General features: G+C 61.2%; 123 protein-coding genes (2 of these 123 cut by a window edge). 78 read left to right on the plus strand and 45 right to left on the minus strand.

Features of this window, described 5'->3' with window-relative positions:
• The 8 genes from rimP to F6A13_RS02295 form a co-directional block, all read left to right on the plus strand.
• On the plus strand, positions 1-400 hold the 3' portion of the coding sequence (gene rimP, locus F6A13_RS02260; RefSeq protein WP_113526950.1) for a ribosome maturation factor RimP. Its footprint begins 62 nt before the window's first position; only the last 400 of its 462 coding nucleotides appear in the window; its start codon lies beyond the left edge, outside the window; its stop codon occupies positions 398-400.
• A 31-nt stretch (positions 401-431) separates the two neighbouring features.
• The gene (nusA, locus tag F6A13_RS02265; protein WP_113526949.1) at positions 432-1,913 is read left to right on the plus strand and encodes a transcription termination factor NusA; all 1,482 of its coding nucleotides are present in this window, start codon (positions 432-434) and stop codon (positions 1,911-1,913) included.
• A 58-nt stretch (positions 1,914-1,971) separates the two neighbouring features.
• Complete coding sequence (gene infB / locus F6A13_RS02270; RefSeq protein ID WP_126604837.1) at positions 1,972-4,602, plus strand: translation initiation factor IF-2; 2,631 nt, start codon at positions 1,972-1,974, stop codon at positions 4,600-4,602.
• 6 nt (positions 4,603-4,608) lie between these two features.
• Complete coding sequence (locus tag F6A13_RS02275) at positions 4,609-4,995, plus strand: ribosome-binding factor A (RefSeq protein ID WP_113526947.1); 387 nt, start codon at positions 4,609-4,611, stop codon at positions 4,993-4,995.
• Positions 4,992-5,873, plus strand: a complete 882-nt coding sequence (gene truB / locus F6A13_RS02280; RefSeq protein ID WP_126604839.1) for a tRNA pseudouridine(55) synthase TruB — start codon at positions 4,992-4,994, stop codon at positions 5,871-5,873. The genes F6A13_RS02275 and truB overlap by 4 nt, the downstream gene beginning before the upstream one ends.
• A gap of 38 nt (positions 5,874-5,911) precedes the next feature.
• Positions 5,912-6,181 (plus strand): 30S ribosomal protein S15, encoded by a 270-nt coding sequence (gene rpsO / locus F6A13_RS02285; RefSeq protein ID WP_113526945.1) that lies wholly within the window; start codon positions 5,912-5,914, stop codon positions 6,179-6,181.
• Positions 6,182-6,197: 16 nt separating this feature from the next.
• Positions 6,198-8,270 carry a polyribonucleotide nucleotidyltransferase gene (pnp, locus tag F6A13_RS02290; RefSeq protein ID WP_126604841.1) on the plus strand — a complete coding sequence of 691 codons (2,073 nt, stop codon included), beginning with the start codon at positions 6,198-6,200 and terminating at the stop codon, positions 8,268-8,270.
• Between the two features lie 135 nt (positions 8,271-8,405).
• Entirely contained in the window at positions 8,406-9,596 is a 1,191-nt protein-coding gene (locus F6A13_RS02295) for a M16 family metallopeptidase (RefSeq protein ID WP_225981913.1), read from the plus strand.
• A gap of 2 nt (positions 9,597-9,598) precedes the next feature.
• On the opposite strand, the gene gloB is transcribed toward F6A13_RS02295, so the two are convergent.
• On the minus strand, positions 9,599-10,351 hold the full coding sequence (gloB, locus tag F6A13_RS02300; RefSeq protein ID WP_126604845.1) for a hydroxyacylglutathione hydrolase: 753 nt from the start codon (positions 10,349-10,351) through the stop codon (positions 9,599-9,601).
• Between the two features lie 108 nt (positions 10,352-10,459).
• Between gloB and F6A13_RS02305 the strand changes: the two genes are divergently transcribed.
• The 3 genes from F6A13_RS02305 to dnaQ are packed head-to-tail and all read left to right on the plus strand — an operon-like array spanning position 10,460 to position 12,452.
• Entirely contained in the window at positions 10,460-11,257 is a 798-nt protein-coding gene (locus tag F6A13_RS02305; RefSeq protein ID WP_126604847.1) for a class I SAM-dependent methyltransferase, read from the plus strand.
• Positions 11,239-11,715: a ribonuclease HI gene (gene rnhA / locus F6A13_RS02310; RefSeq protein WP_126604849.1), complete on the plus strand. Its 477-nt coding sequence runs from the start codon at positions 11,239-11,241 to the stop codon at positions 11,713-11,715. The genes F6A13_RS02305 and rnhA overlap by 19 nt, the downstream gene beginning before the upstream one ends.
• Positions 11,706-12,452 (plus strand): DNA polymerase III subunit epsilon, encoded by a 747-nt coding sequence (dnaQ, locus tag F6A13_RS02315; protein WP_126604851.1) that lies wholly within the window; start codon positions 11,706-11,708, stop codon positions 12,450-12,452. The genes rnhA and dnaQ overlap by 10 nt, the downstream gene beginning before the upstream one ends.
• Before the next feature lie 4 nt (positions 12,453-12,456).
• On the opposite strand, the gene F6A13_RS02320 is transcribed toward dnaQ, so the two are convergent.
• From F6A13_RS02320 to F6A13_RS02360, 9 genes are all read right to left on the minus strand, one after another.
• Positions 12,457-12,879 (minus strand): roadblock/LC7 domain-containing protein, encoded by a 423-nt coding sequence (locus tag F6A13_RS02320; RefSeq protein ID WP_225981914.1) that lies wholly within the window; start codon positions 12,877-12,879, stop codon positions 12,457-12,459.
• A 76-nt stretch (positions 12,880-12,955) separates the two neighbouring features.
• Positions 12,956-13,363, minus strand: coding sequence for a lactoylglutathione lyase (gloA, locus tag F6A13_RS02325; RefSeq protein ID WP_113526938.1), 408 nt, complete (start codon positions 13,361-13,363; stop codon positions 12,956-12,958).
• Positions 13,364-13,376: 13 nt separating this feature from the next.
• Positions 13,377-13,694 carry a pyrimidine/purine nucleoside phosphorylase gene (locus F6A13_RS02330; RefSeq protein ID WP_113526937.1) on the minus strand — a complete coding sequence of 106 codons (318 nt, stop codon included), beginning with the start codon at positions 13,692-13,694 and terminating at the stop codon, positions 13,377-13,379.
• 5 nt (positions 13,695-13,699) lie between these two features.
• Positions 13,700-14,899, minus strand: a complete 1,200-nt coding sequence (locus tag F6A13_RS02335) for an argininosuccinate synthase (protein ID WP_113526936.1) — start codon at positions 14,897-14,899, stop codon at positions 13,700-13,702.
• Between the two features lie 3 nt (positions 14,900-14,902).
• On the minus strand, positions 14,903-15,838 hold the full coding sequence (gene argF, locus F6A13_RS02340) for an ornithine carbamoyltransferase (protein ID WP_126604853.1): 936 nt from the start codon (positions 15,836-15,838) through the stop codon (positions 14,903-14,905).
• Positions 15,835-17,001 carry an aspartate aminotransferase family protein gene (locus tag F6A13_RS02345; RefSeq protein WP_126604854.1) on the minus strand — a complete coding sequence of 389 codons (1,167 nt, stop codon included), beginning with the start codon at positions 16,999-17,001 and terminating at the stop codon, positions 15,835-15,837. Before F6A13_RS02345 ends, argF begins: the two co-directional genes overlap by 4 nt.
• The gene (locus F6A13_RS02350) at positions 17,001-18,227 is read right to left on the minus strand and encodes an aspartate kinase (protein ID WP_126604856.1); all 1,227 of its coding nucleotides are present in this window, start codon (positions 18,225-18,227) and stop codon (positions 17,001-17,003) included. Before F6A13_RS02350 ends, F6A13_RS02345 begins: the two co-directional genes overlap by 1 nt.
• 202 nt (positions 18,228-18,429) lie before the next feature.
• Positions 18,430-18,648 carry a DUF2892 domain-containing protein gene (locus F6A13_RS02355; protein WP_126604858.1) on the minus strand — a complete coding sequence of 73 codons (219 nt, stop codon included), beginning with the start codon at positions 18,646-18,648 and terminating at the stop codon, positions 18,430-18,432.
• Between the two features lie 143 nt (positions 18,649-18,791).
• A complete protein-coding gene (locus F6A13_RS02360) occupies positions 18,792-19,019 on the minus strand; it encodes a hypothetical protein (protein ID WP_225981915.1) in 228 nt (75 codons plus the stop codon).
• A gap of 51 nt (positions 19,020-19,070) precedes the next feature.
• Here F6A13_RS02360 and F6A13_RS02365 point away from each other — a divergent pair, with 51 nt between their 5' ends.
• Entirely contained in the window at positions 19,071-19,490 is a 420-nt protein-coding gene (locus F6A13_RS02365; RefSeq protein WP_126604860.1) for a hypothetical protein, read from the plus strand.
• On the opposite strand, the gene F6A13_RS02370 is transcribed toward F6A13_RS02365, so the two are convergent.
• Positions 19,477-19,854 carry a type II toxin-antitoxin system VapC family toxin gene (locus F6A13_RS02370; protein WP_126604862.1) on the minus strand — a complete coding sequence of 126 codons (378 nt, stop codon included), beginning with the start codon at positions 19,852-19,854 and terminating at the stop codon, positions 19,477-19,479. The two genes, F6A13_RS02365 and F6A13_RS02370, sit on opposite strands and share 14 nt — an antisense overlap.
• Positions 19,855-19,859: 5 nt before the next feature.
• Entirely contained in the window at positions 19,860-20,105 is a 246-nt protein-coding gene (locus tag F6A13_RS02375; RefSeq protein WP_113526930.1) for a type II toxin-antitoxin system Phd/YefM family antitoxin, read from the minus strand.
• Positions 20,106-20,608: 503 nt separating this feature from the next.
• Between F6A13_RS02375 and tal the strand changes: the two genes are divergently transcribed.
• Complete coding sequence (tal, locus tag F6A13_RS02380; RefSeq protein WP_113526929.1) at positions 20,609-21,700, plus strand: transaldolase; 1,092 nt, start codon at positions 20,609-20,611, stop codon at positions 21,698-21,700.
• Positions 21,701-21,725: 25 nt separating this feature from the next.
• Here tal and F6A13_RS02385 read toward each other — a convergent pair whose 3' ends face one another.
• Together F6A13_RS02385 and F6A13_RS02390 are read right to left on the minus strand one after the other, a co-directional pair.
• The gene (locus F6A13_RS02385; RefSeq protein WP_113526928.1) at positions 21,726-22,499 is read right to left on the minus strand and encodes an enoyl-ACP reductase; all 774 of its coding nucleotides are present in this window, start codon (positions 22,497-22,499) and stop codon (positions 21,726-21,728) included.
• 25 nt (positions 22,500-22,524) lie between these two features.
• On the minus strand, positions 22,525-24,363 hold the full coding sequence (locus F6A13_RS02390; protein ID WP_113526927.1) for a LysM peptidoglycan-binding domain-containing protein: 1,839 nt from the start codon (positions 24,361-24,363) through the stop codon (positions 22,525-22,527).
• A 226-nt stretch (positions 24,364-24,589) separates the two neighbouring features.
• On the opposite strand from F6A13_RS02390, the gene gltX reads away from it, so the two are divergent.
• The 12 genes from gltX to F6A13_RS02450 all read left to right on the plus strand — a co-directional run bounded on the left by gltX (position 24,590) and on the right by F6A13_RS02450 (position 35,235).
• Entirely contained in the window at positions 24,590-25,990 is a 1,401-nt protein-coding gene (gltX, locus tag F6A13_RS02395) for a glutamate--tRNA ligase (protein ID WP_126604863.1), read from the plus strand.
• Positions 25,991-26,032: 42 nt separating this feature from the next.
• Positions 26,033-26,236 carry a hypothetical protein gene (locus F6A13_RS02400; RefSeq protein ID WP_181710120.1) on the plus strand — a complete coding sequence of 68 codons (204 nt, stop codon included), beginning with the start codon at positions 26,033-26,035 and terminating at the stop codon, positions 26,234-26,236.
• A 145-nt stretch (positions 26,237-26,381) separates the two neighbouring features.
• Positions 26,382-26,591, plus strand: coding sequence for a DUF2281 domain-containing protein (locus tag F6A13_RS02405; protein ID WP_126604865.1), 210 nt, complete (start codon positions 26,382-26,384; stop codon positions 26,589-26,591).
• 97 nt (positions 26,592-26,688) lie between these two features.
• Entirely contained in the window at positions 26,689-26,991 is a 303-nt protein-coding gene (locus F6A13_RS02410) for a type II toxin-antitoxin system VapC family toxin (protein ID WP_225981916.1), read from the plus strand.
• Positions 26,992-27,392: 401 nt separating this feature from the next.
• Positions 27,393-27,584 (plus strand): hypothetical protein, encoded by a 192-nt coding sequence (locus F6A13_RS02415; protein ID WP_126604867.1) that lies wholly within the window; start codon positions 27,393-27,395, stop codon positions 27,582-27,584.
• 52 nt (positions 27,585-27,636) lie between these two features.
• Complete coding sequence (locus F6A13_RS02420) at positions 27,637-29,574, plus strand: aconitate hydratase (protein WP_113526961.1); 1,938 nt, start codon at positions 27,637-27,639, stop codon at positions 29,572-29,574.
• Positions 29,575-29,576: 2 nt separating this feature from the next.
• Entirely contained in the window at positions 29,577-30,863 is a 1,287-nt protein-coding gene (gene icd / locus F6A13_RS02425) for an NADP-dependent isocitrate dehydrogenase (protein WP_172959411.1), read from the plus strand.
• A gap of 9 nt (positions 30,864-30,872) precedes the next feature.
• Positions 30,873-32,036, plus strand: coding sequence for an ADP-forming succinate--CoA ligase subunit beta (sucC, locus tag F6A13_RS02430; protein ID WP_113526921.1), 1,164 nt, complete (start codon positions 30,873-30,875; stop codon positions 32,034-32,036).
• Between the two features lies 1 nt (position 32,037).
• Positions 32,038-32,382 (plus strand): hypothetical protein, encoded by a 345-nt coding sequence (locus F6A13_RS02435; RefSeq protein ID WP_126604869.1) that lies wholly within the window; start codon positions 32,038-32,040, stop codon positions 32,380-32,382.
• Positions 32,379-33,251, plus strand: a complete 873-nt coding sequence (gene sucD, locus F6A13_RS02440) for a succinate--CoA ligase subunit alpha (RefSeq protein ID WP_126604871.1) — start codon at positions 32,379-32,381, stop codon at positions 33,249-33,251. Before F6A13_RS02435 ends, sucD begins: the two co-directional genes overlap by 4 nt.
• A complete protein-coding gene (locus tag F6A13_RS02445; protein ID WP_126604873.1) occupies positions 33,251-34,900 on the plus strand; it encodes an NAD+ synthase in 1,650 nt (549 codons plus the stop codon). Before sucD ends, F6A13_RS02445 begins: the two co-directional genes overlap by 1 nt.
• Positions 34,897-35,235: a P-II family nitrogen regulator gene (locus F6A13_RS02450; protein WP_113526917.1), complete on the plus strand. Its 339-nt coding sequence runs from the start codon at positions 34,897-34,899 to the stop codon at positions 35,233-35,235. The genes F6A13_RS02445 and F6A13_RS02450 overlap by 4 nt, the downstream gene beginning before the upstream one ends.
• 33 nt (positions 35,236-35,268) lie before the next feature.
• On the opposite strand, the gene F6A13_RS02455 is transcribed toward F6A13_RS02450, so the two are convergent.
• Positions 35,269-36,024 (minus strand): outer membrane protein assembly factor BamD, encoded by a 756-nt coding sequence (locus F6A13_RS02455; protein ID WP_126604875.1) that lies wholly within the window; start codon positions 36,022-36,024, stop codon positions 35,269-35,271.
• Between the two features lie 28 nt (positions 36,025-36,052).
• Here F6A13_RS02455 and rluD point away from each other — a divergent pair, with 28 nt between their 5' ends.
• From rluD to def, 8 genes are read left to right on the plus strand one after another with little or no spacing between them, the layout of a single operon-like run.
• Positions 36,053-37,012 (plus strand): 23S rRNA pseudouridine(1911/1915/1917) synthase RluD, encoded by a 960-nt coding sequence (gene rluD / locus F6A13_RS02460; protein WP_126604877.1) that lies wholly within the window; start codon positions 36,053-36,055, stop codon positions 37,010-37,012.
• Positions 37,002-37,754: a peptidoglycan editing factor PgeF gene (pgeF, locus tag F6A13_RS02465; protein ID WP_151528017.1), complete on the plus strand. Its 753-nt coding sequence runs from the start codon at positions 37,002-37,004 to the stop codon at positions 37,752-37,754. Before rluD ends, pgeF begins: the two co-directional genes overlap by 11 nt.
• 1 nt (position 37,755) lies before the next feature.
• Positions 37,756-38,304 (plus strand): cupin domain-containing protein, encoded by a 549-nt coding sequence (locus tag F6A13_RS02470; RefSeq protein WP_113526914.1) that lies wholly within the window; start codon positions 37,756-37,758, stop codon positions 38,302-38,304.
• A complete protein-coding gene (locus F6A13_RS02475) occupies positions 38,301-39,473 on the plus strand; it encodes a RuBisCO large subunit C-terminal-like domain-containing protein (protein WP_151528018.1) in 1,173 nt (390 codons plus the stop codon). Before F6A13_RS02470 ends, F6A13_RS02475 begins: the two co-directional genes overlap by 4 nt.
• Positions 39,473-40,126 (plus strand): HAD-IB family phosphatase, encoded by a 654-nt coding sequence (locus F6A13_RS02480; protein WP_225981917.1) that lies wholly within the window; start codon positions 39,473-39,475, stop codon positions 40,124-40,126. The genes F6A13_RS02475 and F6A13_RS02480 overlap by 1 nt, the downstream gene beginning before the upstream one ends.
• The gene (mtnB, locus tag F6A13_RS02485) at positions 40,116-40,736 is read left to right on the plus strand and encodes a methylthioribulose 1-phosphate dehydratase (RefSeq protein ID WP_113526911.1); all 621 of its coding nucleotides are present in this window, start codon (positions 40,116-40,118) and stop codon (positions 40,734-40,736) included. Before F6A13_RS02480 ends, mtnB begins: the two co-directional genes overlap by 11 nt.
• A 1-nt stretch (position 40,737) precedes the next feature.
• Positions 40,738-41,259: a glycine cleavage system protein R gene (locus F6A13_RS02490; protein WP_113526910.1), complete on the plus strand. Its 522-nt coding sequence runs from the start codon at positions 40,738-40,740 to the stop codon at positions 41,257-41,259.
• Complete coding sequence (gene def / locus F6A13_RS02495) at positions 41,259-41,762, plus strand: peptide deformylase (protein ID WP_126604881.1); 504 nt, start codon at positions 41,259-41,261, stop codon at positions 41,760-41,762. Before F6A13_RS02490 ends, def begins: the two co-directional genes overlap by 1 nt.
• Positions 41,763-41,830: 68 nt before the next feature.
• On the opposite strand, the gene F6A13_RS02500 is transcribed toward def, so the two are convergent.
• The 19 genes from F6A13_RS02500 to leuS all read right to left on the minus strand — a co-directional run bounded on the left by F6A13_RS02500 (position 41,831) and on the right by leuS (position 62,756).
• Positions 41,831-43,417: an APC family permease gene (locus F6A13_RS02500; RefSeq protein ID WP_151528019.1), complete on the minus strand. Its 1,587-nt coding sequence runs from the start codon at positions 43,415-43,417 to the stop codon at positions 41,831-41,833.
• A gap of 168 nt (positions 43,418-43,585) precedes the next feature.
• Positions 43,586-44,719, minus strand: coding sequence for a dTDP-glucose 4,6-dehydratase (gene rfbB, locus F6A13_RS02505; protein ID WP_113526907.1), 1,134 nt, complete (start codon positions 44,717-44,719; stop codon positions 43,586-43,588).
• A gap of 19 nt (positions 44,720-44,738) precedes the next feature.
• Positions 44,739-45,608 carry a dTDP-4-dehydrorhamnose reductase gene (gene rfbD / locus F6A13_RS02510; protein WP_126604883.1) on the minus strand — a complete coding sequence of 290 codons (870 nt, stop codon included), beginning with the start codon at positions 45,606-45,608 and terminating at the stop codon, positions 44,739-44,741.
• A 29-nt stretch (positions 45,609-45,637) separates the two neighbouring features.
• The gene (locus F6A13_RS02515) at positions 45,638-46,144 is read right to left on the minus strand and encodes a hypothetical protein (protein WP_113526905.1); all 507 of its coding nucleotides are present in this window, start codon (positions 46,142-46,144) and stop codon (positions 45,638-45,640) included.
• A complete protein-coding gene (locus tag F6A13_RS02520; RefSeq protein ID WP_113526904.1) occupies positions 46,144-46,476 on the minus strand; it encodes a DUF3579 domain-containing protein in 333 nt (110 codons plus the stop codon). The genes F6A13_RS02515 and F6A13_RS02520 overlap by 1 nt, the downstream gene beginning before the upstream one ends.
• Positions 46,477-46,540: 64 nt before the next feature.
• Positions 46,541-47,437 (minus strand): UTP--glucose-1-phosphate uridylyltransferase GalU, encoded by an 897-nt coding sequence (galU, locus tag F6A13_RS02525; protein ID WP_113526903.1) that lies wholly within the window; start codon positions 47,435-47,437, stop codon positions 46,541-46,543.
• Positions 47,438-47,514: 77 nt separating this feature from the next.
• Positions 47,515-48,210, minus strand: coding sequence for a DUF502 domain-containing protein (locus F6A13_RS02530; protein ID WP_113526902.1), 696 nt, complete (start codon positions 48,208-48,210; stop codon positions 47,515-47,517).
• A 72-nt stretch (positions 48,211-48,282) separates the two neighbouring features.
• On the minus strand, positions 48,283-49,668 hold the full coding sequence (locus F6A13_RS02535) for a sigma-54-dependent transcriptional regulator (RefSeq protein ID WP_113526901.1): 1,386 nt from the start codon (positions 49,666-49,668) through the stop codon (positions 48,283-48,285).
• A gap of 1 nt (position 49,669) precedes the next feature.
• Positions 49,670-50,176 carry a hypothetical protein gene (locus F6A13_RS02540; protein ID WP_113526900.1) on the minus strand — a complete coding sequence of 169 codons (507 nt, stop codon included), beginning with the start codon at positions 50,174-50,176 and terminating at the stop codon, positions 49,670-49,672.
• Positions 50,176-51,660: a sensor histidine kinase gene (locus tag F6A13_RS02545; protein WP_113526899.1), complete on the minus strand. Its 1,485-nt coding sequence runs from the start codon at positions 51,658-51,660 to the stop codon at positions 50,176-50,178. Before F6A13_RS02545 ends, F6A13_RS02540 begins: the two co-directional genes overlap by 1 nt.
• A 165-nt stretch (positions 51,661-51,825) precedes the next feature.
• On the minus strand, positions 51,826-53,502 hold the full coding sequence (gene recN, locus F6A13_RS02550) for a DNA repair protein RecN (protein ID WP_126604884.1): 1,677 nt from the start codon (positions 53,500-53,502) through the stop codon (positions 51,826-51,828).
• Positions 53,502-54,389: an NAD(+)/NADH kinase gene (locus F6A13_RS02555; protein ID WP_113526897.1), complete on the minus strand. Its 888-nt coding sequence runs from the start codon at positions 54,387-54,389 to the stop codon at positions 53,502-53,504. The genes recN and F6A13_RS02555 overlap by 1 nt, the downstream gene beginning before the upstream one ends.
• A gap of 79 nt (positions 54,390-54,468) precedes the next feature.
• Complete coding sequence (locus F6A13_RS02560) at positions 54,469-55,194, minus strand: type III pantothenate kinase (protein WP_113526896.1); 726 nt, start codon at positions 55,192-55,194, stop codon at positions 54,469-54,471.
• The gene (locus F6A13_RS02565; protein WP_113526895.1) at positions 55,191-56,132 is read right to left on the minus strand and encodes a biotin--[acetyl-CoA-carboxylase] ligase; all 942 of its coding nucleotides are present in this window, start codon (positions 56,130-56,132) and stop codon (positions 55,191-55,193) included. Before F6A13_RS02565 ends, F6A13_RS02560 begins: the two co-directional genes overlap by 4 nt.
• Positions 56,113-57,369, minus strand: coding sequence for a glutamate-5-semialdehyde dehydrogenase (locus F6A13_RS02570; protein ID WP_126604886.1), 1,257 nt, complete (start codon positions 57,367-57,369; stop codon positions 56,113-56,115). The genes F6A13_RS02565 and F6A13_RS02570 overlap by 20 nt, the downstream gene beginning before the upstream one ends.
• Positions 57,370-57,535: 166 nt before the next feature.
• Positions 57,536-58,720, minus strand: a complete 1,185-nt coding sequence (locus F6A13_RS02575) for an MFS transporter (protein ID WP_126604888.1) — start codon at positions 58,718-58,720, stop codon at positions 57,536-57,538.
• Positions 58,721-58,781: 61 nt separating this feature from the next.
• Positions 58,782-59,774, minus strand: a complete 993-nt coding sequence (gene holA / locus F6A13_RS02580; RefSeq protein WP_126604890.1) for a DNA polymerase III subunit delta — start codon at positions 59,772-59,774, stop codon at positions 58,782-58,784.
• Position 59,775: 1 nt separating this feature from the next.
• Complete coding sequence (gene lptE, locus F6A13_RS02585) at positions 59,776-60,294, minus strand: LPS assembly lipoprotein LptE (protein ID WP_126604892.1); 519 nt, start codon at positions 60,292-60,294, stop codon at positions 59,776-59,778.
• On the minus strand, positions 60,291-62,756 hold the full coding sequence (gene leuS, locus F6A13_RS02590) for a leucine--tRNA ligase (protein WP_126604894.1): 2,466 nt from the start codon (positions 62,754-62,756) through the stop codon (positions 60,291-60,293). The genes lptE and leuS overlap by 4 nt, the downstream gene beginning before the upstream one ends.
• A gap of 269 nt (positions 62,757-63,025) precedes the next feature.
• Between leuS and wrbA the strand changes: the two genes are divergently transcribed.
• The 4 genes from wrbA (at position 63,026) to F6A13_RS02610 (ending at position 66,004) form a co-directional block, all read left to right on the plus strand.
• Positions 63,026-63,628, plus strand: coding sequence for an NAD(P)H:quinone oxidoreductase (gene wrbA / locus F6A13_RS02595; protein ID WP_126604896.1), 603 nt, complete (start codon positions 63,026-63,028; stop codon positions 63,626-63,628).
• Entirely contained in the window at positions 63,594-64,286 is a 693-nt protein-coding gene (locus F6A13_RS02600; protein ID WP_225981919.1) for a YceI family protein, read from the plus strand. Before wrbA ends, F6A13_RS02600 begins: the two co-directional genes overlap by 35 nt.
• A 70-nt stretch (positions 64,287-64,356) precedes the next feature.
• Positions 64,357-65,148, plus strand: a complete 792-nt coding sequence (locus F6A13_RS02605) for a M15 family metallopeptidase (protein WP_126604898.1) — start codon at positions 64,357-64,359, stop codon at positions 65,146-65,148.
• Between the two features lie 49 nt (positions 65,149-65,197).
• The gene (locus F6A13_RS02610) at positions 65,198-66,004 is read left to right on the plus strand and encodes a DNA-formamidopyrimidine glycosylase family protein (RefSeq protein WP_113526886.1); all 807 of its coding nucleotides are present in this window, start codon (positions 65,198-65,200) and stop codon (positions 66,002-66,004) included.
• A 26-nt stretch (positions 66,005-66,030) separates the two neighbouring features.
• Here F6A13_RS02610 and F6A13_RS02615 read toward each other — a convergent pair whose 3' ends face one another.
• Positions 66,031-66,480, minus strand: coding sequence for a rhodanese-like domain-containing protein (locus F6A13_RS02615; protein ID WP_113526885.1), 450 nt, complete (start codon positions 66,478-66,480; stop codon positions 66,031-66,033).
• A 161-nt stretch (positions 66,481-66,641) separates the two neighbouring features.
• On the opposite strand from F6A13_RS02615, the gene F6A13_RS02620 reads away from it, so the two are divergent.
• From F6A13_RS02620 to rpoS, 6 genes are all read left to right on the plus strand, one after another.
• Entirely contained in the window at positions 66,642-67,817 is a 1,176-nt protein-coding gene (locus tag F6A13_RS02620; RefSeq protein ID WP_126604900.1) for a cation diffusion facilitator family transporter, read from the plus strand.
• Between the two features lie 154 nt (positions 67,818-67,971).
• The gene (gene glnA / locus F6A13_RS02625) at positions 67,972-69,387 is read left to right on the plus strand and encodes a glutamate--ammonia ligase (protein WP_113526883.1); all 1,416 of its coding nucleotides are present in this window, start codon (positions 67,972-67,974) and stop codon (positions 69,385-69,387) included.
• A gap of 143 nt (positions 69,388-69,530) precedes the next feature.
• Positions 69,531-70,100, plus strand: a complete 570-nt coding sequence (locus tag F6A13_RS02630; RefSeq protein ID WP_113526882.1) for a DUF4124 domain-containing protein — start codon at positions 69,531-69,533, stop codon at positions 70,098-70,100.
• 100 nt (positions 70,101-70,200) lie between these two features.
• Positions 70,201-70,953: a 5'/3'-nucleotidase SurE gene (gene surE / locus F6A13_RS02635; RefSeq protein WP_012536155.1), complete on the plus strand. Its 753-nt coding sequence runs from the start codon at positions 70,201-70,203 to the stop codon at positions 70,951-70,953.
• The gene (locus F6A13_RS02640; RefSeq protein ID WP_151528020.1) at positions 70,935-71,663 is read left to right on the plus strand and encodes a protein-L-isoaspartate(D-aspartate) O-methyltransferase; all 729 of its coding nucleotides are present in this window, start codon (positions 70,935-70,937) and stop codon (positions 71,661-71,663) included. Before surE ends, F6A13_RS02640 begins: the two co-directional genes overlap by 19 nt.
• On the plus strand, positions 71,635-72,588 hold the full coding sequence (gene rpoS / locus F6A13_RS02645) for an RNA polymerase sigma factor RpoS (RefSeq protein ID WP_113526880.1): 954 nt from the start codon (positions 71,635-71,637) through the stop codon (positions 72,586-72,588). The genes F6A13_RS02640 and rpoS overlap by 29 nt, the downstream gene beginning before the upstream one ends.
• Positions 72,589-72,610: 22 nt before the next feature.
• Here the strand turns inward: rpoS and F6A13_RS02650 are convergent, their stop codons facing one another.
• Positions 72,611-72,985 (minus strand): Mth938-like domain-containing protein, encoded by a 375-nt coding sequence (locus F6A13_RS02650; RefSeq protein WP_113526879.1) that lies wholly within the window; start codon positions 72,983-72,985, stop codon positions 72,611-72,613.
• Between the two features lie 94 nt (positions 72,986-73,079).
• Here F6A13_RS02650 and alaC point away from each other — a divergent pair, with 94 nt between their 5' ends.
• The 9 genes from alaC (at position 73,080) to F6A13_RS02695 (ending at position 84,213) form a co-directional block, all read left to right on the plus strand.
• Positions 73,080-74,261, plus strand: a complete 1,182-nt coding sequence (gene alaC, locus F6A13_RS02655) for an alanine transaminase (protein WP_113526878.1) — start codon at positions 73,080-73,082, stop codon at positions 74,259-74,261.
• Positions 74,261-75,583: a homoserine dehydrogenase gene (locus F6A13_RS02660; protein WP_126604902.1), complete on the plus strand. Its 1,323-nt coding sequence runs from the start codon at positions 74,261-74,263 to the stop codon at positions 75,581-75,583. The genes alaC and F6A13_RS02660 overlap by 1 nt, the downstream gene beginning before the upstream one ends.
• Positions 75,584-75,634: 51 nt before the next feature.
• Complete coding sequence (gene thrC / locus F6A13_RS02665) at positions 75,635-76,765, plus strand: threonine synthase (protein ID WP_126604904.1); 1,131 nt, start codon at positions 75,635-75,637, stop codon at positions 76,763-76,765.
• Positions 76,765-77,730, plus strand: coding sequence for a hypothetical protein (locus F6A13_RS02670; protein ID WP_126604906.1), 966 nt, complete (start codon positions 76,765-76,767; stop codon positions 77,728-77,730). The genes thrC and F6A13_RS02670 overlap by 1 nt, the downstream gene beginning before the upstream one ends.
• Positions 77,731-79,512, plus strand: coding sequence for a single-stranded-DNA-specific exonuclease RecJ (locus F6A13_RS02675; protein WP_126604908.1), 1,782 nt, complete (start codon positions 77,731-77,733; stop codon positions 79,510-79,512).
• Positions 79,513-79,657: 145 nt separating this feature from the next.
• A protein-coding gene (prfB, locus tag F6A13_RS02680; RefSeq protein WP_126604910.1) for a peptide chain release factor 2 occupies positions 79,658-80,756 on the plus strand; the annotation gives its coding sequence in 2 pieces (ribosomal slippage) (positions 79,658-79,732 and positions 79,734-80,756; 1,098 coding nt in all).
• 37 nt (positions 80,757-80,793) lie between these two features.
• Positions 80,794-82,284, plus strand: coding sequence for a lysine--tRNA ligase (lysS, locus tag F6A13_RS02685; RefSeq protein WP_113526871.1), 1,491 nt, complete (start codon positions 80,794-80,796; stop codon positions 82,282-82,284).
• A complete protein-coding gene (locus F6A13_RS02690; protein WP_113526870.1) occupies positions 82,281-83,525 on the plus strand; it encodes a lipoprotein-releasing ABC transporter permease subunit in 1,245 nt (414 codons plus the stop codon). The genes lysS and F6A13_RS02690 overlap by 4 nt, the downstream gene beginning before the upstream one ends.
• Positions 83,518-84,213, plus strand: a complete 696-nt coding sequence (locus F6A13_RS02695; protein ID WP_126604912.1) for an ABC transporter ATP-binding protein — start codon at positions 83,518-83,520, stop codon at positions 84,211-84,213. The genes F6A13_RS02690 and F6A13_RS02695 overlap by 8 nt, the downstream gene beginning before the upstream one ends.
• Here the strand turns inward: F6A13_RS02695 and F6A13_RS02700 are convergent.
• Positions 84,210-84,770, minus strand: coding sequence for a DUF2062 domain-containing protein (locus F6A13_RS02700; protein ID WP_113526868.1), 561 nt, complete (start codon positions 84,768-84,770; stop codon positions 84,210-84,212). The two genes, F6A13_RS02695 and F6A13_RS02700, sit on opposite strands and share 4 nt — an antisense overlap.
• On the opposite strand from F6A13_RS02700, the gene F6A13_RS02705 reads away from it, so the two are divergent.
• The 10 genes from F6A13_RS02705 to F6A13_RS02750 all read left to right on the plus strand — a co-directional run bounded on the left by F6A13_RS02705 (position 84,770) and on the right by F6A13_RS02750 (position 92,837).
• Positions 84,770-86,965 carry a ComEC/Rec2 family competence protein gene (locus tag F6A13_RS02705; RefSeq protein ID WP_225981920.1) on the plus strand — a complete coding sequence of 732 codons (2,196 nt, stop codon included), beginning with the start codon at positions 84,770-84,772 and terminating at the stop codon, positions 86,963-86,965. The two genes, F6A13_RS02700 and F6A13_RS02705, sit on opposite strands and share 1 nt — an antisense overlap.
• Positions 86,966-87,057: 92 nt before the next feature.
• On the plus strand, positions 87,058-87,678 hold the full coding sequence (locus F6A13_RS02710) for a MotA/TolQ/ExbB proton channel family protein (protein ID WP_126604914.1): 621 nt from the start codon (positions 87,058-87,060) through the stop codon (positions 87,676-87,678).
• Positions 87,675-88,079 carry an ExbD/TolR family protein gene (locus F6A13_RS02715; protein WP_126604916.1) on the plus strand — a complete coding sequence of 135 codons (405 nt, stop codon included), beginning with the start codon at positions 87,675-87,677 and terminating at the stop codon, positions 88,077-88,079. Before F6A13_RS02710 ends, F6A13_RS02715 begins: the two co-directional genes overlap by 4 nt.
• 3 nt (positions 88,080-88,082) lie before the next feature.
• A complete protein-coding gene (locus F6A13_RS02720) occupies positions 88,083-88,769 on the plus strand; it encodes a lysophospholipid acyltransferase family protein (RefSeq protein WP_113526865.1) in 687 nt (228 codons plus the stop codon).
• Positions 88,766-89,911, plus strand: coding sequence for a glycosyltransferase N-terminal domain-containing protein (locus F6A13_RS02725; protein WP_126604918.1), 1,146 nt, complete (start codon positions 88,766-88,768; stop codon positions 89,909-89,911). Before F6A13_RS02720 ends, F6A13_RS02725 begins: the two co-directional genes overlap by 4 nt.
• Positions 89,908-90,909 carry a tetraacyldisaccharide 4'-kinase gene (lpxK, locus tag F6A13_RS02730; protein WP_126604920.1) on the plus strand — a complete coding sequence of 334 codons (1,002 nt, stop codon included), beginning with the start codon at positions 89,908-89,910 and terminating at the stop codon, positions 90,907-90,909. Before F6A13_RS02725 ends, lpxK begins: the two co-directional genes overlap by 4 nt.
• Complete coding sequence (locus tag F6A13_RS02735; RefSeq protein WP_009566883.1) at positions 90,909-91,091, plus strand: Trm112 family protein; 183 nt, start codon at positions 90,909-90,911, stop codon at positions 91,089-91,091. The genes lpxK and F6A13_RS02735 overlap by 1 nt, the downstream gene beginning before the upstream one ends.
• The gene (gene kdsB, locus F6A13_RS02740) at positions 91,088-91,849 is read left to right on the plus strand and encodes a 3-deoxy-manno-octulosonate cytidylyltransferase (RefSeq protein WP_126604922.1); all 762 of its coding nucleotides are present in this window, start codon (positions 91,088-91,090) and stop codon (positions 91,847-91,849) included. Before F6A13_RS02735 ends, kdsB begins: the two co-directional genes overlap by 4 nt.
• 21 nt (positions 91,850-91,870) lie before the next feature.
• Complete coding sequence (ppa, locus tag F6A13_RS02745) at positions 91,871-92,392, plus strand: inorganic diphosphatase (protein ID WP_113526861.1); 522 nt, start codon at positions 91,871-91,873, stop codon at positions 92,390-92,392.
• A gap of 64 nt (positions 92,393-92,456) precedes the next feature.
• Positions 92,457-92,837, plus strand: a complete 381-nt coding sequence (locus tag F6A13_RS02750) for a hypothetical protein (protein ID WP_126604923.1) — start codon at positions 92,457-92,459, stop codon at positions 92,835-92,837.
• A gap of 21 nt (positions 92,838-92,858) precedes the next feature.
• Here the strand turns inward: F6A13_RS02750 and F6A13_RS02755 are convergent, their stop codons facing one another.
• Positions 92,859-93,842, minus strand: a complete 984-nt coding sequence (locus tag F6A13_RS02755; RefSeq protein ID WP_126604925.1) for an integron integrase — start codon at positions 93,840-93,842, stop codon at positions 92,859-92,861.
• A gap of 274 nt (positions 93,843-94,116) precedes the next feature.
• On the opposite strand from F6A13_RS02755, the gene F6A13_RS15530 reads away from it, so the two are divergent.
• From F6A13_RS15530 to F6A13_RS02785, 6 genes are all read left to right on the plus strand, one after another.
• On the plus strand, positions 94,117-94,563 hold the full coding sequence (locus F6A13_RS15530) for an SEC-C metal-binding domain-containing protein (RefSeq protein ID WP_215890783.1): 447 nt from the start codon (positions 94,117-94,119) through the stop codon (positions 94,561-94,563).
• 161 nt (positions 94,564-94,724) lie between these two features.
• Positions 94,725-95,186 (plus strand): SRPBCC family protein, encoded by a 462-nt coding sequence (locus F6A13_RS02765; protein WP_126604927.1) that lies wholly within the window; start codon positions 94,725-94,727, stop codon positions 95,184-95,186.
• An 89-nt stretch (positions 95,187-95,275) separates the two neighbouring features.
• Positions 95,276-95,833, plus strand: coding sequence for a plasmid fertility inhibition factor family protein (locus F6A13_RS02770; RefSeq protein WP_126604929.1), 558 nt, complete (start codon positions 95,276-95,278; stop codon positions 95,831-95,833).
• Positions 95,834-95,918: 85 nt separating this feature from the next.
• Positions 95,919-96,350: a VOC family protein gene (locus F6A13_RS02775; RefSeq protein WP_126604930.1), complete on the plus strand. Its 432-nt coding sequence runs from the start codon at positions 95,919-95,921 to the stop codon at positions 96,348-96,350.
• An 88-nt stretch (positions 96,351-96,438) separates the two neighbouring features.
• On the plus strand, positions 96,439-96,828 hold the full coding sequence (locus F6A13_RS02780) for a tautomerase family protein (RefSeq protein WP_126604931.1): 390 nt from the start codon (positions 96,439-96,441) through the stop codon (positions 96,826-96,828).
• 70 nt (positions 96,829-96,898) lie between these two features.
• Positions 96,899-97,678, plus strand: a complete 780-nt coding sequence (locus F6A13_RS02785; protein WP_126604933.1) for a restriction endonuclease — start codon at positions 96,899-96,901, stop codon at positions 97,676-97,678.
• A gap of 98 nt (positions 97,679-97,776) precedes the next feature.
• Here F6A13_RS02785 and tnpC read toward each other — a convergent pair whose 3' ends face one another.
• Genes tnpC through tnpA form a run of 3 tightly spaced genes read right to left on the minus strand, consistent with a single transcriptional unit; the run spans position 97,777 to position 100,134 of the window.
• On the minus strand, positions 97,777-99,414 hold the full coding sequence (tnpC, locus tag F6A13_RS02790; protein WP_126604935.1) for an IS66 family transposase: 1,638 nt from the start codon (positions 99,412-99,414) through the stop codon (positions 97,777-97,779).
• A gap of 49 nt (positions 99,415-99,463) precedes the next feature.
• Positions 99,464-99,811, minus strand: coding sequence for an IS66 family insertion sequence element accessory protein TnpB (gene tnpB / locus F6A13_RS02795; RefSeq protein WP_012536650.1), 348 nt, complete (start codon positions 99,809-99,811; stop codon positions 99,464-99,466).
• Positions 99,802-100,134: an IS66 family insertion sequence element accessory protein TnpA gene (gene tnpA / locus F6A13_RS02800; protein WP_126604936.1), complete on the minus strand. Its 333-nt coding sequence runs from the start codon at positions 100,132-100,134 to the stop codon at positions 99,802-99,804. The genes tnpB and tnpA overlap by 10 nt, the downstream gene beginning before the upstream one ends.
• A gap of 19 nt (positions 100,135-100,153) precedes the next feature.
• Here tnpA and F6A13_RS15945 point away from each other — a divergent pair, with 19 nt between their 5' ends.
• The 7 genes from F6A13_RS15945 to F6A13_RS02830 all read left to right on the plus strand — a co-directional run bounded on the left by F6A13_RS15945 (position 100,154) and on the right by F6A13_RS02830 (position 103,498).
• Positions 100,154-100,735 carry a GIY-YIG nuclease family protein gene (locus F6A13_RS15945; RefSeq protein ID WP_126604938.1) on the plus strand — a complete coding sequence of 194 codons (582 nt, stop codon included), beginning with the start codon at positions 100,154-100,156 and terminating at the stop codon, positions 100,733-100,735.
• Positions 100,736-100,742: 7 nt separating this feature from the next.
• On the plus strand, positions 100,743-101,186 hold the full coding sequence (locus F6A13_RS02810; protein ID WP_126604940.1) for a DUF6884 domain-containing protein: 444 nt from the start codon (positions 100,743-100,745) through the stop codon (positions 101,184-101,186).
• 90 nt (positions 101,187-101,276) lie between these two features.
• Positions 101,277-101,729, plus strand: a complete 453-nt coding sequence (locus F6A13_RS02815; RefSeq protein ID WP_197722433.1) for a GNAT family N-acetyltransferase — start codon at positions 101,277-101,279, stop codon at positions 101,727-101,729.
• A 143-nt stretch (positions 101,730-101,872) separates the two neighbouring features.
• On the plus strand, positions 101,873-102,358 hold the full coding sequence (locus F6A13_RS02820) for a VOC family protein (RefSeq protein ID WP_113526855.1): 486 nt from the start codon (positions 101,873-101,875) through the stop codon (positions 102,356-102,358).
• Positions 102,351-102,476 (plus strand): hypothetical protein, encoded by a 126-nt coding sequence (locus F6A13_RS15730; protein ID WP_264158131.1) that lies wholly within the window; start codon positions 102,351-102,353, stop codon positions 102,474-102,476. The genes F6A13_RS02820 and F6A13_RS15730 overlap by 8 nt, the downstream gene beginning before the upstream one ends.
• A gap of 89 nt (positions 102,477-102,565) precedes the next feature.
• Complete coding sequence (locus F6A13_RS02825; RefSeq protein ID WP_126604942.1) at positions 102,566-102,979, plus strand: GFA family protein; 414 nt, start codon at positions 102,566-102,568, stop codon at positions 102,977-102,979.
• 39 nt (positions 102,980-103,018) lie between these two features.
• Positions 103,019-103,498: a GNAT family N-acetyltransferase gene (locus tag F6A13_RS02830; protein WP_126604944.1), complete on the plus strand. Its 480-nt coding sequence runs from the start codon at positions 103,019-103,021 to the stop codon at positions 103,496-103,498.
• Here F6A13_RS02830 and F6A13_RS02835 read toward each other — a convergent pair.
• Together F6A13_RS02835 and F6A13_RS02840 are read right to left on the minus strand one after the other, a co-directional pair.
• On the minus strand, positions 103,441-104,031 hold the full coding sequence (locus tag F6A13_RS02835) for a GNAT family N-acetyltransferase (RefSeq protein WP_225981921.1): 591 nt from the start codon (positions 104,029-104,031) through the stop codon (positions 103,441-103,443). The two genes, F6A13_RS02830 and F6A13_RS02835, sit on opposite strands and share 58 nt — an antisense overlap.
• Complete coding sequence (locus F6A13_RS02840) at positions 104,028-104,282, minus strand: DUF1778 domain-containing protein (RefSeq protein WP_225981922.1); 255 nt, start codon at positions 104,280-104,282, stop codon at positions 104,028-104,030. The genes F6A13_RS02835 and F6A13_RS02840 overlap by 4 nt, the downstream gene beginning before the upstream one ends.
• A 201-nt stretch (positions 104,283-104,483) precedes the next feature.
• On the opposite strand from F6A13_RS02840, the gene F6A13_RS02845 reads away from it, so the two are divergent.
• The 3 genes from F6A13_RS02845 to F6A13_RS02855 all read left to right on the plus strand — a co-directional run bounded on the left by F6A13_RS02845 (position 104,484) and on the right by F6A13_RS02855 (position 107,581).
• Positions 104,484-104,903 (plus strand): transposase, encoded by a 420-nt coding sequence (locus tag F6A13_RS02845; RefSeq protein ID WP_264158145.1) that lies wholly within the window; start codon positions 104,484-104,486, stop codon positions 104,901-104,903.
• A gap of 408 nt (positions 104,904-105,311) precedes the next feature.
• Positions 105,312-106,496 carry a cytochrome-c peroxidase gene (locus F6A13_RS02850; protein WP_225981923.1) on the plus strand — a complete coding sequence of 395 codons (1,185 nt, stop codon included), beginning with the start codon at positions 105,312-105,314 and terminating at the stop codon, positions 106,494-106,496.
• 587 nt (positions 106,497-107,083) lie between these two features.
• Positions 107,084-107,581, plus strand: a complete 498-nt coding sequence (locus F6A13_RS02855; RefSeq protein WP_225981924.1) for a uracil-DNA glycosylase family protein — start codon at positions 107,084-107,086, stop codon at positions 107,579-107,581.
• A gap of 33 nt (positions 107,582-107,614) precedes the next feature.
• On the opposite strand, the gene F6A13_RS02860 is transcribed toward F6A13_RS02855, so the two are convergent.
• Positions 107,615-109,090, minus strand: coding sequence for a protein adenylyltransferase SelO (locus F6A13_RS02860; protein WP_126604948.1), 1,476 nt, complete (start codon positions 109,088-109,090; stop codon positions 107,615-107,617).
• A gap of 3 nt (positions 109,091-109,093) precedes the next feature.
• Positions 109,094-110,461, minus strand: the 3' portion of a protein-coding gene (gene clpA / locus F6A13_RS02865; RefSeq protein ID WP_126604949.1) for an ATP-dependent Clp protease ATP-binding subunit ClpA. Its footprint extends 891 nt past the window's final position; the window shows 1,368 of its 2,259 coding nt (coding positions 892-2,259); its start codon lies off the right edge, out of view; its stop codon occupies positions 109,094-109,096.

Below are 110,461 nucleotides of genomic sequence, written 5' to 3' on the forward strand. Positions count from 1 at the left end.
CACCCTGGTAGACGCACGCATGGTGCGCACGGGGCGCGCAGTGGCGTTACAGGTCTTCATAGAAAAGAATGAAACCACTGCGGTTACCATTGAGGATTGTGCGGCGGTGAGTCGCCAGCTCAGCCTGTGGCTCGATGTGGAAAATCCGATCCATGGCGCCTACCGCCTCGAAGTTTCCAGCCCCGGCCTGGATAGGCCGCTAAAAAATTTACACGACTTTGAACGATTTAAGGGGTCTCAGGCCGAGATTCATCTGCACGGGTTGACGCAAGGGCGGCGCCGCTTGCAGGGTGAGCTGCTGGGCGTTGAAGATCAGAAAATTGTATTAAAAAATACCGAAGGGCGCTGGACCTTCGCCCTGGATGATATCCACAAGGCAAGGCTGGTTCCGCAATGGTGAGTCGACGGAACATGCAGAGAGGAGCAGGTCAATGAGTCGTGAACTTCTTTATCTGGCGGATGCCGTCGCCCATGAGAAGGATGTGGACCGGGAAGTCATTTTCCTGGCGCTGGAGGCATCTCTGGTTTCCGCATCCAAAAAGAAATACGGACAGGACTGGCATATCGCGGTGGATGTGGATCGTAAGACCGGAGATTATGTAACCCGCCGGCTATGGGAAGTAGTTGCGGATGATGTCGCGGATTATGACGCGGATCAGCAGATCCGTCTGAGCGATGCCCGGAAAACCCGTCCCGATGTGGAGCTAGGCGGCTACCTCGAAGAAGTGTTGCCACCCGTCGAATTTGGGCGGATCGCGGCACAAACGGCCAAACAGGTGATTGTGCAGAAAGTGCGGGATGCCGAGCGCGACCGGATCGTATCGGACTTTGCGATACGCAAGGGAGATATCGTCAGCGGTCTGGTCAAACGCATGGAAAAAGGCAACGCCATCGTCGACATGGGGCGCGCCGAGGCCATTCTGCCAAAAGAGGAGATGATGCCGCGTGAGGCCATTCGCCCCGGTGATCGGGTGAAGGCACATCTTCAGGATGTACGCCGTGTGCAGCGGGGGCCGCAGCTATTTTTGTCGCGGACCAGTCCTGAGTTGCTGATCAAGCTGTTCGCCCAGGAAGTGCCGGAAATCGGGAACGGGATGATCGAAATCATGGGTGCGGCGCGTGATCCGGGACTACGGGCGAAACTGGCCGTGCGTTCCAATGACCCGCGTGTGGACCCCGTGGGGGCTTGTGTGGGTCTGCGCGGCAACCGGGTACAGACGGTTATCAATGAGTTGAAAGGCGAGCGGATTGACATTGTGATCTGGGCAGCCGATCCGGCCAGCTATGTGATCAACGCCCTTTCACCCGCGGAAGTGTCCAGCATCGTGGTCGACGAGAACACGCACAGTATGGATGTGGTGGTCGGACCGGAGCACTTGTCCCAGGCCATCGGGCGGGCCGGGCAGAATGTACGGCTGGCGACGCAGTTGACGGGCTGGACCATCAACATTCTGACCGAGGAAGAGGCTCAGGCCAAGCGGGAAGAGGAAGAGTCGACCTTTCTCAACCACTTCATCCGGGATCTGGGCGTGGATGAGGACTTGGCCGCCCTGTTGGTCAGCGAGGGTTTTACCTCCATTGAGGAGGTGGCCTATGTTCCGGTTGCCGAAATGATGGAAATCGAGGGTCTGGACGAAAACCTCGTCGGCGAATTGCGGCGCCGTGCGCGTGACGTCCTGCTCAATAAGGCCATTGCCCAGGAAGAGCAGGTGGCGCTCAGTGAACCCGCGGAAGACTTGTTGTCCCTGAAGGGTATGGATAAGGGTTTAGCGCACTTACTGGCCAGTAAAGGTGTTGTCACTTCCGAGGACCTGGCGGAACTGGCTGCGAGCGAGCTATGCGAGATGGTCGGTGTGGATGAAGAGCGGGCCAAAGCTCTCATTCTGGAGGCGCGTGCGCCCTGGTTTGCTTGATACAGACCCTGGCCCGGCGATGTATGTCGCGGGGTAGCGGTTTCGGAGAATGAGGATTATGACGGTAACTGTCGCCAATTTTGCTGCTGAATTGGGTGTAACGAATGCTCGGTTGTTGGAGCAGTTGAACGCTGCGGGCATTTCCAAGAATGCGGCCGAGGATGTGGTCACTGAGGACGACAAACATCGTCTTCTGGCTTCGTTGCGCAGTGCGCACGGAGAGGGTGGCGGTGAACCGCGCCGTATTACGCTCAACCGCACCAGTACCACCGAAATCAAACAGTCCGTAGGCGCAGGCAAGTCGCGCACGGTACAAGTGGAAGTGCGCCGCAAACGGACTTACGTCAAACGGGAAGCGATAGCCGAAGAGGCCACCGAGTCTGCTATACCGGAACAGTTGCCGGTCGATGCTCAGGTGGCCGCTGCTTTGCAGGAATTCGCGCCGGCCGTGGAAGCGGTCGCTGCAGGCGGCCCCGCGACGGTTTCTGGGGAGTCGGAGCCTGCGGAGGAGGTTGTCGATCAGCCGCAGCAGGTGCCGTACGATGCGACGGCCGCGAGCGAAGAGGTGGCGGCGGTACAAGAGGCGCCACGTTCCGAAGTGAAGCTTGCGGCAACTCCCTCACGCATTCCCGAGCGACCTGCCCTGGATCGTGGCAGGACATCGGCGGTCGGCACGGATCGTGCGCGTCCCACAGCACCGCCGGCTAGCAGAGCGCCCGCGGCAGCGCCGCCGCCAAAAGGCAAAAAAGCGGGGCCGACGGGGCGCGGCGACGACGACGCCCGCCGTGGCGGTGCTGCCCGGCGGGGCGGGCGGCGTAGTGAAGACGGTGGCAATGCCGATGCCCTGGCTCTGGCACGGCGCCGTAAGTCCGCAGACAAACGAAACCGCGGCAGGGGTGGTCCTGCGGTCAGCGAGTGGGCGGTGGCACCGGTCATCCGCGAAGTGGCGCTCCCGGAAACGATCACCGTGGGTGAACTGGCCAGCCGGATGGCGATCAAGGCTACCGATGTGATCAAAACGATGATGAAGATGGGCGTGATGGCCACCATCAATCAGGTGATCGATCAGGAAACCGCCGCAATCGTCGTGGAAGAGTTGGGACACAAGGTGAAGCTGGTGGGAATCACCAGCCCCGAGGCTTTTTTGACGGAAGAAGGGGCGGCAGAGACGCCGGTCATGGGCCGTCGGCCCCCCGTGGTGACCGTCATGGGACATGTGGATCATGGTAAAACGTCGCTGTTGGACCGAATTCGCTCTACCCAGGTAGCGAGTGGTGAGGCCGGGGGTATTACCCAGCACATCGGTGCCTACCACGTGGAGACGCCCAAGGGCATGGTGACCTTCCTCGATACGCCTGGCCATGAGGCGTTTACGGCGATGCGGGCCCGCGGCGCGCAGGCGACGGATATCGTCGTGCTGGTGGTGGCGGCCGATGACGGGGTGATGCCCCAGACGATCGAGGCGATTCACCACGCCAAGGCGGCCAAGGTGCCCATTGTGGTGGCCGTCAACAAGATCGATAAACCCTCCGTGGATCCGGAACGCATACGCCAGGAACTCGCCGGCCATGAAGTGGTGCCCGAGGAGTGGGGCGGTGACGCGCAATTTGTGAATGTTTCGGCAAAGACCGGGTTGCATATCGATGATCTGCTGGACGCCATTTTGTTGCAGGCGGAGATGCTGGATCTGGATGTGCAGATCAACGGTCCGGCGAAGGGCGTGGTCATCGAGTCCCGGCTGGATCGTGGACGTGGTGTCGTGGCATCGGTGCTGGTCCGTCAGGGCACCCTGCATACGGGTGATATGCTTCTGGCCGGCGCGCAATTTGGACGTGTCCGGGCGCTGGTGGATGATGCCGGGCGACCTACACAATTGGTGGCTCCGGGCATGCCGGCAGAGGTGCTCGGGCTGGGAGATGTTCCCCAGGCCGGTGATGAGGTGGTCGTGGTGGCGGATGAACGCAAGGCTCGCGAAGTGGCGCTCTTTCGCCAGGGCAAGTTCCGTGATGTACGTCTGGCGAAGAGTCAGAAAGCGACGCTGGAGAGCCTGTTCGAGGCGGCAGCGGATGGACAGTTGCAGCAGTTGAATCTGCTGATCAAGGCGGACGTACAGGGTTCCGCCGAGGCTTTGACCACTACCTTGGAACGCCTTTCCACCGCAGAGGTCAAGGTCAATGTCATCCACTCCGGGGTCGGTGGAATCACGGAGTCCGATGTGAATCTTGCCGCGGCGTCACAGGCGGTTATCATCGGCTTCAACGTGCGTGCGGAAGCTCCGGCGCGGCGCCTGATCGAACATAGCGGGGTGGATGTTCGTTACCACAGTATCATTTACGACGCGGTGGACGAGGTGAAGGCCGCCATGAGTGGTATGCTCGCGCCGGAAATCCGTGAGCGTATCCTGGGTCATGCGCAGGTGCGTGAGACATTCCGGGTGCCCAAGGTGGGCATGGTCGCGGGTTGTATGGTTACCGACGGCCTCCTGCGGCGCAGCGCGAAGGTTCGGGTGATCCGTCAGGATGTGGTCATCTATTCCGGAGAAATGGACTCACTGCGGCGTTTCAAGGAAGACGTCAAGGAAGTGCGTGAAGGCTTTGAGTGTGGTGTGGGTATCCGCAACTTCAATGACCTGAAGAATGGTGACATCATCGAGGTGTTTGAAACCACTGAAGTGGCGCGAACGGTCTAGGAGGCAATGTTGCACGGTTCTCATCGCCCCTACCCGCGCGGCGCCAGGGTGGCTCATTTGCTCCGGGAAGAGATAGCGGCGGTGTTGCCGCGTCTGCACGGCATGTCTTCCGGGTTGTCTCCGCTACCCCCCAGCATCACGATGGTGGATTTGCCGACGGACATGCGCTCGGCAACCGTATATTTTTCGTTGATGGATGGCCCCGATCGGGCCGATACGGTGCGCAAAACTCTGCAGGACCATGCCGGCGAGATCCGGCAGATGCTGGGAAGGCGGTTGGCGTTGAGGCGCATCCCACCACTGCAATTTGTCTACGACGCGCGTTTTGACCGTGGTGCGGAAATGGCGGAACTCCTGGCCCATCTTCCGCCCGCGCCGGAGGACCTGCCATGAGTTGTCAACATGGTCTGCTGCTCCTCGACAAGGCGGCGGGTCTGACATCCAACGCCGCTCTGCAACGGGCCAAGCGTCTGCTCGGCCTAAAAAAGGGCGGGCATACGGGAAGTCTCGACCCCATCGCCACCGGACTGCTGGTCCTGCTCTTTGGCGAGGCCACCAAGGTCTCGGATTATATTCTCAATGCGGACAAGTCCTATCGGGCGACCCTGCGGCTGGGCCAGACCACGACCACCGGCGACAGCGAAGGCAGTGTGCTGGAAGAACGGCCTGTTGCGGTCAGCGAAGCGCAGGTGCGCGCGGTGCTGCCGCAGTTTCTCGGAGAGATTGCGCAGATTCCGCCCATGTATTCGGCGATCAAGCAGGGGGGCAGGCCGCTTTACGAATTGGCGCGCAAGGGGCTGGAGGTGGAGCGGGCGCCACGCCAGGTACGCATCGACGCCCTCGACCTGGTTTCCCTGGACGGTGACCGTTTGGTGCTGGACGTGCGCTGTTCCAAGGGTACCTACATCCGCAGTCTGGCGGAGGACATCGGTGCGGCTCTGGAGTGCGGTGCGCATGTGGAAGAATTGCGGCGCACGTCCACCGGTCCTTTCGATGTCGCGCAGGCGCTGACCCTGGAAGGGCTCGCCGACGTGCTCGGACGGGGCGAGTGCCCCCTCAAGGCCATGGATCTGGCTCTGGAATATTTACCGGCGGTGACCCTGACGGAGAACACCGCCTATTATCTGCGTCAGGGGCAGGGGGTCGTGGTCGCCCATGCGCCTCCTCTCGGGCGCATTCGTCTCTACGGGCCGGGGGAGCAGTTTCTCGGTCTGGGAGAGGTGATGGACGATGGAAAGGTGGCGCCTCGCCGCCTCATGAGCGTAAACTAGGGGTTTATATTTTTCAGAATTTCCAAGGAGTAGGAATTATGGCGTTGTCTCATGATGTCAAAGCAGAAGTTGTCCAGGGTTATGCCACCCATGTGGGGGATACGGGTTCTCCGGAAGTGCAGGTTGCCCTGCTGACCACCCGAATCGAAGGGCTGACAGATCATTTCAAGGTAAACAAGCATGATCACCATTCCCGTCAGGGGCTTCTGCGGATGGTCGGCCAGCGCCGCAAGTTGCTGGACTACCTGAAGAAGCGGGATGTGAATCGCTATCGCACGCTGATCGAACGTCTGGGTCTGCGCAAGTAAGGAGAGAGTTTTGACCATGATTCGGAAAGAAGTAGATTTTGGCGGCCGCCGCCTGCAACTGGAGACGGGCCGCATGGCGCGTCAGGCGGACGGTGCGGTGCTGGTTTCCAGCGGAGACACGGTCGTTCTGGTGACGGCAGTGGGCCGCCGGGAGATGAAGCCGGGCCAGGATTTCTTTCCGCTGACGGTCAACTATCAGGAGAAGGCCTACGCCGCGGGCAAAATTCCCGGTGGTTTCTTCAAGCGGGAAGGGCGCCCCACGGAAAAGGAGACGCTGACGTCGCGTCTGATCGATCGCCCTATCCGGCCGCTCTTCCCCAAGGGCTTCATGAACGAAGTGCAGGTGATCGCTACGGTGGTGTCGGTGGATCGAGATAACGATCCCGATATTCTGGCACTGGTGGGTGCCTCGGCGGCTCTGGCAGTTTCCGGTATTCCGTTCAGTGGCCCGATCGGCGCGGCCCGGGTGGCTTACATCGACGGGCAATATGTGCTCAACCCCAGTTACGCACAACTGACTACTTCGCAACTGGATCTCGTGGTGGCGGGAACCCGGCAGGCCGTACTCATGGTCGAGTCCGAGGCGCAGCAGTTGTCCGAAGAGGTCATGCTGGAAGCGGTGATGTTCGGTCACGCGCAGTTCCAGCCCGTCATCGACACCATTGAAGCGCTGGCGCGCGAGGCCGGCAAACCGCGCTGGGAGTGGGTGGCGCCGGTGGCCGATGAAGCACTGGGTGTGCAGGTGCGCGAGAAAGCCACACCGCTTCTGCAGGAGGCCTATGCGCTGACGGAGAAGCAGGCGCGCAGCAAGCGGCTGGAAGAGGTGCAGCAGGCCATGGCGATCGAGTTTGGCGGTGACGATGCCGGACGCGGAGACATGGTTCGCGGATTTTTGAAAAAAATTGAAACCGGCATCGTGCGTGGACGTATTCTGGATGGCGCGCCCCGCATCGATGGCCGGGACAGCAAGACCGTGCGGCCCATCACCATCGAGGCGGGTGTGTTGCCGCGGACCCATGGTTCGGCGCTCTTCACCCGGGGGGAAACCCAGGCTCTGGTGGTGGCGACGTTGGGTACCAAGGGCGACGAGCAGATCATCGATGCCCTGCAAGGCGAAAGCCGTGACCGCTTTTTGCTGCATTACAACTTCCCGCCCTTCTCCACCGGTGAAACGGGTATGGTGGGTTCGCCCAAGCGCCGGGAGATCGGGCACGGGCGTCTGGCGAAGCGGGCGATAGCCGCGGTCCTGCCGACCGAAGGCGAATTCCCGTACAGCCTGCGGGTTGTTTCTGAAGTGCTGGAATCCAACGGCTCTTCCAGTATGGCGACTGTCTGTGGCGCCTCCCTGGCACTGATGGACGCGGGCGTACCCCTCAAGGCGCCGGTGGCGGGCGTGGCCATGGGCCTCATCAAGGAAGGAGAGCGTTTTGCCGTCCTCACCGACATCCTGGGCGATGAAGATCATCTGGGTGATATGGATTTCAAGGTGGCGGGCACGGTACAAGGGGTGACCGCCCTGCAGATGGATATCAAGATCGACGGGATTACCCGGGAAATCATGGCGCAGGCGCTCAAGCAGGCGCTGGCGGGGCGGCTGCATATCCTCGGACTGATGAATGGCGTGCTGTCCAGGGGGCGTGGCGAGTTGTCCGACTACGCACCGCGCATCATTACCATCCAGATCAATCCGGATCGCATCCGCGACGTCATCGGACCGGGCGGTAAAGTCATACGCGCCCTGACCGAAGAAACCGGCGCGACCATCGATATTCAGGACAACGGCACGGTAACCATCGCCTCGGTGGATGGTGAAGCCGGCGCCGCCGCGAAGCGACGTATCGAGTTGCTGACGGCGGATGTGCAGGTCGATGTCATTTACGACGGAAAGGTGGCCAAGATCATGGATTTTGGCGCCTTTGTGACGATTCTGCCGGGACGCGACGGTCTGCTGCACATTTCCCAGATCAGCAACGAACGGGTCAGCGATGTCCACGACCATCTCAAGGAAGGGCAAGCGGTGCATGTCAAAGTTCTGGAAGTGGATCGCCAGGGCAAGATCAAGCTGAGCATGAAGGGTATCCCGCAATAATCCGTCTACCGACATCCTTATCGACGTCGTTGAGCGCCAATGGCGACACAGGTGGACCGGTACGGTCCACTTTTGTTGTTGTCTCCTGACATGACGCGCGCCGTCGAACCTCTATGCACGACGCTGGATAACGGTGTGACCGTGATCAGCGAGCGACTGCCCGGGCGTCGGAGTGTGGCTTTGTCCCTGACCGTCGGCAACGGCAGCCGGGATCAGGCCCCGGACGAAAACGGCTTTGCCCATCTGCTGGAGCATATGCTCTTCAAAGGCAGCACGGAGCGCGATGGCGATGCGCTCAATGCGGCCATGGAGTCGCTGGGCGGTACCATCAATGCGTTTACAGATCGGGAAAGCACGGTGTTTCACGGGACGGTACTGGCGGAGGATGCCGCTGACGCCTTCACGCTGCTGACCGAGCTGTTGACGAAGCCGCGCTTCGACCACGCCGATCTGCGCCTGGAAAAGCGCGTGGTTGCTCAGGAAGCGGCCATGGCGGCAGAGGATGTGGAGGATTGGGCTCAGGAGCGCGCCCTCGCGGAAATCTGGGGAACCCATCCCCTGGCCTGGCCGGTGCTGGGGAATGCACGATGCATCCGGTCCGCCAGTCGCAAGCGCCTGCAAGCCTATCACCAGCGGATCCTCGCCGAATCGCCGCTGATCATTACCGCCGTCGGAGAAGTGGAGCATGGGGCGCTCTGCACCTGGGCGCAGGCCGCCTTCCGGGGGCGCGTGGGGCGGGCTCGTAGCGCAGCGCCCGCCCCACGGTTTCATGGCGGACAGAAACGGCTGCGCCGCGCCCAGGCGCAGCAGGCGCACCTGATCTGGATGGCGCCTGGGTGCAGCGTCGCCGCGGAGGACTATCTGGCCCATGTGGTGGCCAACGCCATACTGGGCGGTGGTACGGCCTCCTATCTGTTCCGCGAGTTGCGTGAGAAGCGCGGGCTGGCCTACCAGGTATTCTCCCATCTTGATCCCCTCCGTGACTGCGGCGAATGGACGCTCTATGCGGCCGCGCCGGGCGCGCAGCACGTTCAGGCGGCAGCGGCGATGGCAGAGGTCCTGGCGATGTTGCTGGAGCATGGACCGACCGTAGCGGATATGATCTGGGCCAAGCGCAGCCTACGGATTCAGCTCCTCCTCGGGCAGGAGGATGCGGAAATTCGCATGAGCCGCCTGACGCGGCAATGGCTCTACCTAGGGCGTCTGGTCCCGGCGGAAGAGTCTCTCCGGACCCTTGCGGCGGTGGACGCCGACGCCGTCCTGCGGGTTTTGCGCAAGGCCTGGACCGAGCGTTTCGAGGGGTTGTGCCTGCCGGCGCGGCGCTGATCTCAGGAAAAGTGGTCTTTCCAGCGGCGCAGGGCGCTGAAGACGCGGACAGGGTCGTCCCCCGTAGCAGGATCGAAGACGTTGGCGCTGCGGATCAGAGCGGGCTCGCGGCACCGCAGAAAAGGGTTGCTGGCGCGTTCCAGGGCCATGCCGGAGGGTAAGGTGGGTTCGTTGCGCGCGCGCTGTGCGATGGCTTCCTGCTGGCGCTGCACTATGACCGGATTGTCCGGGTCGGCCTGGGCCGCGAAGTGCAGATTCGTGAGGGTGTATTCATGGGCGCAGTAGACGGCGGTGTGATCAGGTAGCGCCGCGAGGCGTTGCAGACTATGAAACATCTGCGCTGCGGTACCCTCGAAGAGGCGCCCGCAGCCTGCGGCGAAGAGGGTGTCTCCGCAGAAAAGGACATTTTTCCACCAATACGCGATATGATCGCGGGTATGGCCGGGCACCTCCAGCACCGTGAGCATCTCCGCATCCAGCGTCAGGCGACCCTCGGCCACGGCATGGGTCAGCCCCGGAATGCGCCGGTTGGCGCCGTATACGGGAATACCGAAATGCTGCGCCAGCGCTTCCACGCCTCCGGTGTGATCCGCATGATGGTGGGTACAGAGAATGGCGCTCGGGCGGAGCGTATGTTCAGCGCACCAGTCAAGGACGGGTTCCGCGCAACCGGGGTCGATAATCCACGCCCCTTCGGGCGTTTCGGCGACGTAGATGTAGTTATCCGTAAAGGCGGGAATAAAATGAACAGGCATTTTTGCATCTCCCTTCGGGCAAGGTACCATAGGCCCATTATGGCATTGAAGCGGGGTGGTGGACGTTAGTGTTTTCCTTTTTCGCCGCCGCAAGGCTCTTGCGCTGATATGCAACATCCAGGATGCCAAAGTCGACCACGGCAACAACGCGCCGCCGTCTGGTGGAATGGCCGCAGCGGCCGCCTTCTGCTCGACCGTGCCCGGGATATGCTGCCGCACTGGATAGAACGCCTGCAGCCGGAGACCATTCTGCAGCTCGGACAACCCGTTTTCTGGGGACTGCCGCCCGAACGCGAGCATACTTGGGTATTGCTCAATGACGGCTTTGCCCTGCCTTCCGACGAGTATCTGCAGGCCTACGGTGTCTGTGAAGCGATGCCTTTCGCGGCCATGCGTTTCGACCTGGTGATCGTCCCCTTTTGTCTGACCCGCATGGCCAATCCGCAGGCGGTGCTGGAGGAGTGCTGGCGGGTCCTGCGTCCCGAAGGCCATGTGCTGATCATGGACTTCAATCCGGGGGGGAGCCTGAGCGTGGTACGCCGTTGGCATCTCTGGCGCAGGGACCGCGCCTGGCCATGGCTGCGTCCCTTCCTGCCGCCGGGGCGACTGCGTAGTCTGCTCAAGGGGCAGGGTTTCGTGCTTCGCGAGGGACGTTATTTTCAATACACCGTTCCGGGTCTGAGGCGCAACGCGCAGTGGATGGAGCTGGTGGGCGACCGCTGGTGGCCGGCAGGGGCCAACGCTTATCTGATACTGGCCCAGCGGCGGGATCCCGAGCGGCCGCTGGTGGGTGCGGTCCGGCCATTCAACGTGCGTTCCGGGCGGCAGAAGGTCCGGTCCGAAGCCCCTGTTGCCTATGCTGGTCCCGACCCTGAGAACACCGCCCCATGCCCGAAAAAGTCATAGACCTCTTTACCGATGGCGGGTGCCGCGGTAACCCCGGGATCGGCGCCTGGGGCGTGTGGCTGCGGCTGGCCGGGCAGGAGCGGGTCTTATGGGGCTTCGCCCCGGAAACGACGAACAACCGGATGGAGCTGACGGCGGCTTTGCGCGGTCTGGAGGCGCTCAAGCGACCCAGCGCCGTGCGGGTAACCAGTGATTCCCGTTATCTGCGGGATGGCATGACCCAGTGGCTGGCTGGCTGGCAGCGGCGGGGCTGGCGGACGGCGGGCGGGGAGGCGGTCAAAAATCGCGATATCTGGGAGTTGTTGGCGGTGGTGGCTGCCCGCCACCAGGTCCAGTGGGAGTGGGTGAGAGGCCACTCCGGGCATATCGAGAATGAACGGGTGGATGCATTGCTGAATCGGGTCATGGACCAGTATGCAGCGGGCGGGCAGGCGCGGGAGGGCGAAGGATGGCTGTGAGGCAAGTGGTGCTGGATACGGAAACCACGGGCATCGACTGGAAGCAGGGGCACCGGGTGATCGAAATCGGTGCCGTGGAGCTGATCGACCGGCGGGTGACGGGGGCGTATTACCAGCAATACCTCAATCCGCAGCGCAGCAGCGATCCCGAGGCGTTGCGGATACACGGACTGACCGACGAATTTTTGCAGGATCAGCCGGGCTTCGCGGAGGTGGCAGATGCCTTTCTGGAGTTTCTCGGTGACGCGGAGCTGATCATTCACAACGCGCCCTTCGACCTGGGATTCCTGAATCACGAACTGCAACTGGCGGGGAAGGCGCCTTTGCGACAGGCCGTCATGGATACGCTGGCGGATGCGCGCCGCCGTCATCCCGGCCAGAAAAATGATCTGGACAGTCTGTGCCGGCGTTACAGTGTGGAAAACCGCCATCGTGAACTGCATGGGGCCTTGCTGGACACCCGGATACTCGCCGAGGTCTACCTGGCGATGACTGGCGGGCAGGTGGATATGATGGGGATGCTGGGTGCCGCAGGTGGCCCCGCCGCAACGGAGATGCAGTCCGCGGGGGATGACCGTCGGAGTGAGGGCATTCCGGCGGCAGTGTCACGGCCACGGGGCCCCCTGCGGGTAATCCGTGCCAGTGCGGAGGAGTGCATGCTCCATCAGCAATATTTGCAGAATATGGGTGGTAACGCGTTATGGGAGCCGGAAAGCCAGGATATTCCACCGGCTTGACCGGCTAGATCGAGCCTTGCGGAATCCCAACAGGCCCTTCCATAGACCATCCGAAGCCTGGTGTCAGCAGGTCGCTGATGGCGCCTGCCGCGGGAATGCTCCTGAGCAACGCTAGGCTCCATTCCGGTCCATCGCCATAGCCGATAACGATCAGCGCCGCATATTCCCCCGCCTGGATCATGAGGGCGTAGCCATTGCGCCCTTTCATCACCAGTTGTTCTAGGTTGCCGAGTTTGAACTCGCGCATTGCACGGTCGGCCAGGGAGGATATGGACGCCATCACCGCACCTGCCCGGTCTTCACTCACCTCTCCGGATATGGCGGAGGCGAGCATCAGGCCCTCGGTGGAGATGATCGCGGAGGCGTCTATGTCGGCTGAACCATCATTCAGTTCAGCGAGAATGGATTGCATCTTTTTGGTGCGCAAAATTCCTCCTGGCGATCTCTAGCACTACCCGAGAACATGGCAAATTTACGGGAGCTTGTATCCTGCTTGCCAGCTGTCAGGCCGGATGTTCGGCAAAGTCTGCTTTGCGCTCGATCAACTCGATGCGGTAGCCGTCGGGGTCTTCCACGAAGGCGATAACGGTGTTGCCGTGCTTCATGGGTCCCGCCTCGCGCACCACCTTTCCGCCCCGCTGGCGGATGCCGTCGCAGGCCGCCACGGCATCCTCAACTTCTATGGCGATATGTCCGAAGCCGTCGCCGAGGTCGTACCGTTCCACGCCCCAGTTATAGGTCAGCTCAATTACCGCCCCGGCATTCTCGTTCTGATAACCGACGAAGGCCAGGGTAAATTTGCCTTCGGGATAATCGTTACGGCGCAGGAGTTGCATGCCGAGTACCTCCGTGTAGAAGGCAATGGCGCGGTCCAGATCGGCGACGCGCAGCATGGTGTGCAATATGCGCATGAGAAGAATCTCCTTAACTTGAAAGCAGGTAATCCAGAGGCTCCACCACTTCCAGGCGGTAGCTCTGGCTGGCAGGAATGACCATGCTGTCGCCAGCATGCAACTCCTGAACGTCATTGCCCCCCTCGGCATGGTAGTAGGCCATCCCGCTGAGTACCCGGATGGTCTCCGCCACTTCGCTGCTCAAAGTATAGACGCCCGGGTGCAGAAGGGTGAGGCTGTGCATGCTGCCATCGGCGAGAATGACGCTGCGCTCGCTACGTCGCCCGTCCAGAGAGATGCGGCTGGTTTTGCCCAGTGCGTTGACTGGCAGATGCTGGTCGGGTGCCATCCGACTTAACCCTGCAAACGTTTTTCGATGCGCAGACGCAGCGCATTGAGCTTGATGAAGCCCCCTGCGTCCTTCTGATTGTAGGCGCCGGCATCATCTTCAAAGGTGGCGATACGTGGGTCAAAGAGGCTCTCCTGCGACTTCCGTCCCACCACCATACAATTCCCCTTGTAGAGTTTGAGGCGCACCACGCCGTTGACCAGTCGCTGGCTCTGATCGATGAGCGTCTGCAGGGCGCGGCGCTCCGGGCTCCACCAGAAGCCGTTGTAGATGATGCTGGCGTAGCGCGGCATGAGTTCATCCTTGATGTGGGCGACCTCCCGGTCCAGGGTGATGGATTCGATGGCGCGATGGGCCTTGAGCAGAATGGTGCCGCCGGGAGTCTCGTAGCAGCCCCGGGATTTCATGCCGACGTAACGGTTTTCGACGATGTCCAGGCGGCCGATGCCATGCTCGCCGCCGACGGTGTTGAGGTGCGCCAGCAACTGCGCGGGATTGAGCGGCTCCCCGTCGACGGCGATGGGGTCGCCGTGGGCGTAGGTGATCTCCAGATAACGGGGCTGGTCCGACGCTTGTTCCGGCGCCGTGGTCCAGCGCCACATGCTGTCTTCGGGCTCCGCCCAGGGATCTTCGAGAACGCCGCCTTCATAAGAAATATGCAGCAGGTTGGCATCCATGGAGTAGGGGGATTTCTTGCCGTGACGTTCCACCGGAATGCCGCGCTGTTCGGCATAGGCGAGGAGCTTTTCGCGGGAGTTCAGATCCCATTCCCGCCAAGGGGCGATGACCTGAATGTCGGGATTGAGGGCGTAGGCGCCCAGTTCAAAACGTACCTGATCATTGCCCTTGCCGGTGGCCCCATGGGCGACGGCATCGGCGCCCACGTCGGCGGCGATTTCCACCATGCGCTTGGCGATGAGGGGCCGGGCGATGGAGGTGCCCAGCAGGTACTCGCCCTCGTAGAGGGTGTTGGCGCGGAACATGGGGAACACGTAATCCTGGACGAATTCCTGGCGCAGATCATCGATGAAGATTTCCCTGGCGCCGAGCTTCTCGGCCTTGGCGCGCGCCGGTTCCAGCTCTTCACCCTGACCGATGTCGGCGGTGAAGGTGACCACGTCGCACTGGTACTGGTCCTGCAGCCACTTGAGGATGACCGAGGTATCCAGACCACCGGAATAGGCGAGAACGACTTTCTTGACCATGCGTCAATCTCCTTGCAGTGCGGCCACGGGGCCGATGCCGAATAAAAATTCCATCAGGGCTTTCTGGGCGTGCAGGCGGTTTTCCGCCTCTTCCCAGACGACGGATCGGGGTCCGTCGATGACTTCGGCGCTGACCTCCTCGCCACGGTGGGCGGGGAGGCAGTGCATGAACAAGGCATCCGGCGCGGCGGCGGCCATGAGTGTGGCGTTGACCTGGAAGGGGGCGAGAATCGCCTTGCGCGCGGCGGCCTCCTCTTCCTGACCCATGCTGGTCCAGACGTCGGTGACAATCAGGTTTGCCCCGCGCACAGCGGCCACCGCATCATGCAGGACCGTGACCTGAGCGCCGCCGCTCTGCAACATTCCGGCGCTGGGCACATACCCCGCCGGGCTGCCGATGCGCAGCCGAAAGTCGAAAATCTGCGCGGCTTCCATCCAGGAGTGGGCCATATTATTGCTGCCGTCGCCGATATAGGCCACGGTCCTGCCGCGCAGATCACCCCAGTGTTCCGTTGCCGTCATCAGATCGGCGAGAAGCTGACAGGGGTGATGGTCGTCGGAGAGACCGTTGATCACCGGCACCCGCGAAGCGGCAGCGAAGCGGAGGAGGTTGTCGTGGCCGAAGGTGCGGATCATCACCATATCGACCATGCGGGAAATGACCCTGGCCGTGTCCTCGACGCTCTCGCCGCGCCCCAGTTGGGTATCCCGCGGCGAGAGGAAAAGGGCGTGGCCGCCCAATTGGGCCATGCCCGTCTCGAAGGATACCCGGGTGCGGGTGGAGGATTTCTCGAAGATCATCGCCAGGGTCCGGCCCGCGCAAGGGGCGTAACGTTCGCCGTCCCGCTGGATTTGTTTCAGGACGATGGCACGTTGCAGGAGCGCCCGCAGTTCGCTGGGGCTGAGGTCGGAGAGGCGCAGAAAGTGACGGACGTTCATGATGCGGATTCCAGAAGGCTGGACAGGCCAGCGACGAGAAGATCGATTTCTGCCTCCTGCAGAATCAGCGGGGGCAGCAGACGAATGACTTTTTCAGCCGTGACGTTGATGAGCAGGCCAGCCTCCAGGGCGCGTTCCACCAGACGTTCGGGTTTATGGGCCAGTTCGATGCCCACCATCAGGCCCATGCCGCGTATCTCCAGCACCTCGGGGTGCCCGCCAAGGCGCTTCTGCAGGCGCTGCCGGAGCAGGGCGCCCATCCGCCCGGCGTGGGCGGGGATGGCCTCTTGCTGCATGGTGTCGAGCACCGCCTGGGCAGCGGCGCAGACCAGCGGCCCGCCGCCGAAGGTGGTGCCGTGTTTGCCCGGCCCGAAGAGCGCGGCGGTCGGCTGGCGGGCCAGCATGGCGCCGATCGGTACCCCGTTGCCCAGCCCCTTGGCCAGGCTAAGCACGTCGGGGCGCAAGCCGGGAATCTGCTGGTAGGCGAAGAAGGCCCCGGTACGGCCTATGCCCGTCTGCACCTCATCCAGCATCAGGAGCAGGCCGTGCGCGTCGCAGACCTCCCTCAGCCCGGTCAGGAAGCCTTCCGGTGCCGGACGCACCCCGCCTTCGCCCTGAAGAGGCTCGGCGAGAATGGCGCATATGCCGGGGTTGGCCTGAACCAGGGCGCGGACGGTAGGGAGATCACCATAGGGGGCGCGCACGAACCCCGGCAGCAGGGGGCTGAAGCCTTCCTGGATGCGGAAATTGCCGGTGGCCGTGAGGGTCGCCAGGGTACGGCCATGAAAGGCGTTGCTGAACACCAGAATCTGCGGTTCGGCGATGCCCTTGCCATGACCATGGAGACGAGCGATTTTGATCGCCGCTTCATTGGCCTCTGCGCCGCTGTTGCAGAAAAATGCCGCATCCATGCCGCTGACGGCGCAGAGGGTATCGGACAGCTTTTCCTGCGCCGGAATACGGTAGAGATTGGACGTGTGCAACAGTTGCCCAGCCTGGGTCTGCAGGGCGCGGGTGACGGCCGGGTGGCTGTGCCCCAGGCCGCAGACGGCGATCCCCGCCAGGGCGTCCAGATAACGGCGCCCCTCGGTATCATAAAGCCAGACGCCCTCACCCCTTGCAAAAGCGACCGGTAACCGAGCGTAAGTGGACATGAGTGGCATCAGGCGGGTGCCTCCCCGTCCAGGGCGAAAGCTGCGTGCAACGCCCGCACCGCGAGTTCCAGATATTTTTCTTCGATGACGACGGAAATCTTGATCTCGGAGGTGGAAATCATCTGGATGTTGATGTTTTCCCGCGCCAGGGTTTCAAACATGGTGGCGGCGATGCCGGCGTGGGAGCGCATCCCGACGCCTACCACGGAAACCTTGACGATATGGGTGTCGCCCCGCACGTCCTCGGCGCCAAGACCCCGCGCCACGCTCTGGAGAATATCGCGGGACTTGGCGAAATCATTGCGGTCCACCGTGAAGGTAAAGTCGGTTTTGCCCGCTTCCGAGACATTCTGGAGAATCACGTCCACATTGATATTGGCCGCGGAAATCGGACCCAGAATGGCGGAGGCGATACCCGGATGGTCGGGCACGCCGACCACGGTGATCTTGGCTTCATTGCGGGAGAAGGCGATGCCGGAGACGCGGGGAGCTTCCACAGAATTTTCCTCATTGGTGACCAGGGTGCCGGGACCATCCTGAAAAGACGACAAGACCCGCACGGGAACATGGTACTTCATGGCGAATTCGACGGAGCGGGTTTGCAGGACCTTGGCACCGAGGCTGGCCATTTCCAGCATTTCTTCAAAGGTGATGCGATCCAGACGGCGCGCCCGGGTTTCCACCCGCGGGTCGGTGGTGTAAATGCCATCCACATCGGTGAAGATATCGCATTCATCGGCATGCAGGGCGGCCGCCAGTGCCACGGCGGTGGTGTCGGAACCGCCGCGACCCAGGGTGGTGATATTGCCATGGGGATCGACCCCCTGGAAGCCCGCCACGACCACGATCCTGCCGGCATCCAGCGCCGCGCGGATCTTGTGATCGTCGATGTGCTCGATGCGCGCCCGGTTATGGGCGGAATCGGTCCTGATGGCGACCTGCCCGCCGGTGAACGAAATGGCGGGTTGACCGATACCTTCCAGCGCCATGCTCAGCAGCGCGATGGCCACCTGCTCGCCGGTGCTGAGCAGGGTGTCCAGTTCGCGTTCCGCCGGGGTATCGGCCAGGGCGCGCGCCAGTTGCAGGAGGCGGTCCGTCTCGCCCGACATGGCGGAAACCACCACCACCACTTGGTGGCCGGCGCGATGACTGGCCGTGACCCGTTCCGCGACGGCCCGGATGCGTTCCACACTGCCCACGGAAGTACCGCCGAATTTCTGTACGATCAGTGCCATTTGTGTGATTTTGTGATTTTGTCAAAATGAAGGACTAATTAAATCATAAAGCGCCGGTCATGGGTATGCGTGGCGGCGGGTGCCGCACGAGGAGTGTCGTCATGGCCTCACGACCCGGTCGGACCTTTGCAACAGCCAGGAACGGCTTTGTTGCCTCGCACCAGGGGGCGGATAGGGGCTTGCCCCATGGCGCTGAGCCGGCTCAGTGGACGGTGGGGGTGCTGTTGCCGCTCTTTTTGCGGCCGTCCAAGAAGGCATAAACGGGACAGTAGCCAAAAATCCCCGTAGCGATGAGGAGATAGCCGGACAGCGTCCATTCCCAGAATGGCCAGGGGTACCAGAGCAGAACGGCGGCGATTATGGCGCCGAAGTAAATACGCAGCCAGCGCTCGGTGGTGTTCATGTTTTTGATGACTTTCACGGTCCTGCTCCTCCGTAAATCAGAGAACCATATGTGAATTGCACTATAGGTCTGATCGGGGCGCCCTGCAACAGCATCGCCGACTCCGCCAGGTGCCATCCCGGATTGGCTGGACGCGCGGGCCTTCTGCCCCGTTTGCCCGCTTACCCCGGCAGTAGCGCATCTACCCGGTGCCGGGCGATGGAGTGGCCGTGGGCGGCGGCCTTCGAGGGCCACTTCAGGCCCAGGGCGTTTTTCGCCGCGGGGTCGCCCTCGTCGGCATGAATGATGTGCTGGACGATCTGCTCGCCCAGCGTCAGGGGGATTCGCCCTTTCAGGCTGTCCAGGGCACCTTCCAGACGACGTCCGTTGCCCCGCGTCGGCCCGCGCATTGTTCTCCGGTCATGGTACCGTCTTCTATCCATCTCAGGATGGAGCGGGTCGTGACCCTCGCCAGCATTGCGGCGGTGGGGGTGCGGATGGCGGGGCTATCCAGGGGAGGGGCATCACATCCTCCAAATGCGCATGTCGCCGTCTGCGCGGCTCTGCTTGGTAAAGCGCGTCGTGTCCGTCAAATCTTCCGGCAGTACGCGGGACAAAATTATGTTCCCGTATATTGGCGCATTACGACAACGGCTTCCGCACATTTTTTAACGCGTTGCACGGACGGTTTTGTCGATACCGAACGTCATGGCGCTTGCAGTGATGAAAAGGTATATACTGTGCGAGTGTCCAGCCATATCCCGGATGAGGGCCGCGCAAGCAATCCCGTACCAGCGCATTCACTTTGTTCCGTATCCCAGCGCTGGTTTCTTTTCCGTGACGACACTAAGCGTGAAACCGCCATCCCTATGTTTTTATGATGGTATCGCTGTAACAGGCCACCATCGCGTCATGAGTGATCAGTCGCATAGGTTCGACAAGCGCTTGCGCGACCAGAATTCGGTCGAACGGATCGGCGTGATGTGCCGGCAAGTCCTCGACGGCCGCCGCATGCTCGGGCTCGACCGGCAAGAAACGGTAACCAGATTCACCAAAGTAGCGCATCGCCTCCTGGCTGGATACCGGCATGTCGCCGCGTCCAAGACTGCGCTTGATGGCGATCTCCCAGATAGTCGCGGCGCTGATCCAGATCGAAGACTTCGGCAACTCGATCATCTCCCGTGCCTTTTTCGATAACTTCGGGCTGTCGGTAATCGCCCAAAGGGCGACATGGGTATCCAGCAAGAGATTCAGGATTGCTCACCGAAAAACATGCGGGCCACTTCGGCATTGTGGGTATCGATGCTGTCCGGCACATCGAATTTGCCTTTGGCAACACCGATGCGCTTACCACCTGGCGATGTTTCCATGGGCACGAGCTTAGCTGCTGGACGGCCGTTACGGGCAATAACGATTTCACGCTCCTGCCCCTTCTCGATGGCGTCCACCAAGCGGGACAGCGAGGACTTCGCTTGTAGCATGTTGACTGAGTGCATCCTAATTCTCCAGCTTCGGCAACCCCATCACATTTTCGGCGCGGAATGGTTGACCTTCTCCACGAGACCACACTTAGTCTAGTTTAGCTAATAGCCAAACGCAATATGCTTAACCTCGGTCCGCGATCTGCATTCCGCAAGCCGTTTGGTACTCGTACCGGGTTTCCTGAATTATAAGCCCCTGACATAATGGCCTTATGGATGTGTATGGATCCTGACCATTCTGGCCACACCCTCATCGAACTCATGGACATCACCGCCATCATCGACAATCCAGCGGCGGTCGCCATTCCCAAATATTTTCGCAGCATCCAAATCGCCAGCGCCCTATCCGTCATCGGCCATTTCCGCATCGCGGCGGGCATCCTCACGTGGTGCGCAGCGAGTTGCAGGCGCTGTATGAAGTTGGACTGCGGCAGGCACCTTCCTTGCCCGACTGTGGTCTACACTGAAGATCAGAGAGGTATCGGGCAGTTCGGCGGAATCACGTCAGGAGAACCAGCATGGCAACGGATTTACGGGCACTCAGGAAGCAGATCGGACAAAGCATCTGGCTGGACAATCTATCGCGCACCCTCATCCACGACGACATTCTGCGGCGTTATATCGACGAGGACGGGATCAGCGGGGTGACGTCCAACCCCAGCATCTTTCAGAAGGCGATTCACTCCAGCCCCTACTATCGGGACGACCTTTGCCGGCCCGCGGACTCCGCGGAAGAGTTGTACGAGCGTCTGGTGGTGGAGGATCTGCGTAACGCCTGCGATCTGTTGCGGGCGGTGCATGTGGAAACGGACGGCGACGACGGCTGGGTGAGCTGGGAGGAGTCGCCGCGGCTGGGCCAGGATGAGGCCGCCACGGTGGCCGAGGCGCTGCGGCTGCGCGGGCTGGTGCAGCGGGATAACCTGTTGATCAAGGTGCCGGCCACGCCCGCCGGTATCCGCGCCTTCGCCACACTCATCGGTCAGGGGGTGTCGATCAATGTGACCCTGATGTTCGGGCTGAAGCATGTTCATGAGGTGTTGGCGGCCTATCAGAAGGGCTTGACGCAGTGGGTGGTGGGCGGCGGTGATCCGCGTAAGGTGAAGGCGGTCGCCAGTCTCTTCCTGTCGCGGGTGGATACGCTGGTCGATCAAAAGCTGGAGGCCATCGGCACGCCGGAGGCGCTGGCGCTGCGGGGCAAGGCGGCGGTGGCGATGGCGAAGTCGGCATACGCCATCTATCAGGATGTTTTTCACGGTGCGGGCTTTGCGGCGTTGCGCGCTGCGGGCGGGCGGCCCCAGTATCTGCTCTGGGCGAGCACCAGCACCAAAAATCCGGCCTACCCCGATCTGCTCTATGTCGAGCCGCTGATGGGGCCGGAAACGATCAACACCTTGCCCGACGACACGCTGGCCCGGCTCCGTGACCACGGCAGCCTGGTGGCCCGGGTCGAAGACGGCAGGGTCGAGGCGCAGCGGACCATGGCGCAACTGGCCAGCCTGGGAGTCGATATGGACGGCGCCGTGGCGGAGCAGTTGCAGACCGAAGGCCTGGCCGCTTTTGCCAAGAGTTTCGAGGAGATGCTTGCGGAGGTGAAGCGCGCGATGGGGTGAGACGCGCCGCATCGACCGATACGGCTCAGAAGCCGACGGTGTTGAACCCGGCGTCCACGTAGGTGATCTCGCCAGTGATGCCGGAGGCGAGGTCGGAGCAGAGGAAGGCGGCGGCGTTGCCGACTTCTTCCTGAGTCACGTTGCGGCGCAGGGGCGCTTGTTCTGCATAGTGTTCCAGAATCTTGCGGAAATCACTGATACCGCTGGCCGCGAGGGTGCGGATGGGGCCGGCGGAAACGGCGTTGACGCGGATGCCGTCCGCACCCAGCGAGTAGGCGAGATAACGGATGCTGGCCTCGAGACTGGCCTTGGCGAGCCCCATCACGTTGTAGTTGGTCATGGCGCGCTGGGCGCCGAGGTAGCTGAGGGCCAGCAAGGCGCCCTGCCGACCCTGCATGAGCGGGCGCATGGCCCGGGCCATGGCGGTGAAGCTGTAGGAGGATACCTCGTGGGCGATGCGAAAGCCCTCGCGGGTGGTGGCGTCCAGATAGCTGCCGCTGAGTTCCTCTTTGGGCGCGAAGGCGGCACCGTGAACGCCGATGTCGACGCCGCCCCAGAGCGCTCCGACCTTCTGCATGGCGGCGGCCAGTTGCGCTTCATCCATCAGGTCGAGTTCCAGCGGCGTCGGCGCCCCGATCTGGGCGGCCAGTTCCTCCACCCGGCTTTTGGTGCGTTCGCCCTGATAGGTGAGCAGCACTTCCGCACCCTGGCGGCGCATGGCCTGGGCGATGCCCCAGCAGATGGAACGGTCATTGGCCACGCCGACGATCAGCGCCTTTTTCCCTACCATGAAACCCATTGCAAAACCCCCTATGACAGAATGATCAGCGCGTATAAATGGTAAGGCGTGAGCCCGGTTGAATTTCGCTGGCGGAGGCCAGGCGATTCCACTGAATCAGCGATTTGGGCTGGACATGGAACTGCTGGGCGATCTGCCAGAGCGTGTCGCCCGGACGCACCACGTAAGTCGTGGTTCGCGCCAGGCTGGCGGCGCGCTCCTGGCGGTGGCTGATGGCGGCGACCATGGTCTGTGCCGGGATGTTCAGCACCTGTCCGGGATGGAGAATGGACCGTTGGGTGAGGTGGTTGGCGCGGGCCAGCAGAGAGACGCCGACTCCAGCGCGCTGGGCGATTTGCCAAAGACTTTCACCGGGCCGCACGGTGAGGCGCCGGTTGCCGCGCGCGGCGGTATAGACCTGTGCGGGCATGCTGCCGCCGCCACCCGGGATATGCAGAGTTTCGCCGATCTGCAGGTCACGCGCGGAACGGATGTGGTTCCAGCGCATGAGGTCCTTGACGCTGACCCCGGCCCGTTGCGCGAGCTGGGAGAGCGTGTTGCCGGGACGCACGGTGAGCGCCCGCGTCCGGCTCCGGGCATAGACGGCGTTTTGCAGATGGCCGGACCCGCCGGCGCCGTAGACGACCAGGTGCTGCCCGACCTGCAGGTCGCGCGCGGAACGGAGGTGATTCCAGCGTTTGAGGCTGGCGACGCTGACCCCGGCCCGTTGCGCCAGATGCCAGAGCGTCTCACCGGGGCGGAGGGTGAGGCGACGGAAGGCCGGGCGGGGCACCGGTTGCGGCGCAACGACGGGCTGGGCGGCGGCTTCCTGGGGCATGGTCAGCAGCGCGCTCTTTAGGGTGGCGGCCTTGTCTTTGGGCACCACCAGATGGTAGTCGGCCGGGGCGACGCCGTAGCTCAGCCCGGCATTGAGGTGTTGCAGTTCGCTGACCGGCATGTTCATCAGGTTCGCCGCCACGTTCAGGGCCACGGATTTGGGCGTGGTCACGACCGCGATGTGTGCCGCGTTGGGAATGGAGGGCAGGGAGACATGGTAGGCCTTGGCATTGCGGATGACCTGCGCTAGGGCGAGGAGTTCGGCCACGTAGTCTTCGGTCTGCTGCGGCAGGGCGAGATCCCAGAAATCGGTGGGCTTGCCTGCCGCGACATTCTGTTGGATGGCGGCGGAAACGGTACCCTGCCCGGCATTGTAGGAGGCGATGGCGAGGAGCCAGTTGCCGCCGAAATAGTTGTAGAGATAGGAGAGATAATCGAGGGCCGCGTTGGTGGAGGCGATGAGACTCAGGCGAGGGTCGCCATAGCGGGTGTTTTGCAGGCCGAAATTGCGTGCGGTGCCGGGTATGAATTGCCAGAGGCCCGCCGCGGCAGCCGGGGAGTAGGCCCTGGGGTTGTAACCGCTCTCGATGGCCGGCAGCAGCGCCAGCTCCATGGGCATGCCGCGTTCCGCAACGGCGTTCACCACGTAATATAGGAAGGGGCGGGAGTTGTCGAGGATCTGTTCCAGCTTGCCCTGATGTTGCAGGAACCAGGTGCGCCATTTATCCACTTCCACGCGGGAGACGTCGCTGATGCGCAGGCCGTCGTCGATATGGGTCCAGACATTGCCGGTTCCCGTCTGGTTGCCAAAGGCGCCCGATGCCTCGAACCGCTGCAGAGTGGCCGACAGGCCGGAGACGGTGCCGACCGGCCCCGCTACCGGTTCGCTGCTTTGCAGGTCCACGTTCTGCGCGCCGGCGTTCAGGGCCTGTGCTACGCCGCTCTGGAGGTCACCTTGTTGCAGGCCTATGGTTTGGCTATCCGCCCATGCCATAGGAATGCCGCCGAGTGCCACCAGCGTGGCCATAGCGATAACTCGCTTCTTCATACTCCCTCCTGGCGGGCCGGAACCACAAGGGGTGTCCCGCAGATATAATGCCTTATACAAGGATATCATTGTAAACATGGGGTTGGCATCAGGCTTGCTGACTGCTATCCCGATAGTAAGCAAAATGGATGCCTTCCGTCAAACGATGTTCGTCGCTCCGCGCAGGATACCGGCGAGTCGGAGAGGCTGTTATCATCGCCCTTTTAGCCGCCTCAGGTTGCGCATCATGTCCGTCCGTACCCGTTTTGCTCCCAGTCCCACCGGTTATCTGCATATTGGCGGTGTCCGCACCGCACTCTACTCGTGGTTGCACGCGCGTCAGCAGGGGGGGCGTTTCATTTTGCGTATCGAGGATACGGACGTGGAGCGTTCGACGCCGGAAGCAACAGTCGCCATTCTGGAGGGAATGGCCTGGCTGGGGCTGGACTGGGACGAGGGACCGTTCTATCAGATGCGGCGCATGGACCGCTACCGGGAAGTGCTGGCGCAGATGCTGGCGGCGGGAACGGCCTACCATTGCTATTGCAGTCGGGAAGAAGTGGAGGCCATGCGCGAGGATCAGCGCCAGCGCGGCGAGAAACCGCGCTATGACGGCCGTTGCCGGCAGCGCACGACGGCGCCGGAGGGGGTTGCGCCGGTGATCCGCTTCCGCAGCCCGGACGACGGCGAAACGGTGGTGGAAGACCTGATTCACGGTACGGTGCGCTTTCAGAATAGCGAAATGGACGACCTGATCATCGCCCGCTCCGACGGAACGCCGACCTACAATTTCTGCGTGGTGGTGGATGACTGGGATATGGGCATCACCCATGTGATCCGCGGCGACGATCATCTCAACAACACCCCGCGGCAGATGCAGATTCTGCAGGCGCTGGGCGCGCGGGTGCCGGTTTATGCCCATGTGCCGATGATTCTCGGTCCGGACAAGCAGAAGCTGTCCAAGCGTCACGGGGCGGTGAGCGTGCTGGAATATCGTGAGCAAGGCTTCCTGCCCGACGCGCTGCTCAATTTTCTGGTGCGGCTGGGCTGGTCCCATGGCGATCAGGAAATTTTCACCCGCGAGGAAATGGTGGAATTTTTCCGCATCGACGCGGTGAACAAGGCGGCATCGGCCTTCAACGCGGAGAAGCTGCTGTGGATCAATGCCCAGCATATGCAGCGGCTGACGCCGGAGGGGTTGGCGCAGCATCTGCTGCCTTACCTCGCCGCCGTGGGCGTAACCGAGTCTTTGCTGGTGGCCGGGCCGGAGCTTTCGGCGGTGGTGGCGCTGTTGCAGGAGCGCTCCAAGACCTTGGTGGAGATGGCTGCGGCGGCGGCGATGTTTTATGTGGCGCCGGTGGCCGGTGAACCCAAAGATGTGGAGAAGCATCTGCGCGGACAGGGCGCCTTGCTGGTAATCCTGGCGCAGGCGCTGGACGTGTTGCCGAACTGGGAGGCGGCGGCGATTCACAGCGTGATTCAGGAACTGGCGGTGACCCATGCCGACGGCAAGATGGGCAAGGTCGCGCAACCCCTGCGGGTGGCGGTGGCCGGGCGGGCGGTGTCACCACCCATCGATGCGACCCTGGCCTTATTGGGTAAGGAAGAGACGTTGGCGCGTCTGCGGCGGGCGGGACGATGGGCGTGACGTGCGGCGGCGGAGCGTGGGGCGACAATGCGGGGAAACGCGATGGCGACTAACAGGCCGAACAGTTTCGGTATTCGCGACAACCGCACGCATGGCAAAGTTGCGGACTTTCTGGTCGAGAAGATCAATGCCGGCAGCCATTTATCGGTTGTCTCGGCATATTTCACCATCTATGCCTATGAGGCGCTGTCAGCCGAGCTGGAGGATATCGGGCATCTGAACTTTCTTTTTGGCGAACCACGATAACTCGTCAACTTCTGGCCGATGCCTCAGAGCAGGTAAAACACACTTCGGATTTTGACCTTATCACGTGGTTGGTCATCAAGTAACATTGAGCCAGCGGGAATATCGCTGATGGATTTTCGCCATTGTGCGGACCAGAAGGAGAAGGATGATGAACAATCTAGTTGAAGCAATCGACAAGGAAGCCAGCACGCTGCCACCGGAGTTTCAGCGAGAAGTGCTCGATTTCATCGGTTATTTGCACGCAAAAAGCAAGCGCAAATTCGATCCGGCATGGCTGGAACGGGCATGGGGCGCCGCACCCGACTTCCCGGACCGGCCGCAACAGCTTCCACTATCTGACATACAAGGACTGTGATGGGCTATCTTCTTGACACCAACGTCTGTATTGAAATTTTGCGTGGGCGCAATTCGGCTTTAAAAGCGCGCCTTGCGACCAAGGCCTGAATGAATTGGTGTTGTGCAGCGTGGTATGGGCGGAATTGCAATGCGGCGCTCGTCTTGCGCAAAATCCGCCGCAAGAACTGTCAAGGCTACAAGATGCGTTTGGTCATTGGCCGCGCCAGCCATTCGACGATTCGGCAGCCGAAGCTTATGGAGAAATTCGCGCACACCTCCAGCGCGCTGGTCGCCTGATCGGTGGAAACGACTTGCTGATTGCGGCAATTGCCCATACAAATAGACTGACCCTGGTGACGCACAACACCGGCGAATTCACCCGTGTGCCCACCTTGCCCGTTGAAGACTGGCAGGCATGAGCATGACAAAGCCGGAACGATAAATTGGCGAGTGATAATCAACTACGCACACGCCTTGAAGATGCCCTGAAGTCAACGGCCACCGGCGACTTGCGCACAAGCGCCCTCGAATTGCTCTCAATGCTCGGCTACGCCAGCAACAAAACCTTGGACTGGCCCACGCAGCAAAAAATTCGTTCCATCCAGCTTCGAGCAGTTGTACAAGGCTTGGATGACCGTGCTGGACGTCAAGGCGCTGAACGAGAAGTTCTACCAGGAGTTGGCAGACTGGTACTACTGGGCGCTACGAAAAGAAACAGGGGTGTGCTTTCCCAAAGGCCAGCCGCTGGATGATTCGCACGATCCAGCCACCACTGGCCGCCCATCGGTTGCGATGATCCGCCTGCCTGAACCAGAACCAGATGGCGGACACGTTCCTCACCACCAAACAGAACGCCGGCCAGCACCTCCGCAACCTCTTCGCCGATGGGGAGCTGGCACCAGAGTCAGTTGTAGAGGATTCCTTTTGGGCCACCCAGCAGTTGCGTGGCTACCTGGTCAAGGGTTTTGCGCTCGCTGCGGATACTTGGCGCGGGGCGGTGCTTTTGCGATGATGGAGGCACCCGTTGTTCCCGACGATTTCCCGTAGATCAGGAGATGCAGTTCATGGCCATGAATGTCACCCAGAAGATTATTGCCGCGCATTTGGTCAGTGGCGCGCTGGAAGCGGGGAGCCCTATCGCTATCCGTATCGACCAGACCTTGACCCAGGACGCCACGGGGACCATGGCCTATCTGCAATTCGAGGCCCTCGGCTTGCCGCGCGTGCGCACGGAACTCTCGGTGTCCTATGTGGACCACAACATGCTCCAGTCGGGTTTCGAGAACGCCGACGATCATCGTTTTCTGCAAAGCTTTGCCGCGAAATATGGCGTGCATTTCTCGCGTCCCGGCAACGGCATCTGTCATCAGGTGCATCTGGAACGCTTTTCCCGGCCGGGTGGTACCCTGCTGGGTTCCGATTCCCACACGCCGACTTCCGGCGGAGCGGGCATGCTGGCCATTGGTGCGGGCGGTCTCGACATTGCCCTGGCCATGGGTGGCTTGCCTTTCAACCTCAATATGCCGCAGGTGGTCGGGGTCAAGCTGACCGGCCGCTTGCAGCCTTTCGTCAGCGCCAAGGACATCATCCTCGAAGTGCTGCGCCACAAGACGGTGAAGGGCGGCGTCGGCAAGGTGTTCGAGTATTTCGGGCCGGGCGTCGCCCACCTCAGCGTGCCGGAGCGGGCGACCATCACCAACATGGGCGCCGAATTGGGCGCCACCACCAGTATCTTCCCCAGTGATACGGTGACCCGCCGTTATCTGGCGGCGCAGGGGCGCGATGCCTCGTGGTCGGAGTGGGTGGCGGATGCCGATGCCCGTTATGACGAGGTGCTGGAAATCGACCTCGACCAGTTGGAGCCCCTCATCGCCTGTCCGCACAGCCCGGACAACGTCCGGAAAGTGCGCGAGGTGGCGGGAACGCCCGTGGCGCAGGTGGCCATCGGATCCTGCACCAACTCGTCCTATACGGATTTGATGACCGTGGCAAGCATGCTCAAGGGAAAGGTCGTCGCTGACGGCGTCAGTCTGGGGGTGTCGCCCGGCTCCCGTCAGGTGATGGAGATGGTGACCAGGGATGGCGGCCTGCTGGACTTCATCGGGGCCGGGTCGCGCATTCTGGAATCAGCCTGCGGACCCTGCATCGGCATGGGCTTCGCGCCGCCCACGGAAGGCGTCTCGGTGCGTTCCTTCAACCGCAATTTCTATGGACGTTCCGGTACCAAGAATGCGGCGGTGTATCTGGCGAGCCCGGAAACCTGCGCCGCCTGCGCCCTGACCGGGGTGATCACTGATCCCCGCGACCTGGGGCTGGCGCCCATTCATGTGCCGGTGCCGGAGCGTTTTCTGGTCGATGACCGGATGGTGCTCGCTCCCGCCGCCGAAGGTAGTCCGGTGGACATCATCCGCGGCCCCAACATCGCCAAACTCCCCACCGGCCAGGCCGCTCCGGCAAGATTGCGGGGCGAGGTGCTGATTCGGCTGGAAGATGACATCACCACCGACCACATCATGCCGGCGGGGGCCAAGGTGCTGCCGCTGCGCTCCAATCTGCCGGCCATTTCGGAGTTTGTCTTCCACATGGTGGATGAGACTTTCCCGGCCCGCGCCAAGGCTGCCGGGGGCGGCTTTATCGTGGCGGGTCACAATTACGGGCAGGGTTCCAGCCGTGAACATGCGGCGCTGGCGCCCCGTTATCTCGGCGTGCGCGCGGTGCTGGTCAAGTCCTTTGCGCGCATTCACCTGGCCAATCTCGTCAACTTCGGTATTTTGCCCCTGACCTTCGTGGACGCGGCGGATTATGCCAGGGTGCAGGCGGGGGATCAGCTCAGCGTGGAGCTCGGTGGGCTGGCGCTGAACAAGGCACTGACCGTGCGCGACGAAACCGGGGGATTCGAGATTTCCGTGATGCCGCAGTTGGCGAGCGCCCGGGACCTGGAGTTGATCCTCAAGGGGGGCGCCCTGTCCTGGGCGCGTGAACAACTGGAGAAGGCATCGTGACCATGACGCATGTTCAGATTCCGGCTCAGGGGAAGCCCATCACCCAGGTGGACGGGGTGCTGCAGGTGCCCGATCAACCCATCATTCCCTTCATCGAGGGGGACGGGATCGGCTGCGATGTCACGCCGGCCATGCGTGGGGTGGTGGATGCGGCGGTGCAGGCCGCCTATGGCGGTCAGCGGCGGATCGCCTGGATGGAGCTTTTTGCCGGGCAGAAGGCGGTGACGCTCTATGGTGCGGGACAGTATTTGCCCGAAGAGACCATGGCCGCTATCCGCGAGTATAAGATCGCCATCAAGGGGCCGCTGGAAACCCCGGTGGGTGGTGGAATCCGCAGCCTCAATGTGGCGCTGCGCCAGGATCTGGATCTTTACGTCTGCCTGCGGCCGGTGCGTTATTTTACGGGCACGCCCAGCCCGGTATGCCACCCGGAGAAGGTCGACATGGTCATCTTCCGGGAAAACGCCGAGGATATCTACGCGGGTATCGAGTGGCCGGCGGGCAGTCCGGAAGCCGAAAAAATCATCCGCTTTTTACAGGACGAGATGGGGGTCAGCAAAATCCGCTTCCCCGCCAGTTCCGCCATCGGCATCAAGCCGGTGTCGGTGGAGGGGTCCGAGCGTCTGGTGCGTCGCGCCATCCAGTATGCGCTGGAGCATGGCAAACCTTCGCTGAGTCTGGTGCACAAGGGCAATATCATGAAGTTCACCGAGGGCGGTTTTCGTGACTGGGGCTATGCCCTGGCCGAGCGCGAGTTCGCCGGACGGGTCTTCACCTGGCGGCAGAAGGCGGCGATCAGCAAGGCGGAGGGCAAGGCAATGGCGCAGCAGGCCGAGCAGCGGGCCGCCGCCGATGGCAAGCTGATCATCAAGGACGTCATCGCCGACAACTTCCTGCAGCAGATTCTACTGCGGCCGGAAGATTATGCCGTGGTGGCCACGCTCAACCTCAACGGCGACTATATTTCCGATGCGCTGGCGGCGGAAGTGGGCGGCATCGGCATGGCGCCGGGGGCGAATCTCTCCGATACCCATGCGATTTTTGAGGCCACCCACGGGACGGCGCCGGACATCGCCGGGCAGGGTAAGGCCAATCCCAGTTCGCTGATTTTGTCGGCGGTGATGATGCTGGAGCATATGGGTTGGGGCGAGGCGGCGACGCGCATCATGGCGGCCATGAACGCGGCCATCGCTGGCGGCGAAGTGACCGGTGATCTGGCGGCGTTGCGCGGTGACGTGCCCGCCCTGAGTACCGCGGAGTTCAGTGCGGCGCTGATGCGTCGTTTGTGAGGAAATATCATGAATTTGCATGAGTATCAGGCCAAGCGCCTGCTTGCCGAGGAAGGGGTGCCGGTGCCTCGCGCCATTCCCGCCTTCTCGGTGCGGGAGGCCGTCAATCAGGCCCGTGAACTGGGTGGCCCGGCCTGGGTTGTCAAGGCGCAGGTGCATGCCGGTGGACGCGGCAAGGCCGGTGGCGTGCGGATGGTGGACAGCATTGCCCAGGTGGAAAAGGCCGCCCAGGAGCTGCTGGGCAAACCGCTGGTCACGGCGCAGACCGGCCCGCAGGGGCAGCACGTGGCGGCTTTGCTGATCGAGGAGCCGAGCCGCATCGCCCGCGAGCTTTATCTGGCCCTGATGGTAGACCGTGGGCAGGCGCGGATCACCTTTCTGGCGACCCGTGAAGGCGGTGTGGACATTGAGGAGCTGGCGGCCTCCCGGCCCGAGGCGCTGCATCGGGTGGTGGTCGAACCCAGTACGGGCTTTCTGCCTTTTCAGGCGCGCCAGATCGGTTTCCGCTTCGGGCTGGACGCCAGCCAGGTGCAACAGCTTACGCGCATCATGCAGGGCATGTATCGCCTGGCGCAACGGCTCGATGCCCTGATGGTGGAGATCAATCCTCTCGCCATCACCGCTGAAGGCAGGCTGCTGGCCCTGGATGCCAAGGTGGTGATGGACGATAATGCCCTATACCGCCACCCCGAGTCCGACGAACTCTTTGACTCTACCCAGCAGGACGGGCGGGAGATCACCGCGCGGCAGTTCGGGCTGAATTACATCTCCCTGGAAGGTAACATCGGCTGCATGGTCAACGGTGCGGGTCTGGCCATGGCGACCATGGACCTGATCAAGCTGCATGGCGGCGATCCCGCCAACTTTCTGGATGTGGGCGGGGGCGCGGCCGCGGACAAGGTCAACCAGGCCTTCAAACTCATCCTCTCGGATACCCGGGTCAAGGCCATACTGGTCAATATCTTCGGAGGCATCACCCGCTGTGATCTGCTGGCGGAGGGCATCATCCAGGCGGCGGCGGAGGTGGGCCTTCACCTGCCGGTGGTGGTGCGTCTGGAAGGAACCCGGAAGGAGGAGGGCATGGCGTTGTTGCGGGGGAGCGGGCTGTCCCTGATCACCGCCGATGGTCTCGCCGATGCGGCGATGAAGGCCGTGGCGGCGGCACAAGGCTGACGTGTCCATCAATATCTTCTGGTTGCAGCGTCTGTGGCCGATGCTGCGCAATTCCGGCCCGCTGATTTCGCGTCTGGCCGACGCTTATGTGAAGCGCGGCGCGGATCAGAAAAGCGCCGAGGTGATGGCGGAAATGGCCGTGCTGCTCGATCAGATCCTCGACGAGCGGCTCAAATCCGTGGCGCAGGCGGGCGATGTGCAGGCACTGCAGCAGGATCTGGCGGCCTTGCGGTCCGAGGTCGCCAAAATTCATCCAGCGCCCCGGCGCAATCCCTATGTGCTTCTCCTGCTTCTGGGAGAGGCGTTGATCGTTGTTCTTCTTATCCTGATTCTGGTGCATCTATGAGCATATTGCTGTCCCGCGACACCCGTGTGATCTGCCAGGGCTTTACCGGCAAGCAGGGGACATTTCACTCGCAGCAGGCCGTGGCTTACGGCACTCGCATGGTGGGCGGCGTGACCCCCGGCAAGGGCGGCAGCCGCCATCTCGATCTGCCGGTGTTTGATACGGTGGCTGACGCTGTGCAGAACACCGGGGCTGAGGCCAGTGTGATCTATGTACCCTCACCTTTCGCCGCCGACGCCATTATCGAGGCGGCTGCCGCCGGTATTCAACTCATCGTCTGCATCACCGAGGGCATTCCCGTGCATGACATGCTGATGGTCAAGCATTATCTGGCAGGCACGGCGGTACGGCTCATCGGTCCCAACTGTCCGGGGATCATCACGCCCGGACAGTCCAAGATCGGGATCATGCCCGGCGCCATTCACCAGCCCGGACGGGTAGGTATCGTCTCCCGCTCCGGCACCCTCACCTATGAAGCGGTGGAACAGACCACCCGTCTGGGCTTGGGGCAGAGTACCTGCGTGGGTATCGGCGGCGATCCGCTGATCGGTATGAGCTTCATCGAGGTCTTGGCGCTTTTTGAGGCGGACCCGCAGACCGAGGTGATCGTCATGGTGGGCGAGATCGGCGGACGTATGGAGGAAGACGCGGCGGGCTTTATCCAGGCGCATGTCCGTAAGCCGGTGGTGGCTTTCGTTGCCGGCTCCACGGCACCCAAGGGCAAGCGCATGGGCCACGCGGGGGCGATCATCGATGGCGGTGCAGGGACGGCGGCGGCCAAATATGCGGTACTGGAAGCGGCGGGCGTCCATTGTGTGCATTCCCCCGCCGATTTGGGTTCCCGGGCCGCCGAGGTGCTGGGGCGCTGATGCGTATCGCCCTGGCGCAGGTCAACTGCCGGGTCGGCGATGTGGCGGGCAACGCCGATCGTCTGCTGGCCGCCGCCGCCGAGGCGCAGGCGGCTGGCGCCGATCTGCTGCTGACGCCGGAGCTGGCGCTCAGTGGTTACCCTCCCGAAGATCTGCTCCTGCGTACCGACTTTCTGCAGGCCTGCGACGCCGCCATGCAGCGTCTCGCCGCGGAAGCGCCCCTGCCCATGCTGGTGGGCCACCCCCGGCGTGTGCAGGAGCACCTCTACAACAGCGCCGGTCTGCTCCGTGGGGGTCATGCCGAGGACTTTTACCACAAGCATTGTTTGCCGAATTACGCGGTATTCGATGAGGTGCGTTATTTCACGCCGGGGGCGCAGTCGCTGGTGTTCGCCTGCGCCGGGATCCGCTGTGGCGTGGCCATCTGTGAGGATGTCTGGTGCGGGCCGGGAGTGGCGCAGGCGGCTCAGGCGCAGGGTGCCGAGTTGCTGCTGGTGCTCAACGCCTCGCCCTATCATCTGAACAAGCAGCGTGTCCGCGAGGATGAGGTGGGCGCCCTGGCGGCCCGCTGTCATCTGCCCATCGTCTATGTGAACCTGGTGGGGGGGCAGGATGAACTGGTCTTCGACGGCCAGTCCTTCGCCGTCGACCGGAACGGGCTGCTGGTCCTGCGCGCCGCCCGTTGCGCCGAAGCGCTGGTGCTGCTGGAGGTGGACCGGGATGACGCCGGCATCCGTTTGCAGGCGGATCAGCCATTGCCACCGGTGCCCGACGAGAGCGCGGAAGTCTACGATGTGCTGCGTCTGGGTGTACACGATTATGTGGAAAAAAACGGCTTTCCCGGCGCGGTGCTGGGCCTGTCCGGCGGGGTGGACTCGGCGCTGACCCTGGCGGTGGCGGTGGACGCCCTCGGGGCGGAGCGGGTTCACGCCTTGATTATGCCCTCCCGCTATACGGCGGAGATGAGCATCGCGGATGCCGTGGCCGAGGCCCGGAGCCTCGGGGTGGGCACCGACATCGTCTCCATTGAGGGGCCGTTCCATAGTTATCTGGAGACCTTGGCGCCCCTGTTCGCCGGGCGTGCGGCCGACACCACGGAGGAGAATCTGCAGGCGCGCATCCGCGCCGCGTTGCTCATGGCCTATTCCAACAAGTTCGGCCACCTGCTGCTGACCACGGGCAACAAGAGCGAAATCGCCGTCGGCTACGCAACCCTGTATGGTGACATGGCCGGCGGTTTTGCGGTCATCAAGGATTGCCCCAAGACGCTGGTCTATCGCCTCGCCCGCTATCGCAATAGCCTGGGTCCGGTGATTCCGGAGCGGGTGCTGACCCGGCCACCATCGGCGGAGCTGGCGCCGGACCAGCGTGATCAGGACAGCCTGCCGCCTTATGAGATGCTGGATGCCATCATCGCCGCCTATGTGGAAGAAGACCACGGTGCCGTGGACCTCATCGCCGCCGGTTTTCCGGCGGAAACGGTGATGCGGGTGCTGCGCCTTATCGACCGTGCTGAATATAAACGGCGTCAGGCTGCGCCCGGTGTGCGGATCAGCGCCCGCGCATTCGGCAAGGATCGGCGTTATCCTATCACCAATGGCTACCATTCCTGGGAAGCTGTGTTGTCTGCGCGAGGAGCTCTGCTATGAAGAAGATTGAGGCGATCATCAAGCCGTTCAAACTGGATGATGTGCGCGAGGCCCTTCAGGAGATGGGGCTGGCCGGCATGACGGTTACCGAAGTCAAGGGTTTCGGCCGTCAGAAGGGGCATACGGAGCTTTATCGCGGTGCCGAGTATGTGGTGGACTTCCTGCCCAAGCTCAAGCTGGAGGTGGTGGTCAGCGACGACATGGCGGATCGCGCCATCGAAGCCATCCAACAGGCGGCGCGGACCGGCAAGATCGGTGACGGCAAGATTTTCGTCGGCTCGGTGGAGCGGGTGATCCGCATCCGTACCGGAGAAGAGGGCGACGAGGCGGTCTGACCGGGGCGGGGGCGGCAATCGCCCCCAACTGGGTCAGCCGGGCTTTGCGCTGCTGCCGAGATCGGCAAGATACTTGCTTCCCGGGTAGTTGTAGGCAAGCACCGCGGCGGTGGTCTGCGCCAGTTGCGGCAGGTTCAGGTGCCGGTAGTCCCGCGTCAGATAGTAGAGCGCCTCTTCCCGCGCCGCGCTCAACTGGTAGCGGGTGATTACCGTGTTGCAGCGGTTTGCCGAGGCGACGTAGGCGTGACGCACATAGTAGAACTTGCAGATATCCAGATTGCGCTGACCGAGGATGTTGATGATCTTGGCTATGCGCAGGCGGGCGTCGGCGGCGTAAACGCTGTGCGGCCAGCGTTTGGCCAGCGTGTCGAGGGTGCTGAGGGCCTCCTCGGCGGGTCGGGGATTTTCCTGTGCTCCCTGAATGGCCTGATAATGGGCGATGCCTTTCAGATACCAGGCGTAATCCACATAGGGATTGGCCGGGTGCAGCTTGATGAAGCGTTCGGCCGCCGCCACCGCCGCCTCGGAATCTCCGCGTTGGTAATAACTATAGGCCGTATCGAGTTGCGCCTGTTCGGCGTAAGGGCCGTAGGGGTAGCGAGTCTCCAGGTCTTCAAAAAGCTTGATGGCGGCGGCGTAGTCGCCGCGATCCATGGCGTGTTTGGCGGGCTGGAACAGCGCCCGGGCGGATTCGTGGCTGACGGTAGAGCTGTCATGGTTGTTCGGAGTGCTGGCGCAACCGGCGATCAGGGCGGTACAGCATAGGGACATCAGTATGCGTTTGCTCATGAAGGACAATAGTCTATAGTGGCGAGCCATGAGCGACGATAGTACGGGACTTCCCATGATTTTGCCAGAGGAGCAGGTCGGCGAGCGCCTCGACACGGTGTTGAGCCAGTTGCTGCCGGAAACCAGCCGCAGCCGTATCCAGGCCTTGCTGCGCGATGGCCGGATTCTGGTGGATGGCGTGCCCGAAAAGCCCAGTGCGCGGGTGCGCGGCGGTGAGCAGGTGATGGTCGACTGGCCGCAGATCGAACCCAGCAACTGGTTGGCCGAGACCCTGCCCCTGCATATTCTGCATGAGGACGCGGATATTCTTGTCGTGCACAAGCCGGCGGGGCAGCTTACCCACCCCGGCGCCGGTCATCCCGACGGCACGTTGGTCAACGGCGTGCTGGCCCATGTGCCGGAGAACGCCTATCTGCCCCGCGGCGGTATCGTCCATCGGCTGGACAAGGACACGACCGGTCTGCTGGTGGTGGCAAAAACGGAAATGGCGCGGCAATCGCTGATCGATCAGCTCGGTGACCACACCATGCACCGCGAGTATCTCGCGCTGGTGACGGGGGCAATGACCGGAGGTGGCCGGGTGGACGCGCCCATCGGCCGGCACGCTCAGGATCGTCTGCGGATGACGGTGCGTGATGACGGCCGGCCGGCGCAGACCGACTACCGGCTGGTGGAGCGCTTCCCCCGTCACAGCTATCTGCGCCTGCGCCTGGCGACGGGGCGCACCCATCAGATTCGTGTGCATATGACGCATATCGGCCACCCGCTGGTGGGCGATCCGGTCTATGGGGGGCGGAGGACGGTGCCGAAAGGACTGGATGAGGCTGCGCTGGCCCGCTGGCGGCAGTTCCGTCGCCAGGCGTTGCATGCCTGGCGCCTGCGTCTTTACCATCCCGCAAGCGGAGAGCTGATGACCTGGGAAAGCCCGCTGCCCGACGACATGACCGAATTGCTGGCGCTGCTGCGCCGTGCGCGTGATGGTGACTGAAGAGGCCGGTTATTGGGTGCCGGACTGGCCCGCGCCCGAGCGGGTGCACGGCGCCGTCACCCTGCGCGGTGGCGGAGTCAGCCGGGGGGCCTACGCCTCCTTCAATCTTGGTGATCATGTGGGCGATGCACGGGAGGCGGTGGCAGGGAATCGGGAACGGCTGCGGGCCGTGCTGAAATTGCCCGGGGAACCCTGCTGGCTGCGGCAGGTGCATGGCACGGAGGTCGCCACCCTGCCGGCGGCGCCGGCCCGTATCCCGGAGGCGGATGGCGCGGTCACCGGCACGCCGGGTGTGGTGCTGGCGGTGCTCACGGCTGATTGCCTGCCGGTCCTGGCCTGCAGTCGGGATGGCCGGCAGGTCGGCGTTTTCCACGCCGGCTGGCGAGGGCTGCTGGCGGGTATCCTGGAACGCGGCGTGGCGGCCATGCGGGTGGCACCGGAGGAGATTCTGATATACTTGGGACCAGCCATCGGGCCCGATCATTTCGAGGTCGGGCCGGAAGTCCGGGCGGCTTTTCTGGCGGCGGACGCCGGAGCGGCAGGGGCCTTTCGCCGTGGGTCCGGCGATCGCTGGCTGGCAAATATTTATGAGCTGGCGCGGCGGCGTTTACGGGGGGCCGGGGTGCGGGCCATTTTTGGCGGTGATCTGTGTACGGTGGCGGACCCCGCGCGTTATTTTTCTTATCGGCGCGACGGCGTTACCGGGCGAATGGCTTCTCTGATCTGGAAGGAGGGCGGTTAGCATGGCGGCTTTGCAATATGCGGAAACGGTGCAGCGGATCACGGATACGGCGCGGATCGCCGCCACGCTGGCGCCTCTGGGCGTCACCTTGCAGGCGATTCCGGTGACCGGCGCGGGGGCCGCGGCGCTGCTGACCGAGCTGCAACCCGATCCGGAGGCACAGGCGGCGTTGCTGACGGCCCTGGATGACGTCTTCCGGCGTTTGCAGCGGGAGAGGGGCTATCAGGAGCGGGATCTGGTGGTGTTGTATCCCCGGCATCCGCAGTTGGCGGAGCTCACCGCCCGTTTTCATCGCGCGCATACCCATGACGATGAAGAGGTGCGCTATATCGTGGACGGGGAAGGCGTTTTCGGCTTCGTTCTGGAAGACGGCGCGCAAGTCGAGTTGACCGTGCATGCAGGGGATTATGTCCATATCCCGGCTGGGGTGGAGCACTGGTTTCGTCTCACGGATGCGCAACGGATCAAGGCGGTGCGCTACTTCAGCGCGCGCGGCGGCTGGACACCGCATTATACCGATCGCGCCCTGCGGTCTTTTCCCAACCCATGACGGCATTCATTGAGGTCGATTACCGGTTTCCCGCCGGGGTGGACGCCCGCTCACAGGCGCAGGCCATCGCCATCGGCCAGACGGCCGGAAGCTGGGATGCGCACTTTCAGCACCGGGAGGCGCAGTTGCGCGGCCATCTGGGGAAGGTGACCGCCGTTACCGAACTGGCGGACGGGTGTCATCAGGCCACGGTGCGCTTCCCCGCCGCCAATGTGGACGGCCGCCTCGGCAGCCTGCTCACCATGATTTTCGGCAAATATTCCCTGGCGGGTCCTGCCAAGGTGGCGGCAATCCGTTTGCCGGAGCACTTCGGACGTTTGCCGCGCTTTGGGCTGGAGGGCATCCGCGCACGATTGGGGGTGCAGGAACGGCCCTTGGTCATGGCCATTTTCAAGCCGGCGCTGGGGCTGACGGCTGAGGACCATGCCGAAATTCTGGCAAAGGTTGCCGTTGCCGGGCTGGATATCATCAAGGATGACGAAATCCTCCCGGACCTGCCGATGGCTGCGGCCCTGGCGCGCTGGGAGGCTTGTGCGCCGGTGATCGAGGCGCGGCGGGATCAGACGGGTCGTGACCTGCTCTATGCGGTGAATCTCTCGGGGGATGCACGCCAGGTGCAAACGCTCGCGCTGCAACTGGTGGCCGCCGGTGCCAATGCGCTGCTCCTGAATGTGCTGGCATATGGTTTCCCGGTACTGGAGGCGTTGGTCGCCGATCCGGACATCGACGTGCCGATCTTCGCCCATCCGTCTCTGGCGGGTGCCTGGTGCGGCGCGCCGGATTACGGGTTTTCTTATGGGGCTCTGCTCGGTACGTTGATGACCTATGGGGGGGCCGATGCGGTGCTCTATCCGGCGCAGTACGGCAGCCTGCCCTTCGCCGCGGCGGACGAATGGGCCATCGTCGAAGCGCTGCGGGCGCGGGGCGTGGCACCGGTGCCTTCATCGGGCGTGCATCCCGGCATGGTTGGGCGCATCCTCGACGACTATGGTGCGGAGGTCATTCTCAATGCGGGGACCGGGATCATGGACCATCCCCAGGGCCCCGCCAGCGGCGTGCTGGCCTTTCGCGAAGCCATCGAGCGCTGGCAGAACGCAGCACCGCGCGCTCTGGAAGATCTGCCCGCCGGGCCCTTGCGGGCAGCGGTGGAAAAATGGGGACAGGGTTGATGCAACGAGCCATCTTTTGCGACTTCGACGGCACCATCGCCCGGAGCGAAGTTTTCGTGGCCCTGATGCGTCATTTTGCGCCGCAGGCTGCCGCCCGGATACTGCCGGAAATCTACGCGCAGCGCCTGACCCTGCGTGACGGCTTGCCGCAGGTGCTGGGCACCATCCCTTCGTGGCGCTGGCCGGAACTGGAGGATTTCGTGCGGGATACGGAGATCCGTCCGGGACTCGACGGGCTACTGGCTCATGCCAACCAGGCCGGTATTCCTTTTATCGTCGTCACCGGCGGCTTCACGCGCATGGCCGAGATCGTCCTCGCCCCTTACCGCCAGGAAATTTACGCCATCCATGGCCTCGAGGTGGATACCACGGGCGAATGGCTGCGGGTGTCCTCCCCCTGGCAGGATGATCACGAACTGGTGGCCAAGGCCGCCGTGGTCGCACACTACCATCCCCGGGATGCCGTTTGTATCGGGGATTCCATCACCGATCTGCGGGTCGCCCGGCAGTGTCCTCTGGTCTGTGCGCGGGACCGCCTCGCGGAATATCTGCGCGCCGAGGGGAGAGATTTCCTGCCCTTCGACGATTTCGCGGACGTGAGCGCCGCTCTCGATCAACGCGGCTGGTGGCGGGAGCCTGCCCATGCAGGATGATCCGCGCACCCATCTCGCTGCGGCGGCCCGCGATTTTTATGCGCGGGGCTGGATGCTGGGCACCGCTGGCAACCTGTCGGCACGCCGCGATACCGATACCTTCTGGATCACTGCCAGCGGCCGCCCCAAGGATCGGCTGGACGCCGGGGATTTCGTTCTGGTGGATCTGCAGGGTCAGGTGGTGCAGGCCCCACCGGGACGCCAGCCTTCGGCCGAGGCCGCCATCCATGAGACGATCTACCGGCACGTGCCCGACGCCCGGGTCATATTCCACGTCCATTCCATCGAGGCCAATCTTTGCGGACACTTCGCGCGGCGGGGCCGGTTGCGTCTGCCGTCGCTCGAAATGCTCAAAGGTCTGGGCGTGCCCGATGCCGAGCCGCACGTGGACCTGCCGGTCTTCGCCAATCATCTGAACGTCGCGCGGATTGCCGAAGATATGGACAGAGAGTTTACCGGGGCACTGCCATGTGTCCCCGGCGCGCTGATTCACCTCCATGGAGTGACGGCCTGGGGCCCGGACTTTCTGGCGGCCAGACACCATCTTGAATTGCTGGAATACTGTTTTCGTTATCTCGTGCAGGCGAAAATCCTCGCCATAGGAGTCTAGGATGAGTCAAGCCCTTCTTACGGTCATCGGCGAGGATCGCCCCGGTATCGTCGCCGCGGTCACTCAGGCCCTGTACACCGCGGACTGCTCCATCGGGGACGCCTCGATGATGCGTCTCGGCGGTTACTTCACCATCATGCAGATCATCGATTACCCGCGTGATCTGGGCTCCGTGGAAATGGCGCTGGACCCGGCCATCAAACGCCTCAATCTGCGCGTACATCTGGACCCCGTCTCCAGTGTCGCGCCGACCGCGGATATGCCGAATACCCGGGTCACGGTCTACGGGGCCGATCATCCGGGCATCGTCGCGGGTGTCACCGGAGCGCTGGCGGCTATCGGGTTCAATGTGATCGACCTGGAAAGCGAGAGCACCGGTAGCCCCGAGCGGCCCCTCTACGTGATGGTCATTCAGGGCTACGCTCCGGAGGGTACGGAGAGCGTCCGCAAGGTCGTAGCGCCGTTGCGCGAAAAGGAAGGGGTGGACATCGGTGTGCATCCCATCGAGTCGGCGGTGTTCTGATGGCCGTACTCCCGATTCTGACTTATCCGGACTCCCGGCTGCAGCGCAAGGCCGATCCGGTCAGCGTATTCGACGACGATCTGCGCCGCTTTATCGATGATCTGACCGAGACCATGTATGCCGGTCCGGGGGGAGTAGGTATTGCGGCGCCGCAGGTGGACCGCGCGCAACGTATCGTGATCGTCGATGTGCGCCCCAAACTGGGAGACGACTGCCATGGGCCTATGGTGCTGATCAATCCCGAACTGGCGGCGTGGGAGGGCATGGCGGTGGGCCGGGAAGGCTGCATGTCGGTGCCGGATTTCACGGGCAATGTCATTCGCGCGGAACGCATACAGCTGCAGGCCCAGGATGTCCTGGGACGGGAGCGGAGTTACGAGTGCGAAGGCTTCGAGGCCAGGGCGGTCCAACATGAAATGGACCATCTCGACGGCCTGCTGTTTCTCGACCGGCTGGTCTCACGGAAGGTCGATCTGTTCCGGCGCAAAAATTACAGGAAGTAGACGGGCAACTACGCTTTGCTCTGCTCGTGCCGGAACACCCGCCGGGGATGGTGGTGTTTCGTGCGAAGCTACAGTTCCACTCCTTCTTTGTTCATGACCGAGAAGTACTCGGATATCTGGCTGTCGGGCACCGTCACCTTCAACGCCCAGACCATGGAGATGAGCGCCAGCACTGCAACGGCCACCATGGACCAGTAAAAGGGGATGACTCCCTGGCCCCCCAATACCTTGGGTCCAAACCAGGAAAGCACCCAGAGCCCTAAAAAATAAGGGAATATCCAGGTGATATGCTTGAACCCCAGGGGAGTGCCAGCACGGCTGCCGCGAATCCTGTATACGATGCCATATATGATCAGGATGGCGAACAGCGTGCCGAAGATGTAAGTCAACGCCTTGAAACCGCCCCAGTAGGCGACGAGTGAAGAAAGGATAAACGCAATGGGCGCGATGATCTGCGCGCCCCACAAGCGGAAAGGTCTTTCCAGGTCAGGCAGGGAACGGCGCAATTGCAGCAGGACGATAGGTCCGATACCGTAGGTGATCACCGAGATGGTCGTAATAAAACCCACCAGTTTCTGCCAGGAAGGAAAGGGTAGGAAGTAGACGCACCCGATCACATAGGCGACGATGATCCCCACCCAGGGCACCCCCCCCTCGGTGATCCTGGTAAAGAAGCTGGGGCCTGCCCCGACTTCGCCGTTGGCGACCACGGCGCGGGCCGCAGATGTGGCATATACCAGAGCGGTGCCTCCCGGAGAGATCAAGGCGTCGGCATAAATCAGGACCGCCAGCCAGCCTATTCCCAAAAGCGAGGCAATGGCGGCGAAAGGACCAAATACCCCGGAAAAACTCAGTTTGGTCCAGCCTTGGGTCAGTTGTGACGGGGGCAAGCTGACCAAAAAGGCCCATTGCAGACCGACGTAAATAATCGCACCGATCACGATGGCACCAATTACCGCCAGGGGAATATGTTTGCCAGGTTCGCGGCTTTCACCACCCAGTTCGATCGCCTGTCGAAAACCCAGGTAGCTGAAGACAATGCCCGATGATGCGACGGCAACGAACATGCCATGCACGTTTTCATGCCAGTGGAGGACATGCAAATTTTCGGGATGATAGGAGAATACGACGAGGACGATCATGGTAAGGACGGGTACGGCCAGTTTCCACCAGCCCAGTCCGGTAAAAATGTTGGCTATCCGGCGAATACCTAAGAAATTGAGCAGGAACATGAACCCCAGAAGCACTACGGAGCTGATGAGTCCCGGGCCGCTCAGCAGGCCGGTGTCGCCTACCAACAGTCCGGGAATATAATTGTTGGCATAGGTCAGTACGGCGACCACCTCCACTGGAGCGATGGCGATGTAGAACATAAACAACAGCCACGCCCAGATCTTACCGAGTAGATTGCCATGTACTACGTTGGCAATATGTGTCGCGGCACCTGCTTTTGGAAATAAAGGTCCGACCTCGGCATAAGTCAGGCCGAGAAACAAAATGGTGATGGCGCCGATCAGCCATGAATAAATACTGAGGGGTCCGGCCACCTGCGCTGCAGCCAGCGGACCAAATAGCCAGCCGGAGCCGATGATTCCACCCAGACTGGCGAAAATGAGCCCTGAAAATCCTACCTCTCTCTTTAGCTTCCCAGCCATGATCGATTGCCTCTTTGAAAGGGTTTTCTGCACCAATACGGTGCTCTTCCAGCACAAAATTGGGTGCTATGCCAAACGCCTTCCAAATGAAGGATTCCATGAGATCACTGTTGCATACGTCCCGTGGCGAGGTGGAAGCCATAAGGCAGGAACCTCGGCGGCTACGCTTTAAGCGCCCCCGTACTGCACATCCAGCCATTCCTGATAACTCCCATCCATGACTTTCTGCCACCACTGCGGATGCTCCAGGTACCAGCGGATGGTCTGACGGATGCCGGTGGGGAAGTCTACGGCGGGTTTGAATCCAAGCTCCCGGGTGATTTTCGTGGCGTCGATGGCATAGCGGCGGTCATGGCCGGGCCGGTCACGGACATGCTGGATGAGATCGGCATTTTTCCGCCCCTGCGCCGCCGCCGAATGAGGAAATGCCTGCAGCCATCGCGGATCTTCGGCGAAGAGTTCGTCCATGATCTCGCCGATGAGCCGCACGATGTCGATGTTGGCCCACTCGTTGCAGCCGCCGATGTTATAGCTTTCCCCTTCCTGTCCCTGTTCCAGGATCGTTGCGATACCCCGGCAATGGTCTTCCACATAGAGCCAGTCACGGATCTGCCGGCCATCGCCATAGATCGGCAGGGGCTTGTTGTGAAGGATGTTGACGATGATGAGGGGAATCAGCTTCTCGGGAAAGTGATAGGGCCCGTAGTTGTTGGAGCAGTTGCTGGTGGTGGTGCTGAGCCCGTAGGTGTGCCGATAGGCGCGGACCAGGTGATCCGCTCCTGCCTTGCTGGCGGCATAGGGGGAGTTGGGGGCGTAAGGAGTCTCTTCGCGAAAGGCGGGATCCTGCGGACCGAGGGTGCCGTATACCTCATCGGTGGAAATATGGTGAAAGCGGTGGGGTATCCATCCCTGCGGTCCGTCCAGCCAGATCGCCCTGGCGATGCGCAACAGATTGTGGGTACCGAGGATGTTGGTCCGGATGAAGGCGTCGGGATCGTGGATGGAGCGGTCCACATGGCTCTCGGCGGCGAAGTGGACGATGACGTTGAGGTGATGGTCGGTCATGACCCGCTCTACCAGCAGGGCATCATTGATGTCGCCCTGTACGAAGCGGAAACCACTGTGCTGTTCCAGCCCTTCCAGATTATGACGGTTGCCGGCGTAGGTGAGGGCGTCCAGGGCGATGAGCGTGGCGCGGGGATGTTGCTGCAGCCAGTAGTGGCAGAAGTTGGCGCCGATGAAGCCGGCAGCTCCGGTCACCAGCAGGCGTTTTTCGACGATGGAGTCAGCGGTAACGGACATTGGGTGTTCCTTGAAAGGGTCAGATGACTTCGGGTTCGGTCAGCATCCGGCGCAACGCTGCGCGCCAATGGGGCGCAGCGCCCAGCGCGGCGTAACTGGCGGTTTTGTCCAGTATGGCACAGGCGGGACGGCGGGCGGGGGTAGGGTAGGCGCTGGCGGGGATCATTTCGATGGGAATGGCGCGGTGCAATCGCCCGGCGGCCACCGCTTCTTCCTGGATGGCCACGGCAAAATCATACCAGGACGCCACCCCGGCATCGGTCCAGTGCTGAATACCGGTAAAGCCGGGGTGATCCAGGGTACTCCAGATGGCGCGGGCGAGACCCGCCGCCCAGGTCGGGGTACCGATCTGGTCTCCCACCACCCGCAACACGTCCCGCTCGGCCAGGAGACGCAGCATGGTTTTGACGAAGTTGCTGCCGTGGGCACTATAGACCCAGGCGGTACGCAGGATGAGTGCGGTATCACCGAGGGTGGCCTGTACCTGCCGCTCACCCTCAGCCTTGCTGGCGCCATAGACGCCGAGGGGCGCCGGAGGCGCGTCCGGCGAGTACGGCGTGGCCTGGGTACCAGCAAAGACAAAATCGGTAGAAAGGTGGATCAGGCGGGCGCCGCAGGCCCGGGCGGCCAGGGAGCAGTGGGCCGCTCCATCGCGGTTCACGGCGTAGGCGAGTGCGGATTCCGACTCGGCGCGGTCCACGGCGGTGTAAGCGGCGGCATTGATGATGGCGTCAGGCCGGAAGGATTCCGCCATCTCGCGAACCTGGGCGGCGTCCAGAATGTCGAGATCCCGGCGTCCCAGCGCACACAGTTCCACCGACGCAGGCCGACTGCGTTGCAGTTCCCAGCCCACCTGGCCCTGAGCGCCGAGCAGCAGTACACGATACATGTCAGTTTCTCCGGGCTTGCATCGCCCACTCAGTCTGCGCGCCCGACAGGGGCGTAGAGATATTCATAAAAGTTGTCCATGGCGATGCCCTGGGTGTCATAGCCGGTGACCCCAATCATATCACCATGGACTCCTATGGCGATCATGCAGGCGTGCTGCGCCGGGAGCGCACCGGCAGCGACGAAAGCCGGACCACCATGGCCACAGGCGTTGCCGGGATATTCCCGATTCAAACGCGAGATCAGCGTCCCTGCCATCTGCCGGGCTTGTTGAGTCGAAGCGGCGGCGAAGGCACGTTCGTTGCGCCAGGCGTTTACTATGGTTTGGCGTTCCTGCGCACTGGTGGTCTGGGACAAAGCTTCCCGATGCAGTTGATCCAGCGTCTGTAAGGCGACATAGAGGTCCGCACGCGCACCGCTTTGCTGGTCGATGATGTGCACGCTCAGGGCGATGCTAAGGGCGCCATAGACGGCAATGACGATGCCGAGTATCCAGGCGAAACGCAGACGGGCGGATGCCGATGGACGGTCTGCCATCAGGGGCGCCGGCGCCGTGTCCCGCAGGGTCGTCGGGCGGGTTGCGGCGCCAGGCGATCGGAGATGCTGCCTTCTTCGTGCCGCACCTGCAGGCGATTCTCGGCGGCGAAACGCATGATTTCTGCAAAGGCTTCCGGGCGAATCTCCTCGAGGCTCTCGTCCATGATGATCGCCGCATTGCCGTTGATGGTGGCGGGTTCGATGAGAGGCAGGTAGTGAATTTTATGATCCGCGCCGAAATGCGCCAGCCCGACCCCTTCGATGAGCATCTCCGCCCAGGCCGATGGGCGGAATTTGCCGCCATTTTCGGTGATTCCGTCGATGATGATCATGGATGCAAGCGCTCCTCGGGGAAGCGGGCGATGATAGCGCCCATTCCGGAGAGAATGAAGGGGGTCACGGAAGGGTCTCGGCCGACGCCTGGGGCTCGCAAATGCTGTCCATGTACCGGGTGAAATCGGCACCTACCTCAGGGTGTAGTTTGCCGAAGGCGATGGTCGCCTTCAGATAGCCGAGCTTGTCGCCGCAGTCAAAGCGCTGCCCGGAAAAAAGATAGGCCAGCACCTGCCGTTCGTTCAACAGGTGGGCGATGGCGTCCGTCAGTTGAATCTCGCCGCCTGCGCCCTGCCGGGTCTGCTCCAGAATGTGGAATATCTGCGCGGGGAGGATGTAGCGTCCCACTACTCCCAGATTGGATGGAGCATCCTCGGGTTTGGGCTTTTCGACGATGCCGCTGACCTGGTAGATACGATCATCCCAGGGCCGCGCATCGACTACGCCGTAGCGGGTGGAATGTTCCCGCGGGATTTCTTCGACGCCGAGGATGCCTGTCTGATAGCGACGGTACTGTTCCACCATTTGCGCAAGCACGGGAGGCTCACTCAGCATCAGATCGTCCGCCAGCAAGACCGCAAAGGGTTCGTCACCCACCACTGGACGGGCCATCAGCACGGCATGTCCGAGGCCGAGAGGGTAGGGCTGGCGCAGAAAAATGGTACTGACGTGACTGGGCAGAATGCCCTGTACCTGCTTCAGCAAATCCGCCTTGCCGCGTTTTTCCAGCTCGATTTCCAGTTCGTAGGAAACGTCGAAGTGGTCTTCGATAGCACGCTTGCCACGTCCACTGATGAAAATGAGCTGATCGCAGCCTGCGGCGATGGCTTCCTCCACAGCATACTGAATGAGCGGCTTGTCCACTATCGGCATCATTTCCTTGGCGCTCGCCTTGGTGGCCGGGAGAAAACGGGTGCCCAGACCGGCCACGGGGAATACTGCCTTGCGCACTTCAGCCATACTTCGTCTCCTTATGCTGTGCCAAGAGTATAACGAAAACTGCAGGTTTGCCGCAAAGTGCCGGCTAAACAGGGCCGTTATTGGTCCGGTTCCGGATGACGGCTTGCCGTCGGTCTGGCTGATTCAGAACTGCCGCCCGGCTTCTCGCGGATGGCTTTTCCGCCGCCCACCCCGCCCGCCATGGCGAAGCGCAGGGCCTGTTGCGGAGTGAGGTCGGGCAGGGGGATGACTTTGTCGCGTGGCACGAGGCAGGTAAAGCCGCCGATGCCGTAGCTCATGGGGATAAACACCGCGACGCAATCCTCGGGCAGGTGCGGTAATTCGCTGAGGGTGTCCCGTGTGATCAGACCGACGATATAGCCCATGTCGCCACCTTGGCGCACCAGCACGGCGCTGCGGAAACCGCGGTCCTTTCCGCCAAACAGCAGACCTACCGTTTCGTGAATGGTGCTATAGAGGCTATGCAGTACGGGAATGCGTCCGAGCACGGCATTCAGTTTTTCAAAAATCCAGGCGGTCAGGACGTGGGAGGCGAGGAAGCCGACACCGAGAATGATCAGCAGCGTCAGCAATAGGCCCAGACCGGGGATATCGATACCAAAAATCGCCCTGATCGGCGCCTCGAAAAGACTGTTCAGCCAGCCGCCAATCCACAATACCACGTAAACCGTCAGCCCGATAGGCAGCGAGATGAGCAAACCCTGAACGAACCAGCGGCGCAGGTGAATACGCTGGAAGAGGGATTTCTCGCTGACGGGAACGGGTAGTGTCATTAGGCTGTTGACGGAGTCAAAGTGGGCACAGTGTAGCAAGATCGGCGATGGGGGCAAAGCACCGGCCTGAGGCTATTCCTCATCCCGGTCCTCGGGATTCTTGAAAAGTTGCGGAGCCAGACTGTGCTTACGCATCAGCTTGTAAAGATCCGTCCGGTGTCGGCCGGCAATGCGTGCGGCACGGGAGATGTTGCCATCCGTCGCGCGCAGCAGATTTTCCAGGTAGCCGCGCTCAAAGGCGGCCTTGGCGTCCTGCAGTGGAGGAAAGGCACTCTGGCCACCCTGGCGGCCGTTGTCGGGGATGGCGTCGGCGGCGACCCAGCCTTTTTCGGTGACCGCCGCGGCAAAGGTGACGGCATTCTCCAACTCCCGGACATTACCGGGCCAGGATCGTTGCATCAGCTTGTCGAGGGCCTCGGGACTGAACCCCAGGATATCCCGGTTCATGCGTTGACTCTCCCGATCCAGAAAGTGCTGGGCCAGCAGCAGGATGTCTTCCGCTCTTTCGCTCAGACTGGGAACCCGTAGCGGGATGACATGCAGGCGATAGTAAAGATCCTCGCGGAAGGTACCGTCGGCAGTAAGGGCGTGAATGTCCTGATGGGTGGCACTGATGACCCGCAGGTCGACCGAAATTTCCGTTTTGGCGCCGACGGGGCGCAAGGTACCTTCCTGAAGGACACGGAGCAATTTGACCTGCAGGGCGAGAGGCAGGTCGGCGATTTCATCGAGGAACAGCGTGCCGCCGCTGGCGCTGCGGATCAAACCGGTGTGATCCTGGGTGGCACCGGTGAAGGCGCCCTTGACATGGCCGAAGAGTTCGCTCTCCGCCAGCCCGGCGGAGATGGCACCGCAATTGACCGCAATGAACGGGCCGTCACGGCGCGGGCTGGCGTCGTGGATGGCGCGAGCGACACGTTCCTTGCCGGAACCGCTTTCTCCGGAAAGGAAAACGCTGGCTTTCGAGTCGGCAACGCACGCCAGCTCATCCACCAGCGCCGCCATGGCGGGGCTGCGATGGAGGATGCTCTGCCCGGCCTGTTGCCGCAACGCCGCCCGGAGTTTGCGGGTTTCCTGCCCGGCGTGGCGCTGCGCCAGGGCGGCGGTGGTCAACTCCTGGAGCTCTTCGTTGCTGAAGGGTTTGCTCAGATATCCGAACGCCTGGGCACGCATGGCTGCCACGGCGTTGGGGATGCTGCCGTGGGCGGTGAGGAGGATGACGGGGAGGTCGGGATCGAGGGCCTGCACCGTCTCCAGCACGGCCATTCCATCCATGCCCGGCATGCGCAGATCGGTGATGACCAGATCCGGCATGGCCGTCTGCAACGTCTGCATGCCCTGTACGGGATCACTGCTGGCCAGGACCTGGTATCCCTCACTTTCCAGCCAGAGGCCGAGCAGGCGCAGAAAGTCGGGATCATCGTCAATGGTGAGGATGATGGGAACTGGTCTGGGCATGTCAGGGCTGCCTGAGAACATGGTGGTCAAGCGATTTTTCGGCATGGTCGTGAAGGAGGTTTTCCAGGCGGTCCAGGCGTGCCTGCACGACGGCGGATTGTGCCTGCACCTTTTTCAGCCGGGCCACGCACGCATCCCCACCAGCCCTGCGCTCCTGCAGGGCGTGTACGACGCGACGCAGGGGAAGCGTGCCGGCGCCCACTTCGTTATTCTGGGCGGCGAGATCCAGTTCCCTCGCGGCGTTTCCCAGTGCGGAGGTGTCCAGGGCGCCGTGGGTCAGATAAACCTCGGCCAACGCCGCATGGATGCGCGCGCATGCCGTGGATGCGGGCAATCCACAATGGGCGAGATCGCTGAGTAGTGTATTACGTGTCATGCCGGAAGAGTACAGACGGGACGGCGGGGCGACGGGCGTGGCTGCCTGCGGCGTGAGCTGTGCGCAGGCAGCCAGCGCTGCGGCGAGACCCGGCGCAGCGAGGATCGGAAAGAACCGGGTGAACCAGCGCATCAGACCGTTCCGGCATTGCGTGCGGCGGGCAGCCAGATCTCGGCGCAGAGACCGCCTCCGGAGCGATTGTGCATGCGGATCCAGCCGCCCTGGGCGCTCACAAGTTCGCGGGTGATGGCAAGCCCCAGACCCGTACCGCGGGGCAGGCGGTTGCTGACCGGCACCTGATAGAAGCGTTCAAAGACCCGTTCCAGCAAGGCATCGGGAATGCCGGGACCATTGTCGCTGACGCAAAAAAGGATACCCCCCTGCTGCGCCGTCGCGCGAACCTCGATCCGCCCGCCCGCCGGACTGTACTTGTGGGCGTTGCTGACCAGGTTGGTGAGGATCTGGCGCAGTCTCTGGGGATCGGCATAGACGCCGAGTTCCTTCGACCCGCCACAGTCCAGTATTTGATTTTTTTTGTCGGTCAGTGGTTGCATGCGTTTTTGCAGGTCGAGCAGCACGTCGGCGACCGCGATGTCCTGTGGTGAGAAGTCCAGGGAACGCGATTGCAGGGCATGCATATCCAGCATTTCCTGGATGGCGGCGTACAACTCCTTGACCTGGCGGACGATGATTTCGAGTACTTCGCGCTGTCGCGGCAAGAGCGGACCGATGCGTTCACTGAGCAGGAGCTCGCTGCCGGAGCGTGCCGACGCCAGCGGCGTGATCAGCTCGTGAGACACCTGGCTGAGAAATTCATGCCGCAAACGTTCCTCTTCCTGCAGCCGGGTCTGCATGCTCTCGATGCTCCGGGCGAGATCGCGGAGCTCCTGGGGACCTTCGCTGGCGACATTCGTCAGTTTGCCCGCGCCAATATCCTCGACGGCGCGACGAAAAGCCCTGAGGGGCCGGGTCAGGGCGCTGGCTACCCGCCAGGGAATGAGTATGCTGAGCAGAGCGGTAATGAAGACCAGCGCATAGAGGAGCTGCACGGCGCGGGTTCGTGCCGCCGCCGCCGCCGCGCCCTGGCGGATCAGGAGATTTGTCATCGCCAGATGTACAGCCTCGAACTTTTCTTCGACGGCGGCTTTGCTCGCCGCCTCGGTCACGCTGCCACCCGTGGTCTGCGCATAGGCGGTCAGACTGCTTTGCAACTGTTGTATGGCCACCGTGAGGGCGGGGTGGTCGCGAGTGGCGCGTTGCAGTGTCTGCAGGTCACGCTCTTCGCTGGTCACCAGTTGGACGAAGGTCTTTTCATAACCAGCCTGCGGCAGCACCTGGGCAAGCCGACGAAAAAATTCCGCCTGATGCTGGGTGTTCTTGATCTGCAGCAGCTGTTTTTGCAGGGGCAACCCGACCTGAACGAGGGTATCGCTGCTGTTGCCGAGGGTGTGAATGGAGCGAACCGCGACGTAGACCACACCGCCCACCAGCATCAGTATCGCCAAAGCGACCACCAGTACCCGCCGCGGAATGGAGTCGGCTCGGTGATGTTCGACGCGCGTCGGAACGGCTGACTCGCGATCTGTGCTGTGTCCTTCCATGAAATCGGCCGCCATCGGTTCTCCGGCATGGGACACGCAATTGCGCGCCCGGAATATCCCTTGATAGCCAGAGTGTAAGCGACCCTGGCGTCAAGGCCTAGTGTAGGCCATTGGCTACGCTTGAACACCTCTTGAACGGGGGCGGGTGGGCGTTGTTGGGCCTGGTTTGGGCCGCCGGGCTCAGGATTCGGCGCCGGCCAGCAAGGCAGCGGCCGCCTGGGTAACCGCATCATTGATTTCAATGCCGCCCAGCATGCGGGCAATTTCCTGGCGGCGATCGGAATCGCCCAGGGTATGAACCTTGCTGAGGGTCTGACCGTCGACGACCTGTTTTTCCACCCGGAGGTGCTGGTGCCCCTGGGCCGCCACCTGCGCCAGATGGGTGACGCAGAGGACTTGCTGATGGGCGCCGAGGCGGCGCAGCAGGCGTCCGACCCGTTCGGCGACGGCACCGCCGATACCCACGTCCACTTCGTCGAAAATCAGGGTGTCGATGCGTTCCGGCGCGGCGAGGATGACCTGCAGCGCAAGGCCGATGCGTGACAGTTCGCCGCCTGAGGCAACCCGGGCCAAGGGTTGGGCGGGATGGCCGGGGTTGGCGGTAATCCAGATTTCCACCTGATCCCACCCGGTATCCCGCCATTGTTTTTCGGCTTCGGGATGGCTGTACAGGCGTAGCTCGATAGCGGCGTGGGGCATGCCCAGTTGCTGGATCTGCGCAATGATGGCCTGGGCCAGTGCGTCCTGCTGTCGCTGGCGTGCGTCGCTGAGGGCGGCGCAGTCCTCGACGTACGCCGCACGCGCCTGGACCAACTCGCGTTCGGCGGCGCGGCGTTCCGCGTCCAAATCTGCGCTGCTCAGCAATTCCCGGCGCAGTGACTCCCGCTTGGCGAGCAGGCCGGCCATATCGCAGTGGTGCTTACGTTGCAGATCCTGCAGGAGTTGCAGGCGCTGCGCGATACTTTCGAGCCGTTCCGGATCGGCCTCCAGGTCGGTGGCGTAGGTGCGCAGGCTGGTAATGGCTTCTTCGGTCTGAATCATGGCCGAGTTGAGCAGTTCATCGCAGTCAGTTAGGCGGGAATCGTGGGCGCGGGCGGCATGCACATGGCGTTGCGCTTCGGCGATGGCGCGGCTGGCGGCGCTGTCTTCTCCATCCAGGCGGGCGAGAGCGGCTAGTACGTCTTCCCGCAACTTTTCCACAGCGCCGAGGCGCTGCTCTTCGGCGCGCAGGTTTTCCCATTCATCGGCCTGCAAGTCGGCGGCTTCCAGCTCGGTGAGCAGAAAGCGCTGCCAGTCTTCCTGCTCATGTTGCATGTTCTGCTGTTCCTGTAACACGGCGCAATGTTGGGCGGCCTGGTGCCATTGCCGATAGCGGTCGGCAACGGCGCTCAGATTGGTCTCCAATCCCGCGAAACGATCCAGCAGGAACAGTTGGCGTTCCGGCTGAAGCAGGCTTTGGTGGGCATGCTGGCCGAGGAGTTCGACCAAGGTTTCACCGAATTCCCGGAGCTGGCCGTTGGTGACACTGCAACCGTTGATGAAGGCACGGCTACGGCCGTTGCGCTGAATGATGCGGCGCAGGAGGCAGACATCCTCGTCCTCGATTTCCTGTTCGCGCAGCCACCGACGCGCGGGGTGTTCCGGGCTGAGACCGTATTCGGCGCTGATTTCCGCTTGCTCGGCGCCATGGCGGATGTCTTCAGCGTGGCCTTTGTCGCCGAGGAGCAGGGCGATGGCATCCACCAGAATGGACTTGCCCGCTCCGGTCTCTCCGGTGAGCACCGTCAGCCCCGCCGCAAAGTCGATGCTGACCGCGTCGATCAGGGCAAAGTCGCGCACCTGGAGGTTGAGGAGCATCAGTCTGTTCCGGGGGAGTCGGCCCAGTGCAGCTTGCCGCGCAGGATCTGGAAGAAGTTTTCTTCCTCGGGGTGGATAAAACGGGCCGCGCAGGAGGCTCGGCGGATGACGATTTCGTCACCGATTTCGAGAGGGACGCTGCAATGGCTGTCCAGGCTGAGCGCGGCGGGCTGGCGGCTGGCGGTGAGACGGGCCACGATTTCCACCGAATCGGCCACCGCCAGGGGTCGCGCCGTGAGGGTGTGTGGGCAGATGAGGACGAGGAGGAGCGCCGCGAGGGTGGGGGTGAGGATGGGCCCGCCCGCCGACATGGCGTAGGCCGTGGAGCCGGTAGGTGTGGCGATGATGAGACCGTCGGCGCGCTGGGTATAGACGAAACGGCCGTCCATCTGCACCTGCAGTTCAATCATGCTCTCGCCACCGCCCTTGTGGATAAAGACTTCGTTGACGGCGAGGCCGGTATGGACACGCTCCTCACTACGCCATAACTCGGCATGGAGGATACTGCGCAGGTCCTGCTGGTAATGCCCCTCCAGAATGGGTGGCAAGGCTTCGTTGATCTGGTTGATGGAGAGGTCGGCGAGAAAGCCGAGGCGCCCCTGATTGATGCCGAGGATGGGAATGCCGCTTTGTGCGGTCTGTCGCGCGGTCCCTAACAGCGTACCATCTCCGCCAAGGGCGATGACGAGGTCCGAGCCGGCATCCGCTTCCGCGAAGGAAAGCAACGGTAGCCCCAGGCTGTCGCCGATATCCGCAGCACTTTGGCTTTCCAGAAAGGTGGGCATGTCTCGCGCCAGCAAAAAATCCCGCAGTTGTCGCAACCCAGGGAGAACCGAGGGATCATGATATTTGCTGACGAGCAAGACGCGCTGAAAGGGTTGGGTCATGGGAGTAGCGTACATGGGGGAACAGCTGGCGCCAAGTGGCTGCGGCCATTTTTGCACGGGCCGGTGTCGGGGACGGGTGTCATCCTCGTATCCACAGATAAAAGCCGCGCAGAAGCAGATGGGGCTGATACAGGCTACCAGCGATGCCAGGTTGCCAACGTTCGGCATCACCGCCGGTGATCAGTATCTGTGCCTGGGGGCTGTACTGGCGATAGTCGGTAATGGCGCCGCGCAGGGCATCGGCAAAGAGGTGGATGACCCCGGCCTGAATGGCGCTGCTGGTGTCATTGCCCAGCATTTCCGCCGGGGTGTTCAGGGCGACTTCAGGAAGGAGTGCCGTGCCTTCATGCAGACCGCGCAGGCTCATGGCGACACCCGGCAGGATACGTCCGCCCCGGAAATGTCCGCCAGCCAGCAGGTCGATCTTGATGGCGGTGCCCATGTCGATGACGATGCTGTCTTGGCCGGGGAAGTCCATGGCGGCGGCGAGCAGGCAGCAGCGGCGGTCAAAGCCAAGGCTTTCCGGCGGATGATAGCGGTGGGGCACGGCGCGGCGAAAAAAGCCGGGGTCCGGCTCGCGGACCTCTGCCGTGGCCAGGGCTTCCCGCCAGGCGACAAGCGCCGCAGGCACGACGCCGCCCAGCGCGACGGGTTCCCGGTTCGGCGCGCTGAGCCATGTCAGGCCGGGCTGCTGCAGGATTTCTGCGGGTGGCAGTGCAGTGGTCACGCTGACGCTGTCGAAATGCATGCCATCGCGAGTACGCGCCAGCAGGGTGCGGGTATTGCCGACGGAGATGAGGATCATGGATGCTGGGGCCGCAGGCTGACGTCACCGGCACTCAGCCAGATCGTACCCGTATCCGCACAGGATACCTGCAGGCGCCCGTCCGGGCCGAGGCCCAGCACCCGGGCCTCGCGCACGCCCTGCGCGTCGCTGATCTGAACGGGCTGCCCGGTCAGGCGATCCGCCTTCTCCCACAAGGTCAGGAAAGGCGTGAACCCCTCGTCCGCAAAGCGCGCGAAGTCTTCCCGCCATTGGCGGAGAATAGTACCGGCGAGGGCGCTGCGGGTGACCCTGATGTCGAGGTCGGCGAGGCTCACGGCAGTGGCTGGCAGACCGGGATCATCGTGGATGTTGAGTCCCAAACCGACCACCAGCCGGGTCTCTTCGTGGCGGCGCGGGCGGGCTTCGACCAGAATGCCCCCCAGCTTGCGTCCCCCCACCCAAAGATCGTTGGGCCACTTGACCCAAAGATCGGGCAGGCGCGCCCGCAGCAGGGTGAACACGGACAGGGCGGCAACGATGGTTAGTGCCGCATGGACCGGGCGGAGCTGAGTCCAGCGGTAACTCAGGTAGAGATGGCGCCCGAAAGGTGAAGACCACCGGCGCCCGCGCCGCCCGCGTCCGGCCCACTGGCTTTCGGTGAGACAGACGTCCATGCCGGCATCCTGCAGGATCTCGGCATTGGTGGATGCGCAGCACAGTGGCAGATGGATATGCGCCGGGTCGATGCCGCCGATGTCGGCAATCTCTTGGGCGCAGAGGGGCGCGGCAGGATATTCCAGTTGCACGCCACCATCTCGCGCATAGAGGGGGAAGCCCCATTCGCCAGCCTCCGCGAGCAGCGCAGACGGAAGCCCGCTTGAATCATCGGCAGGCCAGGCGTGGGGCAAGCCGTCGGCCACGGTCGTCAACAAGGCCTGTAATGCCGCCGATGGTGCTTCAGGAGCGGATATGGCCATCTCCCAGGACGATCCATTTCTGCAGGGTCAGCCCTTCCAGCCCCACCGGTCCGCGCACGTGCAGGCGGTTGGTGGAGATGCCGATCTCTGCACCCAGACCGTATTCAAAGCCGTCGGCAAAGCGGGTGGAGGCATTGACCATGACGGAACTGGCGTCCACCTCGCGCAGAAAGCGGCGGGCCTGGGTATAGTTTTCGGTGACGATGGACTCGGTATGCTGAGAGCCGTACCGGTTGATGTGTGCAATCGCGGCGTCGAGATCATCCACCACCTTGAGGGAAATGATCGGCCCCAGATACTCCGTGCCGTAGTCCTCTTCGGTCGCCGCAATAGCACCGGGGATGCGGGGCAGGCCGCGTTCGCAGGCGCGGATCTCAATGCCTTTCTCCTGTAGTGCCGTGGCAATGGAGCCGAGCAGGTCGTCCATCCGCTCCTGATGAATGAGCAGACTCTCTGCCGTATTGCAAGTGCCCAACCGCTGGGCTTTGGAATTGAGGACCACCCTCAGTGCCTTGCGGGGATCGGCGTCGGCGTCCACATACACATGGCAGTTGCCATGCAGATGCATGATCACGGGTACGGTGGCATCGGCTTTGACGCGGGAGATGAGGCCCTTGCCACCGCGGGGAATCACCACATCCACATAGCGATCCATGCCGATCAGGATACCCACGGCTTCGCGCTCGGCGGTGTTGACGTACTGGACCAGATCGAGGGGCAGGTTGGCCTTGCCGAGGGCAGCGCGCAGGCGCTCGGCGATGGCCATGTTGCTGTGCAGGGACTCGGAACCGCCCCGCAGGATGACGGCGTTACCCGATTTGACGCAGAGGCCGGCGGCATCGGCGGTGACGTTGGGGCGCGATTCATAGATCATGGCGATCACGCCCAGGGGCGCGCGCATATGGCCTACCTGGATGCCGCTGGGGCGGTAACGCAGGTCGGTGATCTCGCCCACGGGGTCGGGCAGGGCGGCGATTTCTTCGAGGCCCCTGGCCATGGCTTCGATACGGGCTTCGTCCAGACACAAGCGGTCGATGAAAGCGGCATCCTTGCCCGCTTCTTCGGCACTGCGTAAATCCTTGCGGTTGGCGCGTTGCAGATTGTCGGCGTCGCGGCGCAGAAATTCCGCCATGGAGCGCAGGGCGCTGTCTTTGGCGGCGCTGTCCGCGCTTTGCGACCGGCGCTGGGCGCTGCGGGCGCGTTCACCGATTTTTTCCAGTTCGCTACGTAAATCCAAGATGGAGCCTCCTGTGCTGGGCCCCGGCTGGATGTGCGGCAAGAAAAAACCGTCGCTGATCCGTGCCGGGAAACGGCAGCCCGCGTGGCCTAACCCGCGCGGGTACTGATGGTATTGTGCCGTTCCGGGGCCATTCCGGCAATCCGCAGGCAGCGACTGCGCGCATTCAGGACTGCCGCCAAGGGGTGCCGCGGTAGACCCAGGTGGCGAGGAGTATGGTGGCGGTGATGGCGATGCAGGCGGAAAAGCCGAAGGCATAAGGGGCGCCGACCTCTTCCCATATCCAGCCGAACAATAATCCCGCAGGGATCGCGCTGATGCCAGTGGCCAGGTTATACCAGCCAAAGGCCGTGCCGCGCTCGTCGGCGGTGGTCAGATCATTGATCTGGGCCCGTTCGGCCCCTTCGCTGAAGCCAAAAAACAAACCATAGGATAAGGCCACCGCCCACAACAACGGGAGGCTTTCCACCATGGCGAACAAGGCGTAGTTACAGCCGTAGGCCGACCAGCCGATGAATAAAACGGGTCGCCGCCCCAGTTTATCGGCCAGTCGTCCGCCGCCTATGCCGGTGCTGCTCTTGGCCGCATGGATGGAGGCCCAGAGCAGGAGTACCTGTACGACGTCCATGCCGAGCTGATAAGCACGCAATAGAATGAAGGTTTCGGTGGCGCGGGCCAGGGTGAACAGGCTCAGCGTAAGGAGATAGCGCCGGATGTGGGGTGACAGGTGATGCGGGTTCAGGGAGATACGGGCTGGGGTCCGGTGATTGGGTGGTCGTGGCGCCTCACGCACGCCGCCAATGAGGAGCAAAATGGCGACGGCGCCGGGAATGGCCGACAGGAGGATGACATCCTCCAAAGGGATTCCGGAAAAATGCAGAACTGCCGCTGCCACCAGAGCCCCCAGCAGCGCGCCCCCATTGTCCATGGCCCTTTGGTAGCCAAACGCAAAGCCGATGCGTTGCGGTGGCGTGGAATCTGCCAGCAAGGCATCCCTTGGTGCGGTGCGGATACCTTTCCCCATCCGGTCGATGCTGCGCACGAGCAGAAGCACTGGCCAGCTTCCCACCACAGCGATGAGCGGTCGCGCCAGATTGGAAACCGTGTAGCCGATTACCGTCAGCCCCTTGCGCCGCCCACCGATGAGGTCAGAATGCCGGCCGGACCAGAGTTTGAGAAAGCTCGCTACGGTATCCGCCACCCCTTCTACCAGGCCCAGGGCCACCGGACCCGCAGCGAGTATGGTGGCCAGGAGGACAGGGATGAGAGGGACCACCATCTCCGAGGAAAGATCATTGAAAAAGCTGACAAATCCGAGAACGAGAACGGTGAATGGCAGGGCCTGGCGCATGGATGCTAAACCTTTAGGGGGCGACTTCATGGCGCGAGTCTGGGCACCGATAAATCCATCGTCACCTGCACATCCGCAGGCAGAGATCGGTCAGTGCGGGCCAGACCGGCGTGGGATCCTGCCCCTTGATGCGGGCATCGATGGCGAGGCAATCTTCGATGCCCGCCTGTAGCCCTGAGCGGGTCAGGCGCCGTGCCGCGGTGCGCAGCCAGCCCTGCCGTGGTGGAAAAATACGGTTCTGCCGGAAGAATGCATCGACATCCACGCCGCCAGCCCGCAATTCGGCCAGCAGGCGCAGATCCTTGTGCAGGACCCACAGGCACAAGGCCGGTTCGCCGTCGCCGTTGCGCAGGCGGTCGAGCATGTGCAGCATCTGTTCCGTTTCGCCGCGCAGGACCGCGTCGGCAAGGTCGTAAATGGTGAACTGGCTGCTGTCTGCCAGCACCGCGCGGATGGCGATGACATCGATGCGCTGCCCCGGATAGACCTGCTGCAATCGCTGGATGGCCTGATGGCAGGCCCCGAGGTTGCCGGCGCTGAGGTCGGTGAGCAACTGGACGGCGGCGCTGTCGGCCTGCATCCCGGCGGCGCGCAGACGCTCCTCTACCCAGCGCGACCAGTCCCGCCCCTCCGGGCGGTACAGCAGGAGCGTGTGGCCGTGAGTCTCGATGCCCTTGAACCAGGCGGTTTTTTGGGTGCTGGCGTCAGGGCGGGGGCCGCTGACAACCAGCAGCGCGTCGGGAGGTGGCGAGGCCAGCCAGTACTGCAGGGCGGCGCTGCCCTCTTTGGGGACTTTGGGGCTATCCAGGCGCAGCAGGAGCACGCGTTGTGCCGCGAAAAGCGAGCCCGCATCCCGCTCGTCGCGCAAGGCATCCCAGATGCCGCCGTCCTGCTGAGCGAGACGTTGTTTCTGAGCGAAGCCATGCTGTGCCGCAGCAGCCATCAGGGCGTCTTCCGCCTCCTGCAGGAGCAGGGGCTCATCAGAAAAGAGGCCATAGACGGATGCCAAAGGGCCGCGTAAATGGCTGGCCCAGTGCGTCGGCTTCAGCCGCATTTCAGGGCGCCTGCTGGCGGAAGCCAGGGCTGTTGAGCACCCGCCGCAGAACCTGTCGCGCGCCCTGCTCCATCAGCAGACGCTGCATGGTGATCTGCTGTTCGTTGGTGGCCAGTGGGCTGGCACTGTTGAAACTAAAGCTGTTCTCCACCAGCAGAGGTTGGGATTCAAGCAATACTTTATGATCGTTGCCTGTCACGCTGAACTGGGCATGCAGGGTGTCGAGAAACTCCTGGGCGACGCCGCTGCTCGGGCTGATGCTGATGATCCGCTGGCTGACATACGCATTGTCGATCTGGAGCAGCGGGCCATCAGATTTGGCCCTGTTGCCGTCCCGCTGCAATTCGCGATGGACGGCCTCGGCCAGACTGCCTCCGGCGGGGCCGCTGCCGACGACGCGCAACCCTGTCAGCCTGGGCGGAATGGTGGCCCCGGTTTGCAAATGAAAGCCGCAGCCGCCCAGCAGCAGCGCCAGCCCCGCCACGAGCCACCAGCGACGCCACGGCAACGTGCCGCTCATCCCGCCACCACGTTGACCAGACGGCCGGGGACGATGATCATCTTGCGCACGGTTTTACCCTCCAGATGACGTTGCATGGCCGGATCGGCCAGTATGGCCCGCTCGACGTCGGCATGGTCCGCATCAACGGGAAAATCCATGCGTTCACGCAATTTGCCGTTGACCTGAATGACCAGCGTCACGGTATCGCAACGCAGGGCCTCGGCATCGGCCACGGGCCAGGGCGCATGGCTGATCACGCCGCTTTGCCCCATCTTTTGCCAAAGCACCTCGGCGATATGGGGCGCAAAAGGGGCCAGCAGCAGGGTCAATGCGCGCAGTCCTTCGCCCAGCACCGCCCGCAGGTCGGCCGGAGCATCCGCAGGGACCTTCATCAGGCTGTTGGTCAGTTCCATGATGGCGGCAATGGCGACATTGAAATGATAGCGCCCGTCCATATTGCGGCTGACCCGATCGATGCACTGATGCACCGCGCGGCGCAGGTTCACCGCCTCGGCGGAGAGTTCTGCTGGCAGTGCCGGGGGTGTGGCGCCATACTCGTGGACCAGACGCCAGAACCGGTTGAGGAAGCGGTAAGCACCTTCCACGGCGCTGTCCGACCACTCCAGATGCTGTTCCGGCGGCGCCGCGAAGAGAATAAAGAGGCGCGCGGTGTCAGCCCCGTAGCGGTCGATCAGGCCTTGCGGGTCCACCGTATTGCCCTTGGATTTGCTCATCTTGCTGCCGTCTTTGAGCACCATGCCCTGAGTCAGCAGATGGCGGAAGGGCTCATCGTGGGCGCCGTCGGCGGGCAGCAGGCCGACATCGCGGAGCAGGCGGTTGAAGAAGCGGGCATAGAGCAGATGTAGCACCGCGTGCTCCACGCCACCGACATACTGATCCACCGGCAGCCAGCCGGCGGCGCGCTGGTCGAGCATCTGCCCGGCATCGGGGCAGGCGAAACGGGCGTAATACCAGGAGCTCTCCACGAAGGTGTCCATGGTGTCGGTTTCACGCCGGGCTGCGGCGCCACATTGGGGGCAGTCCACCTGGGTGAACTCGGGGTCGTCCAGCAGCGGCGAACGCGGGTCTTTGAGCTGGTAGTGGGTGGGCAAGATCACCGGCAGATCCCGCTCCGGTACCGGCACGACGCCACAGTGGGGGCAGTGGATCATGGGGATAGGCGTGCCCCAGTAGCGTTGCCGGGAGATGCCCCAGTCGCGCAGACGGAAGTTGACCGTCTTCCGCCCCAGTCCCTTGGCGGCTATGGCCGCGGTGATACGGCCCTTGGCCTCTTCATTGGCCAGGCCGTCGAAAGTCCCGGAGTTGAACAAGGTGCCGCTGCCGGTGTAGGCCTCCGTCATGGCTTCGCCGGCGGTGACAATACCCTCGGCCTGAATCACCGCGCGGATGGGCAGACCATATTTGCGCGCGAACTCAAAGTCCCGCTGATCATGGGCGGGCACACTCATCACTGCGCCTTCGCCATAACCCATAAGCACGAAATTGGCGGCCCAGACGGGTAGCTCCACGCCGGTAAGCGGATGCCGCACGCTCAGGCCGAGGGGATGCCCCTCCTTCTCCTGGGTTTCGATGCTGGCTTCGGAAACGGCGACATGGCGGCAGCGTTCGAGGAAGGCGGCGAGTTCAGCGCTGTTTCCCGCCGCCTGAATCGCCAGGGGATGTTCCGGCGCCACTGCCAGATAGGTCGCCCCCATCAGGGTGTCGGGACGGGTGGTGAAGACCTTGATGACCCCGTCACCAGCGACCAGTGGGAAATGAATCTCAGCGCCCTCTGAGCGACCGATCCAGTTGCGCTGCATGGTCAGTACCTGCTCCGGCCAGCCCTCGCCCAGGGTGTCGAGGCCGGTCAGCAGTTCTTCGGCGTAGGCGGTAATGCGCAGGAAGTACTGCACGATCTCCTTGCGTTCGACCGGAGCGCCGGAACGCCAGCCACAGCCGTCCACCACCTGCTCGTTGGCGAGGACGGTCTGGTCCACCGGGTCCCAATTGACGGTGCTCAGCTTCTGATAGACCAACCCCTTCTCCCAGAGCTTCACGAACAGCCACTGCTCCCAGCGATAATAATCCGGCGTGCAGGTGGCGAACTCCCGCGACCAGTCGTAAGACAGTCCTAGCCGCTGCAACTGCCCGCGCATGTGGGCGATGTTGTCCATGGTCCACTGCGCTGGTGCCAAACCATGCTTGAGGGCCGCATTCTCCGCAGGCAGACCGAAGGCATCCCAGCCCATGGGCTGCATGACTTCTTTCCCCAGCATCCGCTGATAGCGGGCGATCGCGTCGGCGATGCTATAATTACGCACATGCCCCATGTGCAATTGCCCCGAAGGGTAGGGGAACATGGCGAGGGCGTAGAATTTGTCTCCCGAGGGAGTCGCAGCGGCCTTGAAGGTCTGCTGATCGTGCCAGCGCTGCTGCACGGCGGCTTCGATCTCTTGGGGGGAGTAGGCGGGAGTTTCCATAAGCTTTTCTTGAACCGGATACCAAATGTGGCACAAAGGTTGCCATAGGCACGGGGGTGGCGCAATGGTTGACGGCCGCGGGCGGCTGGTCAGCCAGGGCTGCAGAAAAGGCGCTCGGTATGCATCCCATGCAGGATGGGGACGCCATTGGTTTCATGATGGTTGGAGATTGTGGTTACTTGTCAGTACCTACTTTACAAAAGGAGCTGATGAAGGTCTATTAACGGACAGGCTTTTGTCTGGAATCCATACGCATAAGGAGGCGCTGAGTGAGCAGGATATTAGTGCTGTATCACAGTTTATGGGGGCATGTAGAGCAAATGGCCGAGGCGGAAGCAGAGGGCGCCCGCTCCGTGAGTGGGATTCAGGTGGATGTCCGGCGTGTCCCTGAGACTATGCCGGCAGAGACCCTGGCTGCGCTTCATGCCAAGACCCATCAGGCGGCCCCGGAGGCCCACCCTGATGACCTTGCCAATTATGACGGCATCATTTTTGGCACTCCGACACGTTTCGGTAACATGACCGGCCAGATGCGCAATTTTCTCGACCGCACCGGCAACCTTTGGCAGGAGGGCAGGTTGGTGGGCAAAGTCGGGAGTGTATTCGTGAGTACGGCCACCCAGCATGGCGGTCAGGAAACCACACTGACTTCCTTTCATACCTTTCTTTTTCATCAGGGCATGGTGGTGGTTGGGGTTCCCTATAGCTGCACGGAGTTGATGAATATGGATGAGATCAGCGGTGGTACACCCTACGGTGCCAGCACCATGTCCAAAGGCGACGGCAGCCGCCAGCCCTCCGCCAACGAATTGACCATCGCCCGCTTCCAGGGCCGGCATGTCGCAGAAATCACCCGGAAACTATTCGGCTAACCCAGGAGGATATTTTATGTTTTCGTACAAAAATAAATCACGGCTTCTCGTTTGCGGGACTTTGATGCTGGGTATGGCTGGAGGCGCCAGCGCTGCGCCAGCGCACTACGCGCCCCTCAATGGTAATCCGAACGGGAGCTATACCATCGATCCGCAGCATACCAATGTATTGTTTACGATCGGTCATGTGGGGATTACCGAGTTTACCGGGCATTTCGACAAAATCTCCGGAACATACACCTTTAACAATACAGCTCCACAAAAAGACCGGGTACGCATCACCATCCCTGCCGCCAGTATCAATACCAACTTCGCGCTTCGCGACCAGCACCTGCGCAGCAAGGAGTTTTTTGATGTAAAGAAATATCCGGATATCACCTTCGTTAGCACCAAATATGCGCCCAACGGGGACAAGGCTGGAAATCTGTATGGCAACCTGACCATGCACGGTGTGACCAAGCCGGTCATGTTCAAGGTGCGTGAGATTGGTGCAGGCGAAATTTCCTATTTGCCGAAACCCTGGGGCGGCTATTTGTCTGGTTTTGTCGCGACTACCACCATCCGCCGCTCTGATTTCGGTATGACCGCGTACTTGCCGGAGGGGCTATCCAATACCATCCACATCAAAGTCGAAGTGGAAGGCGTGAAACAATCTTGACGGCTCTTCGCCGAATCGGGTGGGCAGAGGGTGGAATGCTGTGGAGCGGTTCCACCGTGGTTCGCCGGTCATGCGATTTTTACCATGTCATCTGGCCAAGACGATGCGCCCTGATTATCTGAACATACCCATCCGGGACTGCGGTGAGCCACTGCAGGAGATTCCCGAAGGCGACTTCCCACGGATGGCCCCGCATCCTTATCTCGCACAGGGGGCGCCTTATGCCGGGTCGCCCTGGCGGCTGCGCTCCGGGGTGCTTTCTGCCCTGTATCGGGCGCAATCCGTGTTGTCGGCCCGCTGCCCCGGATGGCGCATCGCGCTGTTCGATGCCTATCGCCCCCTGGCGGTTCAGCACTTCATGGTCTGGGATGCCTTCCGGCGCGAGGCGCAGGCGATGGGCTGTCTCACCAGGCTCGCGTCCTGCGCCGGGCCGGATGCGTTGGCGCGTCTGGATCCCGAAATCCATACCCTGCTCGCCCCCAAAGTGTACCGCTTTTGGGGGATTCCCGACCCGGACCCCTGCCGTCCGCCACCGCACAGCACGGGTGCCGCCATAGACTGCAAACTGGTGGATGGAGAAGGTCGGGATGTACCCATGGGCGGCCCTGTCGATGACTTCACCGACCGCGCCATCCCGAATTTTTACGCGTCTGCCCTGCCCGGAACGCCGGAGTATCTCCATCACCGGAATCGTGAGCTGCTGGTCTCGGTCATGACCCAGGCGGGGTTCGCGCAGCATGTTGGAGAATGGTGGCACTTCTCCATCGGAGACCAGATGTGGGCGCATGCGCTGGGCGCTGCATACGCGCTGTATGGGCGTATTCCCTTTGCCGCCATTGGCGCGCCAGCGCCCACAGGTTAGACTAGGGCGCTTATCACGGGTCTCAAACCTCATTGTTCCGGAGAAAAACATGGCCGAGTTGCCAGAAATAGAACTGCTCAGACAAAAGCTGCGGCGCAATATCCTGCACAAGCGGGTCGGCGTCATGCAGATGCAGAATGCCAAGGGCGAGGCACTTCCGGATGGTGCCGGCATCGAAGATGCCGCACTCAAAGGCAGGGCCATCACCGACCTGCATCGCTACGGTCAATACCTTTTCCTGGAACTGGATCGTAAAGACATCCTCGCCCTGCAGTTGGGTGGCGAGCTGAGCGGCGAACTCGAACGTGGCCCTGTTCATGCGGAAGGCGGGGAAGAACCTCGAGCGGCGGCATTGGAGATTCAGATCAACGGCCAGCAGCGTCTGCGTTTTCAGGGGACCCAGTTGAGTAACCGCCTGCGCATGCTGGATGAAAACAGCGATGTGGACTTCCTGACCAAGCTCGGCCCTGATCCACTGATGGTGCATGGGGAAGGGCTTGGTATATTGCGCGAAGCCCTGAGCCGTCGCCGCAGCGCCCTGCGGAACATCCTGCTGGACGATGCCTTCGCGCCGGGCATCGGCGGTACCTGGGCGGATGAAATCCTTTTTCAGGCCCGTCTGCGGCCGGATCGCACCGCGACCAGTCTCAGCGAAGAAGAGCGCGAGCGTTTCCTGGAGCAGATCCCCAAGGTGCTGGATCGCGCCGTGCGCTGTCAGGCGAAGACCAACCTGCTGCCCAAGACCTTCCTCACCCGCCATCGGGAAGACGGGCACTGCCCGAGCTGCGGCGGCGCGCTGGAGACCCTTTCGGTGGGAGGTAAAAACGCGCTGCTCTGCCCGGCCTGCCAGTCTTGACAGGCGCTATGAGCCGGGCAGATACGCTACTTGTTCTTCCAGGGCAGGCCGCTGGCCTTCCAGCCGTCTACCTTGCCGCGCTGGCCGTGGGCATCGTGTCTGCCCTCGAAACCACCAAGGACGTTGTAGCAATGGCTGTAGCCCAGATCGGCCAGATGTTCGGCGGCGGCCAGAGAGCGGCCACCTGTGCGGCAGAGCAGGAGCAGAAGATCATCAGGCTGAGCCTTCCCGCGCAGTTCTGCATCAAAATCGGGGTTGGGCGTCATGCCCGGATACAGTTGCCACGGCACATGGCAGCAACCTTCGACAAAGCCCGAAAAATCCAGCTCCGGGTGGGAACGCACGTCAACGAGGATGGCCTTGGGATGATCGCCCAACACGGTGTGTGCTTCTTCCGGGGTGAGGTCCCCGGCATGGCGTTTGCCCGCCGCCTGCGCCCGTTTCTGTGCTTCCTGCAAAATCGTTTCGGTACTCATCGTTCACCTTGTCCTGTAACGCCTTGTGGATGTCTGGACGATTAAACAGTACATGCGCACATGCTGTCCATCTCTGTGTCCTCCATATCCCGGCTGCCGCTCATGGAGCGACCGGAGGTATGGTTCGTTGTCGGTATTGACATCGTGAAAGGTCCAGGCTAGTGGCGGAAAGCATCAGCCGCGCCGAGCGCGGCAGGCAGAACATGCGGGTGACCCTGGCGGGCGCGGGCACCAACGTGGTGCTGTTTTTCATCAAGCTGGCGGGGGGCATCCTGGGTCATTCCGATGCGCTGGTAGCCGACGCGGTTCACTCTCTTTCCGACCTGCTGTCGGACCTCGGGCTGGTGTTTGCCATGCGCTTCAGCAGCCAGCCGCCGGACCAGGAGCACCCCTACGGTCATGAGCGTTTTGAGACGCTGGCGGCGCTGGCGACGGGCACCCTGCTGGCCATCAACGGTGCGGGCATCGGGTATGAGGCGGTCCAGCGGCTCATTATCGGGCATTACGGCATGCCGGATTTCTGGACGCTGTATATCGCCGCCTTCGCGATTGCCGCCAAAGAAACCCTCTATCAGATCACCATCCGGGTGGCGCAGCGAACCCGCTCCGCAGCGCTGCGCGTCAATGCCTGGGACCATCGTACCGATGCCATTTCCAGCGTCATCGTCTTTATCGGCATTGGCGGCAGTTTGCTGGGGGCACCTTATCTCGATTCGGTCGTCGCCCTCATCGTCGCCCTCATGGTGTTGCGGATTGGCCTGGTCACCGGCTGGGAGGCGGTGCAGGAACTCGCCGACCGTGGCCTCGGTGATGAAGCGCTGGCCCATATCCGCGACGTGATCCTCGGCTGTGAAGGGGTGCGTGATCTGCATATGCTGAAGACGCGCAAAATCGGTCATCAGGCCCTGGCGGAGGTGCATTTGCAGGTGACGCCGACCCTGAGTGTTTCCGAGGGCCACCAGATTGCCGAGCGGGTACGGACGACGTTGTTGCGGCAGGTGGATGATCTCGCCGATGCCACCATCCATATCGACAGCGAAAATGATGCGGAAGGTGGCGTCCTCCTGTCGCCCCGTAGCGATATCGAAGCGGTGGTGCGCGAGCGCCTGCAAACGCTGGATCTGCCCGCCGAAGAGCAGATGACGCTGCATTATCTCCGGGGCGGTATGGTCATCTGCCTGCGTTATGCCTTGCCGTCATCCGCAACATTCGCTAGCCTGCAGGAGACGGAAACACAGATCCAGGAAGCCCTGCGGGGGCATGTGCCGGGTTTGCAGGAAGTGGACGTGGTCTGGTGCCTGGCTGAATCGCAGTTTTTGTCATCCGGCGCCCCATAATGGTGCGATTTTTGGTGTTGCACCATAATAATGCACGCTATTGGTGCAACATCTATGGGGTTATGCATCCCTTGCTCCGGTTATAGTCTGGTATGAATTTTGTTAAGAGAGTTTGTTTCGGGTCGTACATATTTCTTGATTGGAGGAGAAGCAAATGGGTTACAGCCCCAGTGATGTGGTCAAATTGATTCAGGAAAAAGACATCAAGTTCATTGATTTCCGTTTTACGGATACCAAGGGTAAGGAGCAGCACGTCTCCGTTCCCGGGCATGTCATCGAAGAAGACACCTTTACCGAAGGCAAGGCTTTTGACGGCTCCTCCATCGCCGGCTGGAAGGGCATCAACGAGTCCGACATGATTCTTCTGCCTGACCCGGATTCTGCGGTGCTCGACCCCTTTATGGATGAAACCACGCTTCTTCTCCGCTGCGACGTCATCGAGCCCGCCACTGGTCAGGGCTATGAGCGCGATCCCCGCTCCGTGGCCAAGCGCGCCGAAATCTACCTGAAGAGCACCGGTATTGCCGACACGTCTTTCTTCGGTCCCGAAAACGAATTCTTCGTATTCGATTCCGTGACCTGGAATATCGATATGAGTGGTTGCGCCTACAAGGTAGACGCCGAAGAAGCCGCCTGGAATTCGGGCAAGGAATATGAATCCGGCAATATGGGCCATCGCCCCGGCGTGAAGGGGGGGTATTTCCCGGTTCCGCCGGTGGACTCCGCTCAGGACCTGCGCTCGGCCATGTGCCTGGCCATGGAAGAGATGGGTCTGAAAGTGGAAGTCCATCACCATGAGGTGGCCACGGCCGGGCAGCACGAAATCGGCGTCGGTTTCAATACGCTGACCCGCAAGGCGGATGAGGTGCAGATCCTCAAGTATGTCGTCCACAACGTGGCGGCGGCCTACGGCCAGACGGCCACCTTCATGCCCAAGCCCGTCGTCGGTGACAACGGCAGCGGCATGCACGTCCACCAGTCCCTCGGCAAGGACGGCAAGAACATCTTCGCGGGAGATCTGTACGGCGGATTGTCGGAAATCGCGCTGTATTACATCGGCGGCATCATTAAACACGCGAAGGCGGTCAATGCGTTGACCAACCCCAGTACCAACAGCTACAAGCGTCTGGTACCTCATTTCGAGGCCCCGGTGCTACTCGCCTACTCCGCCAAGAACCGTTCGGCATCCATCCGCATTCCCTACGTCAACAGTCCCAAGGCACGGCGCATCGAAGTGCGTTTTCCGGACTCTACCGCCAACCCCTACCTGGCATTCTCTGCCATGCTGATGGCGGGTCTGGACGGTATCCAGAACAAAATCCATCCCGGCGACGCCATGGACAAGAATCTTTACGACCTGCCCGCCGAGGAACAGGCCAATATCCCCGGTGTGGCCGCCTCTCTGGAAGAAGCCCTGCGTGCCCTGGAAGCCGACCATGACTTCCTCATGAAGGGTGGGGTGTTCTCCGAGAGCTGGCTGGAAGGATATCTGGACGTGAAATGGGCCGAAGTGCAGACCCTGCGCGTGACCACCCATCCGGTGGAGTTCCAGATGTACTACAGTCTCTGAGACCGGGTACTCCCTGCCGTTGCGGTCTTTCCCCCGGTATCATCAGCCCCGTGCTTTAGGCGGGGCTTTTTTTATGCCACCTTGACAATACGGGGCTTGGCGACCATATACGGAAATGCCGCGCTGGTCAGGAGAACAGGCTGATGAAGTACAGGGAATCCCCTTTTACGTCCGGTAAAGGTGAATCAAAGCATTTAGCAACGGCGGGAGCGTGTATTTTCCTGTCGGCCTTTCTGATCAGCACTTCCGTGGATGCATCAACCATTTATCGCTGGGTGGGTGGCGGTGGCGTAGTCAGCTACGGTGAAACTCCGCCGCCGGGTGCCAAAGGCGTCGAACAGATTTCCGGGGCGCCACAGGTTTCGGCCAGTACGCCGATGCCTGGGTCGGTGGTCGCCGGTGCCACTTCGACGCCGGAACCCGCCGTGCCCACGCCCGCCGCCCGGCCTGCGGCGAACCCGGCATTGAAGCGTCTGCAGGGGGAATTGCTCGCGGCGCGGCTGACCCTGATTCAGGCGACAAAAGACTATGAGCAGGGCAAGGCCATCCGCACCGGAAATGAGCGCAATTATGCGCGCTACCTGGAGCGGGTAAACGGCCTGAAACAGGTGATGGATGCGGCGCAGTTGCGGGTATTGTTGCTGCAGCGGCAGATTCAGCAGGTGCAGAATGAAAACCCGGCGCCAGCGGCGTCAGCGCGCGCGGCGCATTAGTCTGCGGGGAGTGGTGCGTGCGCGGAGGAGGATAGACCCGGAGGCGTATCGTAGCTTACTATAACGCCAAAGTAGTCACTGCCTGCCTTTTGGAGACCTGATGCCGCGTTTCTTGATTAGTAACGACGATGGTTATCTGGCACCGGGACTGGCGGCACTTGCGGAAGCGATAAAGCCTTTGGGCGATCTGGAAGTACTGGCGCCGGAGCAGGACCGGAGCGGCGCCAGCAACTCCCTCACCCTGGACCGGCCTCTGCGGATGCGCACCGGGCTCAACGGATTTCACTATCTGATCGGCGGTACGCCTACCGACTGCGTTCACCTCGCAGTCACCGGAATTTTCGCGGAAACACCGGATATGGTAATCTCGGGCATCAACCGGGGAGCCAACATGGGGGACGATGTGCTCTACTCAGGCACCGTGGCCGCAGCCACCGAGGGGCGTTTCCTGGGGCTGCCCGCCATGGCGGTTTCCTTGGCCGGGCGCGATTGCACCCACTTTTCGACTGCGGCGCGGGTCGCCGCCAAACTGGTGACCGGGGTGCTGAGTCACGCGCTGCCTGCCGATACCATCCTCAATGTGAACGTGCCGGATTTGCCCTACGATGAAATCCGTGGATTTGAAGTGACGCGCCTGGGGCGTCGCCACAAGAGCGACATGGTGATACCGGCGGCGGATCCCCGCGGCGATCCCGTTTACTGGATTGGCCCTTCCGGGCGTGAAGCAGACGCCGGTCCCGGTACCGACTTTGACGCAGTGCGTCGCGGTTATGTTTCCATTACCCCGCTGGACCTGGATATGACCCGTTACAATTTTCTGGAGGGCTTGAGTCAATGGCTGCTTCGTTGCTAGCCCTGAGTCGTGAAGTCGGCATGATTTCCCCGCGCACGCGGGGAAGAATGGTGCTCCGTCTGCGCGCGGACGGCATCCGTGATGAGCGGGTGCTGGACGCGATGAACCGGGTTCCGCGTCATCGCTTTGTCGCCCAGGCACTGGCGGGACGGGCCTATGAGCCGGTATCGCTGCCCATTGGTTACGGGCAGACCATCTCCCAGCCCTGGATGGTGGCGCGGATGATGGAAGCGATTCTGGAGGAGCGGGAGGAGGTCCCCCGGCGAGTGCTGGAGATCGGTACAGGGTCTGCTTACCAGACCGCCGTGCTGGCGGAGCTAGGGGCGGAGGTCTTCAGTATCGAGCGTATCGGCCCGCTGCAAGAAAGGGCGACCGCATTGCTGGGCAGGCTGGGCTATCGCCAGGTGCATCTGCAGCATGGCGATGGCAGCGGCGGCTGGCCGGAAAAAGCCCCCTTTGACGCAATTGTCATTACCGCTGCCGTGCCCTGCGCACTGGCGCCCCTTTACCGCCAGTTGTGCGCCGGAGGCAGTCTGGTAATGCCGGTGGAGGAGGGAGGGGGGCAGCATTTGCAGGTCAGTCATTGGGATGGTAACGCTGCGCGGGTGATCGCGCTGGGCAGTTGCCATTTTGTCCCCTTGCTAGCGGGTACCGTTTCTGTGGCCTCAGGAGAGTGTGCGGATGATAAACGCGATCGGAGACGAGGATGAGGACGGGGGGGGTCCAGATGCATCCCCGATATCGGAACAGGACGAGGATGCTCCGGAAAAGATCGATGGAGCGGAAGATTTCGGCGAGACGCCCGACTGGGATGCCACCCGCTGTTATCTTCGGGAGATCGGACACAGCCCGCTGCTGACAGCGGAGCAGGAAGTGACCCTGGGGCGCCTGGTGCAGGCTGGCGATCAGGCTGCGCGTTGCACCATGATAGAGAGCAATCTCCGCCTGGTAGTAAAAGTGGCGCGACACTACCTCAACCGGGGCTTGCCACTTCTGGACCTGATCGAAGAGGGCAACCTCGGGCTGATCCGTGCGGTGGAGAAATTTGATCCGGAACGCGGCTTTCGCTTCTCTACCTATGCGACCTGGTGGATTCGTCAGAATATCGAGCGGGCGCTGATGAATCAGACTCGCACCATCCGCCTGCCCATTCACGTGATGAAGGAACTCAGCGCGGTGCTGCGCGTCACCCGCTGTCTTGCACAAACTCTGCAGCGGGACCCGACGCCGGAAGAGGTGGCAGAAGCTTTGGATCGTTCCGTCGACGCGGTCCGCGATTGCCTGGAAATGGATGGCCGGGTGACAAGCCTGGATATGCCCTACGGCAGGGGGTCGGATCGTTCCCTGGCCGACCTGGTGGCAGACACCAACGCAGTAGGCGTGGAACAGCGGCTGGAGAACCAGAGTCTTTCCCGACAGGTGCACCATTGGATTGCGACCATGGCCGAAAAACATCGCCTCGTGCTGCTCTGGCGCTTCGGGCTGGACGGTACGGACGGGGCGACGTTGGAAGAGGTGGGCTCCCGCCTCGGCATTACCCGGGAGCGGGTGCGCCAGATTCAGGTGGAGGCGCTGCTGGTGTTGCGCCAGCGCATCGAAGCGGAAGGGTTGGCACCCGAGGGCCTGTTCGGTTGACGCCTGGCCGATTCCGCAGATTTCAGGCCACGGGCGGCAACAGCGCAGCGATGACCATGCGATCTTCGGCCAGCAGGATGTTGTAGGTGCGGCAGGCGGCGCTGGTGTCCATCACCTCCACCGCCAGTCCGGCGGTGCGCAGGGCGCGCAGCAACTCCAGCGGAAAATGCTGATGCTTGCCGGTGCCCAGCAGCATGATATCGGGCCGGCGTGTCACGACCTCGTCAAAGTGCGAGAGTTCAAGGGCGTCGGCATGTTCCGGCCCCCAGGGACTGTGCAGCCACTCGGCGCCGACCAGCAGCCCCTGTCCGTAATTTTCGCCGTGAATGACGATGCCCTGCGGCCCGTAGGCATGGATGACATTGCGATGGGTGTCGCGCTGCAGATGTAATTTCATGAGATTCTTCCCCTGCGCGGATTGACAGGCCCGCGCCGCCTCTCTATTGTTCATCGGTTTCGGCATTCGCTACAACCCTGAAGGCCCACGCCACATGAACAGTGACTTTGAACGTATCCGTCGTCTGCCCCCCTACGTGTTTAACATCGTTACGGACCTCAAGAATCAGGCCCGCAAGCGGGGCGAGGATATCATCGACTTTGGTATGGGGAACCCCGACCAGCCCACGCCGCAGTACATCGTCGATAAGCTCTGTGAAACGGCACAACGGGGTGACACCCATCGCTACAGCGTGTCGCGCGGCATTCCCCGCCTGCGCCGCGCCATTACGACCTGGTATGAGCGCCGTTACGGTGTGCAGCTCGATCCCGAGTCCGAGGCCATCGTCACCATCGGTTCCAAGGAGGGCATCGCCCACCTGGCACTGGCGACCGTGGGCCCCGGCGATACGGTGCTGGTGCCCAGCCCGACTTATCCCATCCACCCCTACGGTTTCGTGATAGCGGGCGCCGATGTGCGCCATGTGCCGATGCTACCGGGGGTGGATTTTTTCGAAGAACTGGAAAAAGCGGTCAGGGCGGCGTGGCCGAAGCCGAAGATGCTGGTGATCAACTTCCCCCACAATCCGACGGCGGCGGTCGTGGATCTGGACTTTTTCGCGCGGATCGTGGCGTTTGCCAAGGAACACCGTATTTGGGTGGTGCATGATCTGGCCTATGCGGATATCGTCTTTGATGGCTATAAAGCGCCGAGCTTTTTGCAGGTGCCAGGGGCCAAGGACGTGGGCGTCGAGTTCTTCACCCTTTCCAAGAGCTACAACATGCCCGGCTGGCGGGTGGGCTTTGCGGTGGGAAACCCGAAGCTGGTGGGCGCCCTGGCGCGGATGAAGAGTTATCTGGATTACGGCACCTTTACCCCCATTCAGGTGGCAGCCATCACCGCGTTGGAAGGGCCGCAGGACTGTGTTGAAGACATCCGCCTGATGTACGAGCAGCGCCGCGACGTGCTCTGCGAGGGGCTGGACGCCGCGGGCTGGGCAGTCGACAAGCCCAAGGCGACCATGTTCGTCTGGGCGCGGATTCCCGAATCGCTGCGCAGGATGGGCTCGCTGGAATTCTCCAAGCTGGTACTGGACCGCGCCAAGGTGGCGGTAAGTCCGGGGATCGGTTTCGGTGACCTGGGCGACGAATATGTGCGGTTCGGGCTGGTGGAGAATGAGCACCGTACCCGTCAGGCTATCCGCGGCATTAAACACCTGTTTCGTGAGGATCTGTAATGGCGGAGGATATGGCCCCGGTACGGATCGGTATTCTTGGCATGGGCACTGTCGGCCAGGGAACGGTGCGGGTGCTGGAGCGCAATGCCGAAGAAATCACCCGTCGGGTCGGGCGGGAGCTACGGGTGGTCCATGCGGCGGCGCGTAATCCGGCGCGTTTGGAAGGATTGGGGCTGGATGCGCGGATCAGCAGCGATCCCTGGGCGGTGGTACGTGATCCCGAAGTGGATGTGATCGTCGAAGTGATGGGTGGGCAGGAACCTGCCCTGAGCCTGCTGCTGGCGGCTATCGCGGCGGGTAAACATGTGGTGACCGCCAACAAGGCCCTGCTGGCCGAGCATGGCAACGAGATTTTCGCGGCGGCGCAGGCGCAGGGGGTGATGGTTGCTTTCGAGGCGGCGGTGGCGGGTGCCATTCCCATCATCAAGGCGATCCGCGAGGGGCTGGCGGGCAACCGCATTCAGTGGCTGGCGGGCATTATCAACGGCACCAGCAACTACATCCTCTCCCAGATGTTCCACGCAGGTTGGGACTTTCAGCAGGCCCTGGCTGAGGCGCAGCGGCTGGGTTATGCCGAGGCCGATCCGGGGCTGGATGTGGATGGCGGCGATGCCGCGCACAAGATTACCTTGATGGCGTCCATTGCTTTCGGTATTCCGGTGGATTTCGCCCATTGTCATGTGGAAGGCATCCGTGCGCTGGAACGGACCGATGTGGCCTATGCCGCCGATCTGGGCTATCGCATCAAGTTGCTGGGTATTGCGCGGCGCCGCGCGGATGGCGTCGAGTTGCGGGTACATCCGACCCTGATTCCCCATAGCCATCTGCTGGCCAATGTGGAGGGACCCTTCAACGCGATTCTGGTGGAGAGCGATGCGGCGGGGCAGAGCCTTTATTATGGACGCGGTGCGGGCGGCGATCCAACAGCCAGCGCCGTGGTGGCAGATTTGGTGGATGTGGCGCGGACCATGACCGCCGATCCCAGCAACCGGGTGCCCCATCTCGCCTTCCAGCCCGATGCCATGAGTGCCTTGCCGCTGCTGCCCATGGCCGAGGTGGAGAGCGCTTACTATCTGCGCATCCACGCCCATAACCGTGCCGGTGTGCTGGCACAGGTGGCGACGATGTTGGCGGAATATGAGATTTCCATCGAAGCGTTGGTGCAGAAAGAGACGCCGGAGGCAGACAGTGTGCCCATCGTCCTGCTGCTGCACCGCTGCCGGGAGGGTGACCTGGAGCAGGCCATCGCCCGCATGGAAGCCCTGCCAGTGGTCGTTCAGCCCATACTGCGCCTGCGCGTCGAGAGTTTGGCGGAAGGGTGATCCGGCAGCTACACCGAATTTTGGCATTTCATCTTAAATCAGGATAACTTCATGACCCGTTATACCGGCATTATCGACCATTACCGCGCCTTTCTGCCCCTGGCTCCCGAGACTCCGGCGGTGAGCTTGGGTGAGGGCAATACGCCGCTGATCGAATGCATCAATCTGCCCCGCCAGCTTGGTCTCGACATCCGCCTTTTCCTCAAATTCGAGGGCCTGAATCCCACCGGCTCCTTCAAGGACCGTGGTATGGCCATGGCGGTGACCAAGGCCAAGGAAGACGGCAGCGAAATGGTGATCTGCGCCTCCACCGGCAACACTTCGGCGGCAGCGGCGGCCTATGCGGCGCGGGCGGGAATGCGCGCCTTCGTAGTGATCCCGGAAGGCAAGATTGCCCTCGGCAAGCTCTCTCAGGCGATGATGCATGGTGCCATGGTGTTGCAGATTCGTGGCAACTTCGATGTGGGCATGCAGATCGTCCAGGAAGTGGCGGCCAATGCACCGATCACCCTGGTGAATTCGGTGAACCCTTACCGCTTGCAGGGTCAGAAGACGGCGGCCTTCGAGATCATCGAAGCATTGGGTGAAGCGCCCGATTATCATGCCCTGCCGGTGGGTAATGCCGGCAATATCACCGCCCACTGGATGGGTTATTGTGAAGCCACCGACGGGCGGACCGACAAGTCCCAGTCTTTGACCGCCTGCTGCAAGTTCTGTAATGGCACCTGTAGCTACGGTCACGGTAAGGTGGGAAAACGACCGAAGATGCTGGGTTTTCAGGCAGCAGGCAGTGCCCCCTTCATCGTCGGCCACTATGTGAAGGACCCCGAGACCATCGCCACGGCCATCCGTATCGGCCACCCCATGTCCTGGGATCAGGCGCATCGGGTGCAGGCGGAAAGCGGCGGTTGGTTTGGCGGGCATAGCGATGCCGAGATTCTGGAGGCGCAGCGCTGGCTGGCGCAATATGAGGGCGTTTTCTGCGAACCGGCCTCGGCGACTTCGGTGGCGGGGGTGGTTGCTGCGGCCCGCGCCGGAAAGATGGAAGCGGGCGCAACGGTAGTCTGTACCCTCACCGGGCATGGCCTGAAAGATCCCGATACCGCCATCGCTCAGGGTGGCGAAGTGTTCACCGTGGACGCCAGTCTGGAGGCGGTGCAGCGCGCCATCCTGGATCGCTGATGGCGGATCTCTGCCTCTGGCTGTCGGGATTGCGCGGCGTGCCGGAGGATGACCTGGGCGCGGTGTTGCCGCGTTACTGGGGGCGTGGGCGGGCGGAGCGGTTGACGGCTGGCTCCTCTCTGGAGGTGGCGGGGCATTTGCTGGGTTTCGGGGGCTTGTTGCCCGCCGCGGCATTGCTTGCGGAGTCCGAGGGTATAGCGACCGCAGGGCACTGGGTCATCGCCCTGGAGCCGGTGACGTTTCGCGGTCAGGCGGGGCGGGCGGTGTTACAGCCTCTGCCGGGTCTGGTTGAGGACTCGGCAGAGGCGCTCTTCGCGGCGGCGGTGGCGCATATGGCGGATGCGCCCTGGACTCTGCGGCGCGGTGCCAGGCGCTGGTATGCGCTGGCCACCGCTACGCCCGACCTGCACTGCCCCGATCCCGAACGAGTCTGGGGCCGCGAGCCCCTGGCCTTGCAAGTCACTGGTGCCGATGCCCGGCGCTGGAATGCCTTCCTCAATGAGTTGCAGATGCTCCTCGCCGCCCATCCCGTCAATCAGGATATCGATGCCAGCGGGCAGGACTCCTGGTGTCTGTTCTGGGCCTGGGGGGAGGGGCGATTGCCTTCTGTGCGGCCCATTCCGAAGTGGAAGATCGTGGCGGCGGAGGCCGACTATCTGCAGGCTGCGGCCGGCTGGCTCGGCCTGCCGCTATCCTATTCCAAAGTGTTGCAGGCCGCGACGGAACTGCCCGATGATCTGCTCTGGGTCTGGTCCGGGGCCTGGCTCTACCCGGATACGGCGAAATCCTTTGCGGCGCTGGTCCCGGCCCTGCGATCCCTGTGGCGGAGTGACGGGCGCCTGGAGTGCTTGACGGGTGTGCTCGCCAGCGGCGGTATAGAGCGCCTTACGCTTCGTCGTGCGGATCGCTGGCGCTTCTGGCGCAGACCGGCCCGGCCCGGCCATGCGCTGCCGGGAGTCTGGTAGATGGCTGCGGAAGCCGTTCGTGTTGTCGATCGTCCTGTGGCAGCGGCGATATTGCGCGCGGCTCTGGAACTCGGATACACCCCGCTCCAGGCCCGGATCATCGCCGGCAGATTGAGTGATGCGGATGTGGCGAAGCTGCCGGCTTTGCTGAATCTGCAGTTGAGTGGCCTCACCCCGCCCGACCTGCTCCCCGATATCGACATCGCTTCTGAATGTATCGTCTCCGCCATAAAACAAGGGTTGCCCATCCTCCTGATTTCCGACTTCGATGCCGATGGCGCTTCGGCCCACGCGGTGCTGAAGTTTGCGTTCCGGGATTATTTCGGCGTCCCGGAAGCGCGGATTCACAGCTATATCGGACATCGTCTGCGCGATGGTTACGGCGTCACCGAAACCCTGACGGACCGCATCATCGCGGAGGCCCCCCACCCCGCTTTGATCATTACCGCGGATCAGGGGAGCACGGATCACGAACGGATCGCCCGGCTGCGGGATCATGGTTTTACCGTCATCGTCACGGATCATCACGGTGTGCCCGCGGATGGGCCGCCCCCTGCAGCCGTGGCTTGCGTAAACCCGGTGCGCGAGGATTCGGCGTTTCCCGATCCTTACATCGCGGGCGTGCAGGTGGCATGGCTGCTGTGCTGCGCGGTTCGCCAGCGATTGATTCAGGACGGCCATCTTCCCGTCAGTGCGCCAAAACTCGGCGCTCTTTTGGATCTGGTTGCCCTGGGAACCATGGCCGACTGCGTCAATCTGGCGCGATCCACCAATAACAAGGCGATTATCGCCCGCGGACTGGCGATCATGAACGCGCCGGCGGCGCGGCCCGCCTGGCAGGCACTGTATGTCGCCACGAATTGCAAAGGCCCCATTACCGCCGCTACCCTGGCATTCAGTTTTGCGCCCGTCATCAACGCCCGCGGACGCCTGGATTCGGCGCTGGGCAGTGTGGATCTGCTCATGAGTGATAGCGTCCCGGTGGCGGAAGGACTGGCGCTGCATTTTGTGGAGCACAACACCGAACGTAAGGCGGTCCAGTCGAACATGCTGCAACGAAGCGCAAAACAGGCGGTACAGCAGGTTCGGGATGGCGCGGCGGCGATTACGATCTTTGATCCCGAAGGCCACGCGGGTGTCCACGGCATTTGTGCGGCGCGACTGGCGGAGTCCTTTGGCAGACCCGTCGCTTATTTCTCGCCCAAGGCCGAGGGCGAACATATCACCGCCTCGCTGAGAACCGTGCATGGCTTTCATGTGCGGGATGCCCTGGCGGAGATAGCCGGCCGTTATCCCGATGATTTCATCGCCTGGGGTGGACATGCCGGCGCCGGCGGGGTGACCTTGAAGCGCGATGGTCTGCGGCGCTTTGCGGAAGCGTGGGCCTCTATCGCCGCAAGCGCATTGCGTGACCAGAGGGCCGGTCCGGAGATTGTCACCGATGGTCCTCTGGAGGTGGCTCCCAGCTTCGCCGTTGTGGAAGAACTGGCGGTCCTGGAACCCTTTGGTCGCCAATGGGAGCACCCCGTTTTCAGAAGCCACGGCCGGATTGAACAGGTCCGCCCGGTAGGCGACGGCAGGCATCTGAAACTGGTCGTGAAAATAGATGCGACGGGCTACGACGCCATCTGGTTCGGCGCCGTGGAAAATGGCGTCTGCCCGGTCGAAGTCGGGCAGACGGTACTCATGGCTTACGAACTGGATGTGAATACATTCCGGGATACGACTACCCTGCAATTGCGGATTCGGCATATGGCGCTGGTCGGCGACCAGCCGGTTTAGCCAATAATTCCAATTTGGAATCCCGCCTGCGGAAAAACACTGCTGGAGATCAGCGCCGAAACTGCGCATAATTACGGCCTTTGCGTGCAGGGCAACCGGGTGCGCGGGTATGGCCCTGACGCAGCCGGATGGAAAAGGAAGAATCATGAGAGAAGTGAATGAGATGCGTGCGCTGCACGAAGATCTCCAGGTCCGCGTCGCGGGCCTGAGGGGGTATCTTTGACCTCGAAGAAAAGCGCGCTCGCCTAGAAGAAGTTCAACGGGAGCTGGAAGACCCGACCATCTGGAACAACGCCGAAAAGGCTCAGGAGCTGGGTCGCGAACGGTCTGCTCTGGAAGCCATCATCACGCCCATGGACAAGCTCACCGCGAGTCTCGCCGATGGCGGCGAGATGCTGGAATTGGCCCTGAGCGAGCAGGACGAAGAACTCCTCGCCGCAGTCGATGCGGATCTCGACACCGCGCTGGCCATGGTCGAGAAGCTGGAATTTCAGCGCATGTTCTCCGGCGCGCAGGATGCGGCAAACTGCTTTGTGGATATTCAGGCCGGCGCGGGCGGCACCGAGGCGCAGGACTGGGCGGAAATGATTTTGCGCATGTATCTGCACTGGGCCGAGTCCCATGGCTTTGCGGCGGAACTGGTGGAGGTCTCCGAGGGGGAAGTGGCGGGCATCAAGTCGGCCAGCATCCATGTGCGCGGTGACCACGCCTTCGGCTGGCTGCGTACCGAAACCGGCGTCCATCGCCTGGTGCGCAAATCGCCTTTCGACTCCGGCAATCGCCGTCATACCAGCTTCGCCAGCGTCTTTGTTTATCCCGAAATTGACGATAGTTTCGAGGTGGATATCAATCCGGCAGACCTCAAGGTGGACACCTACCGGGCCAGCGGAGCGGGTGGTCAGCACATCAACAAGACCGACTCGGCCATTCGTATCACCCATGTGCCCTCGGGCATTGTCGTGGCCTGCCAGACCGACCGCTCGCAGCACAAGAACCGGGCCGAGGCCATGCGCATGTTGCGCTCCAAACTCTATGAGATGGAGATGCAGAAACGTGCCGTCGAGAAGCAGGCGCTGGAAGACAGCAAAAGCGATATCGGCTGGGGGCATCAGATTCGCTCCTATGTGCTGGACCAGTCGCGGATCAAAGACCTGCGCACCGGGGTCGAAGTGGGCGATACCCAGAAGGTGCTCGATGGGGCGCTGGATATATTCATTGAAGCGGCGTTGAAGGCTGGGTTGTAAGCGGTAGTCACTCGGTATTTCGCAGGAAGGGGACGGGATGGTGGATCAGGAACTCAATGACCAGATGCAGGTGCGGCGCGACAAGCTGGGACACTGGCGCAGCGAAGGCCATGCCTATCCCAACGGCTTCCGCCGCGATGCCCTGGCGGGCGACCTGCAGGAGCGTTATGGCGATATGGACGCCACGGCGCTGGAGCAGGAGCCCATCGAGGCGCGGCTCGGCGGGCGGCTGATGAGCCGCCGGGTGATGGGCAAGGCCAGTTTCGCCGACATTCAGGATCAGTCCGGGCGTATTCAACTCTTTGTCAGTCGCGATAACCTGGGCGAAGAGGTCTACGCGCGCTTCAAGGGCCTGGATTTGGGCGACATCATCGGTGTGGATGGTATCCTGTTCCGCACCAAGACCGGTGAATTGTCCCTGAAGGTGCATAGCCTGCAACTGCTGAGCAAGGCCCTGCGTCCGCTGCCGGAAAAATGGCACGGGCTCGCCGACCCGGAAACCCGCTTCCGCCAGCGTTATGTCGATCTGATCGTCACCGAGGCCACCCGCCGCACCTTCCAGATTCGTGCGGAAACGGTGGCGGCCCTGCGCGATGGCCTGCGCCAGCGCGGCTTTTATGAAGCGGAGACGCCCATGATGCAGCCGGTCCCCGGTGGTGCCACGGCGCGGCCCTTCGTTACCCACCACCATGCCCTCGACATGACCCTTTACCTGCGTATCGCCCCGGAGCTGTACCTCAAGCGGCTGGTGGTGGGTGGCATTGAGCAGGTCTTCGAGATCAACCGCAACTTCCGCAACGAAGGTATTTCCACTCGTCATAACCCCGAGTTCACCATGCTCGAATGGTACGAGGCCTACGCCGATCACGTGCGCGCCATGGATCTCACCGAGACGCTGATCCGCGCCGCGGCACAAGCGGCCCTGGGCACTACGGCGATCAGCTATCAAGGGCTGGAAATCGACCTCGGCAAACCCTTCCACCGCTTGACGGTGACGGAATCGGTGCGTGCCCATAACCCCGATCTGGCGGATGCGGATCTGCGGGACCCCGCAGTGCTGGCTGCCAAACTCGCGCAGTTGCACCTGCCCTGTCAGCCTGCCTGGGGCTGGGGCAAGCGTCTCATCGAAATCTTCGAGAAGACGGTGGAAGGCCAGCTCCAGCAGCCCACCTTCATCACCGAGTATCCCTTGGAAGTCAGTCCGCTGGCGCGCCGCAACGATCTCGACCCCGAGGTCACGGATCGTTTCGAGCTGATGATCGCCGGCCGCGAGCTGGCCAACGGCTTTTCCGAGTTGAACGACCCCGAAGACCAGGCCGCCCGCTTCCGGGCGCAGGTCGAGGCCAAGGATGCCGGGGACGAGGAGGCGATGTTCTTCGACGCCGACTATATCCGCGCCCTGGAATATGGCATGCCGCCGACCGCAGGGGTGGGGCTGGGCATCGACCGCCTGGTCATGTTGCTTGCCGACCAGCCCAGCATTCGCGAGGTGATTCTCTTCCCCCATCTGCGGCCGGAACAGTCATGAGGTTTTATGAGCTTTGGATCGGGCTGCGTTACACCCGCGCCAAGCGCCGCAATCACTTCATTTCCTTCATCACCGGCACGGCGATCATGGGCATGGTCATCGGGGTGGCCGCGCTTATCGCGGTCATGGCGGTGATGAATGGTTTCGACCATACCCTGCGTTCGCGGATTCTGGCGGTGACCTCCGATGTCATCATTCAGGGCAACGGGGTGCCGGTACTGGACTGGCCGACGGCGGTGAAGCGCCTTTCGACGGTTCCCGATGTGACCGGAGTGGCGCCCTATGTGCAGGCGCAGGCCATGCTCTCCCACGACGGGCTGGTCAGTGGCGCGGTGATCGAAGGCATCGACCCGGCGTTGGAGAACCGCGTCAACAAGCTCAACCAGGACATGAAAATGGGTGAGTTGCAGTCCCTGCAGACTCACCCCTGGAGTATCGTCCTCGGACGAGCCCTCGCGCGGCAACTGGGCGTGACCGTAGGGGACAAGATCACCCTGATTTCGCCGCAGGGGGGCGTGACCCCACTGGGGGTAACCCCCGCCCTGCGCCAGTTCACGGTGGTGGGGCTCTTTTCCGTCGGCATTTACGCCTACGACAGCGGCATGGCCTATATCAATCTGGGCGATGCGCAGCGGCTCTACGGGTTGAACCAGGGCGTGACGGGCCTGCGCATGCAGATCAAAGACCCCTTTGCTGCCCCGGCCTTCGCCGCCCATCTGCAACAGCAGCTTGGCGCCGCTTTTTATATCCAGGACTGGACTCAGACCCACGAGAACTTCTTCAAGGCCCTGAGCATGGAGAAACTGGTGATGTTTGTGATCCTGTCGCTGATCATTGCCGTCGCCGCCTTCAACATCGTGGCGACACTGGTGATGGTGGTCACCGATAAGGAAACGGATATCGCCATTCTCCGTACCATCGGCGTGACGCCACGCAGTATCATGCTGATTTTTATGGTTCAGGGCGGGATCATCGGACTCTTTGGCACGCTCCTCGGTGTCTTCTTCGGGGTGTTGCTGGCGTGGAATATTCCGACCCTGGTACCGGCCATCGAGCAGTTGTTTCACGTCCAGTTTATCTCGCCGGAGGTTTATTCCATCAGCCAGCTGCCCTCCAAGCTGGAGCCCTGGGACGTGATCCATGTGGCCATTGCCGCGCTCATCATGAGCTGGATAGCGACGTTGTATCCCTCCTGGCGCGCCTCTCGCGTCGCTCCTGCGGAGGCGTTGCGTTATGAGTGAGCAGATCATTCTTTCCGTCGAGCATCTGCGGCAGAGCTTCGCCATTGGCCGCGAGCGTCTGGAGGTCATCCGTGACATCAATCTGCAGGTGCACCGTGGCGAACGCTTGGCGATTGTCGGCGCCTCCGGGCAGGGCAAGAGCACACTGATGCACCTCATGGGTGGCCTGGAGCGCCCGTCCGGGGGTGGGGTACGGATCCTCGGTCAGGAGGTCTACAAACTCAGCGAATCGGCGCGCAGCCGTTTGCGTAATCAGAGTGTCGGTTTCGTCTATCAGTTACATCGTTTGCTGCCCGAGTTCACGGCACTGGAGAATGTCCTGCTCCCGCTCCTGATACGCCGGGTGCCGCGTCGCTCCGTAGAACCCTGGGGCAAGGAAATCCTGACCCGCGTCGGGCTGGGTGAACGTCTGGGTCACAAACCGGGCATGCTCTCCGGCGGCGAACGGCAAAGGGTGGCGCTGGCGCGTGCGCTGGTTACCCGCCCGGCACTGCTTCTCGCCGACGAACCCACCGGCAATCTCGACAGCGAGTCGGCGGAGAGTGTCCACCAACTGATGCTCGACCTCAATCAGGAACTGGGTACCGCACTGGTTATCGTCACCCATGAGCCGGCGCTGGCGGCACACATGGAGCACGTACTCCGGCTGCAGGATGGTGTCCTGCAGCCCCTGGACGCTATGCGCTAAAACCTGCTGCGCTGCAGGCGACGGCGCCGCAGCCGCCACAGTATCCAGATTCGCCAGCCACCGAGTACTCCAAAGTACAGTGCCAGGGCAAGCGCCCCGCCAAGAATGATGCTGCCCAGCCAGGTGAGGAGGTAGGCATGCCAGAGGCGGTCTCCCATGGCCATTACGCTGATCTGTCCATGGACCATGGCGTGGATATCCGCATAATGAATGGTGATGGGCGGGGCCAGCCCCAACTGGGTGAGCAGCCAGAACCCCAGTTCATAGGATGCGAAGAAAAAGGGCACGATGGTAAAGGGTCCCGTCACGATGAAAGGCATGACGACGCCGACGGGGATATAGGCGCGACGCCAGAGACTGATGAGCAGGATGCTCAGAACATGGCCAAAAAAGGGCAGGCTGCCGATAAAAGTGCCGATCGCGGCGGCACGGGCGACGTTGTGGCGATGGGGATGCCAGAGTACCGGGCGGGCCAGGTAATGGGTAAAGCGCCCCAGCGGTCGTTTGCTGAGGATGTCCTCGCGGGTGGGAAGGCGACAGAATGCAGGTAGGCGCAATGCGATATTTCCTGGTTTGTAAGGGGGCTAGTGTAGCCAAGCCGCTGCCCTGGGCCAAATCCTGGCCGTCCTTGCCGCTTCTGGTCATCGCGATAGGGCTGGGGCTGGGGTTTTTTCACAGTTTCCGGCAACTGCCTGCTTTGTGGATTCCGCTTGCCGTAGCGCTTCCCGGACTGCTCCTGGCTTGGAAATGGCGGCCTGCGCTGCTGCTGACCGTCGCCGCGGGGGCCTTTGCCTGGGGCATCTGGCAGGCCGAGCTGCGCCTCGCCGTACAGTGGCCGGTGGGCCAGGACTTCAGTGTCCGGGGGCGCATCGTTTCCATACCCCAATCGGGGGGCCGGGAATATCGCTTTCTGGTGGCGCCCGAGCACTGGTCGGCAGGGGCAGGTGCGGGCGCCCGGCCTGACACCATTCTCGTTCACGGCAATCTTCCGGAAGTCCCCGTAGTCGGGCAACGCTGGCAGTTGCGCTTGCACAGCGAATCTCTTGCCAGCCTGCCCGGCAGCCCCTTTGCGGACCTCGCCCGGCAGCGTTTTTGGGCCGGGGAGGGCGGGGTGGCACGGCTGCAGGATGCCCGGCTGTTGCCGGTTTCCCGCGTGAATCTCCAGGACGACATCGCGGTGGCCCGTGAGGCGGTGCTCCATGCCAGCAATATGGCCCTGAACCGCGAAGCGGCAGGTTTTGTGCAGGCGCTGAGTATTGGTGTCGGTAACCAGCTCCCGCCGGAGATCTGGCAGGTCTACCGGGATACGGGCACCGCCCACTTGCTGGTGATCTCCGGTTCCCACGTGGCCGCGGTCGCCGGACTGGCCCTGTGGCTCGGTCAGTGGCTATGGCGGCGTATCCCCTGGCTGGTCGCTCGCTGGCCGGCGCAGACGGCGGGAGTCCTCTGCAGCATCCCGGCGGCCTGGGGCTATGCCAGTTTTGCCGGCATGCAGATTCCCGGCGAGCGCGCCGCCTGGATGATCACGGCAGCGGCACTCGCCCATCTGCTGGGACGCCCAAACAATGCTTGGCAAGGGCTGTCCCTGGCCGCCCTGCTCATCGCCTTCGGAAACCCCGGCGCGCTGGTGGATGTGGGATTCTGGCTTTCTCTGGGCGCCGTGGCCGTGTTGGTGGCCATCGGTTATGGGGAAGGCGGCTGGCGCACGTTGCTGCGCAGCCAGTGGATGGTTTCCATTGCCCTGATGCCTTTACTAGCGGGACTCTTCGGACAAGTTTCCCTGATTTCCCCGATTGCAAACGTGTTGGTGATCCCGCTGGTCGAGATGCTTGCAGTGCCCCTGGCCTTGCTAGGCGCTTTTTTGGCACTGCTGGATCTGGAACTGCTCAGCCGCCTGCTCTTTCATCTGGTGGCGCTGGAAATGGACGCAGTGACCGCATTGCTGCGTATTCTGCTGCAGATCCCATTTGCGCGGGTCAGCACGGGTACGGGTCGCAGCTGGGCCTTGCTGGCGGCGGTGCTGGGGCTCGGCATCTTTTTTCTGCCGCCGGGCTGGCCGGGGCGCCCCCTGGCTTTGCTGGGCATGGTCCCGCTCCTGATCCCCGTCGGGGGTACCGCTGACCTGGAATTGCGTGCGCTGGATGCGGGATCCGGCATGCTGCTGTTCTGGCAGAAGGGGTCACAGAGCGGTATTTTCTCGGCAAATCTCTGGAAGGCGGCCAGTCGCCGCAGCGGCAGCCTCGCGCTTACGGCGGCGCTGCGCCAGCAGGGCGTGACACGGGTGGATGCATGGTTGCGCAGCGACATTTCCGCACCCCAGCCGCTACCTGTCGCTGTCCGTCAGTGGTGGCCGGCGGGAGCCCGCGATTATCCCGGAGGACCGCCGACATCGGCCTTCTGTCGGGCCGACGGCGGTGCACCGGCAGAGATGCATTTCCTGACCTTGAATGCACCTGTCCAGCCCTGCATAGTGACCTGGGGTGCCGGACCCGATGTGCTGATTCTGGGTGACGCCGATGCAGCGACGATCCGTCGTCTTGTCGCGGAGCACGGCGCCGCGTTGCATCGAGCGCAGGCCATCTTTGCCCCTGCCAGTCTGGGCAACACGGAAAGAGCGGCGTTAGCGGCCGCCACAGCGCAGGCGCGGGTCTTTTATCTGGGCGAGGGCAAGCCGGGCACATGGACCTGGCAGGCCGGGCGCTTGCGTCATGCCCTGCCGCCATCGCCCGCCTACTGGCAACCCGGCGCCTGAACGGGGACGCCTGCACGGGCCGGTCGCTGCCGTTTCCCGGGTGATATGCTATATTCCGGCTTCGTCACGATCGAACGGGTTCTGGAGGCGATGTGCAAGAGTTGCTGGGATTGTTCAAGTTAGGCGGATTTGTTCTGCCGATTCTTATTTTGGCGGCAATCGTCGCTTTGGCCATCGCCGGTAATCGTCTCTGGGTCTTGCGGCGGGGACGTATTGCACCGCGTGATCTCGCGCCCCGGGTTGGGGAACTGGTGGACGCGGGCAAGGTGCAGCAAGCCGTGAAGGTGCTGTATGAAAACGACACGCCCCTGGCCAGGATGATGTTGGTGGCGCTCCAGAGCGCAGGACAGCCGCGCGACGTGATCAAGGAGTCGGTGGAAGAGACCGGCCGTCATGAAGTGGCGCATCTCGATCGTTACCTCAACTTTCTGGGTAGTATCGCCGGTGTGGCGCCCTTGCTGGGTCTGCTTGGCACCGTATTCGGCATCATGCATGCGTTTGCGGCTATCGGCATGGTGGGCGCGGGCGATCCCAAGGCGTTGGCGAGCGGCATCGCCGAGGCGCTCATCACCACCGCCAGCGGTCTTATCGTCGCCATCCCCAGCCTGATGTTCTATCGCTATTTCAAAGGACGGGTCGATGCGTTGGTGTTGTCCCTCGAAAAAGAGGCGCTGAAGCTGGTGAATCAGATAGCCGCGGGGGCGGAAAAATGAATCTGCGTCCGCGGGTGAGCGAAGAACCGGAGATCAATGTGATCTCCATGGTCGATATCGTGCTGGTCCTGCTGCTGTTCTTCATGGTCACCAGCAGCTTTGTGCACCAGTCCCATCTTTCCATGGAACTGCCCAAAGCCCAGCAGGCCACCGCCGGTGAGCCGAAAACCCCTATCACCATCGACCTCAGCGCGGCCGGGCAGGTGCGTATGAACAAGCAGGTGGTGCCGATGTCCGATCTGGCCGGACAACTCAAAGCGCTTGCCGCCAAAGATCCGGAACGGGTGATCGTCCTGCGCGCGGACAAGAATACGACGCAGCAGTACGTCATCGATGTACTGGACGCGGCGCAGGAAGCGGGCCTGACCCGGATCAGTTTCGCAACCCTGAGCAACCACTGACCCGTGCGGCTGGAAGGGCGCTCCTTACGCGTGGTGGCCGCACTCGCGGCTTATATCATCAAAGGTATGGCCCTCAGTGTGCGCTGGCACGAGGAGGGGGATGCCAGCGTGCGCGCCCTGATCGAGGCCGGACAGCCTTTCCTGCTGGCCTTCTGGCATGGGCGGGGGGTTATGGTCGCCCAGGCCTACCGGCGAGTGGGCGGACGTAAAATAAAAATCCTTGTCAGCGAACATCGGGATGGCGAGCTGATTGCTGCCACCATGGCACACTGGGGCTATGGTGCGGTGCGCGGGTCGACCCGGCGCGGGGCGGTCAGGGGCGCACGAGGGATGCTGCGGGCCGCTCATGCGGGGTACGACCTGGCCATCTCCCCCGATGGTCCGCGCGGTCCCCGCGAAGTGCTGCAAGAGGGCGTTATCGAATTGGCGCGCATTTCCGGCCTGCCCATCGTGCCGGTCACCTATTCGGCACGCTGGGCGAAACGCTTCGCCAGTTGGGATGGTTTTCTGCTGCCCCTGCCGGGCGCACGTGGGGTGATCCTCTGGGGCGAACCGCTGCGGATCCCGCGCGACGCCAATACGGATACCCTGATCGCTTTGCAGCATGCGCTTGAGGCTGAGATGATTGCACTGCGGCAACGCGCTGATGCCATGGTTGGCCGGACGGAACCGACAGGCGGGACATCATGACGTATTACGAAAGCGGTCTGCTGCGTGCGCGCTGGGCAAGCTGGCAGGATGCGCGCGCCGGACGAACGGCGCAGGCCAACGCCCGCTGGGGCTGGATCAAGGCCCCCGGCGAGCGCGGTCCGATCCTGTGGATGCAGAGCTTCAGCGATGCTGACCAGCAAAGGCTGGGTATCGAGCTGGCGAAAGCCATGGCCGAAAAGCGCCGCGACCTGCGCATGGTGATGACCTTCGAGACCGAGTACCCGGCCCTTCTGGAGCAATACACCGAAGGTGCCGAGCGGCTCGGCTATGGTTTCGGACCCTGCGACCATCCCCAGGCGGTGGGGCGGATACTGGAACGGCTGATGCCCCTGCGTTATCTGGCACTGGGCCGGGCGCCCAGACCACGGCTTGCCGCCGCCCTGGGCCGACGGAAGATTCCCGCCGTGCTGATGGCGGCTGATCCTGGCCTGCAGATCCCGGCGCCGCTGGAGGCCGTCTACCCGCGGGATGCGCGCCAGGCCGGGGCCTGGGCCGGGCGGCGGGTCACTGAAGCCGTTCAGGAGCCCGTGGACTTCACCACCCTGTTCACCATCGCCCAGGTAGACCCCAATTTCCGGACGATGATCAGCGGTACCGACGAGGGCCTGCTGTGGTGGACGCAAGGGCTGAGCGCCGCCCAATGGGCCGGATGGCGGCGGGCCTGGGCCGCATCGCCCCTGTCCCGGCACGGCTTACTGTTTCTTGGCGGTACCGGCGCGCCGGCAGATCTGCCCAGGCTGTCCGCTTGGCAGCGTGCGCCCTTGCCCGCCGGGGCGGTGGTCGTCGCCGATGATGATCGCTGGTATCCGGCCCTGTCCGCCGGAGCGCAGGCGGTGCACCTGCAGAACGCCTCCCCGATGTTGCAGTGGCAGGTTTATGCGGGCTCCCGGCCCATCAGCGTCAGCCCCGGCGTGACGCTGAACGCCGCCGAACCATTGGATGCCGACACCATCCTCACCCTGGAGAAGCCCGCGCAAATCCTCGACCATTGGCAAGCCCTGCGTGGGGATGCCATGGCCGCCCGCCAGCGTGGTGACGCCACCCGGCGCATTTTCTGGCAGGAACGCCGCCATGCGGGCGAACGTCTTCCGGAATTTTTACAGCGGGTTTTTGACTGGTGACCCTCCGTCAGACTCTGGAGCAGCAATGGCAGGATGGTGGTGCACTGGCCACCGCCTTGCGGCCTCTGGGGGCGCTGACCGGCAAAGTGGCGCAATGGCGGCGGCGGCACATACAGGGCAGGGCGGCGAGTATCCCCACCATCGTCGTCGGCAACCTGGGTGTAGGAGGCAGCGGCAAAACGCCGCTGGTGGCGGCGCTGGCACGGCAACTCACGGTAGCGGGCTGGCGGGTGGCCATCATCAGCCGCGGCTATGGTGCCCGGCCCCCGCACTGGCCCTATCGGGTGCAACGCGACGACAGCCCCCAACAGGCCGGGGATGAGCCCTTGTTGCTGGCGCAGGAACAGGGACAGACCCAAGCGGTCTATCTTTGCCCTGACCGCCATCGCGCCATCGCCGCAGCGGCGGCGGATGGTTATAAACTCGCGCTACTGGATGACGGTTTCCAGCACCTCGCCCTGCAACCCAGCCTGCGTCTGCTGGTGCTCTCCGGCCCACGCCCTTTGGGTAATGGCCACTGCCTGCCGGCCGGCCCTCTGCGCGAGTGCCCGGACGCCATGCTCCATGCCGACGCTTTGCTCATGGATGCTGCCGCCACCGCCGCCATCCCGGAGCGCAACGGCGGGCCACCCCGCTTTCTTTTCCGCATCCAACCCAAGGATCTCGTCGCCGTCAACGATCCAGGCCGCTCCCGCAGCCTCGACAGTCTGCAAGGACAGCACGTAACGGCGGTCACCGGCATCGCCCGCCCGCAGCGTTTTGTCGCCAGTCTGGAGGCCCTGGGCGCCATTCCTGACCCCCGATTTTTCCCCGACCACCACGCTTTTTGCGCCAGCGACATTGCCTATTTGCCCCGCCCCCTCGTCATGACCGCCAAGGATGCCGTAAAATGCCGGAAGTTCGCGCAGGCCGACGACTGGACCCTGCGCATCGAAGCGGAGCTGGAGCCCTCCTTTCAGCCCTGGCTGGAGCAATCATTGCTGCCCTGGAGAAGCTGATGAGTATCGACCACCGCCTGCTGGACCTGCTTGCCTGCCCGCAATGCAAGGGCAGTCTGCAACCCTGTGCCCAGCGTCAGGCCCTCTGCTGTCCGCGTTGCCATCTGCAATATCCCATCCGCGACGACATCCCGGTGCTGCTTATTGACGAGGCCAAGCCCTACGAGGACAAGCCCGCGTGAGCTTCTGCGTCCTGATCCCCGCCCGGCTGGCATCTACCCGCTTGCCGCGCAAGGTGTTGCTGGACGTGGGTGGCATCCCCATGATCGAGCAGGTGCGGCGGCGTGCGCTGGAAAGCGGCGCAGCGCAGGTGGTGGTAGCCGCCGACCACCCTGAAGTGGTCGACTGCGTCCGCAGCTATGGCGGTGAAGCTCTGCTGACCGCCGCGGGGCATGTCTGCGGCACCGAGCGCGTGGCGGAAGCCGCGCGTCTGCTGGGACTGGCCAACGACGCCATCATCGTCAATCTGCAGGGTGACGAGCCGGGCATGACGCCCGCCCTGTTGCACGCCACCGCCCAACTGCTGCAGGATCATCCGCAGCGGCAGATGGCCACCGCCGCCGTCTCCATCACCCACTGGGATGATCTTGCCGATCCCCACTCGGTCAAGCTGGTGCTCGATGCCGAAGGCTGCGCCCAGTACTTTTCCCGCGCCCCTATTCCCTGGGATCGCAGCCATTTTCCTCTCAGCAGCGGGCAGACTTTGCCGCAAACCCCAGGCATCTGGTGGCGGCATCTCGGTCTCTACGCCTACCGCAATGCCTTTTTGCAGGACTACGCCTGCTGGCCAGCCAGCCCGCTGGAATCCATCGAATCGCTGGAGCAGATGCGCGCGTTGGAGCGCGGCGTGCAGATTGCGGTATATTGCGCGGCAGAAGCGCCCGCAGCGGGTGTGGACACCGCCGCCGACCTCGACCGCGTGCGCGACCTTTTTCCCTGATCACTCACAAGGAGTTTTTGCATGGACCTGAAAAAAATCCCGGCCGGCCAGTCACTGCCGGATGACGTCAACGTCGTGATCGAGGTGCCCCAGGGTTCCTCCGTCAAATATGAACTGGATAAAGAATCCGGCGCCATCGTGGTCGATCGCTTCCTTTTCACCGCCATGCACTACCCGCTTAATTACGGCTTCATCCCCAACACCTTATCCGACGATGGTGATCCTACCGATTGTCTGGTTCTGGCACCCCAGCCCGTTGCTCCCGGCGCCGTGATCCGCGCCCGGCCGGTCGGTGTACTGATGATGGAAGACGAGAAGGGCATCGATGCCAAGATTGTCGCCGTCCCCCACGACAAGGTCGCCACCGGTTACTCCGCTATCCGGGATGTCAGCGATCTGCCCGAGCCACTGCGCCACCAGATCCGCCATTTCTTCGAACACTACAAGGACCTGGAGCCCGGCAAGTGGGTCAAACTCAAGGACTGGGCCAGTGTGGCCGAGGCCCGCAGGATCATCGAAGCGGACGCCGCGCGCTACGCCTGAAGGTCTTGTCGCCCTGCGGTGAAGCAGGCAGACTGAGAGTGACTCGCTTATGCAGGAGAGCCCCATGTCCGCATCACCGCTGGCGCCCAAGTCCCCCTCATCGACGTCCCTCAAGCCGTCCGCCTTTACCGGCCTGCAACTCGCCGAGCCCCTCTGGAAAAGGGTCCCCAGCCGCGACGATGCCGGCCATCTCCTCTCTGATTTCCGCATGATTTTCCCCGGACTCCGCCAGAAAAGCGGTATTCGCCAGCAACACACTCTACGAATCATCAATGCCGTATTGCATCATTACGGCTCCTGGGTGGTATTTGCCGATTTCAATATGCGCACGAATTTGCTCTGGGTGAGTATTCGTCCACGTCCTGGTTTAACGCTGGAAATTCCCGCAGCGATTAAAACGCTGGTGCCGGAAGCGTTATTATTGGCGCCCTATTGGTGGCGGTAATGGGCGGCAGTTATGGATGAGTTACATATCCAGCGGGCTGATAATACCACGACCGCCTTTGTTCATGACGTGGGTATAAATCATAGTGGTATTTACGTCTTTATGTCCTAAAAGCTCCTGCACGGTGCGAATGTCGTAGCCTGCCTGCAGCAGATGGGTTGCGAAGGAGTGGCGTAACACATGGGGTGTCACCGGCTTTACAATGCCGGCACGGCTTGCCGCAGTACGTATTGCGCGTTGTACCGTCGCCTCATAAATATGGTGCCGTCTTTGTACCCCGGAACGCGGATCAATACTTAATGCAGGAGACGGGAACACATACTGCCAGCCCCAGGATTGCGCACTGGAAGGATATTTCACCGCCAGCGCATCCGGCATAAAGACCGCCCCAAGACCGTTTTCTAAATCTGTATCATGCAGTAATTTGGCCTTTTCCATTTGCTTTTTTAGGGGTAGTAGAATGTTTTCCGGTAAGACGGTCACCCGGTCTTTAGCCCCCTTACCATCCCGGATGACGATTTCGCGGCGTTCGAACTCCACGTCTTTTATCCGGAGGCGCAAACCCTCCAACAGACGCATACCCGTACCATAGAGCATGCTCGCGATGAGCCACATCGTTCCTGAGAGCTCGTGCAGTAAGGCGCGGGTTTCCGTTGGTGTCAGCACCACCGGCAGGTGCTGCGAAGGTTTGGCGCTGGTGATGTTATCCAGCCAGGGCAGGTCAATACCCAAAACCTGCTTGTAGAGAAAGAGCAGCGCCGCCTTGGCCTGATTTTGGGTAGAGGATGAGACGCTGCGTTCAGTGGCGAGATGGCTCAGGAAGGCCTCCACCTCGGCGGCACCCATGTTTTTGGGGTGCCGTTTCTGATGAAAAAGAATAAAGCGCCGCGCCCAGTCCGTATAGGCCTCTTCGGTGCGGATGCTGTAATGCATCACCCTGATCCGGGCACGCACCTGGTCCAGAAGCCTGGGCGGGGTGCTGGGAGTTGCTTGGCTATTTTCCATCCCGAAAATTTTAGGCTGTCCTAAATTTTTAGGAAAGGGCGGTGTTTTGTAGATACAGTATGTTGGTTATTTATCATGTTGCGTTAGGCGCCATGTATGTGGTAGCGTTGTACAATCTAAATTATGTTGGGCATCATAGGAAGCATCCATGCCATCAATCCCAGCCTTCTGTGATACTTGTGGAACAGCATTTCCATCCGGTTTTTTCTTTGAGAACGCGTCAAACGTCACGCTATCTGGAAACAAGTCGGGTCCATGTCCGAGTTGTGGAGGCATGGGGCATGTCCCAGACGGTGTTTTCAATTTTATTGGCAACACCATTGAGATATTGTCAGCTCCCCAACGGACCGTTAAAGAGCTGTCTCGCTTAGTTCAAATAATTCACGAGGCCAAAGAAAAGCAACAATCAAACGAGCAAGTTGCTGCACTGATAAAGCAAGAGCTTCCCGGGCTTTCTTCACTGGCTGACATCCTGCCGAAGAATCGAGGAGAGCTTTATGGCTTTCTTGGTGTAGTGCTTGCTGCTATCACGTTGCTTACCCAATCCCCACAACCATCTCAAAACATAACAATTAATGTGTCTCAGGTTGTCGAGCAAACACTTGTAAACGCATCGACTCCTAAGCAGATGGCATCGCAATCAAAGAAAATTGGTCGAAACGAGCCATGCCCATGCGGCAGCGGGAAGAAATACAAAAAATGCTGCGGCACTCTCAAATGACGCCCAACCCGGCAGTCGAGAGGGACTGCGCAAAAGCGCGCAGCCCCTCACTTTTACGTTATGCTTCAAAAACGTATCCGAACAGTTTGATGTCCGAAAACAACGAGAATTTATGCCACGTAAGAAGTTATAGATCCCACTCCATTATCTAGGAGGTTTCTATGGTCAAGGTCTATTACAGTAGCGTCCTGAACCAACCCGCAGATCGAGTTTGGGGTTTTGTTCGAGACTTCAACAGCTACCCGAGCTATATTGAAGGGGTTGCCGAGAGCGTTATTGAAGACGAGAAAAACGGTGATGAAATTGGTGCTGTGCGACGCTTTCGTATAGGCCAAACTTGGAAGCGGCAGCGCCTGACTGCCCATTCTGACTCTCAGCGTTCATTCAGCTATGCGGGGATGGAACCAATCGAGTTCCCGTCGCATGGCGGCATCGATGCTCCAGCCGCCGCCAACTATGAGGGTACCTTGCGGCTCACGCCGATCGTAGATGGGAATCGAACCTTCATTGAATGGTTTGTAGAACTCGATTGCACGCCAGAGGACGCCACCCAATGGAACGAATTGTTCACCAATCTAATCCCCAAGTGGGTAAATTCCTTGAAACGCGCCTTGGACGGCTAGTAAAGCATAACAATTCGCTGCAGCCGACCGTCATCCCGCTACGCGGTCTGCCGGCGGCTGAGCTCAAGCGTTAGGCATGGGAGAGTGCTTTGGTTACGTTTAGCACAAAAGACTATTGGGGCAATCTGTTTGTCGTCTTCACCGTGCCCCTCCCCAATCGGCCTCCCGTCTTCATGTCAATGAAAGTGACGGAATACAACAAGGACAAGTCCGGAGTTGTTATTATTGATCCCGAAAAATTTCTTGAACTTTGGCGTAATGAGCCACACAGCATCCATAGGTCAGAAGCAAATGGCACCCCGCAAACGTGGCCGCATGATCGAAAGTATGGACATGCTGCGGAGGGCTTTTCTCACGGGTTTGATAACCCAGTTCCGCTAGCCTATGTCTCGCATGGCATCAGCACTCGAACCATTGTTTCGCACAGGTTCCTTTGGTTCGGGAAAAGTGTGCGCCACGAGCAGTTTCATTATGTTGGCTTTACGAACGGTATCACCAGAACGATCTGGTTGCTAACCCAAGGGTGCACTGCCTTTCCAGTCGAATGCGAAATGCCTGGAGCTAGAGAGCTACACCGAGTAGCCGCCGCGCCAAACACGCATTTCTATACAGTTGGTGAACTCGCAGAGGTGGCATCACATGCCTAACCCATCATTCCACCGGACCTTGCGCATAAAGCCGCGCAAGGCCGGTGAATTCAAACGTTAGCCCTGCCAATCACAGAGCCATACCATGACCGAAGTTATTGGAATTGACCATATCTATATCACCGTTTCCGATCTTAATCGCTCGGAGATTTTCTATGACCTCGTTTTATTAGAGGCACTGGGCTTTCGCAAAAACAAGTTCACTCTGGGCGGCGACCCTCACGTTCAATATTTCAACCGCCATTTTGGTTATGTCCTTCGGCCTTCGCGTACCGAAGCCGCACACGACTCATATTCCCCTGGGTTGCACCACTTCTGCCTCCGCGTTGATTCGGCGGAGGGAGTCGCTGCCGTAGCCACTCAGCTTCGTAGATCCGGCATCGAGGCATCGGAAGCTAAGCTCTATCCTGATTACGCCCCTGACTATTGGGCAACATTCTTCACCGACCCCGACGGCATCCGTCTTGAGGTCACGAATTACCGGCTGGAACGCCGAGAGCGCCATGACGGTTGGTAAAAGCAGGGCTAACACTACATTCGAGCGGGACGCGCCAAAAGCGGCGCGCCCCTCAATTTGAACGTTAGGTTTCACAAGGACGCATCCTATGGCACAAATAAAAATTTATGGCCTAAAATCTTCGCTATTGGAAAAGACTTCTTCACTTTCATCTGCGATTCACGCAGCGATCGTCGAAGCACTGGTATTTCCTCCCGATAAAAAATTCCACCGGTTCATCGCGCTAGAAAAATCGGAGTTCATCTTTCCGGAAGATCGCAGTGACAACTACACGATTATTGAAATTTCAATGTTCGAGGGTCGATCAGCCGAATCAAAAAAATCGCTTATTCGCCTAATTTTTGCCAACATCGAGCGTGATGTAGGCATTGCACCGCAAGACGTAGAAATCACTATCACTGAGACGCCAAAACAAAATTGGGGTATTCGCGGTATATGCGGCGATGAGTTGGCTTTGGGGTACAAAGTCAATGTGTAACCTAACCTTGCATTCAAGAGGGACGCGCTAAAGCGCGCCCCTTAATTTAACGTTATACAAAAGGAAGAGTATGGCTAAGCCGGGGACAGACTTTGAGGACTACGTCCACTACATCTACAGCACCCTTCTAAACTTGAAGGGTGAGAAGGTGCGCGTATCCAAGCGTACGACATTCAAATTACCATCCGGTGAGTCTTATGAGGTTGACGTATTCTATGAATTCATTCACGTTGGTGTAAGGCATCGCGTAGCCATTGAGTGCAAGGACTGGAAGTCCCCCGTTAGCCAAGGACAGATTTTAGAATTCCACCAAAAGATTAAAAATATTGGTGATGACGTGGTCGGGATCTTCGTGTCACGTTCTGGTTACCAGTCAGGCTCGAATGCTGTAGCTGCACGGCATAAGATACGCCTACTCGAAGCCAAAGATGTGCCGACAATTCATGGCATGTTATCTCAGCATATAACAACAAGCTTTATTCCAGAAGATGGCTGCATCGGCGAACCTTTTTGGTATGTGGCAGAGCTAGATCGTCCTGATGGTGAACCAACCGGAACGTACTATGCTTTTCCAGAAGACAGTCCGATAAATATACCGCTATTTATCTCGAAGCAATACGCGTTGAAATTTCACGCTTCGCTTCCCGATAAAGATAAATTTAAAGTATATGGCATGGCTCAACATAAGCTTCGAGGATTACTTGCTTTCGCAATACCGCAGAAAATATCATTTGGAATAGTGTTCAATTATCCGACAAGCAATGGTGGTCTAAAGATAAAACCATTGAGTGCGATGGAATTAAAAAACGACTACCTTTTACTAGACGTCCCAAAGAGTCTAGAAAAATAAATAGTGTCACAGGAGGTGCCACGGGGTGCGAGTCGTGTGTATAACTATTCGGTCAACCGTAAACGTTCAGCCAACCCACCCTTGCGGGTTGGCGCCAATCAGGCTAATGCAGATTTTTTCCAGTTCCACGGCAAGAGTTCGTGGAGTTTTTTGTTGGGCCAGGTCGGGAGCTTTTCGAGCACGTCACAGAGGTACGCGAAGGGCTCGATGCCGTTGAGTTTGCACGTTTCGATGATGCTGTAGAAGGACGCGGCACGCTCGCCACCGGCATCATTTCCAACAAATAAAAAATTCTTGCGACCAATGGCCACGCCCCGCAGCGCTCGCTCCACCGGATTATTATCGATGCTGAGTTGTCCTTCTTCGAGGTAGAGCGTCAGTGCTTTCCAACGCTTCAGCGCATAGCCGATGGCTTTAGCGATGCCACTTTTCGGCGCCACCTGCATCTGGGTTTCCGTGAGCCAGGCATGGAAGGCTTCCAGCAGGGGACCGGCACGCTGCTGCCGGGCGGCGACTTTCTGATCTGGTAGAGATTCCTTGATCTCCGCTTCGATGGCGTAGAGTTTGACGATCCAGGCCAGGGCCTTCTGGGCTACCGGACTGGGACCCCGCTGTTCCACGTCATAGAAGTGGCGGCGGACATGCGCCCAGCATCCCGCTTCGATGATCTGTTCCTTGCGGTAGAGGGCATCATACCCCCCATAGTCATCGGTCTGGAGAATGCCTTTCCAGTCGCCCAGGAAGTGTTGCGCGTGGATCCCCTTACGGTCCGGGGCATAATCAAAGACCACGACGGGATGCGGGGCATCCGCCTGGCTGCGATACACCCAGAGATAGGCTTTGTCCGTCTTGCCGCTGCCGGGGTTGAGGACGGGCAAGGGCGTCTCGTCGGCGTGCAGAATCTTTCCTTCCAGCAAGGCCCTTTTGCAGGCTTCGGCGAGCAGGCTGATCCAGTATTCGCCCTGACCCAGCCAGCTGCAGAGGGTGGCGCGAGAGATCGGTACGCCCGCTCGCTGGTACTGGGTTTCCTGCCGGTACAAAGGCAGGTGATCCACGTGTTTCGCCGTCATCACATGGGCCACCAGGCGCGCCGTGGGCAAGCCCTTGTCAATCACCTGTGCCGGTAATGCCGGACTTTCGAGGGTACCGCAGGGGCGGCAGACCAGTTTGGGGCGGATATGGCGAATCACCTGGAAGCGTCCGGGGATATAATCCAGTTTTTCGCTGATCTCTTCCCCGACCGTTTCGAGTGGACCCCCACATTGCGCGCAAGTGCAAGTCTTGGGATCGTGACGTACTTCTACCCGGGGCAGATGGGCGGGGATCGCCATGCGGCCGGGGTGCCGGCGTACGGGACGGGCGGGGACCGCTACGGTCTGCGCGTCGGCGGCTGCTCCCTCTGCACGGCCAGCGGTCACGGCCGCACTGTCTTCCAGAACGGTTTCGAGGAGGCTTTCCATCGCCGCGATTTCGGTATCCAGCGCTTCTTCCCAAAGACTGATCTGGTCGGGAGAGAGCTTTTCCGAACGGCGTCCGAATCGCCAGCGCTGCAGTTTGGCGATGGTGCTTTCCAGGCGGGCGATGGTTTCATCGCGCAGGGCAATGGCCGCTTGCTGTTGGGCGATGATCCGGGTGCGTTCCGCTTCCTGTTCCTCCTGCTGTTGCAGCAGGCTCAGCACCAGATCGCGCAGGGCGTCCGGGCTGGTGGGAAGAGGCGTTTGCGGCGCTGAAATCATCAGAAAATAGTATCGGAACTGGGCTATTTATACAAGAAATTCCCGCTAGTTACAGCAGTGTTGGTGTGCATTTTTCCAGGCTCGGTAACGGCGTCCACGGGCGCCCCTCTACCAGCATCGCCCACTGCGCAGCGGAGAGTTCTATGGCACCGGCATCGGCGCGGGGCCAATGGAGTCGTCCCTGATCCAGACGGCGATACACCAGCCAGAAGCCCAGTCCATCCCACAGTAACAATTTCAGACGATCCCCTCGGCGGTTGCGAAAGACAAAAGCATGACCGCAAAAAGGATCGGCAGCCAATACCCCCTGTACCTTGGCCGCCAGGCCATCAAAGCCTAACCGCATATCTACGGGCGCTGCCGCGAGCCAGATCCGGCTGCTCGAATTTAGCCACATGGTCTTTCCAGAATCTGCACCAAGGTCTGGAGCCAGCTGGTATCTACCGGCGCCGCAAGCTTCAGGCTACGACCGGATAACAGGTGAATTTCCACCGGTGAAACAGGCGTCCTGACCGGCGCGGCCAGAGTTACCGGCAAAAACCCTTCGGGCACGGCGGACAGCAACGGCGTTTGTATAGAATCGGCAAAGCGTTTGCGCCAGTAATGCAGCGTGGCTACGGCGATCCCCGCCTGCGCACAATAATTCTTGACCGACTGTCCGCTCGCCTGAAATCCCTCTACCTGCTGCCGCCAATAAGCGACTTTCTCTTCTTTCTTCATCACCATCCCTCCGCGCTGAATGCAGATCAGGATCGGTCAGGTCAGGAAATTTGGGAAGGTGGGTTGCTTAGACGCTTACAAATGGTCGAATCTCCCTACGTCCCCTGGTGTTTACTGGTGGTATTTCCCACGCATAGCACTTGATCATTTTCGCATTGCCGAATTCTGTGACGTCACGAAACTACGGTTACGGACCGCGCCAGATGGCAAAGTGTGCCTCTATCACGGTTTAGCTAAGAGCATCGCACAGCGCGTGGAATGGCATGCAGCTCAAAAGTTAACATTGAGTTGCTTACAGACCGGTTTCCTCTCGACCTTCCGGTTTACTCTTCTTGCCCTGAACGACTTTGATTACTCGGAAGGAGCGGAAAAGATCGACAAGTATTTCGACGCTCTCTCTGTCAGTTGGCGATCGACGACGACAAGGGAAGATGCAGAATCCATCGAGTGTAACGAGCTTCATGGCGAATACCATTACCCACTCAACATTCAAGGGAACAAACGGCCTGAACTATTAGCTTTTACCCGCCATTTGAAGGCCATGCGAAGCGCCTACAAAAAACGATATATCAGTAGTAGTGACCATCATTGTGCGAAGTGAGATGACAATGCAATCCAACAATTCCACTATCTATCTTGTTTCTTGTGTCAGCAAAAAACGAAATCAACCATGCGCGGCACGTGATTTGTATATTTCTGATTGGTTCATCAAGGCGCGTCGATATGCAGAATTATCTTTATATCCATGGTATGTGCTATCTGCCGAGTACGGTTTGGTTCCTTCCGATCAAATAATTGCACCATATGAGCGAACGCTCAACACGATGAGGGTGGTGGATCGCCGATCTTGGGCCGATCATGTATCCCTTCAAATCTCGGAAGCCGCTCCAGACTTGAAACAAGTGGTGTTCTTGGCAGGTGTGCGGTATCGTGAGTTCTTGACCAGCCACCTTTCCGATAGGGACGTAAAAGTATCGATCCCAATGGAAGGGCTGCGAATCGGAGAGCAACTGAGTTGGCTTTTACAGCACACCTCGTTGTCTGTAGATTAATGGTCAAGCGGCCGAACAATTCATTCAATCCGACGCCGCTTCGCGGCGCGGATTAATTCAAATGTTAGGCACCAAGGAACAATAGACACGATGATGCAACTTACTTCTGCAAATACTTCGGACATCCCAGCACTTTGCGCATTGCTGGATATCTTGTTTTCTCAAGAAGCAGAGTTTAAACCCGATCACGAAGCACAAAGCCGTGGCTTAGCTCGCATCCTTAGCAATCCAGAAATTGGGCTTATCGTTGTCGCTCGTCAAGACAGCCAAGTGATCGGTATGGTTAATCTTCTCTACACAGTATCTACGGCGCTCGGCGAGCGCGTCGCGCTACTGGAAGATATGGTAGTGTCCCCCGCCGCTCGCGGCGCTGGTGTTGGTTCTCGGCTCCTGGAGCAAGCTATTCAATTCGCGCGCTTGAACGGGTGCAAACGCATTACCTTGCTCACAGACTGCGCGAATGAATCAGCGCAACGATTTTATCAAAGGCATGGTTTCGGTTTTTCGGCCATGATCCCTCTTCGTCTTTCGCTGGGCGAATAGGTTGCTATGCCTAACATGGCATTCGAGCGAGACGCGCCATAAGCGGCGCGCCCCTCAACTTTACGTTAGACCGCCAATGGGGAATCGTTGACTTCATCCGGGAACGGCACAGACTCTATTTCTAACTACGATAGAGGACCATCATGACCAAGATCGCAAAGAACACGATTTGCCTTTGGTACGAACGCGATGCCGAGGAGGCGGCGCTATTCTACGCCAAGACCTTTCCCGATTCGTCCGTCGGCGCGGTGCATCGCGCACCGGGCGACTTTCCGTCGGGCAAGCAAGGGGACGTATTGATAGTCGAGTTTACCGTGATGGGTATACCCTGCTTGGGGCTGAATGGCGGACCCGCGTTCAAGCACAATGAAGCGTTCTCGTTCCAGGTTGCCACGGAAGATCAGGCCGAGACCGATCGGTACTGGAATGCGATCGTCGGCAACGGCGGCCAAGAGAGCGAGTGCGGTTGGTGCAAAGACAAGTGGGGCGTCTCCTGGCAAATTACGCCAATTGCGTTGATCAAGGCGTATACCAATCCCGATCTCTCCGCCGCCAAGCGGGCGTTCGATGCAATGATGACGATGAAAAAAATAGACATCGCCGTGATCGAGGCGGCGGTTCGTGGCTAGAAGCTGGCGGTCTAACAACAGCATGCAGCGGACGGCGCTGCGCGCCCGCGAACGAGAAGCGAGTGGTACGAACATCTGGGCGGCGGGCGGACACCGCTACGCGGCTTCGCTCGCGTGAGCCTCCGCGCACTTCGTGCCCTACGGCCTCAGGCGGGTGCCGCACAACTCGCACCTCGTTATGCACCCATTAACAGATAGGAGTCTTTTATGAATGCAAAGTATTCTGGGCAGTGTCTTTGTGGGGAGATCAGTTATTCAGTTGATATTGAGCCAATGTTTACTGGAAATTGTCATTGCAAAGACTGTCAAAGATCATCAGGCAGTGCATTCATTCCGGCGATGATTTTCCCTGAGAAAGATGTTGTTGTTTCAGGTGAAGCAAAATATTTTGAGTCTCAGGCAGACAGCGGAAATATGCACAAAAGAGATTTCTGCCCGAATTGTGGTTCTCAATTGTTCGCACGGTTCAGCAGTATGCCAGGGATGCTGGGTATAAAGGCTGGAACTTTAAATGACCCATCAAATTATGTTCCAAAGTTAGATTTCCATGTAGGTAGTGCTGCGCCTTGGGACTTTATGAACCCAGAGCTACCTAAAAAGCATGGGGCTGCGCAAAGCTAACGATAGTACATAACAATCTAATCAAGCCGGGCTTACGAAATGACATCGAACTTTTCCATACAAAGAGCAACTGCAAGTGATGCCCATGAAGTCGCCATCATGGTGGGTGAATTACTGCACGAAATTATGAGTGCAATTGGTATGCAGGCCTTCAATTTCAATCTTCATGAAACATCGGCCAAGCTGAAAGATTTCATTGACCGAGAGAAGTACTTTGTTTTTATCGCCATAGGGGGGAATACAAGCCAAATGGGCTTTATTGCGCTTTACGAAAGCTACGCGTTATATGCTGAGGGCGCCTTTGGTACGATTGCAGAGCTATTTGTGCGTCCAGGCTACCGGTCACAAGACATAGGACAGCGCCTTATAGAGCAAGCAAAGTTGTTCGGCAACTCGCGCGGTTGGAAGCGACTAGAAGTTACGACTCCTCCACTCCCACAGTTCGACAGAACACTCGCCTTTTACGAGAAGGAAGGGTTCGCAATTACGGGCGGTCGCAAGTTAAAGGTTGCTTTGTGACACAAGACATCAGAATCTGTTTTGTCGGAGATTCGTTCGTTAGCTTTGACGGTACTCACGCGCAGCATCAACGTCATCGGATGTTGTGGTGACTCCTGAAAGCCGTAGTGCTCATAGAACTGTTTGGCGCGTTCGTGGAGCGCATGAACCAGCAAAGCGCGAACTCCGGTGTTCTGCGATACGGTGATGGCCCGATTCACCGCGTCTTGCAGCATGGCTGCCCCCAGTTTGATGCCTTGTGCCCGTCGATCCACCGCCAGCCTGCCAAGCACCATGACGGGAACCGGATCGGGCATATTGCGACGAACCGAGCCGGTCGCCAGTTGATGAGAGACCGCACCAGCTGACATGGAGTAGAAGCCACGCACACGATTTTCTTCATCAACGACCACAAAACTCCTGCTGGCGCCAGTGAGCTGGTTGTTCATCGCCCGGCGTTTGAGCCACTCCTCCAGAGCAGGCTCTCCGCACTCAAAGTCGCCCAACAGATGCGTCGCGGCAAGTGGTTGCGGCGAGGATAGCTTCAAGCTCATGCTGGATTGCTTTCCCATGGCGCCTTGACCGCCATCAACCGCTCAAGACCCTCATTGGCGCGTGGCGGCGCATCAAGCATGGCGGTGAACTGCCGGAATTTTTCCGCATCCAGCCCAAAGAACACCTGATCGAGCAGCACCGATTGCGCACGCTCGCCGGCGGCTTCCAGCATGAAATCGGAACGGTTTTTGCCCAGCAGGTGGGCGGCGTGGTCAATGAGATCACGTTGTTCCGGCTGGGCGTTGGGCATTCTCATGGCTAGCGGCTAAACTTGGCGCATGGCACCTACTATTTTCCTTCAAGGGGCATTTCGCTTTTTCTTTTTTTCACGCGAAGAACCACGAATACACGTTTATGTTACTCATACCGATGGTGAAGCCAAATTTGGGTTGGAGCAGAAATTGAGTTGGCATTGAACCAAGGGCTTTCTCAAAAACAGGTCGGCGAGGCGTTGGCTCTGGTTCACGCCCATCACGAGGAGGCCAAGCGTCTGACCTTTGCCACACCGGGCAAGGATGCCGAAACCATCGCGCGCTTTACCGATGACTTGCGGGTTCATGGTGGAGATGCCGAGGCGATCCAGGAAGTCAGCATGGACCTGTCCCCTGCCTTCCAGAAAGGGGGAAAAGAGCATTTGCCCAATGCTCAGATGACTTTTGATCGTTTCCACCTGATGAAACTGGTCAACACTTTGCTGAAGGTCTGGGGGGGAGATGCTAAGGCCAGCGGTCTGCCCCCTCTGGTCAAGGTGGCCTACACCATCATGAATCACTGGGACGGCTTCTTGCACTGGTTTGATAGCCACATCACCAACGGCATTCTGGAGGGGTTCAACCTGCTGCAATCCGCTAAATCCAAGGCACGCGGCTAGATGCCGAACGAAGTCGGCGGACTCACGGACGCGGACGTCCAGGCGCGCATCGCGCGTGGCGAGGTCAACCAGGCGGTGATGCAGCCGAGACGCTGCGCTATTTCGACGCCCAAGGGGTCGCGATCAAGCTCCTGTCGGGAGACCACCCGGCTACCGTCGGCCAGGTCGCGTCGCAGCTCGGGATAGATTGGAAGCGGGCATAGGACTCGGCTAGAATGACCGAGTTCGCGTCCGACCTAAAAATGGAGAAGTGCACCGTTTTGTCTGATGTTTGGTCGCAAACGGAAATAAATCAGAAACAATAGGATAGGATCGTTTTGGCAGCACGAATATGAGACACAATGATCTCAAATATCTCATAGTTGAGATATTGAACTGCTTTTCTTGGCACGGTCTAGACTTTTACCGTTGATTGCTTTTAAATTAATTCTAGTATTGTTCCTGTTCGTGGAGGAGTTTATGGAAAAGGCAGGTAGTCTACATGCGCGGAAACGGCATAGGTTGGCCGCCGCCCGTACGGTTTTGGCGGCGGCCGTTGGTTTTGGTGGAATCGCTGTAGCCTTCGCCTTCGGTGGCGAGTTCCCCTCGAAGGTTCCGGTACCAGCAAACAACCCCATGACACCCCAAAAAATCTCTCTGGGTAAGCAGTTGTTTTTTGATCCACGACTATCCCTTACCGGCGATGTCTCCTGTGAAACCTGTCATAATGTCATGGGCAACGGCAGTGACGGCTTGCCACTTTCGTTCGGCGTGCTTGGCCGGGTGGACACCCCTCGTCACGCGCCATCGGTATTTAATGCCGCCTTCAATACCGTGCAGTTCTGGGACGGACGAGCCGATAGCCTAGAGGCTCAGGCCAAAGGCCCCATCCTCAACCATGTGGAAATGGGCATGCCGAATGCAGCAGACCTGGTCAAACGCCTGCAGGAAATACCTGGCTATCGCGATGAATTTCGCAAGGTATTCGGTGACAAGGACCCTATCACCTTCGACCATGTTGTACAGGCTATAGCCACTTATGAGCGCACTCTGGTAACGCCAGACAGTCCCTATGACCGCTACGTCAAAGGCGACAAGGCAGCACTTAGCAGTAGCGCCATAGAGGGCATGAAAACAATCCGCTCGTTTGGATGTGAGTCATGTCACGCCGGACCGATGTTCGACAATCCCGGTACGCCCATGGGGACTGGTTGGTTTCAGAAATTCCCGGTGCAGCCACACAATCCGGTCTGTGCCAAATACGTACAGAAATATCATCTCATGGACGATCCTGGTCGTTTCGATGTGACCCACAAAGCGGTAGACATGCATGTATTCAAGGTCCCTAGTTGGCGCAATGTCGCTCTGGAAGCGCCCTATTTCCAAAATGGCTCCGTGCGCACCCTGCAAACCGCGGTGCGGGTCATGGCTGCCTGTCAGTTGGGCCTGACGGTCACGAATAAGCAGGTGAGCGATATCGTTTCCTTTTTAGATAGCCTCACCGGGAAATTTCCCAAGGAGACCATGCCAACCCTTCCAGAGACGCCTAACACTACCATTATGATGAATGTTTCTCGATTGCAAAAAGTGGCAGTAGAAAATGAGAAGAAGTGAATTCTACTAGGGGCGGTTAGAAATCTCATCCAAGGAGCAAAAGGTATGCAACAACGTTCGGCACCCCAGGAAACTATTGGCACCCCAGCCAAGCTTTGTTCCCATTGATTTCCAAGTCAAACCCATCATTCCGGCGGACGCGCTAAAGCGTGCCGCTGGATTCACCGGTGTGTGCCGGGCATGGCACATAGCTACCCAGGTGCGAGTCCTGGGGCCAGGTTTCCGCAGAGCCGAAGGCAAGGGGGAGGGCAAGGGCGTTGTCGCGACACAGGGTCTGAAGGAAGTTGGCTCGACTCCAACGCTGCGGGGCGATGAACAAAAACCGGATAGGAGGCGTGGTGCATCTGGGACGAGCGGGTATATGACCGCGAAGTCCTCCATCTGCGGTTGTTGGGATGCACTTTGTAAATCCGGCGGCAGCGCAGAAAGTGATGTTTTGCTTGATCACACTCACCCCTATCCCGAATAGATTTTTAATGTCCGATTCCACGACGTATGGTGATCCTCTTACCGCGCTACTCGCTCGTGTTCGCCATTGCGAACTTTGCGCCGGGCAGCTGCCGCTTGGTGCGCGTCCGGTGCTGCAGATGGATTCGCGCGCCCGTATTTTGATCGCTGCGCAGGCTCCGGGCAGGAAGGTGCACGAAACAGGTATTCCCTTCAACGATGCCAGCGGCGATAGGCTTCGTACCTGGCTGGGTATCTCCCGAGAGGTATTCTACGACGCCCGACAGGTGGCGCTCGTGCCCATGGGATTCTGCTACCCAGGCACCGGAACGTCCGGAGACTTGCCGCCGCGGCCAGAGTGCGCTCGTGTCTGGCATGGGGAGTTACTGCCGCATTTGCAGCATCTGCAACTCACTCTGGTCATCGGCCAGTATGCCCGGGCTTATCACCTTCCTGCCGAGGCCGGAACGCTGACGGAGGTGGTTCATGCATGGCGCGAAAACTGGCCCAACCGCATACTGCTGCCGCATCCCAGCCCGCGTAATAATCTGTGGCTGAAGCGCAATCCGTGGTTCGAGAAAGAACTCATTCCGGCGCTTCAGGCGCGTGTTGCCGAGGTGCTTGCGCAGGACCGTTGACCTGGCATTCAGGAAGGGTGTTATGGTAATGCGCTACGTCCCGCAAAAGGTTTTGAATGGCCCGAAATCCTCGGGAGCGGGCTGGGCATAGCTCTCCAGCCCCGGACGCTCCGTGAAGGGCTGTTCCAGCACGGCGAGCAGCGCTTTGAACGGGGTGAGGTCCTGATCCTGCGTAGCGGCGGCCAGGGCTTCCTCGACTTTGTGGTTGCGGGGTATGTAGAGCGGATTGACCTGATCCATTGCCTTGGCGCGCGCCTCCGCGGTGGTGTTTTCGCGCGCCAGTCGGGCCTGCCATTGCGCCAACCAAAGATCAAACGGCGCCGGGTTGGTAAAGTGGGCGCGGACCTGCGCCGGATCACCGTGCACTGCCGCTGACAAACCGCGGAAGACCTGTGTGTAGTCGGCATTCTGGCCTTCCATGGCGGACAAAAGAGCTTGCGCCAGCGCGAGATCGCCGTCCTCCGCCGTGGCCAGGCCCATTCTGGCGCGCATGCCATCGAGCCAGTGGCGGGTGTAGAGCGTAGGAAACTCGTTGATCTGCTCGGTCAGCAGGCGCACGGCCTCATCGGGGTCGGGGTGAACCAGATCAATCAGGGTTTCGGCGAAGCGCGTGAGATTCCACTGCGCAATCAATGGTTGGTGGGCGTAGGCATAACGGCCCTGCGCGTCGATGGAGCTGAAAACGGTCTCCGGATCGTAGTGATCCATGAAGGCGCAGGGGCCGTAATCGATGGTCTCGCCGGCGATACTCATGTTGTCTGTGTTCATCACACCGTGAATGAAACCGACCAGCATCCAGCGCGCGATCAGGGCTGCCTGTGCGGCGGATACCGCCGCAAACAGCTCCAGATAGGGATTGTCCGCACTTTTCAGGGTGGGGTAGTGGCGGGCGATGGTGTAATCAGCCAGTTGTTTGACCCGGGCGTTTTCGTTGCGTGCGGCAAAAAACTGAAAGGTGCCGACGCGAATATGGCTGGCGGCGATGCGGGTGAGGATGGCGCCGGGGAGCGATGTTTCCCGACGGACGGTTTCCCCTGTCGTGACGGCGGCCAGCGCGCGGGTCGTGGGTATGCCCAGCGCATGCATGGCTTCGCCGATGACATATTCGCGTAGCACCGGCCCCAGTGCCGCCTTGCCATCGCCGCCCCGCGAAAAGGGCGTGCGACCAGAGCCTTTCAGTTGCATATCCCGGCGCCGACCATGGCGATCGACCAACTCGCCGAGCAAGAGGGCGCGGCCGTCCCCCAGTTGCGGAGAGAAGTGGCCGAACTGATGACCGGCATAGGCCTGGGCCAAGGGCAGCGCGCCTTCCGGGACCTGATTCCCGGAAAAAATGGCGGCACCCAGTTCATCGTCCAGCGTGGCACTGTCGAGCCCCAGCTCCTCCGCCAGTGCCTGGTTCAACAGCAGCAGTCGGGGCGCTGGTGCCGTGGCCGCCTGCCAGGGGGCGTAAAAACCCTCCAGATCGCGCGCATAGCTATTGTCAAAACGGAATAATGCCTTATCCATTCGTCAGTCTTGATGCACGGGCACCGGTATTTCCAGTTTCACCTCACCGTTCTCCAGGCGCGCGGTGATTCGCGTGCCCTTGGGTAGGTCGCCAAAGAGGATATGCTCCGCCAGCGGCTTCTTCAGGTGTTCCTGAATCATCCGCGTCATCGGCCGTGCGCCCATCTGCGGGTCGTAGCCCTTGTCCGCCAGCCATTGCCGTAGTTCAGCGCTGATTTCCAGGCTATAGCCTTTTTGCAGCAACTGCTCGTCCAACTCCATGACGAACTTGTCCACCACGTGTAGCACCGTCTCCTTAGAGAGCGGTGTGAAGGGTACGACGGCATCCAGGCGATTGCGGAACTCCGGCGCGAAGACCCGGCGGATGGTCTCCATTTCCTGCCCGCCATCACTCTGGGGGGCGTTCATGAAACCAATATTCGCTTTGCCGCGCGCCTCAGCCCCCGCATTGGTGGTCATGATCAACACCACATTGCGGAAGTCCACCGTGCGGCCGCCGGCATCTGTCAGCTTGCCGTGATCCATCACTTGCAGGAGCACATTGAAGATGTCCGGGTGTGCCTTCTCAATCTCATCCAACAACAGCACCGCATGTGGGTTACGGCTCACCGCCTCTGTCAGTTGTCCAGCCTGATCATACCCGACATATCCTGGCGGTGCCCCGATGAGTCGCGACACCGTATGCCGTTCCATGTATTCACTCATGTCGAAGCGCAGTAGCGGAATGCCGAGCAGGCTGGCCAACTGCCGACTGAGCTCGGTCTTGCCCACGCCGGTCGGGCCGGAGAAGAGAAAACTCCCCACCGGCTTTTCATGGTGGCGCAGGCCTGCCCGTGCCATTTTGATGGCCGCGGCGAGTTCGTGGATGGCCTTTTCCTGACCAAAGATGACAAATCCCAGATCCCGCTCCAGATTCTTCAGGGCCTGCCGGTCATCGGTAGAGACGCTCTTACCCGGAATACGTGCCACTCGGGCGACCATCTCTTCGATGTCATGCACACCGATGCTCTTCTTGCGTCGGGAGGCTGGCAAAAGCGCTTGCGCGGCGCCCACCTCGTCGATGAGATCAATGGCCTTGTCGGGTAGATGACGATCGTGGATGTGCTTGACGGACAGCTCCACCGCCGCGCGCAACGCCGTATCGGTATAACGCAGGCCATGATGCTGCTCGAATTGTCCCTTCAGTCCGCGCAAAATCTGCACAGACTCTTCCTGAGAGGGCTCCGGCACGTCAATTTTCTGGAAGCGGCGGGTTAGCGCGCGATCCTTCTCAAAATACTGGCGGAACTCCTGATAAGTGGTCGCCCCGATACATTTCAGTTCACCGGAGGCGAGAGCCGGCTTCAGCAGATTGGAGGCATCCATGGCGCC

The sequence above is a fragment of the Acidithiobacillus sp. 'AMD consortium' genome (assembly GCF_008926505.1).
Taxonomy (GTDB): Bacteria; Pseudomonadota; Gammaproteobacteria; order Acidithiobacillales; family Acidithiobacillaceae; genus Acidithiobacillus; species Acidithiobacillus ferridurans.

Bases quoted from the DNA above. Each gene is read 5' to 3' on its own strand.
- gltX (WP_126604863.1), top strand. From the start codon at position 24,590: ATGTCCGTCCGTACCCGTTTTGCTCCCAGTCCCACCGGTTATCTGCAT.
- F6A13_RS02415 (WP_126604867.1), top strand. From the start codon at position 27,393: ATGGCGGACACGTTCCTCACCACCAAACAGAACGCCGGCCAGCACCTC.
- F6A13_RS02660 (WP_126604902.1), top strand. From the start codon at position 74,261: ATGGCGGAGGATATGGCCCCGGTACGGATCGGTATTCTTGGCATGGGC.
- F6A13_RS02350 (WP_126604856.1), bottom strand. From the start codon at position 18,227: ATGGCACTGATCGTACAGAAATTCGGCGGTACTTCCGTGGGCAGTGTG.
- F6A13_RS02780 (WP_126604931.1), top strand. From the start codon at position 96,439: ATGGCACAAATAAAAATTTATGGCCTAAAATCTTCGCTATTGGAAAAG.
- F6A13_RS02360 (WP_225981915.1), bottom strand. From the start codon at position 19,019: ATGCGCGGGCCGACGCGGGGCAACGGACGTCGTCTGGAAGGTGCCCTG.
- F6A13_RS02715 (WP_126604916.1), top strand. From the start codon at position 87,675: ATGAATCTGCGTCCGCGGGTGAGCGAAGAACCGGAGATCAATGTGATC.
- gloA (WP_113526938.1), bottom strand. From the start codon at position 13,363: ATGCGCATATTGCACACCATGCTGCGCGTCGCCGATCTGGACCGCGCC.
- F6A13_RS02630 (WP_113526882.1), top strand. From the start codon at position 69,531: ATGAAGTACAGGGAATCCCCTTTTACGTCCGGTAAAGGTGAATCAAAG.
- F6A13_RS02640 (WP_151528020.1), top strand. From the start codon at position 70,935: ATGGCTGCTTCGTTGCTAGCCCTGAGTCGTGAAGTCGGCATGATTTCC.
- F6A13_RS02540 (WP_113526900.1), bottom strand. From the start codon at position 50,176: ATGCGCTGGTTCACCCGGTTCTTTCCGATCCTCGCTGCGCCGGGTCTC.
- rfbB (WP_113526907.1), bottom strand. From the start codon at position 44,719: ATGTCCGTTACCGCTGACTCCATCGTCGAAAAACGCCTGCTGGTGACC.
- recN (WP_126604884.1), bottom strand. From the start codon at position 53,502: ATGCTCCTCAACCTCCAGGTGCGCGACTTTGCCCTGATCGACGCGGTC.
- F6A13_RS02405 (WP_126604865.1), top strand. From the start codon at position 26,382: ATGATGAACAATCTAGTTGAAGCAATCGACAAGGAAGCCAGCACGCTG.
- mtnB (WP_113526911.1), top strand. From the start codon at position 40,116: ATGCAGGATGATCCGCGCACCCATCTCGCTGCGGCGGCCCGCGATTTT.
- F6A13_RS02830 (WP_126604944.1), top strand. From the start codon at position 103,019: ATGACATCGAACTTTTCCATACAAAGAGCAACTGCAAGTGATGCCCAT.
- nusA (WP_113526949.1), top strand. From the start codon at position 432: ATGAGTCGTGAACTTCTTTATCTGGCGGATGCCGTCGCCCATGAGAAG.
- leuS (WP_126604894.1), bottom strand. From the start codon at position 62,756: ATGGAAACTCCCGCCTACTCCCCCCAAGAGATCGAAGCCGCCGTGCAG.
- F6A13_RS02390 (WP_113526927.1), bottom strand. From the start codon at position 24,363: ATGAAGAAGCGAGTTATCGCTATGGCCACGCTGGTGGCACTCGGCGGC.
- F6A13_RS02565 (WP_113526895.1), bottom strand. From the start codon at position 56,132: ATGGCCATATCCGCTCCTGAAGCACCATCGGCGGCATTACAGGCCTTG.
- rnhA (WP_126604849.1), top strand. From the start codon at position 11,239: ATGCCCGAAAAAGTCATAGACCTCTTTACCGATGGCGGGTGCCGCGGT.
- F6A13_RS02735 (WP_009566883.1), top strand. From the start codon at position 90,909: ATGAGTATCGACCACCGCCTGCTGGACCTGCTTGCCTGCCCGCAATGC.
- F6A13_RS02420 (WP_113526961.1), top strand. From the start codon at position 27,637: ATGGCCATGAATGTCACCCAGAAGATTATTGCCGCGCATTTGGTCAGT.
- F6A13_RS02855 (WP_225981924.1), top strand. From the start codon at position 107,084: ATGGATTCGCGCGCCCGTATTTTGATCGCTGCGCAGGCTCCGGGCAGG.
- rpsO (WP_113526945.1), top strand. From the start codon at position 5,912: ATGGCGTTGTCTCATGATGTCAAAGCAGAAGTTGTCCAGGGTTATGCC.
- F6A13_RS02860 (WP_126604948.1), bottom strand. From the start codon at position 109,090: ATGGATAAGGCATTATTCCGTTTTGACAATAGCTATGCGCGCGATCTG.
- F6A13_RS02575 (WP_126604888.1), bottom strand. From the start codon at position 58,720: ATGCGCCAGGCCCTGCCATTCACCGTTCTCGTTCTCGGATTTGTCAGC.
- F6A13_RS02400 (WP_181710120.1), top strand. From the start codon at position 26,033: ATGGCGACTAACAGGCCGAACAGTTTCGGTATTCGCGACAACCGCACG.
- F6A13_RS02775 (WP_126604930.1), top strand. From the start codon at position 95,919: ATGACCGAAGTTATTGGAATTGACCATATCTATATCACCGTTTCCGAT.
- F6A13_RS02375 (WP_113526930.1), bottom strand. From the start codon at position 20,105: ATGCACTCAGTCAACATGCTACAAGCGAAGTCCTCGCTGTCCCGCTTG.
- F6A13_RS02330 (WP_113526937.1), bottom strand. From the start codon at position 13,694: ATGGCACCCGACCAGCATCTGCCAGTCAACGCACTGGGCAAAACCAGC.
- truB (WP_126604839.1), top strand. From the start codon at position 4,992: ATGAGTTGTCAACATGGTCTGCTGCTCCTCGACAAGGCGGCGGGTCTG.
- F6A13_RS02480 (WP_225981917.1), top strand. From the start codon at position 39,473: ATGCAACGAGCCATCTTTTGCGACTTCGACGGCACCATCGCCCGGAGC.
- F6A13_RS02555 (WP_113526897.1), bottom strand. From the start codon at position 54,389: ATGACCCAACCCTTTCAGCGCGTCTTGCTCGTCAGCAAATATCATGAT.
- ppa (WP_113526861.1), top strand. From the start codon at position 91,871: ATGGACCTGAAAAAAATCCCGGCCGGCCAGTCACTGCCGGATGACGTC.
- pgeF (WP_151528017.1), top strand. From the start codon at position 37,002: ATGGTGACTGAAGAGGCCGGTTATTGGGTGCCGGACTGGCCCGCGCCC.
- F6A13_RS02820 (WP_113526855.1), top strand. From the start codon at position 101,873: ATGACCAAGATCGCAAAGAACACGATTTGCCTTTGGTACGAACGCGAT.
- F6A13_RS02815 (WP_197722433.1), top strand. From the start codon at position 101,277: ATGATGCAACTTACTTCTGCAAATACTTCGGACATCCCAGCACTTTGC.
- F6A13_RS02750 (WP_126604923.1), top strand. From the start codon at position 92,457: ATGTCCGCATCACCGCTGGCGCCCAAGTCCCCCTCATCGACGTCCCTC.
- F6A13_RS02490 (WP_113526910.1), top strand. From the start codon at position 40,738: ATGAGTCAAGCCCTTCTTACGGTCATCGGCGAGGATCGCCCCGGTATC.
- F6A13_RS02675 (WP_126604908.1), top strand. From the start codon at position 77,731: ATGGCTGCGGAAGCCGTTCGTGTTGTCGATCGTCCTGTGGCAGCGGCG.
- F6A13_RS02650 (WP_113526879.1), bottom strand. From the start codon at position 72,985: ATGAAATTACATCTGCAGCGCGACACCCATCGCAATGTCATCCATGCC.
- F6A13_RS02450 (WP_113526917.1), top strand. From the start codon at position 34,897: ATGAAGAAGATTGAGGCGATCATCAAGCCGTTCAAACTGGATGATGTG.
- def (WP_126604881.1), top strand. From the start codon at position 41,259: ATGGCCGTACTCCCGATTCTGACTTATCCGGACTCCCGGCTGCAGCGC.
- F6A13_RS02475 (WP_151528018.1), top strand. From the start codon at position 38,301: ATGACGGCATTCATTGAGGTCGATTACCGGTTTCCCGCCGGGGTGGAC.
- F6A13_RS02785 (WP_126604933.1), top strand. From the start codon at position 96,899: ATGGCTAAGCCGGGGACAGACTTTGAGGACTACGTCCACTACATCTAC.
- F6A13_RS02530 (WP_113526902.1), bottom strand. From the start codon at position 48,210: ATGACACTACCCGTTCCCGTCAGCGAGAAATCCCTCTTCCAGCGTATT.
- alaC (WP_113526878.1), top strand. From the start codon at position 73,080: ATGAACAGTGACTTTGAACGTATCCGTCGTCTGCCCCCCTACGTGTTT.
- F6A13_RS02825 (WP_126604942.1), top strand. From the start codon at position 102,566: ATGAATGCAAAGTATTCTGGGCAGTGTCTTTGTGGGGAGATCAGTTAT.
- F6A13_RS02560 (WP_113526896.1), bottom strand. From the start codon at position 55,194: ATGATCCTCATCTCCGTCGGCAATACCCGCACCCTGCTGGCGCGTACT.
- F6A13_RS02670 (WP_126604906.1), top strand. From the start codon at position 76,765: ATGGCGGATCTCTGCCTCTGGCTGTCGGGATTGCGCGGCGTGCCGGAG.
- F6A13_RS02275 (WP_113526947.1), top strand. From the start codon at position 4,609: ATGTTGCACGGTTCTCATCGCCCCTACCCGCGCGGCGCCAGGGTGGCT.
- F6A13_RS02755 (WP_126604925.1), bottom strand. From the start codon at position 93,842: ATGGAAAATAGCCAAGCAACTCCCAGCACCCCGCCCAGGCTTCTGGAC.
- rfbD (WP_126604883.1), bottom strand. From the start codon at position 45,608: ATGTATCGTGTACTGCTGCTCGGCGCTCAGGGCCAGGTGGGCTGGGAA.
- F6A13_RS02470 (WP_113526914.1), top strand. From the start codon at position 37,756: ATGGCGGCTTTGCAATATGCGGAAACGGTGCAGCGGATCACGGATACG.
- gloB (WP_126604845.1), bottom strand. From the start codon at position 10,351: ATGCCTGTTCATTTTATTCCCGCCTTTACGGATAACTACATCTACGTC.
- tnpC (WP_126604935.1), bottom strand. From the start codon at position 99,414: ATGATTTCAGCGCCGCAAACGCCTCTTCCCACCAGCCCGGACGCCCTG.
- pnp (WP_126604841.1), top strand. From the start codon at position 6,198: ATGATTCGGAAAGAAGTAGATTTTGGCGGCCGCCGCCTGCAACTGGAG.
- F6A13_RS02695 (WP_126604912.1), top strand. From the start codon at position 83,518: ATGAGTGAGCAGATCATTCTTTCCGTCGAGCATCTGCGGCAGAGCTTC.
- holA (WP_126604890.1), bottom strand. From the start codon at position 59,774: ATGCGGCTGAAGCCGACGCACTGGGCCAGCCATTTACGCGGCCCTTTG.
- F6A13_RS02335 (WP_113526936.1), bottom strand. From the start codon at position 14,899: ATGGTCAAGAAAGTCGTTCTCGCCTATTCCGGTGGTCTGGATACCTCG.
- lptE (WP_126604892.1), bottom strand. From the start codon at position 60,294: ATGAGCGGCACGTTGCCGTGGCGTCGCTGGTGGCTCGTGGCGGGGCTG.
- F6A13_RS02840 (WP_225981922.1), bottom strand. From the start codon at position 104,282: ATGCCCAACGCCCAGCCGGAACAACGTGATCTCATTGACCACGCCGCC.
- F6A13_RS02610 (WP_113526886.1), top strand. From the start codon at position 65,198: ATGGCCGAGTTGCCAGAAATAGAACTGCTCAGACAAAAGCTGCGGCGC.
- sucD (WP_126604871.1), top strand. From the start codon at position 32,379: ATGAGCATATTGCTGTCCCGCGACACCCGTGTGATCTGCCAGGGCTTT.
- sucC (WP_113526921.1), top strand. From the start codon at position 30,873: ATGAATTTGCATGAGTATCAGGCCAAGCGCCTGCTTGCCGAGGAAGGG.
- F6A13_RS02520 (WP_113526904.1), bottom strand. From the start codon at position 46,476: ATGATCATCATCGACGGAATCACCGAAAATGGCGGCAAATTCCGCCCA.
- thrC (WP_126604904.1), top strand. From the start codon at position 75,635: ATGACCCGTTATACCGGCATTATCGACCATTACCGCGCCTTTCTGCCC.
- F6A13_RS02455 (WP_126604875.1), bottom strand. From the start codon at position 36,024: ATGAGCAAACGCATACTGATGTCCCTATGCTGTACCGCCCTGATCGCC.
- F6A13_RS02515 (WP_113526905.1), bottom strand. From the start codon at position 46,144: ATGGCAGACCGTCCATCGGCATCCGCCCGTCTGCGTTTCGCCTGGATA.
- F6A13_RS02500 (WP_151528019.1), bottom strand. From the start codon at position 43,417: ATGGCTGGGAAGCTAAAGAGAGAGGTAGGATTTTCAGGGCTCATTTTC.
- F6A13_RS02765 (WP_126604927.1), top strand. From the start codon at position 94,725: ATGGTCAAGGTCTATTACAGTAGCGTCCTGAACCAACCCGCAGATCGA.
- F6A13_RS02535 (WP_113526901.1), bottom strand. From the start codon at position 49,668: ATGCCCAGACCAGTTCCCATCATCCTCACCATTGACGATGATCCCGAC.
- icd (WP_172959411.1), top strand. From the start codon at position 29,577: ATGACGCATGTTCAGATTCCGGCTCAGGGGAAGCCCATCACCCAGGTG.
- F6A13_RS02600 (WP_225981919.1), top strand. From the start codon at position 63,594: ATGTCGCAGAAATCACCCGGAAACTATTCGGCTAACCCAGGAGGATAT.
- F6A13_RS02345 (WP_126604854.1), bottom strand. From the start codon at position 17,001: ATGCCACTCATGTCCACTTACGCTCGGTTACCGGTCGCTTTTGCAAGG.
- tnpB (WP_012536650.1), bottom strand. From the start codon at position 99,811: ATGTGGCTAAATTCGAGCAGCCGGATCTGGCTCGCGGCAGCGCCCGTA.
- tal (WP_113526929.1), top strand. From the start codon at position 20,609: ATGGCAACGGATTTACGGGCACTCAGGAAGCAGATCGGACAAAGCATC.
- F6A13_RS02690 (WP_113526870.1), top strand. From the start codon at position 82,281: ATGAGGTTTTATGAGCTTTGGATCGGGCTGCGTTACACCCGCGCCAAG.
- argF (WP_126604853.1), bottom strand. From the start codon at position 15,838: ATGAACGTCCGTCACTTTCTGCGCCTCTCCGACCTCAGCCCCAGCGAA.
- F6A13_RS02605 (WP_126604898.1), top strand. From the start codon at position 64,357: ATGCGATTTTTACCATGTCATCTGGCCAAGACGATGCGCCCTGATTAT.
- F6A13_RS02705 (WP_225981920.1), top strand. From the start codon at position 84,770: ATGCGATATTTCCTGGTTTGTAAGGGGGCTAGTGTAGCCAAGCCGCTG.
- F6A13_RS02445 (WP_126604873.1), top strand. From the start codon at position 33,251: ATGCGTATCGCCCTGGCGCAGGTCAACTGCCGGGTCGGCGATGTGGCG.
- F6A13_RS02615 (WP_113526885.1), bottom strand. From the start codon at position 66,480: ATGAGTACCGAAACGATTTTGCAGGAAGCACAGAAACGGGCGCAGGCG.
- surE (WP_012536155.1), top strand. From the start codon at position 70,201: ATGCCGCGTTTCTTGATTAGTAACGACGATGGTTATCTGGCACCGGGA.
- F6A13_RS02545 (WP_113526899.1), bottom strand. From the start codon at position 51,660: ATGGCGGCCGATTTCATGGAAGGACACAGCACAGATCGCGAGTCAGCC.
- dnaQ (WP_126604851.1), top strand. From the start codon at position 11,706: ATGGCTGTGAGGCAAGTGGTGCTGGATACGGAAACCACGGGCATCGAC.
- F6A13_RS15530 (WP_215890783.1), top strand. From the start codon at position 94,117: ATGGGGCATGTCCCAGACGGTGTTTTCAATTTTATTGGCAACACCATT.
- infB (WP_126604837.1), top strand. From the start codon at position 1,972: ATGACGGTAACTGTCGCCAATTTTGCTGCTGAATTGGGTGTAACGAAT.
- rpoS (WP_113526880.1), top strand. From the start codon at position 71,635: ATGATAAACGCGATCGGAGACGAGGATGAGGACGGGGGGGGTCCAGAT.
- F6A13_RS02305 (WP_126604847.1), top strand. From the start codon at position 10,460: ATGCAACATCCAGGATGCCAAAGTCGACCACGGCAACAACGCGCCGCC.
- F6A13_RS02725 (WP_126604918.1), top strand. From the start codon at position 88,766: ATGACGTATTACGAAAGCGGTCTGCTGCGTGCGCGCTGGGCAAGCTGG.
- rluD (WP_126604877.1), top strand. From the start codon at position 36,053: ATGAGCGACGATAGTACGGGACTTCCCATGATTTTGCCAGAGGAGCAG.
- F6A13_RS02810 (WP_126604940.1), top strand. From the start codon at position 100,743: ATGCAATCCAACAATTCCACTATCTATCTTGTTTCTTGTGTCAGCAAA.
- glnA (WP_113526883.1), top strand. From the start codon at position 67,972: ATGGGTTACAGCCCCAGTGATGTGGTCAAATTGATTCAGGAAAAAGAC.
- tnpA (WP_126604936.1), bottom strand. From the start codon at position 100,134: ATGAAGAAAGAAGAGAAAGTCGCTTATTGGCGGCAGCAGGTAGAGGGA.
- lysS (WP_113526871.1), top strand. From the start codon at position 80,794: ATGGTGGATCAGGAACTCAATGACCAGATGCAGGTGCGGCGCGACAAG.
- galU (WP_113526903.1), bottom strand. From the start codon at position 47,437: ATGGCTGAAGTGCGCAAGGCAGTATTCCCCGTGGCCGGTCTGGGCACC.
- F6A13_RS02385 (WP_113526928.1), bottom strand. From the start codon at position 22,499: ATGGGTTTCATGGTAGGGAAAAAGGCGCTGATCGTCGGCGTGGCCAAT.
- F6A13_RS02835 (WP_225981921.1), bottom strand. From the start codon at position 104,031: ATGAGCTTGAAGCTATCCTCGCCGCAACCACTTGCCGCGACGCATCTG.
- F6A13_RS15945 (WP_126604938.1), top strand. From the start codon at position 100,154: ATGCAGATCAGGATCGGTCAGGTCAGGAAATTTGGGAAGGTGGGTTGC.